This window comes from Paenibacillus sp. J22R56, assembly GCF_056269375.1.
On record NZ_JBWDNV010000007.1, the window covers coordinates 288,356 to 403,698 of the forward strand.

The 115,343-nt window shown below is 46.8% G+C and carries 111 protein-coding genes, 4 tRNA genes, 1 riboswitch and 1 other annotated feature (2 of these 117 running past the window's edge); of the genes, 22 read left to right on the forward strand and 93 right to left on the reverse strand.

The features are described from left to right. From AC0YNT_RS18440 to AC0YNT_RS18490, 11 genes are all read left to right on the forward strand, one after another. Positions 1–72: the 3' portion of a carbohydrate ABC transporter permease gene (locus AC0YNT_RS18440; protein WP_415639889.1), read on the forward strand. It extends 804 nt beyond the left edge of the window; only the last 72 of its 876 coding nucleotides appear in the window; the start codon falls outside the window, past its left edge; the stop codon is at positions 70–72. Continuing rightward, positions 72–902: a carbohydrate ABC transporter permease gene (locus AC0YNT_RS18445; protein ID WP_441894817.1), complete on the forward strand. Its 831-nt coding sequence runs from the start codon at positions 72–74 to the stop codon at positions 900–902. Before AC0YNT_RS18440 ends, AC0YNT_RS18445 begins: the two co-directional genes overlap by 1 nt. 577 nt (positions 903–1,479) lie before the next feature. Then, positions 1,480–2,388 carry a cation diffusion facilitator family transporter gene (locus tag AC0YNT_RS18450; protein ID WP_475805953.1) on the forward strand — a complete coding sequence of 303 codons (909 nt, stop codon included), beginning with the start codon at positions 1,480–1,482 and terminating at the stop codon, positions 2,386–2,388. An 81-nt stretch (positions 2,389–2,469) separates the two neighbouring features. Further along, positions 2,470–3,591, forward strand: a complete 1,122-nt coding sequence (locus AC0YNT_RS18455) for a glycosyltransferase (RefSeq protein WP_475805954.1) — start codon at positions 2,470–2,472, stop codon at positions 3,589–3,591. Between the two features lie 38 nt (positions 3,592–3,629). After that, positions 3,630–4,400 (forward strand): glucose-1-phosphate cytidylyltransferase, encoded by a 771-nt coding sequence (rfbF, locus tag AC0YNT_RS18460; protein ID WP_475805955.1) that lies wholly within the window; start codon positions 3,630–3,632, stop codon positions 4,398–4,400. Next, on the forward strand, positions 4,397–5,458 hold the full coding sequence (gene rfbG / locus AC0YNT_RS18465) for a CDP-glucose 4,6-dehydratase (RefSeq protein ID WP_475805956.1): 1,062 nt from the start codon (positions 4,397–4,399) through the stop codon (positions 5,456–5,458). The genes rfbF and rfbG overlap by 4 nt, the downstream gene beginning before the upstream one ends. After that, complete coding sequence (locus AC0YNT_RS18470; RefSeq protein WP_475805957.1) at positions 5,451–6,677, forward strand: methyltransferase domain-containing protein; 1,227 nt, start codon at positions 5,451–5,453, stop codon at positions 6,675–6,677. The genes rfbG and AC0YNT_RS18470 overlap by 8 nt, the downstream gene beginning before the upstream one ends. A gap of 11 nt (positions 6,678–6,688) precedes the next feature. Further along, complete coding sequence (gene rfbC / locus AC0YNT_RS18475; protein ID WP_475805958.1) at positions 6,689–7,237, forward strand: dTDP-4-dehydrorhamnose 3,5-epimerase; 549 nt, start codon at positions 6,689–6,691, stop codon at positions 7,235–7,237. Further along, positions 7,221–7,709 carry an acyltransferase gene (locus tag AC0YNT_RS18480; RefSeq protein ID WP_475805959.1) on the forward strand — a complete coding sequence of 163 codons (489 nt, stop codon included), beginning with the start codon at positions 7,221–7,223 and terminating at the stop codon, positions 7,707–7,709. The genes rfbC and AC0YNT_RS18480 overlap by 17 nt, the downstream gene beginning before the upstream one ends. Further along, positions 7,706–8,518 (forward strand): NAD-dependent epimerase/dehydratase family protein, encoded by an 813-nt coding sequence (locus tag AC0YNT_RS18485; RefSeq protein ID WP_475805960.1) that lies wholly within the window; start codon positions 7,706–7,708, stop codon positions 8,516–8,518. The genes AC0YNT_RS18480 and AC0YNT_RS18485 overlap by 4 nt, the downstream gene beginning before the upstream one ends. A 115-nt stretch (positions 8,519–8,633) precedes the next feature. Next, entirely contained in the window at positions 8,634–9,590 is a 957-nt protein-coding gene (locus tag AC0YNT_RS18490) for an S-layer homology domain-containing protein (RefSeq protein ID WP_475805961.1), read from the forward strand. A 59-nt stretch (positions 9,591–9,649) separates the two neighbouring features. Here the strand turns inward: AC0YNT_RS18490 and AC0YNT_RS18495 are convergent, their stop codons facing one another. The 6 genes from AC0YNT_RS18495 to AC0YNT_RS18520 form a co-directional block, all read right to left on the reverse strand. Further along, positions 9,650–10,336: a uracil-DNA glycosylase gene (locus AC0YNT_RS18495; protein WP_475805962.1), complete on the reverse strand. Its 687-nt coding sequence runs from the start codon at positions 10,334–10,336 to the stop codon at positions 9,650–9,652. A 13-nt stretch (positions 10,337–10,349) separates the two neighbouring features. Then, positions 10,350–11,027: a ribonuclease H gene (gene rnhA / locus AC0YNT_RS18500; protein ID WP_475805963.1), complete on the reverse strand. Its 678-nt coding sequence runs from the start codon at positions 11,025–11,027 to the stop codon at positions 10,350–10,352. 166 nt (positions 11,028–11,193) lie between these two features. Further along, positions 11,194–11,282: transfer RNA gene (locus AC0YNT_RS18505), tRNA-Leu, on the reverse strand. 21 nt (positions 11,283–11,303) lie between these two features. After that, positions 11,304–11,380: transfer RNA gene (locus AC0YNT_RS18510), tRNA-Ile, on the reverse strand. Positions 11,381–11,416: 36 nt separating this feature from the next. Beyond that, a tRNA-Met gene (locus AC0YNT_RS18515) sits at positions 11,417–11,493 on the reverse strand. A 152-nt stretch (positions 11,494–11,645) separates the two neighbouring features. Beyond that, entirely contained in the window at positions 11,646–11,810 is a 165-nt protein-coding gene (locus tag AC0YNT_RS18520; protein ID WP_167277812.1) for a hypothetical protein, read from the reverse strand. Between the two features lie 206 nt (positions 11,811–12,016). On the opposite strand from AC0YNT_RS18520, the gene AC0YNT_RS18525 reads away from it, so the two are divergent. After that, positions 12,017–12,529 carry a 2'-5' RNA ligase family protein gene (locus tag AC0YNT_RS18525; RefSeq protein ID WP_475805964.1) on the forward strand — a complete coding sequence of 171 codons (513 nt, stop codon included), beginning with the start codon at positions 12,017–12,019 and terminating at the stop codon, positions 12,527–12,529. 78 nt (positions 12,530–12,607) lie between these two features. Here the strand turns inward: AC0YNT_RS18525 and AC0YNT_RS18530 are convergent, their stop codons facing one another. The 16 genes from AC0YNT_RS18530 to lspA all read right to left on the reverse strand — a co-directional run bounded on the left by AC0YNT_RS18530 (position 12,608) and on the right by lspA (position 33,753). Beyond that, positions 12,608–14,137 (reverse strand): ABC transporter substrate-binding protein, encoded by a 1,530-nt coding sequence (locus AC0YNT_RS18530; RefSeq protein ID WP_475805965.1) that lies wholly within the window; start codon positions 14,135–14,137, stop codon positions 12,608–12,610. A gap of 6 nt (positions 14,138–14,143) precedes the next feature. Then, positions 14,144–15,025, reverse strand: coding sequence for an ABC transporter ATP-binding protein (locus AC0YNT_RS18535; RefSeq protein WP_475805966.1), 882 nt, complete (start codon positions 15,023–15,025; stop codon positions 14,144–14,146). A gap of 6 nt (positions 15,026–15,031) precedes the next feature. Beyond that, positions 15,032–17,938, reverse strand: a complete 2,907-nt coding sequence (locus tag AC0YNT_RS18540) for an ABC transporter permease (RefSeq protein WP_475805967.1) — start codon at positions 17,936–17,938, stop codon at positions 15,032–15,034. 3 nt (positions 17,939–17,941) lie between these two features. Then, complete coding sequence (locus AC0YNT_RS18545) at positions 17,942–19,006, reverse strand: efflux RND transporter periplasmic adaptor subunit (protein ID WP_475805968.1); 1,065 nt, start codon at positions 19,004–19,006, stop codon at positions 17,942–17,944. After that, positions 18,972–19,703: an ABC transporter ATP-binding protein gene (locus AC0YNT_RS18550; protein ID WP_475805969.1), complete on the reverse strand. Its 732-nt coding sequence runs from the start codon at positions 19,701–19,703 to the stop codon at positions 18,972–18,974. Before AC0YNT_RS18550 ends, AC0YNT_RS18545 begins: the two co-directional genes overlap by 35 nt. A gap of 178 nt (positions 19,704–19,881) precedes the next feature. Beyond that, complete coding sequence (locus AC0YNT_RS18555) at positions 19,882–21,606, reverse strand: methyl-accepting chemotaxis protein (RefSeq protein WP_475805970.1); 1,725 nt, start codon at positions 21,604–21,606, stop codon at positions 19,882–19,884. A gap of 153 nt (positions 21,607–21,759) precedes the next feature. Further along, positions 21,760–22,407: an orotate phosphoribosyltransferase gene (pyrE, locus tag AC0YNT_RS18560; RefSeq protein WP_475805971.1), complete on the reverse strand. Its 648-nt coding sequence runs from the start codon at positions 22,405–22,407 to the stop codon at positions 21,760–21,762. 2 nt (positions 22,408–22,409) lie between these two features. Continuing rightward, a complete protein-coding gene (pyrF, locus tag AC0YNT_RS18565) occupies positions 22,410–23,135 on the reverse strand; it encodes an orotidine-5'-phosphate decarboxylase (RefSeq protein ID WP_475805972.1) in 726 nt (241 codons plus the stop codon). Between the two features lie 124 nt (positions 23,136–23,259). Beyond that, entirely contained in the window at positions 23,260–26,478 is a 3,219-nt protein-coding gene (carB, locus tag AC0YNT_RS18570) for a carbamoyl-phosphate synthase large subunit (RefSeq protein WP_475805973.1), read from the reverse strand. Further along, on the reverse strand, positions 26,465–27,610 hold the full coding sequence (locus tag AC0YNT_RS18575) for a carbamoyl phosphate synthase small subunit (protein WP_475805974.1): 1,146 nt from the start codon (positions 27,608–27,610) through the stop codon (positions 26,465–26,467). Before AC0YNT_RS18575 ends, carB begins: the two co-directional genes overlap by 14 nt. Positions 27,611–27,641: 31 nt before the next feature. Beyond that, complete coding sequence (locus AC0YNT_RS18580) at positions 27,642–28,934, reverse strand: dihydroorotase (protein WP_475805975.1); 1,293 nt, start codon at positions 28,932–28,934, stop codon at positions 27,642–27,644. 31 nt (positions 28,935–28,965) lie between these two features. Further along, positions 28,966–29,871 carry an aspartate carbamoyltransferase catalytic subunit gene (locus AC0YNT_RS18585; protein WP_475806062.1) on the reverse strand — a complete coding sequence of 302 codons (906 nt, stop codon included), beginning with the start codon at positions 29,869–29,871 and terminating at the stop codon, positions 28,966–28,968. Continuing rightward, positions 29,868–30,437: a bifunctional pyr operon transcriptional regulator/uracil phosphoribosyltransferase PyrR gene (gene pyrR / locus AC0YNT_RS18590; RefSeq protein ID WP_475805976.1), complete on the reverse strand. Its 570-nt coding sequence runs from the start codon at positions 30,435–30,437 to the stop codon at positions 29,868–29,870. Before pyrR ends, AC0YNT_RS18585 begins: the two co-directional genes overlap by 4 nt. 502 nt (positions 30,438–30,939) lie before the next feature. Beyond that, a complete protein-coding gene (locus AC0YNT_RS18595) occupies positions 30,940–32,175 on the reverse strand; it encodes an LL-diaminopimelate aminotransferase (RefSeq protein WP_167277778.1) in 1,236 nt (411 codons plus the stop codon). Between the two features lie 131 nt (positions 32,176–32,306). Continuing rightward, on the reverse strand, positions 32,307–33,251 hold the full coding sequence (locus AC0YNT_RS18600) for an RluA family pseudouridine synthase (RefSeq protein ID WP_475805977.1): 945 nt from the start codon (positions 33,249–33,251) through the stop codon (positions 32,307–32,309). Next, positions 33,232–33,753, reverse strand: coding sequence for a signal peptidase II (gene lspA, locus AC0YNT_RS18605; RefSeq protein WP_475805978.1), 522 nt, complete (start codon positions 33,751–33,753; stop codon positions 33,232–33,234). The genes AC0YNT_RS18600 and lspA overlap by 20 nt, the downstream gene beginning before the upstream one ends. Before the next feature lie 167 nt (positions 33,754–33,920). Between lspA and AC0YNT_RS18610 the strand changes: the two genes are divergently transcribed. Next, positions 33,921–34,631, forward strand: a complete 711-nt coding sequence (locus tag AC0YNT_RS18610; RefSeq protein WP_475805979.1) for a TraR/DksA C4-type zinc finger protein — start codon at positions 33,921–33,923, stop codon at positions 34,629–34,631. A 45-nt stretch (positions 34,632–34,676) separates the two neighbouring features. Here AC0YNT_RS18610 and AC0YNT_RS18615 read toward each other — a convergent pair whose 3' ends face one another. The 12 genes from AC0YNT_RS18615 to spoIIGA form a co-directional block, all read right to left on the reverse strand. Further along, positions 34,677–34,946: a DUF5665 domain-containing protein gene (locus AC0YNT_RS18615; protein WP_415639924.1), complete on the reverse strand. Its 270-nt coding sequence runs from the start codon at positions 34,944–34,946 to the stop codon at positions 34,677–34,679. Between the two features lie 239 nt (positions 34,947–35,185). After that, positions 35,186–38,275 carry an isoleucine--tRNA ligase gene (gene ileS, locus AC0YNT_RS18620; RefSeq protein WP_475805980.1) on the reverse strand — a complete coding sequence of 1,030 codons (3,090 nt, stop codon included), beginning with the start codon at positions 38,273–38,275 and terminating at the stop codon, positions 35,186–35,188. Positions 38,276–38,387: 112 nt separating this feature from the next. Next, positions 38,388–38,664, reverse strand: a binding site (T-box leader). Between the two features lie 65 nt (positions 38,665–38,729). Then, positions 38,730–39,260 carry a DivIVA domain-containing protein gene (locus tag AC0YNT_RS18625; protein WP_475805981.1) on the reverse strand — a complete coding sequence of 177 codons (531 nt, stop codon included), beginning with the start codon at positions 39,258–39,260 and terminating at the stop codon, positions 38,730–38,732. Positions 39,261–39,361: 101 nt separating this feature from the next. Continuing rightward, on the reverse strand, positions 39,362–40,141 hold the full coding sequence (locus AC0YNT_RS18630) for a YlmH family RNA-binding protein (RefSeq protein ID WP_475805982.1): 780 nt from the start codon (positions 40,139–40,141) through the stop codon (positions 39,362–39,364). 13 nt (positions 40,142–40,154) lie between these two features. Beyond that, complete coding sequence (locus tag AC0YNT_RS18635) at positions 40,155–40,406, reverse strand: YggT family protein (protein ID WP_091183423.1); 252 nt, start codon at positions 40,404–40,406, stop codon at positions 40,155–40,157. Positions 40,407–40,434: 28 nt separating this feature from the next. After that, complete coding sequence (locus AC0YNT_RS18640) at positions 40,435–40,896, reverse strand: cell division protein SepF (protein ID WP_167277760.1); 462 nt, start codon at positions 40,894–40,896, stop codon at positions 40,435–40,437. A gap of 3 nt (positions 40,897–40,899) precedes the next feature. Further along, a complete protein-coding gene (locus AC0YNT_RS18645) occupies positions 40,900–41,628 on the reverse strand; it encodes a YggS family pyridoxal phosphate-dependent enzyme (RefSeq protein WP_475805983.1) in 729 nt (242 codons plus the stop codon). Positions 41,629–41,632: 4 nt separating this feature from the next. Further along, the gene (pgeF, locus tag AC0YNT_RS18650) at positions 41,633–42,487 is read right to left on the reverse strand and encodes a peptidoglycan editing factor PgeF (protein WP_475805984.1); all 855 of its coding nucleotides are present in this window, start codon (positions 42,485–42,487) and stop codon (positions 41,633–41,635) included. Between the two features lie 33 nt (positions 42,488–42,520). Beyond that, complete coding sequence (locus tag AC0YNT_RS18655) at positions 42,521–42,799, reverse strand: PRC-barrel domain-containing protein (protein WP_441894780.1); 279 nt, start codon at positions 42,797–42,799, stop codon at positions 42,521–42,523. A gap of 152 nt (positions 42,800–42,951) precedes the next feature. Beyond that, positions 42,952–43,734: an RNA polymerase sporulation sigma factor SigG gene (gene sigG / locus AC0YNT_RS18660; protein ID WP_167277752.1), complete on the reverse strand. Its 783-nt coding sequence runs from the start codon at positions 43,732–43,734 to the stop codon at positions 42,952–42,954. 105 nt (positions 43,735–43,839) lie between these two features. Next, the gene (gene sigE, locus AC0YNT_RS18665) at positions 43,840–44,562 is read right to left on the reverse strand and encodes an RNA polymerase sporulation sigma factor SigE (protein ID WP_167277749.1); all 723 of its coding nucleotides are present in this window, start codon (positions 44,560–44,562) and stop codon (positions 43,840–43,842) included. Positions 44,563–44,612: 50 nt separating this feature from the next. Then, complete coding sequence (gene spoIIGA, locus AC0YNT_RS18670; RefSeq protein ID WP_475805985.1) at positions 44,613–45,536, reverse strand: sigma-E processing peptidase SpoIIGA; 924 nt, start codon at positions 45,534–45,536, stop codon at positions 44,613–44,615. A gap of 487 nt (positions 45,537–46,023) precedes the next feature. On the opposite strand from spoIIGA, the gene AC0YNT_RS18675 reads away from it, so the two are divergent. Further along, complete coding sequence (locus tag AC0YNT_RS18675) at positions 46,024–46,446, forward strand: hypothetical protein (protein ID WP_475805986.1); 423 nt, start codon at positions 46,024–46,026, stop codon at positions 46,444–46,446. Between the two features lie 460 nt (positions 46,447–46,906). Here the strand turns inward: AC0YNT_RS18675 and ftsZ are convergent, their stop codons facing one another. The 23 genes from ftsZ to AC0YNT_RS18790 form a co-directional block, all read right to left on the reverse strand. Then, on the reverse strand, positions 46,907–48,040 hold the full coding sequence (ftsZ, locus tag AC0YNT_RS18680) for a cell division protein FtsZ (RefSeq protein ID WP_475805987.1): 1,134 nt from the start codon (positions 48,038–48,040) through the stop codon (positions 46,907–46,909). 17 nt (positions 48,041–48,057) lie between these two features. Next, entirely contained in the window at positions 48,058–49,305 is a 1,248-nt protein-coding gene (gene ftsA / locus AC0YNT_RS18685) for a cell division protein FtsA (RefSeq protein ID WP_475805988.1), read from the reverse strand. A 214-nt stretch (positions 49,306–49,519) separates the two neighbouring features. Then, a complete protein-coding gene (locus AC0YNT_RS18690) occupies positions 49,520–50,287 on the reverse strand; it encodes a cell division protein FtsQ/DivIB (protein ID WP_475805989.1) in 768 nt (255 codons plus the stop codon). Positions 50,288–50,377: 90 nt separating this feature from the next. Beyond that, positions 50,378–51,646 carry a UDP-N-acetylglucosamine 1-carboxyvinyltransferase gene (gene murA / locus AC0YNT_RS18695; protein ID WP_167277735.1) on the reverse strand — a complete coding sequence of 423 codons (1,269 nt, stop codon included), beginning with the start codon at positions 51,644–51,646 and terminating at the stop codon, positions 50,378–50,380. Between the two features lie 15 nt (positions 51,647–51,661). After that, positions 51,662–52,567, reverse strand: a complete 906-nt coding sequence (gene murB / locus AC0YNT_RS18700) for a UDP-N-acetylmuramate dehydrogenase (RefSeq protein WP_475805990.1) — start codon at positions 52,565–52,567, stop codon at positions 51,662–51,664. 256 nt (positions 52,568–52,823) lie between these two features. Then, positions 52,824–53,921: a stage V sporulation protein E gene (spoVE, locus tag AC0YNT_RS18705; RefSeq protein WP_475805991.1), complete on the reverse strand. Its 1,098-nt coding sequence runs from the start codon at positions 53,919–53,921 to the stop codon at positions 52,824–52,826. A gap of 47 nt (positions 53,922–53,968) precedes the next feature. Then, positions 53,969–55,390, reverse strand: a complete 1,422-nt coding sequence (gene murD, locus AC0YNT_RS18710; RefSeq protein ID WP_475805992.1) for a UDP-N-acetylmuramoyl-L-alanine--D-glutamate ligase — start codon at positions 55,388–55,390, stop codon at positions 53,969–53,971. A gap of 130 nt (positions 55,391–55,520) precedes the next feature. Continuing rightward, entirely contained in the window at positions 55,521–56,477 is a 957-nt protein-coding gene (mraY, locus tag AC0YNT_RS18715) for a phospho-N-acetylmuramoyl-pentapeptide-transferase (RefSeq protein WP_167277725.1), read from the reverse strand. A gap of 4 nt (positions 56,478–56,481) precedes the next feature. Continuing rightward, positions 56,482–57,894, reverse strand: coding sequence for a UDP-N-acetylmuramoyl-tripeptide--D-alanyl-D-alanine ligase (locus AC0YNT_RS18720; protein ID WP_475805993.1), 1,413 nt, complete (start codon positions 57,892–57,894; stop codon positions 56,482–56,484). After that, complete coding sequence (locus tag AC0YNT_RS18725) at positions 57,891–59,378, reverse strand: UDP-N-acetylmuramoyl-L-alanyl-D-glutamate--2,6-diaminopimelate ligase (RefSeq protein ID WP_475805994.1); 1,488 nt, start codon at positions 59,376–59,378, stop codon at positions 57,891–57,893. Before AC0YNT_RS18725 ends, AC0YNT_RS18720 begins: the two co-directional genes overlap by 4 nt. A 127-nt stretch (positions 59,379–59,505) precedes the next feature. Next, positions 59,506–61,443, reverse strand: coding sequence for a stage V sporulation protein D (locus tag AC0YNT_RS18730; RefSeq protein WP_475805995.1), 1,938 nt, complete (start codon positions 61,441–61,443; stop codon positions 59,506–59,508). A 101-nt stretch (positions 61,444–61,544) separates the two neighbouring features. Continuing rightward, entirely contained in the window at positions 61,545–63,752 is a 2,208-nt protein-coding gene (locus AC0YNT_RS18735) for a penicillin-binding transpeptidase domain-containing protein (RefSeq protein ID WP_475805996.1), read from the reverse strand. A gap of 9 nt (positions 63,753–63,761) precedes the next feature. Then, positions 63,762–64,148 (reverse strand): cell division protein FtsL, encoded by a 387-nt coding sequence (ftsL, locus tag AC0YNT_RS18740; RefSeq protein WP_475805997.1) that lies wholly within the window; start codon positions 64,146–64,148, stop codon positions 63,762–63,764. Positions 64,149–64,167: 19 nt separating this feature from the next. After that, complete coding sequence (rsmH, locus tag AC0YNT_RS18745; protein WP_167277710.1) at positions 64,168–65,118, reverse strand: 16S rRNA (cytosine(1402)-N(4))-methyltransferase RsmH; 951 nt, start codon at positions 65,116–65,118, stop codon at positions 64,168–64,170. Positions 65,119–65,148: 30 nt separating this feature from the next. Further along, positions 65,149–65,586, reverse strand: coding sequence for a division/cell wall cluster transcriptional repressor MraZ (gene mraZ / locus AC0YNT_RS18750; RefSeq protein WP_167277708.1), 438 nt, complete (start codon positions 65,584–65,586; stop codon positions 65,149–65,151). 131 nt (positions 65,587–65,717) lie between these two features. Beyond that, on the reverse strand, positions 65,718–66,764 hold the full coding sequence (locus tag AC0YNT_RS18755) for a DUF4349 domain-containing protein (protein WP_475805998.1): 1,047 nt from the start codon (positions 66,762–66,764) through the stop codon (positions 65,718–65,720). 78 nt (positions 66,765–66,842) lie between these two features. Next, positions 66,843–67,742: an arginase gene (gene rocF / locus AC0YNT_RS18760; RefSeq protein ID WP_475805999.1), complete on the reverse strand. Its 900-nt coding sequence runs from the start codon at positions 67,740–67,742 to the stop codon at positions 66,843–66,845. Continuing rightward, entirely contained in the window at positions 67,739–68,932 is a 1,194-nt protein-coding gene (locus AC0YNT_RS18765) for an ornithine--oxo-acid transaminase (protein WP_475806000.1), read from the reverse strand. Before AC0YNT_RS18765 ends, rocF begins: the two co-directional genes overlap by 4 nt. Before the next feature lie 182 nt (positions 68,933–69,114). Next, on the reverse strand, positions 69,115–70,377 hold the full coding sequence (locus tag AC0YNT_RS18770) for an adenosylhomocysteinase (protein WP_475806001.1): 1,263 nt from the start codon (positions 70,375–70,377) through the stop codon (positions 69,115–69,117). 37 nt (positions 70,378–70,414) lie between these two features. Continuing rightward, a complete protein-coding gene (gene bshC / locus AC0YNT_RS18775) occupies positions 70,415–72,052 on the reverse strand; it encodes a bacillithiol biosynthesis cysteine-adding enzyme BshC (protein ID WP_475806002.1) in 1,638 nt (545 codons plus the stop codon). A 209-nt stretch (positions 72,053–72,261) separates the two neighbouring features. Then, entirely contained in the window at positions 72,262–72,657 is a 396-nt protein-coding gene (locus tag AC0YNT_RS18780; protein ID WP_475806003.1) for a DUF3397 domain-containing protein, read from the reverse strand. Between the two features lie 31 nt (positions 72,658–72,688). Beyond that, on the reverse strand, positions 72,689–73,624 hold the full coding sequence (locus AC0YNT_RS18785) for a 2-dehydropantoate 2-reductase (RefSeq protein ID WP_475806004.1): 936 nt from the start codon (positions 73,622–73,624) through the stop codon (positions 72,689–72,691). Positions 73,625–73,928: 304 nt separating this feature from the next. After that, a complete protein-coding gene (locus AC0YNT_RS18790; protein WP_475806005.1) occupies positions 73,929–74,579 on the reverse strand; it encodes an RsfA family transcriptional regulator in 651 nt (216 codons plus the stop codon). 266 nt (positions 74,580–74,845) lie between these two features. On the opposite strand from AC0YNT_RS18790, the gene AC0YNT_RS18795 reads away from it, so the two are divergent. Continuing rightward, complete coding sequence (locus AC0YNT_RS18795) at positions 74,846–75,082, forward strand: DUF2626 domain-containing protein (protein WP_167277685.1); 237 nt, start codon at positions 74,846–74,848, stop codon at positions 75,080–75,082. A 53-nt stretch (positions 75,083–75,135) separates the two neighbouring features. Here the strand turns inward: AC0YNT_RS18795 and AC0YNT_RS18800 are convergent, their stop codons facing one another. Next, on the reverse strand, positions 75,136–76,296 hold the full coding sequence (locus tag AC0YNT_RS18800) for a class I SAM-dependent methyltransferase (protein WP_475806006.1): 1,161 nt from the start codon (positions 76,294–76,296) through the stop codon (positions 75,136–75,138). A gap of 93 nt (positions 76,297–76,389) precedes the next feature. On the opposite strand from AC0YNT_RS18800, the gene AC0YNT_RS18805 reads away from it, so the two are divergent. Beyond that, complete coding sequence (locus AC0YNT_RS18805) at positions 76,390–77,490, forward strand: coiled-coil domain-containing protein (RefSeq protein ID WP_475806007.1); 1,101 nt, start codon at positions 76,390–76,392, stop codon at positions 77,488–77,490. On the opposite strand, the gene AC0YNT_RS18810 is transcribed toward AC0YNT_RS18805, so the two are convergent. Together AC0YNT_RS18810 and AC0YNT_RS18815 are read right to left on the reverse strand one after the other, a co-directional pair. Further along, complete coding sequence (locus tag AC0YNT_RS18810; RefSeq protein ID WP_475806008.1) at positions 77,462–78,742, reverse strand: extracellular solute-binding protein; 1,281 nt, start codon at positions 78,740–78,742, stop codon at positions 77,462–77,464. The two genes, AC0YNT_RS18805 and AC0YNT_RS18810, sit on opposite strands and share 29 nt — an antisense overlap. Before the next feature lie 389 nt (positions 78,743–79,131). Next, positions 79,132–80,463: a PhoH family protein gene (locus AC0YNT_RS18815; RefSeq protein WP_475806009.1), complete on the reverse strand. Its 1,332-nt coding sequence runs from the start codon at positions 80,461–80,463 to the stop codon at positions 79,132–79,134. A gap of 117 nt (positions 80,464–80,580) precedes the next feature. On the opposite strand from AC0YNT_RS18815, the gene AC0YNT_RS18820 reads away from it, so the two are divergent. Next, positions 80,581–81,123: a YhcN/YlaJ family sporulation lipoprotein gene (locus AC0YNT_RS18820; RefSeq protein ID WP_475806010.1), complete on the forward strand. Its 543-nt coding sequence runs from the start codon at positions 80,581–80,583 to the stop codon at positions 81,121–81,123. A gap of 46 nt (positions 81,124–81,169) precedes the next feature. On the opposite strand, the gene AC0YNT_RS18825 is transcribed toward AC0YNT_RS18820, so the two are convergent. The 7 genes from AC0YNT_RS18825 to AC0YNT_RS18855 all read right to left on the reverse strand — a co-directional run bounded on the left by AC0YNT_RS18825 (position 81,170) and on the right by AC0YNT_RS18855 (position 86,308). After that, a complete protein-coding gene (locus AC0YNT_RS18825) occupies positions 81,170–81,352 on the reverse strand; it encodes a hypothetical protein (RefSeq protein ID WP_167277671.1) in 183 nt (60 codons plus the stop codon). A 72-nt stretch (positions 81,353–81,424) separates the two neighbouring features. Further along, positions 81,425–82,471, reverse strand: coding sequence for an LCP family protein (locus AC0YNT_RS18830; protein WP_167277670.1), 1,047 nt, complete (start codon positions 82,469–82,471; stop codon positions 81,425–81,427). Positions 82,472–82,491: 20 nt separating this feature from the next. Then, positions 82,492–82,764 carry a hypothetical protein gene (locus AC0YNT_RS18835; RefSeq protein ID WP_475806011.1) on the reverse strand — a complete coding sequence of 91 codons (273 nt, stop codon included), beginning with the start codon at positions 82,762–82,764 and terminating at the stop codon, positions 82,492–82,494. Continuing rightward, positions 82,761–83,075: a YlaH-like family protein gene (locus AC0YNT_RS18840; protein ID WP_441894748.1), complete on the reverse strand. Its 315-nt coding sequence runs from the start codon at positions 83,073–83,075 to the stop codon at positions 82,761–82,763. The genes AC0YNT_RS18835 and AC0YNT_RS18840 overlap by 4 nt, the downstream gene beginning before the upstream one ends. Before the next feature lie 28 nt (positions 83,076–83,103). After that, the gene (gene typA / locus AC0YNT_RS18845; RefSeq protein WP_475806012.1) at positions 83,104–84,948 is read right to left on the reverse strand and encodes a translational GTPase TypA; all 1,845 of its coding nucleotides are present in this window, start codon (positions 84,946–84,948) and stop codon (positions 83,104–83,106) included. Between the two features lie 53 nt (positions 84,949–85,001). Next, positions 85,002–85,490: a hypothetical protein gene (locus AC0YNT_RS18850; protein ID WP_167277660.1), complete on the reverse strand. Its 489-nt coding sequence runs from the start codon at positions 85,488–85,490 to the stop codon at positions 85,002–85,004. A 158-nt stretch (positions 85,491–85,648) separates the two neighbouring features. Beyond that, positions 85,649–86,308 carry a TerC family protein gene (locus tag AC0YNT_RS18855; protein ID WP_475806013.1) on the reverse strand — a complete coding sequence of 220 codons (660 nt, stop codon included), beginning with the start codon at positions 86,306–86,308 and terminating at the stop codon, positions 85,649–85,651. A 156-nt stretch (positions 86,309–86,464) separates the two neighbouring features. Between AC0YNT_RS18855 and AC0YNT_RS18860 the strand changes: the two genes are divergently transcribed. After that, a complete protein-coding gene (locus AC0YNT_RS18860) occupies positions 86,465–87,175 on the forward strand; it encodes a TerC family protein (protein ID WP_475806014.1) in 711 nt (236 codons plus the stop codon). Between the two features lie 26 nt (positions 87,176–87,201). Here the strand turns inward: AC0YNT_RS18860 and thiI are convergent, their stop codons facing one another. The 11 genes from thiI to AC0YNT_RS18915 form a co-directional block, all read right to left on the reverse strand. Then, entirely contained in the window at positions 87,202–88,422 is a 1,221-nt protein-coding gene (thiI, locus tag AC0YNT_RS18865) for a tRNA uracil 4-sulfurtransferase ThiI (RefSeq protein ID WP_167277653.1), read from the reverse strand. A gap of 1 nt (position 88,423) precedes the next feature. After that, positions 88,424–89,584 carry a cysteine desulfurase family protein gene (locus AC0YNT_RS18870; protein WP_475806015.1) on the reverse strand — a complete coding sequence of 387 codons (1,161 nt, stop codon included), beginning with the start codon at positions 89,582–89,584 and terminating at the stop codon, positions 88,424–88,426. Positions 89,585–89,683: 99 nt separating this feature from the next. Then, positions 89,684–90,373: a lytic transglycosylase domain-containing protein gene (locus tag AC0YNT_RS18875; protein WP_475806016.1), complete on the reverse strand. Its 690-nt coding sequence runs from the start codon at positions 90,371–90,373 to the stop codon at positions 89,684–89,686. A gap of 239 nt (positions 90,374–90,612) precedes the next feature. After that, on the reverse strand, positions 90,613–91,212 hold the full coding sequence (locus AC0YNT_RS18880; RefSeq protein WP_475806063.1) for a nitroreductase family protein: 600 nt from the start codon (positions 91,210–91,212) through the stop codon (positions 90,613–90,615). Between the two features lie 224 nt (positions 91,213–91,436). Continuing rightward, on the reverse strand, positions 91,437–92,177 hold the full coding sequence (locus AC0YNT_RS18885; RefSeq protein WP_475806064.1) for a DUF6081 family protein: 741 nt from the start codon (positions 92,175–92,177) through the stop codon (positions 91,437–91,439). A gap of 41 nt (positions 92,178–92,218) precedes the next feature. Further along, the gene (locus tag AC0YNT_RS18890) at positions 92,219–93,139 is read right to left on the reverse strand and encodes a UbiA family prenyltransferase (RefSeq protein ID WP_475806017.1); all 921 of its coding nucleotides are present in this window, start codon (positions 93,137–93,139) and stop codon (positions 92,219–92,221) included. A 177-nt stretch (positions 93,140–93,316) separates the two neighbouring features. Then, positions 93,317–94,072, reverse strand: coding sequence for a hypothetical protein (locus tag AC0YNT_RS18895; protein WP_475806018.1), 756 nt, complete (start codon positions 94,070–94,072; stop codon positions 93,317–93,319). Next, a complete protein-coding gene (locus AC0YNT_RS18900; protein WP_475806019.1) occupies positions 94,069–94,767 on the reverse strand; it encodes an ABC transporter ATP-binding protein in 699 nt (232 codons plus the stop codon). The genes AC0YNT_RS18895 and AC0YNT_RS18900 overlap by 4 nt, the downstream gene beginning before the upstream one ends. A 4-nt stretch (positions 94,768–94,771) precedes the next feature. After that, complete coding sequence (locus AC0YNT_RS18905; RefSeq protein ID WP_475806020.1) at positions 94,772–95,167, reverse strand: GntR family transcriptional regulator; 396 nt, start codon at positions 95,165–95,167, stop codon at positions 94,772–94,774. A 45-nt stretch (positions 95,168–95,212) separates the two neighbouring features. Beyond that, positions 95,213–95,971, reverse strand: a complete 759-nt coding sequence (locus AC0YNT_RS18910; protein ID WP_475806021.1) for an ABC transporter permease — start codon at positions 95,969–95,971, stop codon at positions 95,213–95,215. Beyond that, on the reverse strand, positions 95,964–96,917 hold the full coding sequence (locus AC0YNT_RS18915) for an ABC transporter ATP-binding protein (protein ID WP_475806022.1): 954 nt from the start codon (positions 96,915–96,917) through the stop codon (positions 95,964–95,966). The genes AC0YNT_RS18910 and AC0YNT_RS18915 overlap by 8 nt, the downstream gene beginning before the upstream one ends. A 136-nt stretch (positions 96,918–97,053) precedes the next feature. Between AC0YNT_RS18915 and AC0YNT_RS18920 the strand changes: the two genes are divergently transcribed. Beyond that, on the forward strand, positions 97,054–97,569 hold the full coding sequence (locus AC0YNT_RS18920) for a DUF6886 family protein (protein ID WP_475806023.1): 516 nt from the start codon (positions 97,054–97,056) through the stop codon (positions 97,567–97,569). 95 nt (positions 97,570–97,664) lie between these two features. Here the strand turns inward: AC0YNT_RS18920 and AC0YNT_RS18925 are convergent, their stop codons facing one another. Further along, positions 97,665–99,443 (reverse strand): methyl-accepting chemotaxis protein, encoded by a 1,779-nt coding sequence (locus tag AC0YNT_RS18925; protein WP_475806024.1) that lies wholly within the window; start codon positions 99,441–99,443, stop codon positions 97,665–97,667. A gap of 89 nt (positions 99,444–99,532) precedes the next feature. Continuing rightward, positions 99,533–99,619: riboswitch (cyclic di-GMP riboswitch) on the reverse strand. 168 nt (positions 99,620–99,787) lie between these two features. Here AC0YNT_RS18925 and AC0YNT_RS18930 point away from each other — a divergent pair. Next, complete coding sequence (locus tag AC0YNT_RS18930) at positions 99,788–100,000, forward strand: YrzA family protein (protein WP_167277627.1); 213 nt, start codon at positions 99,788–99,790, stop codon at positions 99,998–100,000. An 80-nt stretch (positions 100,001–100,080) separates the two neighbouring features. After that, positions 100,081–100,156 (forward strand) — tRNA-Thr (locus AC0YNT_RS18935). 89 nt (positions 100,157–100,245) lie between these two features. On the opposite strand, the gene AC0YNT_RS18940 is transcribed toward AC0YNT_RS18935, so the two are convergent. The 14 genes from AC0YNT_RS18940 to AC0YNT_RS19005 form a co-directional block, all read right to left on the reverse strand. After that, positions 100,246–101,604: an aminotransferase gene (locus tag AC0YNT_RS18940; protein WP_475806025.1), complete on the reverse strand. Its 1,359-nt coding sequence runs from the start codon at positions 101,602–101,604 to the stop codon at positions 100,246–100,248. 33 nt (positions 101,605–101,637) lie between these two features. Next, entirely contained in the window at positions 101,638–103,107 is a 1,470-nt protein-coding gene (locus AC0YNT_RS18945; protein ID WP_475806026.1) for a CoA-acylating methylmalonate-semialdehyde dehydrogenase, read from the reverse strand. A 268-nt stretch (positions 103,108–103,375) separates the two neighbouring features. After that, positions 103,376–104,134, reverse strand: a complete 759-nt coding sequence (locus AC0YNT_RS18950) for a hypothetical protein (RefSeq protein WP_475806027.1) — start codon at positions 104,132–104,134, stop codon at positions 103,376–103,378. Beyond that, entirely contained in the window at positions 104,131–104,556 is a 426-nt protein-coding gene (locus AC0YNT_RS18955) for an HIT family protein (RefSeq protein WP_475806028.1), read from the reverse strand. The genes AC0YNT_RS18950 and AC0YNT_RS18955 overlap by 4 nt, the downstream gene beginning before the upstream one ends. Before the next feature lie 4 nt (positions 104,557–104,560). Continuing rightward, entirely contained in the window at positions 104,561–105,043 is a 483-nt protein-coding gene (locus AC0YNT_RS18960; RefSeq protein ID WP_475806029.1) for an NUDIX hydrolase, read from the reverse strand. 198 nt (positions 105,044–105,241) lie between these two features. Beyond that, on the reverse strand, positions 105,242–106,498 hold the full coding sequence (locus tag AC0YNT_RS18965) for an FAD-binding protein (protein WP_475806030.1): 1,257 nt from the start codon (positions 106,496–106,498) through the stop codon (positions 105,242–105,244). A gap of 121 nt (positions 106,499–106,619) precedes the next feature. Then, positions 106,620–106,961 (reverse strand): hypothetical protein, encoded by a 342-nt coding sequence (locus tag AC0YNT_RS18970; protein WP_475806031.1) that lies wholly within the window; start codon positions 106,959–106,961, stop codon positions 106,620–106,622. 127 nt (positions 106,962–107,088) lie between these two features. Further along, entirely contained in the window at positions 107,089–107,928 is an 840-nt protein-coding gene (locus AC0YNT_RS18975; RefSeq protein ID WP_475806032.1) for a DegV family protein, read from the reverse strand. Between the two features lie 137 nt (positions 107,929–108,065). Then, entirely contained in the window at positions 108,066–111,137 is a 3,072-nt protein-coding gene (locus AC0YNT_RS18980; RefSeq protein ID WP_475806033.1) for a galactose-binding domain-containing protein, read from the reverse strand. A gap of 368 nt (positions 111,138–111,505) precedes the next feature. Continuing rightward, positions 111,506–111,898 (reverse strand): DUF350 domain-containing protein, encoded by a 393-nt coding sequence (locus AC0YNT_RS18985; protein WP_475806034.1) that lies wholly within the window; start codon positions 111,896–111,898, stop codon positions 111,506–111,508. Next, complete coding sequence (locus tag AC0YNT_RS18990) at positions 111,895–112,554, reverse strand: signal peptide protein (RefSeq protein ID WP_475806035.1); 660 nt, start codon at positions 112,552–112,554, stop codon at positions 111,895–111,897. The genes AC0YNT_RS18985 and AC0YNT_RS18990 overlap by 4 nt, the downstream gene beginning before the upstream one ends. Before the next feature lie 4 nt (positions 112,555–112,558). Beyond that, a complete protein-coding gene (locus AC0YNT_RS18995) occupies positions 112,559–113,755 on the reverse strand; it encodes a glutathionylspermidine synthase family protein (RefSeq protein ID WP_475806036.1) in 1,197 nt (398 codons plus the stop codon). Next, positions 113,752–114,477: a hypothetical protein gene (locus AC0YNT_RS19000; protein WP_475806037.1), complete on the reverse strand. Its 726-nt coding sequence runs from the start codon at positions 114,475–114,477 to the stop codon at positions 113,752–113,754. The genes AC0YNT_RS18995 and AC0YNT_RS19000 overlap by 4 nt, the downstream gene beginning before the upstream one ends. A 20-nt stretch (positions 114,478–114,497) precedes the next feature. Next, positions 114,498–114,707 (reverse strand): hypothetical protein, encoded by a 210-nt coding sequence (locus AC0YNT_RS19005; protein ID WP_475806038.1) that lies wholly within the window; start codon positions 114,705–114,707, stop codon positions 114,498–114,500. Between the two features lie 363 nt (positions 114,708–115,070). Here AC0YNT_RS19005 and AC0YNT_RS19010 point away from each other — a divergent pair, with 363 nt between their 5' ends. Then, positions 115,071–115,343, forward strand: the start of a protein-coding gene (locus AC0YNT_RS19010) for an SIMPL domain-containing protein (protein WP_475806039.1). The gene runs 375 nt beyond the window's last position; only the first 273 of its 648 coding nucleotides appear in the window; it begins with the start codon at positions 115,071–115,073; the stop codon falls past the right edge of the window.

Below are 115,343 nucleotides of genomic sequence, written 5' to 3' on the forward strand. Positions count from 1 at the left end.
CTGTTCCTCATTGTCAGCTTGATTGCAATCCCATTGCTGGTCTTCATGCGTCGTAAGGAGGTTACCGAATAATGAGCTTCTCTCGAAAATTATCACTACGCAACTACCTTGTAGAAATTTTACTGCTAATCGCTTGCTTAGGTATCATCATTCCGCTTTTGCTTATGATTTTTGGTTCGTTTATGACTAGTGCTGAGGTTTCTAAGTTTCAAATTCGGTTACCGGACAAATGGATGTTCTCTAACTATGTAACCGTATTTAAGGAAGGTGGTCTTGCTCGCGCCTTTCTGAACGGTATCGTCATTACTGGGGTATCCGCCATATTGAATATTATCACTTCTTCCGCAGCCGCCTTTATACTGGCACGACGCGACAGCAAGCTTGCAAGCTACCTGTACCTGTTTTTCTTCATGGGACTAATTGCTCCAATGTCCACGATCACAACGATCAAAGTTGTGCAATGGATGGGCTTCTACGGCAGCATCACGAGTGTCATTTTCATTTATGCAGCTTTAAATACGGCATTTAGTATCTTTTTATACAGCGGTTTTATTAAATCGGTACCAAGAGTGCTTGATGAGGTTGCTTTCCTGGAAGGCGCTAGCCTGATGGGTGTGTTCTTCCGAATCATTACACCGCTTATCATACCGGTTAATGCAACAGTAGCAATCATGGTTTTCATGTCGGTATGGAACGACATCACGATCCCTCTCTATTTCCTTACAGACAGCTCGACATGGACCATGCCGCTTTCGATTTACAACTTCTACGGCAAATACAGCCGTGATTGGAACCTGATTTTTGCCGACCTCGTCATGACGTCGATTCCTGTTCTTATTCTTTATTTGATGGGACAAAAATATATCGTCAGTGGTCTTACGGCCGGTGCGGTAAAAGGTTAGGTTGAAGCAATCATTCATAACGATCTGTTTTTCCATATAACAGATTAGGCCTTGAGCAATCAAGGCTTTTTTTGTTTCTATTTTAACGATTAATATATTGAATTTTCGATACCGGAAGATAAACCGTATTACCATTTGTGTCTATAAACTTGGCATTCCCCTCGTAAAATCCGGCCCACGTGGCATTCGTTAACAATAAGGTGGTTAAAGTACAATAAAACGAATCATCGACAGAGGGATATAAACAGGCAATCCTGCACTTATGAATCTGGCGTTACCTTCATAGAATCCGGCCCATATCGCATCGATTAACAGTTGATCACCTGTGCTTACAGTCGAAATCTGGTCCCCAATTGGAATAGATTCTAATCTAAAGAATTGGCACAGGGTATGTGCTCGGACACGATCTGCTTGTACGATTAATACGAATCTATGAAATGGGCGAATCCTACATATTTTGCTCAGCCTAAAAATCTTGACCTGTTGCAACACTGTTTCTCTAGACCCACACACCCTTCATCCTTTATGATAAGGATCGTTGTCTTTTTAACCTGTTAATTGACGGAGGTATTATAGGGTGAGTGGTTCAAAAATTAAAGTTTCTTCTAACATATTTGCAATATGGATCAGCTTACTCAGTAATTTGATTCTGACGGGAATTAAGCTAATTGTTGGTCTGACTTTCAAAAGCCAAGTACTGATTGCCGACGGGGTACATAATGCTGGCGATGTCATAGCTACTATGGCAGCACTCGGCTCAGCTAAAGTTGCGCAGAAGCCTGCAGATGAAGACCATCCGTACGGTCATGGCAAAAGTGAGCTGATCGGCTCTGCATTGGTTGCGATCATTATGGTGCTTGCTGCTTTATTTATCGCCTACCACTCGGTTGAATCCTTCTTTCATACCGCGGGTGAAGCTAGTATGGTGGCCTTTATTGCAGCTGTCATCTCGCTCTTCTGGAAACTGTGGTTATACCTCTACTGCATAAAAGTTGGCAAGGAAACAAACAGCAAAAGCCTTGAAGCAACGGCTTATGACCATCTCGCTGACGTCTATGCGTCTATTGCAGCGGTTGTGGGCATTGGTGCAGCGATCATCGGCGATCGCAACGATATCCCCTTCCTGAGCTATGGTGATGCTGCCGCCGGCATTGTAGTTGCCTTTTTTGTTATGAAGCTGGCTTATGACATGGGCAGAGAAGCGGTTGATGTATTGATGGAAAAAGCCGTCTCCCCAGAAAAGCTGAATGATTACGAACGGCTTGTCTTCTCGATCCCTGAGGTGAAGCGTATTGACCGGATTCGCGCTAGAGAATTTGGCCAATATGTGATCATTGACGTTCGTGTCGGGATCCCAGCGCAATTTACGATTCAAGAAGGTCATGATATATCCCGGAAAATTAAACAAACGATTCTTACAAATCATAACGATGTGGAGGAAGTGCTTATTCATCTGAATCCTTGGTATGAAGATGAGCTGGAGTAACCTCCCTTTAAAGACCTGCAAAGGTCTTTTTTTTGATTCCAAAAAATAGAATTTAGCTATCGGTATTCTCTATATAAAGAGGTGATTCCCCTGTCTGAGCACCCTATTGTCAGCTTCGTTGTCCTTGCTTATAACCATGTTGAAATTACAAAACGTTGTATCGACAGCCTACTCTTACATACACCGTTAGACGGTAATGAGCTGATCCTCGTCAACAACGGCTCTTCCGATGACACCAGGAGTTATTTTGATTCCATTCCACATGCAAGACCGATCCATATTCCTCAAAATGTTGGACCTGTTAATGGATTTAACGTCGGCATGAATGCGGCGCGGGGCAAATATATTGCCCTAATTAGTAATGACATGATCTTGACGGCCAATTGGCTTGACAATCTGATGACTTGCATCGAATCAGATCCCAAAATTGGCTTCGTCTCGCCAGGGGCCAATTATGTCAGCAACTATCAACAGATCAATCTACCTTTCAACACTCTTGAGGAAATGCAGCAGCAAGCGAGGGCCTATAATGTCTCAAACTCTACGAAATGGGAAGAACGAATCCGGCTTATGCCGGTTATTCTTTTTTCGCTAACAGAAAGACTGCGTGAAATTGGGGGCTATGATTCCCGCTTCTACTTCGGTGAGTTTGGAGACGATGATATAAGCTACCGATACCGCCGGGCTGGCTATAAGCTCATCTATGCAGGTGATACGTTTATTTTTCATCACGGCTCAGTGACAACGGGCATTGATCAACGGCAAAATAACTCTCTTCAGATCAGCAGGCAAATTTTCCATAGTAAATACGGCATCGATTCCTGGGCGGAGGGACTGCCTAACATGAAGCTTGTAGAATCCCTCAAGAGCCGCTGGACTCCTAAGCCAACTGTTTCCCTTCTTGCAATTAACTGCTGCGTTGGAGCCACTCCCCTTGCTTTTAAGACCTACTTCAAGCAAAACGGTGCGAGCAACGTACAATTAACAAGCTTAACGAATCAAGAGAAATATATGACCGACCTGCGAACCATCTCCAACCGGACCTTGTATTATAAGACGATGGCTGATATTCATCAGCAGCTACGAGACGAACGGTTCGATTATATTTTATTCGAGCATGGTTATCCGGACTTCATTCAATCTTACAACCAAGAGGAATTGATCCATGCTTACTTGTCACCATCAGGACATTTCATTACTTAGTTAAAGCAGTTCGATTCGCACCATAGGGAGGTAAGCAAGTGAAAGCCGTAATCTTAGCAGGCGGACTAGGAAGCCGCTTATTGGAGGAAACGATTTCCAAGCCGAAACCGATGGTCGAGATCGGAGGCAAACCAATCATCTGGCATATCATGAAAATTTATTCGCATTACGGCATCCATGACTTCATCATCGCTGCCGGTTACAAATCTTACGTTATTAAAGAGTACTTTTTTAACTATTATCTGCACCAATCTGATGTTCACTTTGATCTGTCCGACAATCAGGTTACCTATATGAACTCCAAAGCTGAGCCTTGGAAAATAACCGTAGTTGACACCGGTGATCAGGTCATGACCGGAGGCAGATTGAAACGGCTGGCCCCCTATATCGGGGATGACACCTTCTGTTTCACCTATGGAGATGGTGTCGGAGATATCCATATTGGTGAGCTTATTGAGCTGCATCGCAGGAATGGCAGTCTAGCTACCGTTACCGCTGTTAATCCTGGCATGCGATATGGCATCTTGGAAATTAATGACCACAAAGCGGTTTCCTTCCGAGAAAAACCACATAACGATAACAATTGGATTAACGGCGGATTCTTTGTCCTGGAGCCAAAAACAATTGATTTGATCCGCAGCGATGATACAGTTTGGGAGCATGGCCCTTTGGAATCTCTAGCTTCATTTGGAGAGTTATCCGTCTATCAGCATCACGGCTTCTGGCACTCGATGGATACCCTTCGTGATAAGAACTCGCTTAATGAGCTTTGGAATAAAGGTAATGCTCCTTGGAAGGTGTGGAAATGATGGTTTCTTTTTGGACGGGGAAAAAGGTACTGGTTACGGGTCATACCGGCTTTAAAGGAAGCTGGCTTTGCGCGGTGCTGATGCATCAAGGGGCTCATGTGGTGGGCTACTCCCTCCCCGCTTCTACTACGCCCAATATGTCCGAATGCTTAGCACTTCCTATAACGTCAATTGAGGGCGATATTACGAACACTATTGCCCTTCAAGAAGCTTTGACGGAGCAAGAGCCAGACATTGTGTTTCATCTAGCTGCACAAGCATTAGTACGTGACAGCTATCGTGATCCGTTGAGTACATTCCATACCAATACTTTTGGCACAGCTGTCCTGCTGGATTGTATTCGAAGAGTGCCAGCTGCAAAGGTCATTATCAACATTACAACCGATAAGGTATACGAGAATAAGGAGTCTGCCGTAGGATACGTAGAAGAAGATCGTCTAGGAGGCTATGATGCTTACAGTGCGAGCAAAGCTTGCTCGGAGATCATTACGAATAGTTACAGGGATGCCTTCCTGACGCCGCTTGGCAAACGGGCTGCAACCGCCCGTGCAGGCAATGTCATCGGAGGAGGCGATTGGTCAACAGACCGAATCGTTCCAGACATTATTCGAAGTATGAATGCAGGTCGGCTTCCTATTCTGCGGAACCCCCACGCCATCCGCCCTTGGCAGCATGTATTGGAGCCAATATACGGTTACATTCAGCTCGCAGAAAAATTATGGCTGGATGCTTCTTACAGCGGGGCATGGAATTTCGGTCAAACGCTTGATCAAGGGATATCAGTCGGCCGATTAGCCGCTCTTCTAACACAGCATTGGGGTAACCTTCCTGCCTTTGAATATGACGACTGTGTACAGCCCCATGAAACGAATACACTGCTGCTTAATTCAACGAAGGCTCAACGGCTGCTTGGCTGGGAATCGAAGCTGACCTTCGACGATACATTGACATGGACAAGAGATTGGTACCACGCTTTCTATCAAGGAAAGGATATGCATGCCTACACATTCGAGCAAATTAGAAGATATGAGCAATTGGAGGTGAAACCTCTTGCCTAACTGCCGCTCCTGTCATCATTCGCTGCATCATCTGTTTGTTGATCTACGCACCTCTCCTTTATCCAATAGCTATCTACGGCCTGAACAATTGAATCTAGGCACTGCCTATTATCCGCTGCGTGTTTTTGTATGTGAGCAATGTTTGCTCGTGCAGCTCGAACAGTTTGAATCACCTCAGGATATTTTCGAAGAGTATGCTTACTTCAGCTCGTATTCTTCCAGCTGGCTTGCCCATGCGAAGCAGTATGTCGATACCATAATCCCGCGATTGTCACTTGACCACTCTTCCTTTGTCGTAGAAATTGCCAGTAACGACGGTTATTTATTGCAGTATTTCAACCCCCACTCCATTCCGATTCTAGGTATTGAGCCTGCGAAGAATGTTGCGAAGCAAGCGGAAGCAAATGGTGTTCCAACCGTATCGGAATTTTTCTCTTTGGCTTTTGCCAAGCAGCTTGTTGGGGAAAAGGGTACTGCCGATCTCATTATTGGCAACAACGTGCTCGCTCATGTTCCTGAGCTGCAGGACTTTGTTGCGGGATTAAAGGAACTTTTATCTCCTGCCGGAACGATCACCTTGGAATTCCCGCATTTGCTCCGATTAATGAAAGAAAATCAATTCGATACGATCTATCATGAACATTTCTCCTACCTGTCACTGCTGAGTGTTACACATCTATTTAGTCGATATGGCTTAACGGTCTATGACGTAGAAGAATGGCCCACACATGGCGGCTCCCTTCGGATCTTTGCCAAGCATGCTGAGCATGCAGCTCTAGCTGTCTCTCCTCATGTAGAGCGGATTCTCCACCAAGAGACTGCTTATGGTCTTCAAGATATGAGCACTTATTCCCGCTTCCCGCAGCAAGTTAAAGCAGTCAAGGAAGCAGTCTATAACTTCCTATTCCAAGCTTCTCGTGAAAACAAGCAGGTGGCCGCATACGGCGCTCCAGCAAAAGGGAATACCTTGCTCAACTATTTAGGCGTTGGAACAGACTACATTACCTACACCGTGGATAAGAACCCCTATAAGCAAGGGTTATTTTTGCCTGGCAGCCGTATCCCGATCTTCTCCCCTGCCAAGATACAGGAGACAAAGCCGGATTATATTATCCTTTTGCCATGGAATCTGAAAGACGAGATCGAACAGGAGCTGCTGTATACGCGTGAATGGGGCGCCAAGCTGGTCGTTTGTATTCCGAAGCTCGAAATCTATTGAGGGGGAACTTTATGCTGTTTCATGAAACCTCGCTTGAAGGTGTTTATTTGATTGAACCGGAGCAATTAACGGATAATCGAGGTTTTTTTGCCCGAGCATTCTGTAGGAATTTGTTCAAGGAACGTGGTCTCGAGGACAACTTCCAGCAATGGAGTATCTCGAACAATGTTCATAAGGGAACAATAAGAGGCATGCATTTCCAGAACCTCCCGTTCACCGAATCGAAGATGATTCAATGCATTCAAGGCAGCGTGTACGATGTGGTCGTCGATATCCGCAAAGGCTCGAAAACCTATAAGCAATGGGAGGCCTTTCAGCTTAGCGGAGACAAACATTCTATGCTCTATATTCCTCCCGGTTATGCGCATGGCTTTCAGACGTTACAGCCGAATTCTACTCTCTATTACCACATGTCCGGTATATATGATCCAACAGTACAAAACGGCGCCCGCTATGATGATCCTGCCTTTAACATTCAGTGGAAATACAAGGACCCCGTCATAAGTGAACGGGATGCTCACCTAGCGCCTTGGAGCGATGAAAATGCGCTACATCTCTGAGAAAGCTCAACTATCACCGCTTTGTGATCTCGAAACCTCGGTCCGCGGCAGCAAGCTTGTCATTGGGGACCATTCCATGATTGATGCTTTTGTCAAAGTGAAGTTTGCAGGTGGCAGCGGCGATATCCGGCTTGGTGAGCATGTCCATATCAATTCAGGATCTGTCCTTTACTCCGGAAACGGCATTACTATAGGCAATGATGTACGTGTTGCCGCAAACTGCACATTTGCCCCCGTTAATCATGCGTATCAGGAACGTGACAGGCTCATTCGGGAGCAAGGCTTCCTGCCAAGCAAAGGCGGCATCATTATTGAGGACGATGTATGGATTGGAGCTAATTGTGTGATTTTAGATGGAACTTATATTAAGCGAGGAGCGGTTATTGGAGCTGGCTCACTTGTCCGCGGTACATTAGAAGCCTACGGCATCTATGCAGGTAACCCGCTTCAGCTTAAAGGAAACCGCAAATGACAGGGAAAGCAACTGTTATAGGCGCAAACGGATTTGTTGGATCATACTTGACTGCCAAGCTGCTTTCGATGGGTTTTGAGGTCTATTGTCCGGAAAAAGGAGACTCGGCTGTTTACTCGCAGCCTTTAGGTCATCTCTTCTATTGTGCGGGGATTACAGCTGACTTCCGCTCCCGCCCTTACGATGTCGTCGAAGCGCATACCAGTTATATTAGCCGGCTGCTTCAACACGCGGACTTTGAGTCCCTTCTCTATTTATCTACGACACGATTGTATCAGCATGCGGCATCAACGAGCGAGGAAGCTAATCTGACTGTGAATTCCAATCACCGCGAGGATATATACGCCTTATCCAAGCTGCTAGGTGAATCAGTCTGTTTATGCTCGAATCGTGCCAATGTACGTGTAGCACGCCTATCCAATGTTGTGGGAGATGATTTCCGCTCAAGTAACTTTATCTATTCCGTTATGAACGATATTATGGCACAAGGCTCTGTCACCCTGCAGTCAACGCTAGACTCCGAGAAGGATTATGTGCTTATTCAAGACGTCGTTGACTCTCTCATTCATATTGCGTTAAGCGGCAAACAATTTATATACAACGTAGCAAGTGGTGTTAACCTGACGAATCAGCAGCTATTTGACGCTTGGAAGGAAGTCCGGCATTTTGAATATAGAATTCCCCCTTCTGCTGTCCGGGTTTACTTCGAGCCAATTGAGATCGTAAGGCTGCGCAGTGAATTCGGATACCATCCTTCTCCCTGTTTGCCGGTAATCCAACAGCTCATTACGAAAAATCCGTATCCTTGAGATGCGGATTTTTTTGCTATATCGCATGAATCTTCTTCTTTTGGTGCAACAATACGATTATTGGCTTCGTTATTATAGGTGCTATAGCAAATACTACACAAAAGGAGATTCGTTCATGAAAATAAAAACAGTACTATTATTGGCAGTATCGATGCTGCTTGTCTTTACTTTGGGACAATCCGTATTTGCCTTCAGTGATACCGGTAAAGATCCAAACCAATCAAAGATTGAAGCTCTGCAAAAACAAGGTGTTATTAAAGGCGAAAAAGGCGATAAGTTCAATTCGAACGGCAAGCTGACATACGCGGCAGGCATTACGCTGCTCGTCAATGGCTTCAATTTGAACATCGACAACATTCGTTTCATCAAAGAGCCTAAAGTATCCGATTATTACACAAACTTGAAAGACAATGCATGGTATTCCAAAGCGTTCATCATTGCTCAATATAACGGCATTGATGTACCTAAGAATGTAAAAGCTGATGACGTAATGACACGCGAGCAATTCGCCCATCATTTGTTCAAAGCGATTATGAAGCAAGGAGACTATGCCTTCATTGAGATGTTCATGACTCTTAATGATGAGAAAGATGTTAATAAGGATTACATGGACAGCATTCAAAAGCTGCTCATTTCAAAAATCGCTTCCCTCGATAAGAACAACAATTTCTATCCGAAAAAAGCGATCACTCGTAGTGATGCAGCAGCATGGCTCTATGATGGTATCCAATTCGTAAAAGACACGCCTACGATTCCTGCCTATCAGGAAATCCAAGACCTTAAATTAACCGTTACTTCTGTTAATAAAGACATTAACCAAGTAACGATTTCCGGCCAAGCACCACATCCGGGTTATGGCCTTAAAGTAACATCGATCAACTTCGTTGACGGCCAAGCGGTCATTCAAGTTGAAACGGTTCAGCCAGATCCGGACAAAATGTATCCACAGGTCATTACTGAAGTCAGCGCTACTACTTATGTAGATGCGGCTTACAAGCCTGTACTGGCTTCTGCTGAAGATGGCGTATCTTCATCTGACATCGCTGTAAGCAGCTCTGCTGTGGCTAGCTAAACAAGCTAAAAGCCTCCTGGTCACCTTTATGGTGGACCTAGGAGGCTTTTTTGTATTCCTTATTCCTCCGCCTGTTCAGGCAAAGCCCAGTCAATCTCCTTGCTGCCAATGCTGCGAAGATGTTCATTTACTTTCGAGAATGGACGGCTGCCAAAAAAACCTCTCCTTGCCGCAAGTGGACTAGGATGCGCAGAAGCGATAATCGGATGCTTGTCTGCATCAATAAATGCTGCTTTATCTTGGGCATGCTTGCCCCATAAGAGAAACACTACCGGCTTATCCCGCTCGTTCAGCAACTGAATCACCCGGTTCGTGAACCGTTCCCAGCCGATCTTCTGATGGGAGTTTGGCTGCCCCTCTTCGACGGTCAAAACCGTATTCAGCAGCAATACACCTTGCTTCGCCCATGTCTGCAGAGAGCCATGCTGCGGGATCGGGCAGCCAATATCTTCTCTCAGCTCTTTATAAATATTTCGCAGCGAAGGCGGAATGGCGATTCCCTGCTGTACCGAGAAACTAAGCCCATGTGCTTGCCCTGGTCCATGATAAGGATCCTGTCCAATCAGAACGACACGCGTTTGTTCATACGGCGTATACTGCAAGGCATTAAATATATGCTCGAATTTCGGATATACCGTCTTCGTTTGATACAACCCATCAAGCTGCTCCGCCATTAGTTTAAAATACGGCTCATCCATCTCAGGCTGAAGAAGCTCTGCCCAATCATTGTTCAGTTGAAATTCCATCTGTCTTCTCCCTTTACTTTCTCCCGAAGTCTGCGCGAATTTCTCCCCATTCTTCCGTGTTCCATTTCACAACTTTATTGGAGTACGTATTATTGCGCAGCCAATCAACTGCCCAGTCCGCAAGGTCCCAGATCTGCTTCGTAGAAGCATCTCTAACTAGAGTTGATGCGATCTTTTTATTGCGCAGCCAGCTAAGCGCCGTTCTCGAGTCACTGTAGATCGTCTGGCTGCTGCCTTGTTTCTTCAAATAATCCAACGCATGAACTACTGCGATAAATTCACCAAGATTATTCGTACCGTTCGGAATTGGTCCTACATAGAACAGGATATCGCCGGTTTGTGTATCTACGCCTTTGTATTCCACCGGACCGGGATTGCCTCTAGTCCCCACATCAACCGAAATACTGTTGTAATCGATCTCCTGCTCTTCTGCTGAAGCGGATGCCGACTTAGCGGCAAATGATGCTCCCTTGCTTTTGACAGCCGCAGCAGACGACGTAGACGCTCCTTTGCCTTGCCCCCAGTGGCTTTTCCAGCCCTCTTTATAAGCCGCTTCCGCCTTATCCTTGGATTCGAAAGATTTATATTTCGCCTCTGGATAACCGTTCACCTGCGACTGACACTCCGGCCAGCTCTTGTAAACACCCGGCTGCTTTCCTACCCATACGACATAATGTTTACTACCCGCCATCTAGGAACCACCTTTTCATTCAACATTGTCTTCCTATTGTAAAGGATACGAGGACAAGCATCCACTCCTACTTTATAAGCGGAATGCGCAATGTAAAAACCCCTTTCACCTGGCACAAGGCCAAGCAAAAGGGGTTTATCTTATGAAGCTATGTAGTTCAAGAAAATGGTGCCGAGGACGGGAATCGAACCCGTACGGTGGTCACCCACCGCAGGATTTTAAGTCCTGTGCGTCTGCCAGTTCCGCCACCCCGGCATTTTGTTTTGATGCTTCAAATGGTGGGCCCTGAGGGACTCGAACCCACGACCAATCGGTTATGAGCCGACCGCTCTAACCAACTGAGCTAAGGGCCCTCGTAAAACGCCACGATCACGTTTCAGACGAGTGGTTGGTTGCGGGGGCAGGATTTGAACCTGCGGCCTTCGGGTTATGAGCCCGACGAGCTACCGAGCTGCTCCACCCCGCGATATCCATTTGTTTAAGTCATCAAATTGAAATGGCGACATCAATTAATATACTATACACCTATATACTACGTCAAGCATTTATTTCTCTTTCGAGGAAAATATATGTACGATTCATTTTTAGGCTTATTGTTGTTCCCTCTCCAACATATCCTTAAACAAGAAAACGTACACCAAAACGGCCTTTTTTAGACTTGAATACTTCGATTTCCTGAGGGCATTCATAGCCGTACACCCACCAGTCATTCTCCATCCGTCTTACAAGACATCCTGCTTGAAATTTGGTTTCGTATAACCGTACCCAATATATCCATTTCATAACGAATCCCTCCTCGACACTTATATTGCCCAATTTTATTGCCCAAATTCGGAGAAATCAGCCAAATTGGGTATAATCAAATTATCGCAACTAGCGTAAACGGCTGCACCATTCTTAGGAGGGTGCATACGTTTCGCGAGTGAAATATAAGCACAGGATAGAGAAAACCTATAATTTCTTATATTTAAATGAAGGAGTTGATGAGTATGCTTTATGGTATTGCTGTATTTCCATCACAAGCCGTGCAGGATTTCGCCAACAGCTGGCGTATTCGACATGATCCCCATTATTCGATCATACCGCCGCATATGACTATCCGGGACAAAGAAGAACTTTCTGAGTCTCAGCTGCCGGCGATAACAGAGCATCTGGAAGCTGTCGCATCCCAGACGAAGCCGTTCCAAATCCGATATAACCGCGTCTCTTCCTTTTATCCGGCCAGTCATGTGCTGTATCTGGCACTTGAGGATCCGGCGCCGATGATTAAACTCCATCAAGCTGTATGCCAAGGTCCACTCGACGTACCGGCTCCAAACTTCGTCTACACCCCACACGTGACGATCGGGCAAAATATGCCGCCAGACGAGCTCCATGACCTCTACGGCAATCTGAGGATGTCAGAGGTTAATCTGACCTCAATAATTGATTCGCTGCATCTGCTGCGCAAGACGGTAAGTGGTGTGTGGCATGTTGATAAGACGTTCGCACTGCAAGGATAGATATGCACCATAACGAGAAAGAAGCCCAGCAGGATTTCTGCTGGGCTTCTTTTGCATTTTATCAACCGTCATTTAGAATCAGCCGACCGGTTTAACGTCTACCGCTACATCATCCAATGGCATTGGTTTGCCGCCACCGTCTATATTGCCAGTCGGGTTGTTCTTGATTTTCTCCAGTACAGCATTACCCTTCGTTTCCCATTCCTGCAGCGCTTCCTTCGCAGACATATCCCCTTTGGCCACCTTCTGGAACAGTTCATAACCAGGGGATTGCGCTTCCCAGATACCTGGCTTCTCACGCATCAGCTTTTCTGTATCCGTCGATTGTGGAGGAATCGGCTTCAATGTTGTGAAAGCATCGATATTGTAGCTCATGCCGTTTTTCGGTTTCAAATACTCTTTGCGTGCAACCAGCTCATACGTGCTGCGCGATTTCATTTCCGCCCATTCTGCGCTGTTCGTGAATTGAATGAAATCCCATGCATCATCAGCATTTTGAGCTTTTGCATTAATCCCCATCAGCTGGCTGAAGTAAATATTTCCGCCAATGCCCGGTTTAGATGTTTGTGTAGGCATCGTTACAACATCCCATTCAAATGGGTTGAAGTTTTTTATTTTGGAAGCATTGTTCATCGTGTTGCTCAGTTCATTCACATAGCCATATTCCCCGATGGTCATAGCTACTTTGCCATTCATGAACATATCGCCGCCAATTGGATTGTAGGAGCCTGGATTATCGGTTGTAACCTTTTGCTGCCAAGCGCTCATATCTTCCTGGCTTGGAGAGATCTTTTGTTTATACAGATCTGCTACCGTGTTCCATACCGATTCCCACTGCTCGTTATTCACAAGCATCTTCTCGCCTTTGTCATCCCACATTTTGAGCTGCAATGGAGCGCTGTACGTTTGGATATCGCTGAAGCCGTCGCCAGCCCAGCGGTTAATGGACAAACCAAATTTGCGGTCTGTGCCTTCACCGGAGGATACTAGCTTCGCTTTGTTAATGACATCTTCCCAAGTCATACCATCCACAGGCGGCTCAACGCCTGCATCTGCGAATAATTTTTTGTTATAGTAGAGCGCGGAAGAACTGAAAGTAGGCGTCAATGCGTAAATGTTATTGCTGTCGTCAGCTGACTTGATGCCATCCAGCACAGTTGGTACATAATCAGTCAGATCGAATTTGCTCTTCTGGATGAGCGGATCAAGCTGCTGCAGCAGATTATCTTGAATCAGACGGCGCAGCATGCTGTAATCCAGAATAACAACGTCAACTGGATTATCACCGGTAAGCATTTCCTTCATTTTTACAAAAGGATCCGGCTGTGGAGTCACGCCATCCGGTCCCGGTGTATCGTAGCGCTGCTCATTATAGTCAATCGCACTTACGATTTCGAAATCAATATTTTTATGCATCATTTCGTACGTATCGGTATACTGCTGGCGGACATAAGATTCGTTATCAGCTCCTCCGTACAGGACCCCAAGACGAAGCACATGTTTCTCTGCCGTGCTCTCTGAACCTTTGCTGCATGCCGCAAGAAGCGAAATAATCATAATTAGTGCCAATGATAAAAATGTTGTTTTAGACGCCCATTTTCTGTTCATTCGTTTCTAACCCCCCAGTGATTTAGGCGGCGAAATGATAATCCGCTCACCGTCAAATTCCATCGATGCCTTGTCTTTAATGTTTAATGCATTCAAGTACTCCTTGGGCACCTGTAATCGACCTACACGATCAACAACGACATATGCCTCATGAACGGCTTGAAGTCCTTTCTCTTCTGGCTCCTCACCTCCACCGGGAATCATATTCGGATTTCTTTTCAGAAATTCCGTACTTGTTAGACCATCACGTATAGCAACAACACGGTCTACCTTGCCTGCAAGGGTAAGATCATGAGTAACGATAACGATCGTAACTCCCAGCTCCTTATTAAGCTTACGGAATATGCCCATGATAAGATCGGAGGTTGCGGTGTCTACAGACCCCGTAGGCTCATCAGCGAGCAGAAGCTTCGGGCGATTACATAGCGAGATAGCAATAGCAACACGCTGCTGCTCGCCGCCTGAGAGCTGATGCAGCTTGTTATGCATCCGCTCCTTGAGACCAACCCATTCGAGAAGTTGTTTCGCATAAGTCCGGTCTACTTTACCAGAGAGCATCATTGGCATTTCAACGTTCTCTAATGCTGATAAATAAGGCAGCAAGTTACGTGCGTTGTTTTGCCAGATGAAGCCTACCGTCTCACGCTTGTATTTAACCAGATCATCCTCTGAGATTTTAAGCAAATCCCACGGTCCGACCTGAACGGAGCCTGCAGAAGGGCGGTCAAGTCCGCCCAATATATTCAGTAAGGTTGATTTCCCGCTGCCACTGTTGCCGATAATGGCCATCAGCTCGCCGTCTTCCACCTTCAAGTTAAGTCCTTGCAAAGCGACAACTTCCAAGTCATCACTCTTGTAAATTTTAACGAGTCCTTCGCATGTGATCATATGTTGTTACCGCTCCTCTCCCATTTTGACCGCTTGATGCACACGCAGCCTGCGGATATGCAGGAAGAGCAGCACTGCTCCTGTGACCATCATAAATCCAACTACTGCATATAACTGATTGGTATCTTTCGAGTCGAAGACAACCCGGAATGGTGGTACGGTATCTGCTACATTTTCCGCAGTTTGCAGGAATGGCAGGAAGATAAGGCTCGTAATTTTGCCTATCAGAATACCTAGACCAATTGAAAGACCCGCCGTAAACAGCTGCTCCAGCAATAACATGCCGGTCAACTGCCTTCGGGACAGTCCCATCGCCCGCAGTACACCAAATTGTACGACACGTCCCGATAGGTTAAAGAACCAATACAAGACATAACCGGTTAAAGTAACGATGACCGAGACTAGGAAGCCAAGGCTTAGAATTCCGAATACGCCGCCTCTTGTTGGAAGTTTCGATTGGGTAATCAGCTCCGATCGAACATCTTTCACGTTAGCAATCTCGATACCTGCCTTCTGCAGCTCTTCTACAATTGGAGCGACTTTTGCATCCGGCTTCATCTTCAGCCATACCTCGTAAGGCATGATTGGAAGCTGGTCATACAGGTAATCAAGATTTGTGATAACAAACGGCGACTGATCCGGGTATTGGGTCGGCCAATAAGGCAGGATGCCTACCACGACGAAATCCAGCATACCTTCCGAGAAACCAACAGAGATCAGATCACCAGTCTTAAGCTGGTATTTTGTCGCCACATTTGATGGGATAAGTGCTGCTTGCTCGTACATGCCTAAATAATTCAAATAATTGTAAGGATGAATCGGGAACAAATCACTTCGGAACCATGCAACCTTAGCGAAATCAACATTGTCGATTCCCATTACAGTGCCTTGGCCGATTGATTTCCCTGATACAACAACATTGCCTTTCGTCTGCAGGACACGTGCCGCAGCTTCTACGCCCTCCAGCTTACGGAATACTTCAAATGGTGGTTCATTATATAAGATCTTGGTTGGGACCGGCTGCTGGCCGCCTCCGCCGCCAGCACCTCCTCCTCCACCAGATCCACCGCCAGTGCCACCACCGCCGCTTCCTCCACCATTTCCGCCGCCATTGCCATTACCTCCGCCACTTGGCTGAGAGACCTCAACGGTGCCTTCCCATACCGTCTGAACTGTCACATCCGAACCATATTTGTATAACGTCCGTTCTGTTGAGTTAAGGTCAATCGTCCGTGCAGCTGATGCATTATATACGCCTAGGCCAAGCGTTAGAATAAGCAGAATCATAAGCGGATAATAACCTTTGGATGAACGTGATAACTGAGTCAGCGTCAAATATAAAGGTACCGGCAAAAACTTGCGTCCAAGCCAGTTAAACAGTTTCAACAGCCATGGGAACAAGCGCAGGCAGAAGAGACCAAGAGCGAATATGGACAGCGCTGGTACGAAGAACAGAAACGGCTGTACATTTAATTGATCTGTCGTCATCCCTGTCTGGAAGCTAAGCATCTGCCGCTCGTTAAACATGTACCAGCCGTAACCGGCAATCGCGAGCAAGACGATGTCGAGGAACCAGCGCTGCCAGATTGGACCGCGGTCAGAACGTGCAAGGTCTCGTTTGTAGCTGACGATGGATGAACGTGCATAAATAACAGCTGGAATAACTGTTGAAAGCACGGCAAGCAATACTGCAGCCGCTCCAGCAATAATAGCTTCAGTCGAGAAGCCAACCGGAATTGACTTTCGGTTTACGAAGGATAGGAAACCATCCGCTGAGCCTATACTCTTGGCCATAAACCAACCGATTAATGGCCCTGCCACAATCGCCACACTTCCGAGCAGTAAGCCCTCGAGCAAGTAGATCCATATGATCTGCCTTGTTCCCGCCCCTCTGCTTCGCAGAACAGCAATATCGCTGCGCTGCTTATCCAGAGACTGTCTCGCATTCATGGCTATAAAGTAGAACACCATGGCGATCATCGGAGCCGCCAGCGTAAAGAGCAAGGTTTGCAGCTGTAAGCTCTGCTTCTTGAATTCCGTTAAGGTAGACGCGAAGGAAATCTCAACTTTTGCACCTTTAAGTCTCTGATACAAATCGATATTGAGCCGCTCTAATGTCCGGCTAAGCGGAGAAAGCTGACTGGTCTTCACCTGCGACAAATCAAACGCATAATACCAGCTTGCATTGTTGACTGGGACACCTGCTTTTTGAATCAGTGAACCCATAAACTCCGTTTCGCTGATCTGGAAGGTATTCATTAGGCCTTCTAGACCTTGGTACCAGTAAGGATCCGTTTGATTGATTGGTTTTACAACACCCACAATCTTGACGCGTAGAGTGAGATCAAGTCCGCCGTAGATCGGATATTCCAGCACATCACCAACATGGAGATCATTGCGGTACATCCCTTCCTCAAGCATCACCGCCTCCAGAACGTCATCGACACCTTCTGTGTTTTTGAACCAACGGCCTTGCGTGAGCTCGGTTTTCCCTTCCAGATCTGCCATCGTCATAATCGTCATTTGACGAATACGGCTGGCATCCACCTTGCTCGTATCTTCCGGAACTACTTCAGCTCCCCGGATCGAATAGCTTGTAATATTCGTCTGGTATGGGAAGCCAATCTTACCTGGAACATCTTCTTTAATGAATCGCTCCAGCTCTTTCAATGCAGTTGGATCGGTCTTCTCGCCGCCTGGCGCCTGATAACGCATCAGCAAGGATCCGGCTGGAAGTCCATCACTTTTCTCCTGCAGTGATTGTGCCACAACTCGCTTTAACGCACCGTCGGCGTACATCGGGATACTTGTAGCAAATGCGACTGCAAGAATAAGTCCAGCAAGTGTGCTTAAAGTAAGCCAGCGGGTATTCCACATTTTACGGAACAGAAATCGGAATAACGGAATCCCCATACGTTATCTACCTACAACTTTCTGGCCCGGCGTCAGCCCGCTTATAATTTCCACCTGTGTTGCGGTTTGCTGGCCAACTTCGACGTCCACCTCCCGCTTCCCGTCTGCGTCAACGACCTGCACATATGTTCTTGAGCCGATCGTACGAAGCGTGGAAGGCGGAATAACGACGACGTTTTCCTTCCTTTTCGTAATGATATTTATGGATAATGGCGTTCCACGGCTAATCTTTTTAGATAGTCCCTTCAAGTCAATAATCATAAAATCTTCCGGACGTTCTTTAGCAGGCTGCTCGCCGCCACCACCGCCGCCATTTGGATCAGAATTGGTGATCGGCAGCGCCTTCACGGTACCCTTGAACTGCCCTGCATTGTTAATATCGACGACCACCGGCATACCAACGGCTATCTTCGCTTGTTCGTCCTTTGTCAGCTTTGCTGCAGGAACAAGGGCACTGGTATCCGCTATAACAGCAATCGGATCATAAGCCTTGATCAGATCGCCCTTCTGAACATTCAGGGTTACAACCGTACCGCTGAATGGAGAGGTTAAGACGGATCTGCTGATCTGCTCCTCCAAGTCGCTGAGGGCCTGTTTTTTCTCCTCGAAGGCGATCGATTTCTCCTCGAATTCAATAGGATCCATCTCATCCTTCATCTGGAGCGCTTCCTTCATAGCAGTCTCTTCCCTGCGGAAAGCAAGCTTTTGATTACGCAGATCTTTCTGCATCAGTTCAACATCAAGAACACCAATTGTTTGACCAGCTTCTACTTGATCACCAGCCTTAATATTGAGCTCCTTCAGACGCATGCCATCGAGAGTAAAATACAAGGTTTCTTCCTGCTGCGAGATCATCTTACCGATAACCTGCACCTTTGTCTCAAGTGTAGCCGTCGTCACCTCATATTCCGGTTTCTTCGAAATTTGTGGTGGTGCGATAGACGGCAGCACCTCCTCTTCCGGTTCTGCCGGCAGCAGCGAGCACCCGCTGGTAAGCAGTACCGATGCTGCAATCATTACAATTGCAGAACGCTTATACAAATTTCCCGTCCACCATTTCATAAACATGATCGGCAACCTCCAAAATTGTAGGATCGTGTGTAGTCATACAGATAGTCACTTGTTCGGTGCGAATAATATTTTGAAAGACCGCCATGATTTGAGCGGACATGTTCGTATCCAGCTCGGCTGTTGGTTCATCCGCCAGAAGCAGAATTGGTTTATGGGCAATCGCCTTCGCGATCGCAACGCGCTGCTGCTCACCGCCGGACAACTCAAATGGCCGGTGATGCATCCGCTTCTCGAGGCCTACTAATTCCAAGCAGTACGCAACTCGTTCCTTCCATTCGGAGCGTGGCGTTCCTGCCATCCGAAGAGACAGCTCCACGTTCTCCCAAGCTGATAAAAGCGGCATTAATGCAAACGCTTGGAAGATAAACCCCATTTCTTTACGTCGAATAAGCGTACGCTCGCTATCGCTCATTTTATGAAAGGCCCTGCCATTAAACCAGATCTCACCTTTGCTTGGTGTATCAAGGCCACCTAGGCAGTTAAGCAGGGTTGTTTTCCCTGATCCCGACCTGCCCCGAAGCATAACAAGCTGGTTATGCTTAAGCTCCATATGAAGTCCCTTCAGAACACGCAGCGGTGCTCCTCCGGCTTGGAAAGTCCTCTCTACGTCAATTACCGACAGCAACTTGGTGTTATGTAACTGTTCGTCTTGCTGCCCTCCATCTAATCGCTCTTCCTTGTCTGTTGCCGCCATGTACGGATGTGATACCTCCCCTATCTCTCTTTCATAATTCTCATCTAACAGGATAGACGCAGCACGCTCAGAAAAAGTTCCAATACATTTGTAATTTATTCTAAAATAAATAAAGCTTAGATCTTTTCCCATTAATCAATTCCGGAAATAGAACTAAGCCTCTTGCACTTTATACTTTTTAATTCACTTTAAACGTGTTTACTGCCTGATTTAGCTCACGAGCGACTCCATCCAACTGGCTTGCAGCTGAAGCGATGCTCTCCATAAGCGCAAGCTGCTCTTCCGTTGCCGCAGCAACACTTTCGGTACGCTCCAAGTTAGCAGCGGCTGAAGAAGCCGACTGCTCCATAGAGGCGTTAACCTGCTCGGAGCTGGCGGACATTTGCTCAGTAATAGCCGAATTTTCCTGCAGCTGCTCGGTCATGTTGTCAATTGCAGCCACAATAACCGATAAGCTCTGCTGAAGCTCTTCTATCCGGTTATTGCTGCGATGCACTTCTTCCAGCGTCCGCACCATGTAGCTTGATGCACCGGTTATTTCTCCTCTTGTCTCAGCCACCAGCTGATGAATGCCATCCGCCGATTCAAGGGAACTGGCAGCAAGCTTTCGGATCTCGCCAGCAACGACGGCAAAGCCACGTCCATGCTCACCAGCTCTTGCCGCTTCAATAGAAGCATTAAGAGATAAAATATTCGTCTGATTGGCGAATGCAGTAATATTCTCGGCTATTGCGCCAATTTGCTGTGAGCGGGTTTCCAATGTTTCAATAGTGTCCGAGAGCTGAGCAATGACATCCTTAACCTCTCCCATTTGTTCAATCAGCCGCTCAAGTGATTCTTGCCCTTGACCAGCTTCAGCTGCCGTTGAGACTGACTGCTCAGCCGAAGCCGATGTATTCTCAGCGAGTCGATGAATACCGATGGCCATCTCTTCAATCGCCTTCGCCGTTTCTTCTGCGCTGCGTGCTTGAACCTCGGTGCCACTCGTCACCTCTTGAATGTTTGCCGCCACATGCTGCGATGCGGAAGCCGATTCTTGAGACACAATGTTTAACTGTGTCGTGGAGGTCCCAACGTCCTTAGCGCTTGATACGATAGAGGAGATAAGTCGTTTCAAGACATCAGTCATATCATCAACCGAGCGTAGAATATCACCAAGCTCGTCCTTGCTTCGTTTGAGGCTGCGTTCAGCAGTCAAATCGCCTTCCGCTACCATTTTCATTTTCACCATGACAGCTCTTACTGTCCTCATGACGCTGCGAATCGAGAAATAGATAAGTAAGGACAGCAGAATAGTAGCCACACTCATGCCAATGTAAATGCTATTTTTCGTTGAGTTCAGCTGCTCCTTGCTCTCAGCTATTTGCTGATCAGCATAACTTTCGAGGAAGCTGTTCAGATCATCCAAACCACCTCGAGCTTTCTCGAATTGCTCACGTACCTCTGCATCTTTGTCCACGGCATTACCTGTCTGAATGGATCCGGTTACCACTTCCGCCCATGTACCATATTCGGTATTGAACTCTTCGAAAAGCTGCCCGATCGTCCTGCCGTCCTCTCCCTTGATCTCAAGCAGTTTATTAGCTTCAAATATGGATTTAGCCTCATTCACTCGGCCTGCTGCATCCTTCAAATTTTCATTAAGTACGTTATTCCATTCCGTCTTACCGCCCTCATTTAAATTTCCCAAGGTCAAATATTGATAAGCCGAGAAGGCTTGGTACAAATCACGATCCGCATTGAGAATAAGTGAAGCAGAGCGAGCAGACACACCGTATACATCATGTGACATCGTCTCATTCGTTTTTTTAAGTTCGGTCAATAAATAGGTACTGGTAAAAACATAGAAAAAAAGAGGTAACACCCCAATTAACGCCAGTTTCCATTTTAAGTTGAATCTCATCTGCCAATCGCCCCTTAACATCATCTCTATTATGATATCGGTTAAAAAGGGGGCATTAGATTAGAATGAATAACCAAAATTTTTAAAAACTGTGTCGAATTTAATTAAAAAAGAGCAAGTCCACAAGGGACTTGCTCTTCTATAGCATTATTTCTATTTGCCGAACTCTTCCGGATTGGCACGCCAAGCTTGCAGCGTCGCGATGTCATCGCTTTGTACTTTACCGATCTCTACAGCTGCTTCAATCAGCGCGCTATAGTTCGACAACGTTTCAAGCGGCATGTTCTCCGCTGCGAAAGAATTAGAGGCTTTCTCGAATTGATACGTGAAGATCGCCAGAACGGATAGTACTTCCGCGCCTGCTTCACGTACTGCAAGGCCAGCTTTCAGCGAGCTGCCGCCAGTTGAGATCAAGTCCTCGATAACCACAACTTTCTGTCCTGGGTTAATGCGGCCTTCAATTTGGTTTTGCTTGCCGTGGCCTTTCGCTTTATCGCGGATGTAAGCCATTGGCAGGTTAAGCTTTTGCGCTACCCAAGCTGCATGCGGGATACCAGCAGTTGAAGTGCCCGCGATTACTTCTGCATCCGGATAGTTCTCGCGGATAACCGTTGCGAACCCTTCTGCGATCATGTCGCGGATCTCTGGATAGGTCATAGTCAAACGGTTATCACAATAAATCGGCGATTTCATACCGGATGTCCAAGTGAACGGATCGTTTGGACGAAGCGCTACCGCTTCGATCTCCAGCAATTTTGTAGCTATTGCGCGGGGCAAATCAGTTAATGTTACTTTACTCATAGCTAAATCAGCTCCTCAATAATAGATTCCAATGCTTCACGCGGGCTTGCCGCAGCCGTAATCGGACGGCCGATTACCATATAGTCGGTGCCTTGCTGCAAGGCTTCACGAGGAGTCATAATGCGGGATTGATCATTCGCAGCCGCCCATGTCGGACGAATGCCCGGTGTTACTGTTTGGAATTCTTTTCCGCATGCAGCTTTAATGATTTCTACTTCAAGCGGTGAAGCAACAACACCATTAAGACCTGCTTTCTTTGCCAGCTTCGCATAACGGACAACGGCTTCCTCAACTGAGCCTGAAATACCAATCTCATCATTTAGAACCTGTACGCTTGTGCTTGTCAGCTGCGTTACGGCAATAATAGTTGGTCTCACTTGTCCATTCATTAGAGCTGCTTCAGCGCCTTCTACAGCTGCTTCCATCATCGCTGCTCCACCAGCTGCGTGGACGTTGAACATATCAACACCCAGCTTCGTTACACTATTTGAGCCGCCTTTGACGGTGTTCGGAATATCATGCATCTTCACATCAAGGAAGACACGGTAGCCACGTTTCTTCAAGCCTTCTACGAAGGAAGTTCCTGCTGCATAAAAGAGCTGCATGCCAACCTTCATATAGCATGGAATGCCTTCTAGTTCACTCAGCAGCCGTTCAGCCGAAGCTGCATTAGCATAATCAAGAGCAACCATTACTTTTCCTGCCGCTTGTTCTCTTGTCAGACTCATCGCTCCCAAGTCCCCTTTCTCTTCTATGGTCGAAATAAACGGCCATCCGCCGGCTTCGGGGACTAAGCATCAAAGCTTCTTCCTCCGAAAGTAACCGGCGCTGGCCGTACTTTCATCTATTCAATTACTTCTGAAGCACCGGCATAGGGCGCGAGGAGAAGTTGATCGACTCGAGCATCTTAAGCAAAGCACGAACCGTATCAAGCGATGTCATACATACAACACCGTTCTCTACTGCTTCACGGCGGATACGGAATCCGTCACGCTCAGGTGTTTTACCCTTCGTCAAGGTATTCACAACGAATTGTGCTTCACCTTCACGGATCAGGTCAAGAATGTTTGGAGCGCCTTCGCTCAGCTTGTTCACACGTCTTACACGCATGCCTGTAGCTTCAAGCGTATCAGCCGTTCCGCCTGTTGCAATAATTTTGTAGCCCAGATCGTAGAAGCCGCGAAGCAGTTCAGTCGCTTCTTCTTTATCTTTATCAGCCACTGTTGCAACGATAGCACCGGACATTGGAATTTTCATTCCTGCGCCAATCAAGCCTTTGTACAAAGCTTTCGCATAATTCTCGTCGCGTCCCATAACCTCACCCGTCGATTTCATCTCTGGAGTCAGTGTAGGGTCAACGCGGCGCAGCTTCGCGAAGGAGAATACCGGTACTTTAACCGATACATAGCTGTCTTCACGCCATAGGCCGTCTACATAACCAAGGTCAGCCAGCTTTGTGCCAAGGATCGCTTTTGTTGCCAGGTTCGCCATTGGCAGATCCGTTACTTTGCTCAGGAACGGTACAGTACGGGACGAACGTGGGTTAACTTCGATTACATATACTTTTTCATTGAAGATAACGAATTGGATATTTACAAGACCAACAACATTCAGTGCTTTTGCGATTTTAATGGTAATGTCGACGATTTGGTTCTTGATATCGTCGGACAGTGATTGCGGAGGATATACCGCGATCGAGTCACCGGAGTGAACGCCTGCGCGCTCGATATGTTCCATAATACCAGGGATCAGAACAGTCTCGCCGTCGCAGATCGCGTCAACTTCCGCTTCTTTACCCAGCATGTAACGGTCAATCAGAACCGGATGCTCTGGGTTGATTTTCACAGCTACTTCCATGTAGCTCAGAAGCTCTTCATCCGAGTATACGATCTCCATCGCACGGCCGCCAAGGACGTAGGAAGGACGAACAAGTACAGGATAGCCGAGTTTTTGTGCTGTTTCTACCGCTTGGTCAACCGAAGTTACCGTGCTGCCTTCTGGCTGTGCGATATCCAAGCTGCGAAGCAAAGCTTCGAATTTCTTACGGTCTTCCGCTGCGTCGATGCTCTCAAGGCTCGAGCCCAGAATGCGTACGCCAGCTTTTGTAAGTGGGGCAGCAAGATTGATTGCTGTTTGGCCGCCGAACTGTACAATTACACCGATTGGTTTCTCTTGCTCAATAACGTTCATTACGTCTTCGAAGAACAATGGCTCGAAGTACAGACGATCTGATGTGCTGAAGTCCGTCGATACAGTCTCCGGGTTATTGTTGATAATAACCGCTTCATAACCAGCGTTTTGAATCGCCCATACGGCATGTACAGTCGAATAGTCGAACTCGATACCCTGACCGATACGGATTGGTCCAGAACCAAGTACGAGTACTTTCTCTTTGCTCGATTCAGTTACTTCATTCTCTGTCTCATATGTCGAGTAGTAGTAAGGCGTCGTTGCTTCAAACTCAGCGGCGCAAGTATCTACCATTTTGTATACCGGATTGAAGCCCAGCTCTTTACGGAACGCGCGAATGTCATGCTCGTTCGTATGGCTGCCGTTCGGGAAGCCTTCCTTACGGATCTCAGCGATCGAACGGTCGGAGAAGCCTTTGCGTTTCGCTTCATATAGCGTCTCACGCGACAGGGCAACTTCTCTGCGGATTTGATCTTCGAATTCAACGATACCTTGGATTTTGTCCAGGAACCACCAGTCGATCTTCGTCAAATCTTGAATATCTTGCAGCTTGTAACCACGGCGGAATGCTTCCGCTACAAGGAACATACGCTCGTCATCCGGCTTAGCCAGACGTGTTTGCAGAACAGCGTCATCAAGTAGTACAGCTTCCTTCAGGTGAATACGATGTGCGCCGATCTCAAGCGAACGAACCGCTTTGTGCATCGATTCTTCGAAAGTACGGCCAATGGCCATAACTTCGCCTGTAGCTTTCATTTGCGTGCCAAGCTTACGGTTCGCGTTAACGAACTTATCGAAAGGCCAGCGCGGAATTTTCGATACGATATAGTCAAGGGTTGGTTCAAACATAGCGTATGTTTGACCTGTTACCGGGTTAACAAGTTCGTCCAGCGTATAGCCGATTGCAATCTTCGCAGCCATCTTCGCGATTGGGTAACCAGTCGCTTTCGATGCCAGCGCCGACGAGCGGCTAACACGTGGGTTAACTTCGATTACATAGTATTGGAAGCTAAACGGATCAAGTGCGAACTGAACGTTACAGCCGCCTTCGATGTTCAGGGCGCGAATGATCTTCAGCGATGCCGAACGAAGCATTTGATACTCGCGGTCGGACAATGTTTGCGAAGGAGCCACTACGATACTGTCGCCAGTATGAACACCTACTGGGTCAAAGTTCTCCATGTTGCAGACAACGATACAGTTATCGTTCGCATCACGCATAACTTCATATTCAACTTCCTTCATGCCTGCGATCGATTTCTCGATCAAGCACTGGCTGATTGGGCTGTAACGAATACCTGAAGCAACTGTTTCACGAAGCTCTTCTTCATTCGCACAGATACCTCCGCCAGTACCACCAAGTGTATAGGCTGGACGAACGATAATTGGATAGCCGATTTCATTGGCAAAAGTTACTGCTTCTTCTACCGTTGTTACGATAACGCTCTCTGGTACAGGCTGCTCCAGCTCACGCATCAGGTCGCGGAACAAGTCACGGTCTTCTGCTTTCTCGATTGCAGTCAGCTGTGTACCAAGAAGCTTAACGTTTTCTGCTTCCAGAACGCCTGCGCGTGCCAGTTCAACGGCCATGTTCAGACCAGTCTGGCCGCCAAGCGTTGGCAAGAGGCCATCTGGACGCTCTTGGCGAATGATTTGCGATACGAAATCAAGTGTAATTGGCTCGATGTATACTTTATCAGCCATGTTTGTATCCGTCATGATTGTTGCAGGGTTGCTGTTGATCAGAACGACTTCATAGCCTTCTTCTTTCAACGCTTGGCAAGCTTGCGTACCAGCATAGTCGAACTCTGCCGCTTGTCCGATGACAATCGGGCCGGAGCCGATAACGAGAATTTTTTTGAGTTCATTATTTTTGGGCATATTGAAGTTCTCCTTTCAATGTTGCCGCCAGCACAGCTTGACGTGGTTTTTGCGGGTTGTTCTGTTTGTGTTCGCGGATCATATCCAGGAATTCATCGAACAGATAGCTGGAATCAAATGGACCTGGTGCTGCTTCTGGATGGTATTGTACCGAGAATGCAGGGTATTTGTTATGTTTCAGACCTTCGATTGTCTTATCATTGTTGTTGATATGTGTAACTGACAGCTCTGTGCTGTTGATTGAATCTTCAAGAACGGTGTAGCCATGGTTCTGCGAAGTGATGTAGCAGCGTCCGCTGGCAAGTTCTTTAACCGGATGATTGCCGCCGCGATGGCCGAATTTCAATCTTGTTGTGTCAGCGCCGCAAGCCAGTGCAAACAATTGGTGGCCAAGGCAGATGCCGAAGATCGGGAACTCGCCGAGCAGCTCGGAGATCATTTTTACCGCGTAAGGAACGTCTTTCGGATCCCCAGGGCCATTGGACAGCTGAATACCGTCTGGTGCCAAGCGGCGGATCTCTTCAGCCGTTGTGTTATGTGGAACAACTACTACGTCGCAGCCACGTTTCGTCAGCTCGCGCAGAATACCGCTCTTCGCTCCGAAGTCAACGAGTACGATACGCTCGCCAAAGCCTGGGCTTGAGAATACGGATTTTGTAGATGTGCGTGCTACTTGATCGATCATCAGGCTAGAAGTACCGATGCGCTCTTGAAGCTCTTCAATGCGCTCGTTACCAGTAGTCAGAATGCCTTTCATCGTACCATGCTGACGAAGAATACGAGTCAGCATACGAGTATCGATGCCAGTAATACCTGGAATGTTGTATTCCTTCAGCAGATCACCAAGGGAATATTGTGCACGCCAGTTGCTTGGTACCGGCTCATAACGGCGTACTACAAAACCATGAATGCTTGGGCTGATCGATTCAAAGTCATCACGGGAAATCCCGTAGTTGCCGATCAGTGGGTAAGTCATTGTTACGATTTGTCCACAGTAGGACGGATCGGACAATACTTCTTGGTAACCCGTAATACCTGTATTAAAAACAACTTCTCCCAACGTTTGCGTATCCGCGCCGAAAGATTGTCCTGTAAACAACGTTCCGTCTTCCAACAATAATCTTGCTTGCATCCGTATCACTCCTCAGGTCTTCGTTTGTCTATTAGTTAGCGGATTCGTTATATACGACTTTGCCGTCAACGATCGTTGCTACCGTCCAGCCTTGCAGCTTCCACCCGCCAAACGGGGTGTTGTTGCTCTTCGATGCGAAGGTAGAAGGATCTACCTCACGCTCGTTATCCAGATCAACGATTGTAATATCAGCCGGTGCCCCTTGTTCCAGACGTCCTGTCGGAAGTCCGAATACGCGAGCAGGGTCACCAGTCATGCGGTCAAGCAGGAAGCCAAGCGTCCATTTGCCTGTCAGCACGAACTTCGTGTAAAGCAGCGGGAAAGCTGTTTCGAAGCCTACGATACCAAAAGGTGCAAGCTGCATGCCACGAGCTTTCTCTTCCGCGCTGTGTGGTGCATGGTCGGTTACGATCATATCGATCGTACCGTCTTCAAGCGCCTCGATAACTGCTTCTACATCACGCGGAGTACGAAGCGGCGGATTCATTTTCCAATTCGAATCCATGCCTGGAATATCTTCATCCGACAGCACCAGGTGATGCGGACAAACCTCAGCTGTTACACGTACGCCGATTTGCTTCGCAAGACGGATCAGGCGAACCGATTGCTCAGTGCTGACATGGCATACATGGTAGTGAACGCCTGTTGCTTCAGATAGCAGAACATCGCGGCCGACATGAATCGCTTCCGATTCGTTCGGAATGCCTTTCAGCCCATGCTTACGGGCGAAGGCGCCTTCGCTTACATACAAGCCTTCAACCAATGTGTTGTCTTCGCAGTGTGCAATAATTGGCATATTCATCGATTGTGCCAGTGCCATAGCGTCCTTCATCATTTGCGCACTTTGAACACCAACACCGTCATCCGTGAAGCCAATTGCTCCCGCTTCTTTCAAAGCAGCAAAGTCTGTCAATTCGCGGCCGAGCTGGTTCTTTGTAATCGCCGCATAAGGAAGAACCTTTACGACACCTTCCGTAGCGTTCTTATCCAAAATGTATTTCACCGTTTCAGGAGTATCTACTGAAGGACGGGTGTTCGGCATACAAGCGATTGTTGTAAATCCGCCTTTAGCAGCCGATCTAGTACCTGTCGCGATATCTTCTTTATATTCAAAGCCCGGGTCACGCAGATGGACGTGCATATCGATGAAGCCCGCCGACACCAGCTTCCCAGCCGCATCAATCACTTCAGCAGATCCTGTATCAGGTGTTACAGAGCCGTCTACGATCTCTGCAATTTGTTCGCCTTCAAGGCGGATATGTTTCTTTTGCAAGCTTCCAGAAGCGTTATCCCATACGTTACCGTTAATAATCCATACTGACATTGTTTTGTTCACCTTCCGGATTTTATTCGTGTTAGCTCAGTGCACGTTCTACAACTGCCATCCGAATCGGTACGCCATTTGCCATTTGCGGGAAAATGCGTGATTGCGAATGCTCTACAAGTTCATCGTCGATCTCAACGCCGCGGTTGATTGGAGCCGGGTGCATGATAATCGCATGCTCAGCGAGCTTACTTGCGCGCTCGACCGTCAGGCCAAACTGCTCGCGGTAAGCTTCTGCCGAGTTCAGCATGCCGCTCTCATGGCGCTCCAGCTGTACGCGGAGCATCATGACCACATCAGCTTTCAGTGCCTCTTCCATCGTTACATATGGAACGTCGAGCTCAGGAGCCTTCATGTTGCCTGGCGAGCAGAACTGAACTTTCGCACCAAACTTGCGAAGCGCCCACAGGTTCGAGCGTGCGACACGGCTGTGCAGAACGTCTCCGATAATGGATACCGTTAGACCATTCAGATTGCCGAATTGTTTGCGCATTGTATATAAATCAAGCAGTGCCTGTGTAGGATGCTCGTTATTACCGTCACCAGCGTTAATCAGCGGTACTTGAATTTTCGTTGCGAGCTCAGCAAGTACACCAATTGGTTTCAACCGGATGATTCCCACATCGATTCCCATCGATTCAAGTGTGCGGACCGTATCATAGATCGATTCGCCCTTCTGTACACTTGATACAGCCGCCGAGAAGTTCAGCACTTCCGCTCCAAGACGTTTCTCTGCTACTTCGAATGAGAATCTTGTTCTTGTGCTGTTCTCGAAGAACATGTTCGCTGCGAATTTGCCCTGCATAGTAGTATGCACTTTGTTTGGATGCTGCTCCCAGTAAGCTGCGCGGTCCAAAATTGTTTCAATTTCTTCTTTGCTAAGATCTTTTAGTCCAAGCAAACTACGTTGTTTAAGTTGTGTCATCGTCGTCATCAGACCTGCCCCCTCTGGTGTATGATCATGACTTGGTCCTTCAGATCGATTTCCGTTAACGAGACGTCAATTTGTTCTTGCTTGGAGGTCGGCACATTCTTACCGACATAATCGGGCCGAATCGGAAGCTCCCGGTGGCCTCTGTCTACCAGTACAGCCAGTTGGATGCTTTGCGGTCTTCCGCGATCCATAAGTGCATCCATCGCTGCCCGGATCGTGCGACCGGTGAACAGCACATCATCACACAAGATAACTTTCTTATCATGCGCGGAGAATAGTTCCCCATTCAGATCACCGATAACAGCAGCCATTTCGACACTTGCATCCACAGAAGCTTTTCGGTCGTCGCGGTAAGATGTAATGTCGAGCTCACGGACTTCAACCGGCTTGCCTTCGATATCTTGGATACGTTCCGCAATTCGTCTTGCCAGGTAAATCCCTCTAGTAAGAATGCCGATCAGAACGCAGTCATCAATGCCTTTGTTCTTCTCCACGATCTCGTGAGCGATTCTTGTGAGTGCTCTTCGGATCGCTGTCTCGTCCATTATGACCAGATGCTCTTCCTCCACCGTTTGCCGCCTCCCTCGTTATGGATAATCAATCGCGCACATCAGCAAGGAGACAAAAAAAGCTCCTTGCTAACAACGCAAGGAGCCTGAGACCAGCCATACATAGAGGGTCAACTCAGCCGCCGCTATCCCAGCAGGATACGGTTCAGGCTAAGGCCCCTGTTCTATGTATGGCAGATCTGTTATTCACGCTACCTTGCCAGCCTCTCTGGGCTGATTTAAAGGTACTGCCATATATCAAAAGAATTGTACCGTGTTCGACAAAAGATGTCAAGAGGGTTTGTTGGTTTAATAACAAACTGCGCATTCGAATGTTCTTTCAACCGCTGTTGCTTGGGAATTCCTGTTAACAATTTAATATGGTGTGAATCCCCCAAGCAAAGGCGGACGCTCCGCTTTTCAAGAAACATTCGAAATGCTTCGTTTGAATTAAACCAACTATAAAAGGAAGAAAAAAACGGCCGTACAGATTTAATTCTGCACGGCCGTTCATTAATACCTATTAGAGGGACAGGTTGCGGATACGTTCTACAGCTTTCTCCGTGTTCTCACGGGAACCGAAGGCTGTAAGGCGGAAGTAACCTTGACCGCTTTGACCGAAGCCAACGCCTGGTGTACCTACGATGTTTGCTTCCGACAGAAGCTTATCGAAAAATGCCCAGCTGTCCATGCCGTTTGGTGTTTTGAGCCAGATGTATGGAGCATTAACGCCTCCGAATACTTCAAGACCGATCGAAGCAAGTCCGTCACGGATAATGCCTGCGTTTGTCATGTAGTAGTCAACAAGTGCTGCGATTTGTTCTTTGCCTTCCGGCGAGTAGATCGCTGCTGCACCACGTTGCGTTACATAAGATACACCATTGAATTTAGTTGTATGACGGCGATTCCACAGATCGTTAATCAGCACTTCATTGCCGTTCGCATCTAGGCCTTTCAGCTTGCGAGGAACGACTGTGTAAGCACAACGTACGCCAGTGAAGCCTGCAGTCTTCGAGAAGCTGCGGAATTCGATAGCCACTTCGTCAGCGCCTTCGATTTCGTAGATGCTGTGTGGTACGTCATCCTCTTGGATGAACGCTTCATAAGCCGAATCATACAAAATAATGCAGTTATTTTCTTTTGCGTAATCAACCCATTTTTTCAGCTCTTCTTTAGAAAGAGTCATACCTGTTGGGTTGTTCGGGTAGCAAAGGTAGATGATATCTACTTTACGGTCAGGAAGGCTAGGCGTGAAGTTGTTCTCCGCATTGCAATCCAGGTATACGATATTCTCGTAACGGTTAGTCTCTTTGTTGAATTTACCGGAGCGGCCAGCCATAACGTTGGTGTCCACATATACCGGATAAACAGGATCTTGTACCGCCACAATGCTGTTCGTGCTGAAGATTTCTTGAATGTTACCAACGTCACATTTCGAGCCATCGCTGACGAATACTTCATTCGTTTGAATGTTGATGCCGCGAGCTTTATAGTCATTCTCGATGATCGCGTTGATCAGGAAGTCATAACCTTGCTCAGGGCCATAGCCTCGGAAAGAACCTGGCACAGCCAGTTCGTCAACTGCCGCATGCATCGCTTTTGTTACAGCTTCAGGCAGGCCGCGAGTTACGTCGCCAATACCAAGGCTGATAATTTCAGCATTTGGATTTTCTTGCACAAATTTCGTGCGGCGTTTAGCGATTTCGGAGAACAAGTAGCTGCCTTGCAGCTCTGTATAGTTGTGATTAATTGCTGTCATGAATGGTCACCGTTCCTTTTGCGATATGATAGTAAGCTAAGGATAGCTTACTTTTCACGTCGAAATAATGAAGAATTTGCTGAAATGTTTGTACTTTTCCGCACATGCCTCTAAATAGAGTTCCCCGCTTATTAGCGCAAACGCAGCGAATTAATGACATGCTCCATATCACCAGGAATAGGTACCTCGAATTCCAGAAACTCCCCTGTCCGGGGATGCTTAAACCCTAATAATGCAGCATGTAAGGCTTGACCTTTAAGGGCCACTGTCTTATTGCGTCCATAAACCGGATCACCAGCGAGCGGATAACCGATATATTTCAAATGAACACGAATTTGATGAGTACGTCCTGTTTCTAGCTGCAGCTCTACAATTGTATAATCCACCAGACGCTCCAGCACAACAAAATGAGTAACGGAATGCTTACTGTTCTTCTCTGTTACAGTGAACAGCTTCCGATCATTCTGATCACGTCCGATAGGTGCATCTATTGTTCCTTGATCATGCGGTAAATTGCCATGAACAAGTGCAATATATTTGCGCGATACCGTATGCACTTTCAATTGTTCAGCAAGCGATACGTGAGCAAGGTCATTTTTCGCTGCCATCAATAATCCTGACGTATCTTTATCAATTCGGTGAACGATACCTGGACGAAGAACACCATTGATGCCAGACAAATCCTTGCAATGATACATCAACGCATTAACGACAGTACCAGATGAATGCCCAGGTGCGGGGTGAACAACCATTCCTCTTGGTTTATTAATTACAATGACATCCGAGTCTTCGTACACAATATCAAGCGGAATATTCTCCGCTGCAATTGCCGCATCTTCCGGTTCTGGGATACGAACGACTGCTTGATCGCCGGATGACAATTTATAGTTGGACTTAACTATATTTCCATTAACCCGTACAGCTCCAGCCTTAATCCATTCCTGCACCTGTGTACGGGATATCGCATCATCATTCATACTGTCTGTTATAAATTTATCGATACGTTCCCCAGCCTGTTCAGGCGTCGCCTCATATTCCAATAGTTCTTCAGTTTCATTAAATTGGTTGCTGTTCATGCTCGTTTTTGTCCTTATCCTCTCTGTTGCCAATTCGTTTAGAATCTTCCTTCGAATTCAGCAAGGTGTCAATTATAATACAAGCCACGCCTACACAAATAGCGGAATCCGCTATGTTAAAGATAGGGAACGTATAGCTGCCGAAATTAAACATCAGGAAATCAACGACTTCACCATAAACGGCACGATCAAGAAAATTGCCGAATGCTCCGCCAAGCACTAATCCAAGACCGGTCAGAAGCCAAGCTTTACCGGAATTTCTGGAAATGTGAATATACCAGCCGATGGCACTGACAATGATGATGGTAATGATGATGAAAAATGCTCTCTGTTCCTGTAAAATGCTAAATGCTGCGCCGCGGTTCCGATACGAGGTAATTATAAAGAAATTGCCGATCACGCTAATCTGCTCGCCGATTTCAAGTTGAGCAGCAATCATTTTTTTCGTGATAAGGTCCAGCACAAATGCCACTATCGCGATCCAGTAATAATAAAAACGCATCGTATCCCTCCTAGTTTGTACCAAACTATTGTATTGTAGCATAACGTTCGTCTATTGAGCCAGTAGTACCGTTTCCAACGAAGTCCTTTATAAAAAAAGACGGTTTGTGAACACTATAGCGTAGATGTTGAACGACATACCTAATCCATCTAAGGAAGGTGCAATCGATGCCGAATGCAACAGCTGCCCAGCTTGCACATCTCCGCAGCCGACTTGAAGCTGAGAAAAGGGAGCTCGAGGAACGATTATCCCAAAACGAGCATAATGGTCTCGCCTCTTCCCTGCGTGATAATACAGGTGAGCTATCGCCAATAGATAACCATCCAGCCGATCTGGGGACTGAAATGTTTGAACGCTCGAAGGATCTGGCTTTACTTGAGCAAGAGGATCTTCATTTAGCCCGTATTGCCGATGCCTTGGAGGCATTAGATAATGGAAGCTACGGCCAATGCCGTGCATGCGGCCAGCCAATTCCTTATGAACGACTTGAAGCCCTGCCTGATTCGTTGTATTGCGTCGAGCACGCACCACGCCAAGAGCTTTCCCATCACAGGCCGGTAGAAGAAGAATTTCTAGCTCATCCTTTTGGCCGATCAAGCCGGGATGACGATGATTATAACGGCTTTGACGGTGAAGACGCCTGGCAAATTGTTGAGCAATGGGGTACTGCAGAATCGCCGGCTACGTCTGAGAACGCCAATGTTGGTGATTATGACCATATTGGTATCGAAGCAGATGAGAACGACGGCTTTGTGGAATCATTCGAAAGCTTCGTGGCAACCGATATAACCGGTAATCATGTCTCCGTTATTCGCAATCGCCACTACAAACAGTATATGGACCATAATGAAGGCGATCATGAGCTCGAGGAGCAATAATAAAAAGGCGGCGGTGCTTGGCACCGCCGCCTTTTTGCTGCTATTTTAATACATCTTGCCCTCCAACTGGCTTTGTACAATCCTAACAATATCCGCAATGTAATCACCAATGATAGGCAAGTTCAGCGCACCTAAAATTCGCAGCACATATAAGATTGTCGCCGCAAAGAAAGTAAAACCAATCGCGAGGCCTACACCTTTTGCGAGACCTGCCAGCAAATTACGCCACAAAAGCCGAATGGGATGATTTAGCAAATCTACATATTCTGCGATTTGAGTCCGCTCCATATTCGTAGCGATTTTGCTCAGACGCATATCTAATTTGCTTAATTTACTTTCAAGTGTTTCTTCATCGTCTGGTTTCTTATTTTCGTTTTCCGACTCATCGTTCAATTTAATACGGACCAAGTGGCGTCCCCCTTTGCAAAGCGTTAACGGTCGGAACCGATTAGGAACCATCCGCTTGCTATAAGGAAAAGGAGCCTTGTGATAAGGCACTCCTTTTTTGTGGCCATGCTCCTTATACTATATCCCGAACTGCCGTGTCGATATGCCTATCCGCGGACAAGAATGCCGATTTCTTTGTCGCCAAGCTGCACGCGTTCCATAACTTCTGCCGATTCATACGAAACACTGTTTAACAAGATATTGTCATTCAGTACATTGCTGAATGCTTGAAGAGCTGCTTGAAGCTCTGCGTCAACATCAAGTGCCAGATCAATCCGTTTTTCGATTGGAAGATCAAGCTTCTTACGAGTGTCCTGAACCGCACGAATGACTTCACGCACCCAACCTTCCTGCTCAAGCTCTGGCGTAATATCTGTGTTGAGAGCAACTGTAACACCGCTAGCCGAAGCAGAAGCAAAACCGGATTTAGCTTGTTTCTCGACAAGCAGCTCTTCCGTTGTTACGGTAATCGCTTCGCCTTCTGCCGAAGTGAATACAAGGCTTCCAGAAGTAACAGCCTCGCGAGTAGCTTCCGCTGCCAATCCTTTCAGATACGCTTGGATAGGACCAACATGCTTACCGTATTTTTTGCCCGCCACTTTCAGGTTAAGTTTCAAAGAGAAGTCTACAAAAACGCTGTCGCTGTTTTGAACCACAATGGTCTTCACGTTGATCTCGTCTTTGATAATATCCTCATACTCTGCTACAGCAAAGTCACGGTCAAGCGATACGATCAGCTCTGACAAAGGCTGGCGAGTCTTGATACCCGTCTCATTCCGTACGTTACGCGCAAGCTCAACGATTTGCTTCGCACTGTCCATATCACGCTCCAGTGTCTCATCAATAGCCGCTTCGTCCGCTGTCGGATAATCGGCAAAGTGAACGCTAGACTCTCCTCCAAGATTACCGTACACATCTTCTGCAAGCAGTGGTGCATATGGTGCGATAACACGTGAGAGCGTCAGCAAAACATGGCGCAGCGTTTGGTAAGCAGCAATTTTATCCTCGGTAAGACCACTTCCCCAGAAACGGTCACGCGAACGTCGGATGTACCAGTTGCTCAGCTCATCAACGAAGATCTCGATTGCTTTCGCGGCGTTCAAGAAGTCATTAACTTCGAGACCTTTCACTACGTTCTTGATCAGGCTGTTCAGACGGGATACAATCCAGCGGTCCAGCTTACTTGTGGATGGACGCTCTGGATGATCAGCCGGGTTAAAGCCGTCAATGGAAGCGTATAACGCGTAGAACGCATGTGTGTTTACGATCGTATCGATAACCTTCGATTTCGCTTCGCCCACAATGCCGCGTGAGAAGCGTTTGCTGTTCCATGGTGCACTATCTGCAAGAAGTGCCCAACGGAAGGCATCCGTACCGTATTCATTGATGATTTCCCAAGGATCGATAACATTGCCCTTCGACTTGGACATCTTTTGACCGTTCTCATCAAGGATATGGCCTGTCGAGATAACTGCTTTGTATGGCGCTTTGCCATTGTACAGCGTCGAAACAGCCAGCAAGCTGAAGAACCAGCCGCGCGTTTGGTCGATACCTTCACAGATCATATCTGCCGGGTATTGCTCAGCAAACTCTTCGGCATTCTCGAATGGATGATGCTGCTGTGCAAATGGCATCGAACCGCTGTCGAACCATACATCGATAACTTCAGAAGTACGAGTCATCACAGCGCCTTCCTGGAATGGCGACTTCAGCTTGATCTCATCCACATACGGCTTATGAAGCTCGATATCTTCTGGCACAAAGTCTACGGCACGCTCGCGCAGGTCAGCAATGCTGCTAGGTGCATATTCTTTACCCGTTGCTTCACATACCCAAACATTAAGCGGCGTTCCCCAATAACGGTTCCGGCTGATATTCCAATCCACCAAGTCTTCAAGGAACTTGCCAAAGCGTCCTTCGCGGATATGACTTGGGTACCAGTCTACTGTGCTGTTGTTAGCGATCAATTGCTCTTTCACTTTTGTTGTTTCGATGAACCAGCTCTCTGTCGCATAGTACAGAAGCGGTGATTTACAGCGCCAGCAGAATGGATAGCTGTGCTCATAACGCTCTTTGGAATAGAGCAATCCACGCTCGCTGAGCATTTTAACAATGTCAACATCGCAGTCTTTAACGAATTTGCCAGCCAAATCCGTCACTTCATCTACGTAACGGCCAGCGTTATTTACTACACTCAGCATGCTAATGCCGTTCTGACGGGCTACTTTATAGTCATCCTCACCATGTGCTGGTGCGATATGAACGATACCGGTACCACTTGTGTCGCTGACAAAGTCACCAGGGATAACAATGTGACCTTTTTCAATTGGTACATAGCGGAATGGAGGCTCATAAGAAAGACCAACAAGCTCCGAACCTTTCACCGTCGAGAGTGTCTCATAACCTTCCTTAAGCACGCTCTCTGCCAGGTTTTGAGCGACGATGTATACTTCACCGTCTTTGGATGCGCGGATATAATCCAGCTCCGGATTTACTGCCAGAGCAACGTTCGCCGGCAATGTCCAAGGTGTAGTCGTCCATGCAAGAATGGACTCGCCATTGCTGAGCTTGAATTTAACCGTTGCACTTAAATCTTTTACATCTTCATAGCCTTGTGCAACCTCATGCGAACTCAGTGTCGTTTGGCAGCAAGGGCAGTACGGGCTTACGCGATGTCCGCGATACAGAAGACCTTTGCTGTGAATCGTCGACAGGATATGCCATACGCTTTCGATGTACTCATTTTTCAAAGTGATATATGGGTTATCGAGATCTGTCCAATAAGCAATTGCTTCTGTCAGTTCACGCCATTGCTTCTCATACACGAACACGCTGTCTTTACACTTCTTAATAAATTCCTCAACACCATACTTCTCGATCTCTTGCTTGCCGGAAATACCAAGCTGCTTCTCAACGCCAAGCTCTACCGGCAGACCGTGAGTATCCCAACCGGCTTTACGGACGACACGGTAGCCCGACATCGTTTTGTAACGGCCGATAAAGTCCTTAATTACGCGGCCAAGCACGTGACCGATATGTGGTGCACCATTGGCTGTTGGCGGGCCTTCATAGAAGACATAGTTTGGTTTACCTGTACGGTTCTCGATCGATTTCTTGAACGTATCGTTCTCTGCCCATTGCTGCAGAATACGCAATTCCCGGGCTCTTGCTTTTTCTTTGACATCTACTCTTTGCATTATCCATGACCTCCTAAAAAGAATTAGAACTTTAACAACACAATTCAGGTTGTTCGTGATGATTCTTACTTCGTAAGCGTTAGCTTAACAAACAAAAAAGCCCCGTCCCTGTAAAAGGGACGAGGCTTAGCTCGCGTTACCACCCTTGTTCCGTAGTCCACGTTGAATGAATCAACCGACTGCGGCACCTTGGCGCGAATGAACAATTCGCGGTCCCTGTAACGGGGGACAAACCGTCAGCTCTTAATGATGCAACCACTATGGATCACATGTTCAGCACTGCTTCTCGGAGATGATTTTCCGAATCGGTTCGAACGCCGCTTCTCAGCAATCAACGGCTCTCTGGTGGACGAACTTAGAATCGTACTCGTTCTCGTCAATGAGTTTGAATCAACTACCATTCAATTACTATTATTTATAGCTTATCGCCGCTGCGATGTCAAATGTCAAATGCCTATCCGCGCTGTAAATGTTCAGCCGTCAGATGAGTTACCGTTGACGATGAGTGAGAAATCTGCTGACTCTCGGCATTTAACGAGTCCCAGCCTTCTTGACCAAGCAGCTCAAGCTGAGCTTCTACCAGGGTACGGAAACGAGCACGATAGATTGAGGCTTGCTTCTTGAGCTCTTCCACCTCAAGCGATACTTTGCGTGATTTGGAAAGCGACTCGTTAATAATACGATCTGCGTTCTTCTCTGACTCTTTTATAATAAGCTGCGCTTCTTTCTTAGCATTACTACGCACTTCGTCTGCAGCTTCTTGAGCGACGATAATCGTCTTACTGAGGGTTTCTTCGATATTCGAGAAGTGATTCAATCTCTCCTGAAGACCCAAAATCTGGTTCTGCAGTTCCTTGTTCTCGCGAATAACCGATTCGTAATCCTTGATTACCTGATCGAGGAATTCATTCACTTCATCCTCGTCATACCCGCGTAATCTTCGTCCAAATTCCTTGTTATGTATGTCCAATGGCGTCAACGGCATTGGCGCACCTCCTCAACGTATTTGCCGCATTCGCGGATGTACTCGGAATTATTCGTTGTTGGAATGAATTTCGACAGTTCTTTCCAAAATCCTGCAACGAATCAAATAAATTTACCAACCTTGACGCGAATTCTTCCCTTTTTCGTCATGCCATCAATTTCCAACACCTTAAACCTTCCAAGCCCCTTAAAGGATACAACATCTCCCAGTTTGAGCTGTTCTGACGGATTCTCGGATGTCTTCCAGTTAACTCTGCATCTGCCTGCACGGATGGGATCCACAATCTTAGTCCGGCTGATACGGTAGACGTCGCTAGCGATTCCATCAAGCCGCATGGAAGCGACTGTGAAGGACAATTCTTGAAGGGCAGGTACAACGGGCTTAAGCTCAGTGATGGGAATTATTTCCGTAAGTACGCTCGCACGATGCACTTGTCTTAAGTGTACATTTAAGTAATCGGCAATTTCGTCCAAAACAATTATATGCGAGTAGTCCTCATGTACATGAATATCTCCAATTCGATCACGTTTGACGCCGAGACCGAGCAATGCGCCCAGGTAATCGCCGTGATCAAGATCCAGATGAGTACCTCCGCCATCTACGGCCAGGATGGATAAACCAATCGGCTCATCATCCAAATAACGGTATTCCGGTCCAATAATGGCTCTGCATCGCTCAGCCTCCGGATAACCGCCTGCCAGGCGAAGCTGTACGTCTGGATTCCGATTTGCAAGCATCTGCACAATCTCTGCTTGCCTCGGATCTAAAAAATCGGTCCGCTTCAGCTCATGAAGCTGCGCGGACCGTTCAACCCACTCCATGGCCCGGTCTACAAAAGGTTTCTCATCCGGATGGAAATGCTCGTATAATGTTGGCTTCATAGAATGCCCTTCCTTAGAACATGTTCAGAATGAAATCGACAACAGCATAGAGACCGTAAGCAATAAAGCGCAAAGCAAAGATTGCTATAATCGGTGAAATATCAAGCATGCCGCCAATCGGTGGAATAAATCTGCGGAAAATACCAAGATACGGCTCCACCAGTTTGCCCAGCCATACACCAATAAAGCTCTCACGAGCATTAGGCAGCCAGGACAACAATACATAACCAATAATCATAAAGCTGTAAATATTCTGGATGTTCATTATCAAACCATAGACGTCCAAATCAAGGTCACCTCATCTTATTGTAATCAATATCCTCTGCCAGCATTTCTGTAATGGCGCCTTGAATTTCCACGGAATCCGGTGTACATAGGAAGATGTTTGGCCCAAGTTTCGAAATGTGGCCGTTAAGCGCATATACGGTACCGCTTAAAAAATCAACGATCCGCACAGCCAAATCTGTACGCACACGCTGCAGATTGACAATAACCGCCCGGCGAGAACGCAAATGGTCGGCAATATCCTGTGCTTCATCGTATGAGCGCGGCTCGCTTAATACGACTCGGACACTCTTTTGCGAATGAATACTCACAATATTGTTGTTATTACCGCCTTTGGTGTTTCTACGTGATTCGAACGGAGAAGTTTCAACCTCTTGTTCTTCTGATTGTGGAGTTACCTTCTCACGCTCTACAACTTCTTCTTCCTCTTGAAGGCCTAAAAAGTTCATAAACCGGTTCATGACACTCATCGATTATCCCTCTTTTCCTACTAATATCGTTCCCAAACGGATCCAGGTTGCACCTTCTTCAATCGCAACCTCGAAATCTCCCGACATCCCCATCGACAATTCCGTCATCGGTTCAGAGAGTAGTTCACGCTTGTTCATCTCATCCCGAAGCTCTCGCAAAGCACGAAATACAGGTCTTGTCTCCTCCGCTTCCGTCTCATACGGAGCCATCGTCATAAGTCCGATAATGCGCAGAGATGATAATTCCTTAAGCTCTGTTAAAAGGACCGGCAGTTGCTCCGGTTCAATACCATGCTTGGAATCTTCACCTGACACATTAACCTGGACGAAACATGGAACGGTAATACCTAGCTGGGAAGCCCTTTTATCAATCGCCTGTGCCAAAGACAAACGATCGATCGAATGTATGTATGTAAATTTCCCAATGACGTCCTTCACTTTGTTCGTCTGCAGCGACCCGATAAAATGCCATATGGCTTGTCCACTGCCTTCGCCTGTATCCTTGCCGCTAATGGCTTCCCACTTGTCCTTAGCGTCCTGCCAACGATTCTCGCCGAGATGCTGAAGTCCTAACTGATAGGCAGCCTCCGCTGTTTCCAGCGACACATACTTTGTTACCGCAATAATGTTTACATCTTCACGGCTGCGGCCGCTTCTCTCGCAAGCTTCTGCGATCCGACGCTCCACCTCTTCTATTCTTCCAGATAATGCTGTTTTAATCGTATTCGTCATTCGATCACCTTTCCCGGATACCGATCCAGCTGGCCATACGGCCAGTTTTGCCGCCTTCCTTCCGGTGGGAGAAAAACTGATCACTGCTGCATCCTGTGCACCACTCGGATAATTCGATATGAATCGGCAAAATTCCTGCTTTAAGCATAATATGTCGGTTAATTTGTTTTAAGTTTACCATAGCTTTACCGTTTTCCACCAATGTAAGCATAGATTCAGGGGCAGAATTTACTACGTTTGCGAGTTCTTGTACGAGCGGCTGCAACTTATCAATGACAAAACCGTCGACTTCATAACAGCAGTCATCAATCGACGGACCTATAGCACAGCGAATCTGTTCGGGCTTTGACCCGTATTGCTTCTCCATCGCTTCAATTGTCCGTATCGCAATTTGCTGAACCGTGCCCTTCCACCCTGCATGGGCAAGCGCAACCGCTTGATGCTCCGGGTCATAGAAATACAAAGGAACACAGTCCGCGTAAAATGATGCAAGCAGCACACCTGGCACGTTCGTAATAAGTGCGTCCGTATCTGCAATGGCTGAAGCTCGTGACAGCCGGCCCATCCCCCGCTCCGCTTCCGTAACGGCGAATACATCACTGCCATGCACCTGTTCCCCGCACGTCCAAGCCTCAAATGGCCAATCTATCGCTTCGGCAATTAGCTGACGGTTACGTACAACGTCTGCATCCTGATCACCAACATGCAGACCTACATTAAGAGAAGCCCAAGGTTCTTCACTTACTCCACCGTTTCTGCTTGTAAAACCAGCCGTCAAATATTCATTTTGTTCCATCCATGTTGGCAATAAAAAAAGCGAAGGTCCCTTCGCCGAAAGTACAGATTTAAACGATTCCATACGGGCACTCACCTCTGTAAGCAGTTTACCCTGTTATGAGCGGGCGTGCAAATCTTCGTCCTCAAGTTTCTTATTCGATTCATCCATTCGGACAAGCACGACGTCTGCCCCGATTTTAACAATATTACGCCACGGGATAACGACCTCTGTCCCGCCGCTTCCGAACACACCTAGAAATCTTGTGTACTGGGGAATAACAATTGCATCGATACGACCTTGACGCAGATCAAGCTCCAGATCGCTGACTTGCCCTAGCTTTTTGCCGTCCACAATATTAATAACATCCTTCGTTTGAAAATCCGATATCTTCATTTGCACATCACCTTTCACTTGAACGGGATGAACATCCTCTCTTATCTATATGTACAAAACGCCCAAAATGTCCTGTTCGGACAAAAAAACAAGTTAGCTTGTTCGCCTGAACAAGAACTGGAACATGAAAAAACGGTGCCAAGTGGCACCGTTCAAGTCTTAACATGTTTTTGCATTTGTTGGATAGCTGATTTCTCCAGCCTGGATACCTGTGCTTGTGAAATGCCGATTTCGTCAGCAACTTCCATTTGCGTCTTTCCTTCGAAGAAACGCATCGACAAGATCATTTTTTCACGATCGTTTAATTTATGCATCGCTTCACGAAGTGCAATTTCTTCAATCCAGGATACGTCTTTGTTCTTGTCATCACTTATTTGATCCATTACATAAATCGGGTCACCGCCGTCATGATAGATCGGCTCGAACAAGGAGACCGGATCTTGAATCGCGTCCAGCGCGAATACAACATCTTCCTTTGGTACATTCAGCGCTTCTGAAATTTCAAAAATCGTTGGTTCACGCGAGTTTTGATTCGTCAGGCTGTCACGCACCTGAAGCGCTTTGTAGGCAATATCCCTTAAGCTCCGCGATACACGGATCGGATTATTGTCACGTAAGTAACGGCGAATTTCACCGATAATCATCGGCACGGCATAGGTGGAAAATTTGACGTTCTGGCTAAGGTCGAAATTATCGATCGCCTTCATAAGTCCAATGCAGCCGACCTGGAATAAGTCGTCTACAAACTCTCCCCTGTTATTAAACCGCTGAATAACACTAAGAACCAGTCTTAAATTGCCGTTAACTAATTTCTCTCTGGCTGCCCATTCGCTCTTGGTTTGTAATGCGGTGAACAGCTCCCGCATCTCGGCGTTTGTAAGGACAGGCAGTTTCGAAGTATCCACTCCACAGATCTCGACTTTATTTCGGGTCAACGTGATTACCTCCCAAGGAGAAACATTAATGTACATTATCTCCCTGGACCCCTATTTTATTCTTCCAAAACAGGGGTATCTGTTGCCCCATAATTGGGTATAACATTACACCATTTTGTTAAATTCCTTACGCAGCCGCTTAATGATACGTTTTTCCAGACGTGAAATATAAGACTGGGAAATGCCCAAAAGATCGGCAACATCCTTCTGTGTTTTTTCTTCACCATCGGCGAGTCCAAAGCGCAGTTCCATAATAATACGCTCCCGCTCCGACAGCTTATCGAGTGCTTTATGGAGCAGTTTTCGGTCTACCTGCTCTTCAATATTCCGGTAAATGGTATCATTTTCTGTACCAAGCACATCAGACAACAGCAGCTCATTGCCATCCCAATCAATGTTAAGTGGTTCATCAAAGGATACTTCCGTCCGCGTCTTGCTATTCCTCCGGAGGTACATAAGTATTTCATTCTCAATACAACGAGATGCATAAGTCGCAAGCTTAATCTTTTTCTCAGGATCAAAGGTGTTAACTGCTTTAATAAGTCCAATTGCACCGATAGATACCAGATCTTCAATATGGATGCCTGTATTCTCGAATTTTCGCGCAATATAAACGACCAGACGCAGGTTGCGTTCGATCAGCATGGCACGAATCGCCGTATCGCCGGATGGAAGCTTATCGAGTAAATATTCCTCTTCTTCACGGGTCAAGGGCGGAGGAAGTGCTTCGCTGCCGCCAATATAATAGATTTCTTCGCTTTTTAATCCGAATAAAAACAAAACACGATAATAATATAACTGCAGGGTTAATTTCCACTTGACGAGCATCTGGCCCATCCCTCCCCAAATTGATGTATCCGTTCATCTTCTTTATCCAATCATTGGCTGTTCTGAACGAGTGACGGATGGATTATCGCTTGGTAAGCGCTGTCTGACGAAAGTTTACCGCCGTCGATGCCGACCAGCACCTTCCGTGAAACGTACACTTGCCCTTCCCGCTCAATCTGAACAAAATCCGGTTTGAGCGCCAGCATAAATTGTGAACCACGATTGATCCCTCTGTAGGGTACAAGTCGCAGCCGATCCTGCCAGACGAAGTTTTCTTCGCCAAGTCCTGCTACCAGTCTATCTACCTGTGCATCGCGTATGCTCTTTAACCATGATTCTGGTAAATCGTCTTGCCATATGTTCGCTTCCACAACCATAACTGGTGTCCGGGTTAACGGATCATACAGTTGATTGCCTGTGTCGATCAGTCCGGTGCAGGTATGCTGCCGGTCGCCGATTTGAATTTTCACCTCGGCCAAATGTGTTCTCACCAGCTCCCTCTCGCGCCGCTGAACATAAACAGAGCGGTATATGTAAATGCCGATACTAAATGCAGCGAGCACATAAATAAATCCCATCTTCAGCTCAACCTGCATACCGCCATTTATAAAGGTGATCGTACGCCATACTTCGCCTGAGCCCTGCATTAGCAAGTAATGAATCCCGATGATCGCTCCGGCGGCAACAAAGTTAACCGTATAAAAGGCAGCGATGTTTCGGAAAAAGTTTTGTATGGAAGAAAATCCAAACGCAACCCATAGCATCAGGAGAGAAATCGGTATTTTGACGGCTAATGTAAATAAAATTGATAGTGGTGGAAAAAGCATAAGAATGACATAACCAGCGCCAATGCTCGCTGCAGTCAGCACCCGCCAAGGACGTGCACGGATATGGCGGACCCAAGCAGTCGTGAGCAATATACTGCCGTCAACAAGCATTTCCCGCACAAACATGACATCGACATAAACAGCCACAGCTTCACCTTCCAGCGGGTTCGAACGACAGAAACGTTTACTCTCCCTCCGGAGAGAACGATTGAACCTAGTATATAAAAATCCTATTTCAAAGTCTGTCTAAACATGACGGCATGACATAGCTTTTTTTGTCGAGGGTAAAATGGGAGTTTATAGGGCTGATGGGTTGTTGATTATTCTACAATATGGTATCTTTATCCATATGAATCGCATGGTCGTGAGGCACACGCCACGTTTTTAGGAACTATTTTGTTCCTGGAGGCGTGGCTTTTTTGTATCTAATTGCGAAGAGCGTGACTAGATTTGTCGTATGAAGAGGTTTATGAAAGCTGGTTTCATGATCATCTTAAGAGGCGAGTCGGAGAAAATAAAAGAAGACTACTGGAAGGACATAGTCACGAAGGACAACTTTTTCTGCAAAAAGTATGGTTCCCCGCCTTCTCACAATTCGACTACCTTCATCCTGAGTTTGAGATAGTGGACTTTCGTGACGGAAAGCGAGATAGATGGATTTAACACTCACGCTGCTGGTGTAAGCAGATGGCAATTCTCCGATCATCTAGTGAGGCAAAATCATCTAGTGATCGACGAATGGAATGTTCTGCGTTTCTCCTACGACGATGTCAAGGATAAGCCTCGCATGTGCATCCAATTGCTGCAGCAATTTTTTGGATCAAGACTGGGGAGTGCCTTGAATGCTGATCCGAGTGCGGATGATATTCTGGAGAAGGAGATTATTCGTTACGCGCTGCAAATAGATCGTCCGATACGGCCGATAGATGTTCGTCAGCACTTACAAATTGGGAAAGATCAAACAAAATCTCTGATTAATAATCTCATTAAATCCAATAGACTAATCAAACATGGTGAAGGCACTAAACGTGCTCGTTGCTTTATTGTAAATAAATAATGATTGGCAGAGCTAACCTTGCTTTCGGCACGTTTGACCATCTGTAGGGTGGTTTTCGGTCTTAAAGCGGGCTAGATGGCTAGTTTTGTATCCTGTAAGGCTGCTTTTAGCCTTTCAGGATACACTAACCTTGGTTTGGGCACGTTTGACCTCCTGTAGGGCGATTATCGGACTTACAACGGGCTAGATGGCTAGTTTTGTATCCTGAAAGGCTGCTTTCAGCCTTACAGGACCATCAAACCTTGCTTTCGGCACGTTTGACCATCTATAGAACGGTTTTCGGACTTACAGCCGGCTAGATGGCTAGTTTCACAACCTGAAAGGCGGGTTTCAGCCGTACACGCTAACCCTAACCTTGCTTCGGTTCGCTTGACCACCTGTAGGGCGTTTTTCGGCCTTACAGGGCTTTGCAAACAAAAAAAACCTGACCGGCGAGCCGGTCAGGCGAAAGATTCAGAGATTAGCGGTCAGTACGACGATTGCGTAGGAACGCTGGGATTTCGAGCTGATCGCTCGAAGGTGATGCGCCAAATGGCTTAACTGCTGAAGCTTGCGACGATGCCGCCGAAGTTGATGGCGAAATCGTGCGTGCTTCTGGTTCAGCTTGAGGCTGAGGTGCACGGCGTACTGCAGCAGATGGCTTATGCTCAAATCCTGTTGCAATTACTGTAACTTTGATCTCATCCTTCAGATCTTCGTCGATGATTGCACCAAAGATCATGTTTACTTCCGGATCGGAAGCAGAGATGACGATCTCAGCCGCTTCGTTAACTTCATACAGCGACAGGTTGCTGCCGCCTGTAATGTTCATGATAACGCCGCGTGCGCCGTCAATGGACGTCTCAAGCAGCGGGCTCATGATGGCTTTCTTTGCTGCTTCAGCAGCACGGTTCTCACCAGTCGCAATACCAATACCCATAAGCGCGGATCCGCGCTCTGTCATAATGGTCTTCACGTCTGCAAAGTCGAGGTTGATCAGACCAGGAACGGCGATCAAGTCGGAGATACCTTGTACCGCTTGGCGAAGTACGTTGTCCGCCTCACGGAATGCTTCCAGCATTGGAGTCTTCTTATCAACGATCTCTAGCAAACGGTCATTCGGGATCACGATCAGTGTATCTACTTTTTCCTTCAACGCTTCGATACCCAGCTCCGCTTGTGCAGAACGTTTACGTCCCTCGAAAGTGAACGGACGAGTTACAACACCTACTGTAAGTGCCCCGCATTCGCGAGCAATCTCAGCGATTACTGGTGCTGCACCAGTACCCGTACCGCCGCCCATGCCGGCTGTTACGAATACCATGTCCGAACCTTTCAATTGGTTCATGACAAGCTCTCTCGACTCTTCAGCTGCTTTCTTGCCTACTTCCGGATTCGCACCTGCGCCAAGACCACGTGTCAGCTTATCGCCGATTTGCAGCTTGTGCTCGGACTTTGCCAAATGCAAAGCTTGCGCATCTGTATTTACAGTAATAAAATCGACGCCTTTAACGCCGTTCTCGATCATACGATTAACTGCGTTGCTGCCGCCGCCGCCAACACCAATTACTTTTATTTGAGCGAGTTGCTCTAGATCCAAATCGAATTCCAACATCTTACATTTTCCCCCGATCAAATAAATTCGCTAAACATATTTTTCAACCGTTCGAACATACCGGGTTTGGATGAAGCGGTGGTACCCGACTTGCGGCTTGCCGTTTTCTTCCCTGTACTTGCTGATGCTCCACGTACTCCCATATATTTCGACACGTATTGGATCATTCCTACTCCGCTGCTATACGCAGGATCTCTCACACCGATATAATCCGGCGATGCGACGCGAACGGATGATTCCAGCTCCACTTGTGCAAGAGCCAATGTACCCGGCATGGTAACAGAACCTCCGGTTAATACGTATCCATTCACTTTGTCGCCGTAACCTAGTCTGCGTACTTCTTGACGAACAAGCTGGAAAATCTCCTGCATACGCGGCTCAATAATGCTGGCCAGATCGACCTGAGAGAATTCCTTCTCTACATTGCTTCCCATGCGAGTTACTTTAAACTTCACATCATCAGCTGCATCATTAACAAAAGCACAACCGTACTTTAATTTAATCTTCTCTGCTTGTTCCGACTGTGTCCGGAGACCATAAGCAATATCATTAGTTACATATTCACCGCCGATAGGCAAAGTTGAAATAGCAGCAAGGCTGCCATGCTCGTAGACGGTTATCGTCGTTGAGCCAGCTCCGATATCGGTTAGCACGGTTCCCATCGTTTTTTCATCTTTTGTAAGAGACATAACGCCTGAAGCAAGTGACATCAGAATAACACCTGATATCCGAAGACCGGCTTTCTCTACGCAGCGCATTAAATTATGTATAGCCGTCTTTGTCCCCGTTACAATTGTCGCCTCAACTTCGAGCCGTACGCCAATCATCCCTCGTGGGTCAGAGATGCCTTCCAAGCCATCAACTAAAAATTGCTTTGGTACAAGATTAATAATTTCACGTTCTGGAGGAAGTGCGACCACTTTGGCCGCATGAGTAACTCTTTCGATATCTTCCTCACCTATTTCACGATCCTCATTGGATACTGCAACAACGCCACGATTCGTCTGTAGTGCAATGTGATTCCCTTGAATCCCAACATAGACGTCTGATATTTGAATGCCAACCATTCTTTCCGCATGCTCCACTGCGCTGCGAATCGACTGCACGGTCTGGTCAATATCTACAATAGCTCCCTTGCGAATACCCTCCGAGTCGGCAGATCCAACTCCAATAATATTAATGGTTCCGTTACTCACTTCCCCAATAATAGCACGAACTTTGGATGTACCGATGTCCAAACTGACGATGATGTCGTTACTGCTCAACCCGCGGCACCTCCCGTTTCAACGAATAATAAAGACAAGAATAGGGTTATAAACATTCGTCCTTCTACTTATTCAACGCCTTTGATATATTCCCTCTTTTTTCAACAAAATTTTCATTTCCCTCATGTTACGTATTAAGCCTTATGTTATGAATGCTGGATTCTCGCTTGAAAATATATTAAATCTGTGTATAAAATTCTACCATTCTTTCTATCTATTGAGTAGTCTCTTTTTGATCAGATTCCATATTTTCTGAGTCACTACTATTAAAAGGAACATAGGTGTCTGCGAGCAGCATCGTAATTTTCCCAGGCTCCTGCGTCTCGATAACCGCATTCAATGCATCGATCTTATCTGCCAGCAAAGAAACAGCAGTGATAACTTCAAATTTGGTTCGAGTGTAAATCTTGATTCGGTCTGGATACGCCTTGGATGGGTCCGGAATAATCTCTGACAAATCAGAAAGCTGCTTCTCCGAGATTTGGCCGAGCTGCTTGGTCAGCTCCCCCCGATTGGGATCGTCAGCCTTCCAACCAGAGAGCACCGGCTTGTCCATAAGAAATTCGTCGCTTAATGCCGAAACATTGGTTCCGTTCGACATAATGGCGGACATTTCGCCGCTCGTAGACAATTCAAATGCCACAATTGGGAATTCTTTGACCGTAATTTTCACATCGCCAGGGAAAGACTTCGTAACACTTGCTTCCTGAATCGGCTTCATTTTCTTGATCTGATTCACGACTTTGCTCTCTGAAACGCCGAAATAGGCGTCACCAGCATTTATGCCGGCTGCTGATTGTATGTCCGTCTTCGAGGTGTATTGTGCGCCCTCTATTGTTATCGTCGTAATCTTGCTGATTGATGAATTGAAAAATAATACAGATAAGAGAATCGCAAACAGTAGGAAAAGAACGGCCAGCAGTTTACGGCTGCCCTTTCTCTTCTTCTCCGGCTCTTTCAATACAGGCATGAGCTCGCTCATAACTTGTCCCTTCCTTCTAAAAAAACATCCGGTCCTCCTTCTTGGCAGGGCCGGTCGTTTCTATCCAGCTGCGATTCGGTCATCCGTCGATTAACTCTTGGGAACAGGAGAGTAACGCGAAATGCGCGCGCCGATTCTGCTTAACATCGTTTCAATGCAATCATAGCCGCGGTCAATATGATGGATTTGTTCGACGATCGTTTTGCCTTGTGCTGCCAATCCGGCGATAACAAGCGCTGCTCCCGCCCGAAGGTCGGTTGCTTCTACCGTTGCACCGTATAGACGCGGCACTCCTCTAATAAATGCCGAGTTCATGTCAACCCTGATATCGGCACCCATGCGTGACAATTCATCCACATGCTTGAGGCGACCCTCGAAGATCGTTTCCTTCAAAATGCTCACTCCATCTGCCAGCGCAAGCAGCACCATCACCTGCGACTGAAGATCGGTTGGGAAGGCAGGATAAGGAGCCGTAACGACTCTTTCTACTGCTCTTGGCCGCCCAGGACAGCCCACTTTGATTATATCACCGTCAACTACAATTTGAACACCTGCTCTGCGGAGCACGTGAATGAGCGAAGATAAATGTGCGGGATTCGTATTCAATAAGGTAACCTGCCCGCGTGTTGCAGCAGCAGCAACCATGATAGTACCAGTAACGATGCGATCCGGAATTACTGTGTATGTGCAAGGTGTAAGCGACTGTACCCCTTCAATTGTGATCGTATCCGTTCCGGCACCCATGATCTTAGCGCCCATCTCGTTCAGAAACCTTTGTAAATCTTGAATTTCCGGCTCCCGCGCCGCATTACTTATTGTCGTGCGCCCTTCGGCAAGCACGGCTGCCATCATAATGTTCTCCGTAGCACCTACGCTTGGAAAAGCCAAATGGATATCTGCACCATGCAGTTTTTCTGCCCGGCAAATAATCCGGTTGCCAATTTCCTCAATCTCTGCGCCAAGCGCTTGAAGTCCTTCCAAATGAAGATCGATCTTTCTCTCGCCGATTGCGCAGCCGCCAGGCTGATAAACCTGCGTCTCTCCAAATCTAGCTAATAATGGCCCCATCAAAAAGATAGATGAGCGCATCTGTCCCATTAACGATTCCGGTACATGGGAAGTATGTGCGGTTTCTGTGTTCAGAACAACCGTATCTCCCACGTGCTCAGCGCGGCATCCTAATTCGCGCAAAATGTTAAGCATCACATCGATATCCAGCAGTCTAGGCACATGTTTAATTGTAGAAGTGCCTTCCGCCAACATACAGGCTGCCAATATCGGCAAAGCGGCATTTTTCGCTCCTTGGATAACAATGGATCCTGAGAGAGGTTTCCCGCCTTCAATCACCAATTTGTCCAATGTATCACCTCCGAATTACCGCTCACCCACCACCAATACTTCCGGTACTAGCTTAACTCCGTAACGGTCTGCTATTGTACCTTGAATGTGAGTCATGAGGGTGAGAACATCTTCAGCTGTCGCTTGCCCAGTGTTTACTATGAAATTGGCATGGAGCTCGGAAACTTCCGCTCCCCCGAATCGAACTCCCTTTAAACCGGCCTCTTGAATGAGCCTAGCAGCAAAATCATTCGGCGGATTGCGGAACACGCTTCCTGCGCATGCAAGCTGCAACGGCTGCGTGCGTAACCGCCGTTCCTGATAGGACGCCTGTGTTGCCAGAATTTCACTACGGTCGCCTTCCGCAAGCTCAAACGTTGCTTCAATGACAACGCCTCTTACTTCATGAAGAATAGAGTGGCGGTAAGAGAATTGCATTGCCTCTCGGTCGAATCGAACCAATTCACCTGTCTCCAGCACAATCTCAGCTGATCTAAAAATACGTGACACATCGGATCCATGTGCGCCTGCGTTCATGTAGACAGCTCCGCCGACATTTCCTGGAATTCCCCCCGCGAATTCCAGTCCAGTCAGACCTTCCCTGCCCGACATTCTCGATAATTTCACAAACGAGAATGATGCGCCAGCATGCACGAGCATTCCTTCAAAACGCACATAATCCAGTCCGTCACGGGTCTTAATCACAACACCGCGGATTCCTTTATCACTCACCAGCATATTGGAGCCGCGGCCTAAATTCGTCCACGGTACACCATGCTTATGAAGAAGGCGGATGGCCGACACGAGCTGATCTTTGCCGTGTGGGATAAACAGAACATCTGCAGGTCCGCCGATTTTCCAAGTTGTATGTTTTGCAAGCGGCTCATTAAATAATATCTGGCCTAGCCCTGCTTGTTCCAATTCCGCAATATAATTTTCCATGTTGTCAAGCCTCCTTTAGCTTCTTGTTGAGAGAGTCAGGCAGATCCGCTGCGAGTTCAGTGCTGACTTAACTGCTCGCGGCGTTTGTAACTTACGGCCCGAACCGGGCGACGGTCACGATTTATAGAGTATCTTATGCCCTCTCCATTCCGAATGTGACAATCGCCTATTCTACCCTCAAAACACAAAAATGGACGTCATACGCCGCCTCGAAAGGCGGCGCCATGCCGGCCATTTACACCAATATTTCATCCCTTTATCTCGAATATCGGGATATATTGAGCAAAATGCCAAGTGCCGTAAGTAATAAGGTGAGCGAGGAGCCTCCATAACTGATGAGCGGCAATGTTATACCCGTTACCGGCATCGCGCCAATAACCACTCCGATATTAATCAGAACCTGCACACCTATAATGCCGGTAATCCCTACTGCGAGCAGGCTGCCGAATGTATCCGGAGCAGAAATCGCAGTCCGAATCCCCCGCCAGACTAATATCATAAATAAGAGAATAAGTGCTGCCCCTCCGATAAAGCCAAGCTCCTCAGAGACAATAGAGAAGATGAAGTCCGTCTGCGGTTCTGGCAGATAGCTGAATTTCTGACGGCTCATCCCGAGTCCAAGCCCTACAAGACCGCCTGGCCCAATCGCATAAAGGGACTGTATAATTTGATAGCCTGTACCGAGCGGATCCGCCCATGGATCCAGGAAGCCTGTAATACGCTTCATCCTATATGGTTCGGCTATAACCAGTCCTATGAGTCCCACTAGCCCGCTGGAAGCAAGTAAAGACAAATGACTGATTCTCGCACCGGCAGCAAATATAAGGATAAGAGAAGCTCCGACCATAACCGCACCGGATCCAAGATCCGGCTGGAGCATGATAAGTCCAAAGGCTAGTCCAACTAGCCCTAACGGAGGCAGAAGACCTTTCGTAAAGAGCGTAATTGTCTGTTGTTTCTCTGACAACCATTTGGCAAGAAACAGAATCATAGCCAGCTTCATAAATTCTGAAGGCTGAATACCAAATGAACTGATGCCTAGCCAGCTTCGAGCTCCGCCGCGAACAACGCCTATTCCTGGAATAAGTACGATAACAAGCAGGACGAAGCAGATCAGAAGTGCAACCTTTGCCCAGTTTTTCCATATCAGATAGTTCGCGTTCATCGTAAATAGTAACGCACCAACGCCAAGAACGGCAAATATAAATTGGCGCTTCACATAATAGAATTTATCACCAAATTCATGGAAAGCGAGCACAGCACTCGCACTGTATACCATTACTAATCCAATTGTCAGGATAAGCGCAATAGAAACGATCATCCATACATCCGGGGCGGACCTGGCTTTGGCCATAGCAAACACACCTCTTGATTTGCGTAAAGTAGGGACAAGCCCCCTACTTACAAGGTATGCGCCGATTCTTTAAAAATGCGTCCGCGCTGCTCAAAGGATTTAAACATATCCCAGCTAGCACAAGCTGGCGACAATAAAACAACATCTCCAGGCTCTGCCAGGCTAGCAGCTTCTTGTACGGCCTTCCGCAAAGTAGACTCGGCGTCCTCCTCAGGTTCGACCATTCGCAGATTCGTTAAACCTGCAAGCTCGGCCACCTTCGCCAGCTTGCCTCTCGACTCGCCAAGAACCACCAGTCCTTTGAGACGGTCGCGGAATACCGGAAGAAGCTCCATATAATCGGAGCCACGGTCAAGACCACCCGCAAGGAGTATAATTGGCGCGCTCATGGAGCCAACAGACATTATCGTAGCTGTAGGATTAGTCGCCTTGGAGTCGTTGTAGTATTTAACGCCTTTCACTTCACCCGCATACTCAAGTCGATGCTCAACTCCATTGAACTGCTTCAGTGCGGGCACGATCACGTCAGGTTCAACTCCAGCAGCTATGCAGGCTGCAATAGCCGCAAGCGCATTACCCGCGTTGTGGCGCCCTGGAATACCAAGTTCAGCAACTGGCAGAATGACCTTCTCAGATCCGTCTTCTTTGCGCCATACGATTACTCGAGCTACTTCTGCGTCATTCCCTGCCTCAAACGGCGGTTCTATGCAAACACCGTTGTCCAATCGTGCATAAAGGGAAAAAGGCAGCACCTTTGCCGTCACCTGATCCACTAATGCTCTGCAGGTTGCATCATCCCAGTTCAGAACTGCGATATCGTCGGCAGTTTGATTAGCAAACAGCTTCACTTTTGAAGCAACATAGTCCTCCATGCCGCCATGATAGTCCAGATGCGTCTCCGCAATATTAAGAAGCAAAGCAATACGCGGACGGAATGAAGATGTCCCTTTTAATTGGAAGCTGCTGAGCTCAGCAACAATCCAGTTGTCTTCCTTCGCTTCAGTTGCCGCTTCACACAATGGTATCCCAATATTACCTGCCACGATTGGCTTCAAGCCCGCTTCTCCAAGCAGCTGGCCGATCCATGTTGTCGTCGTTGTTTTGCCATTCGATCCTGTAATTCCGATAATTGGCGCTGCTGACAACCAATAAGCAACCTCAACTTCTGTTACAATCTCCACGCCATGCGCTTCTGCTTGCTGCACAGGACTTGCCGTATAAGGGATACCTGGATTCTTGACCAGCAATGCTGTCTCACTAGTGACGAGATCGTCCGGATGATAACCGCATAGCACAGAAATGCCCAAAGCAGTCAATTCATCCGCTTCGGGGCATAGTTCACGTTCTTTTTTATCATTTACGATAACTTCCGCTCCCAGAGCATGGAACACTTTTGCTACGCTCACGCCGCTTCTCGCAAGACCTAATACAACGACGCGGCGATCCCGATATGTCGCCGGATGGTTCATAAGTACAACTCCTTTGTATGAAAAGCGGTGTAAGCCGCTAATTCTCGTTCGTTATGTGTAACTTTGGCTACCCTTTTACCAGTCTCACATAGGAGACCGGCTGCAGGGAGGCCAAAGTAATAATGAAACCTTAAAGACCAAGAAGAAGTCCAATTACCGCTAACACAAGACCAACCGACCAGAACGTTGTAACGACACGCCATTCGGACCAGCCGCTTAATTCGAAATGATGATGAATTGGGCTCATTTTAAAGATCCTTTTGCCTCGCAGTTTAAATGATCCTACCTGCAAAATAACAGAAAGCATCTCCAGAACGAACACGCCGCCAACAATAACAAGCAAAATTTCCATCTTCGTCAAGATGGCGACTGCAGCAATGCCCCCGCCAATTCCAAGGGATCCGGTGTCACCCATAAACACCTTGGCCGGATGAGCATTAAAGATTAGGAATCCTAATACTGCCCCTACCATCGCTGCGGAGAAAATAGCCGATTCATGCTCAGATACTTGCAGAGCTAGAATCGTAAATGCGCCAAAAGCGATAGCACTTGTGCCCGACAAAAGACCGTCCAGGCCGTCTGTGAAGTTTACTGCATTACTGGAACCAAATAAGATGATGACAACAAAAGGATAGTAGAACCACCCAAGATCAAAGTCCCATGATGTTCCCGGTATTGTAATCAGCGTGCTGTGATTCATATTATACAGCTCTGCGCATACGATGATGGAGAACAACAGCTGACCGAACAACTTCTGACGTGCCGTCAGACCAAGCGAACGTTTAAATACGATTTTGATATAATCATCCAGGAAACCAACAAGACCAAACCCTACAGATGCAGTTAGCAGCACCCAGAAATCAGCTGTCTTATCGGAAAATTTCAAGAAAGAAATAAGTAGTGCAAGCATAATGATGATGCCGCCCATTGTAGGGGTGCCGCTCTTCTTCAAGTGGCTTTGTGGACCGTCAGTCCGGATTTGCTGTCCAAACTTCATGCGCCGGAGAAGCGGAATGAACAATGGTCCAAGCAGAACTGCTATTAAGAATGATGCGCCTAAAGAAAATAAGATGACCATCGTGTCCATTATCTCACCTCGCTTCCAAAGTTTGGACAATCTGTTCCATTCGCATACCGCGGGAGCCTTTGACCAGTACGATATCATTTGGCTCCACTTGCTCTTTTAACCATTCTCCAAGCTTTTCTTTATCGTCAAAATGTACAATTCTCGTATTCTTTGCTTCTGCAGGGAATTGGGACAAAGCCCCTTCCGACGTATGCAGAGATAAGCTGCCAAACGTTACAACGGCATCAGCCTTGTCCGGTGTAATGTAAGCGCCTGTCTCGAAATGAAGTGACTCTTCATCCGGACCAAGCTCCAGCATATCACCAAGCACAATCCACTTCCGGCGGAAACCGGATAACTGCGCAACCAAATCGATGGCAGCCCGAACAGCTGTTGGATTAGCGTTATAAGCATCATTTAGAATCATGGCTCCATTACTTGCTTTCACTGGCTGGATACGCATCCCTGTCAGCTCAAGCCCAACTAAGCCATTGCGGATATTGTCTTCCGAAATGCCGAAACGGCGTCCGATTGCGATGGCAGCAAGAGCATTGCTTACATTATGCTGGCCAGGCACAGGAATGGTATAGGGTGCTGATGCATTCTCCTGCCCTTTGCGTTTAACCGTAAAGGTAGAGGAAACAGCACCTATCCCAATCTCTGCTGCCGACCAGTCATTTTGCTCGCCTAAACCAAACGTCTGGAGCTGTATGCCTTCCGGCAGGCTCATCGTCTTAAGCTCAGCTTCAAGCAATGGCTCATCACCGTTATACAGCAGAATGCCTCCCGAATGGAGACCCTGTGCAATTTCGAGCTTCGCCTTAGCAATGCCTTCCCTTGAACCTAATTGCAGCAAATGCGCATCACCAATATTCGTAATGACCGCTACATCTGGACGTGCAATATTCGTAAGCAGCTCAATCTCACCAAAGCCGCTCATTCCCATTTCGAGTACAGCCGCATCCGTTTCTTCATCAAGCTCAAGAACCGTAAGCGGCAGACCGATATGATTATTTAGGTTACCTGCTGTTTTATGAACTTTATAGGAGGTGCCAAGTACAGCAGCAACCATATCCTTTGTTGTTGTCTTGCCATTGCTTCCCGTAATACCGATGACACGAACATACAGTTCTTCACGGTAGGAAGTAGCAAGCTGCTGCAATGCCTTTAACGTATCTCTTACGAACAGCAGTGGTGCATCCGCCAGCTCCGACGGCACTTCCCGCTTCATCTCCCATAAAGCAGCGGCAGCACCTTGCTGCAGTGCCTGCAGCACATAATGGTGGCCATCAAAGTTCTCCCCAACGAGCGGAACGAACAGCTGGCCATCCTTAATACTACGTGTATCAGTGCTGACACCAGCAATACGGATCGGCTCACCTTTATAGGCTCTAGCGCCGCACATGTCGGCGACCTGCTCCAATGTACGATTTATCAATGTAACAATCCCCTTATCGCTTCTTTCGCCACTAATCGGTCATCAAATGGATGCGTTACGCTTCCGATAATTTGATACGTTTCATGACCTTTCCCCGCAATCAATACTACATCGCCGGAGCTTGCCATTTCAACCGCTTTTTCAATCGCAGCGCGGCGATCGACCAGCAGTTCGTAGTGTTCCGGCGATACGCCATCGGCCTCTAGTCCTGCTTCAATATCCTTCAGGATCAGATCAGGGTCTTCCGTTCTTGGATTATCCGATGTGACAAACACATAGTCTGCATAACGAGCTGCAATGGAGCCCATGATTGGACGTTTCGTTCGGTCACGGTCTCCGCCGCAGCCAAACACACAAATAATACGCGGCGGTGCAAGTTCCTTCACAGCTCGCAACACGTTCTCAAGTCCATCTGGTGTATGTGCATAGTCAACAACAACAGCAAAATCCTGACCTGCCTGCACCGATTCGACTCGGCCAGGCACGCCTGGAACGGCTTCGAGACTGGCTTTAATCTGTTCAAGCGTAATATCCTCAATCAAAGCTGCCGTAATGGCTGCCAATGCATTGTAGACATTAAACTTGCCGACCATCTGAAGCGCAATATCTGTTTCCCCGCGGAACGTTGTTAAATGGAAAGTCGTCCCTTGTGCGGAAATTCGGATATTGGACGCACGTACATCAGCTTCCCGGTCAATCCCGTAAGTAATAACTTCCGCTGCCGTCAGCTTGGCGAACTGATCCGACACTTCATCATCGACGTTTAATACCGCGTAGGAACAGTCACCCTGTTGTGCCGGGAACTCATTGCCAAGACGGGAGAAGAATAAGCCCTTCGCCGCAGCGTATTTCTCCATCGTGCCGTGATAATCCAGGTGATCCTGCGTCAGGTTTGTAAAGATGGCCGTACGGAAACGGCAGCCCTTCACACGGCCTTGCTCAAGTGCATGCGAAGATACTTCCATCGCACAATATGCTGTTCCTTCCTCACGCATAGCAGCCAAGTATTGCTGAAGCTGCAGCGCCTCAGGCGTTGTCCCGGACATCGGGAACGATTTGCCCGCATAACGCATCTCAACCGTCCCAATCACACCGGAACTGCGGCCATTGTCATTCAAAATTTGCTCGATTAAATAAGTCGTTGTTGTCTTGCCGTTTGTTCCCGTAACTCCGATCAAGTTCAAAGCAACGCTTGGATGTCCATAGTAATGATCGGCAAGCACAGCCATTGCCAGCCTGCAATCTTTTACGAGGAGCTGTGGAGCATCAAGCTCCAGCTCACGTTCGACGACGAAGGCGACTGCGCCTTTGGCTGCTGCCTGAGGAGCGTACGCATGCCCGTCAACGGTATGCCCTGGCAAACAAATGAATAGCTGGCCGGGTTCTACCTTGCGGGAATCCGTCTCAATACCAGTCACCTCTATATCGCCGGAGCTTAGCAGCTTCGCTGTAATAAGCCGTTTGGCCAAATCGCTTAATCGCATGTTGTTTTCCTCCCATATGTAGGTCGTTATCTCTCATTATAGTCAATGAGGATGCATTATATCATCCTCATTGACTATTGTAAGTCAAGGAGCATGAGTTATATCATCCCCCTTTGACTATTGTAGGTCAATGGGTATCGGATATATCATTCTCATCACCCAAATATATTCGGATTGTAGAACCTTTATCCACTCTTGTACCAGCGGCCGGTGCCTGACGAATGACGGTATTGCCTGAGCCTGCTGAAGAAAGATTAAAGTTCATGTTCATATCTTCATAGATGTCTGACACTGACTGGCCGATCATATTCGGCACCGTCACAATCGGAGTTTCACCATACTTATAAGTTCTGTCAATCTGCTTTTCACGCGGGGGCACCTGCAAAATGGTAAGAGCATCTTCCATAATATTATGAACGATTGGTGCTGCAACAACGCCACCGAATTGAATGCCCTGCGGATTATCAACCGCTACATAGATGACGATCTCTGGTTTATCTGCTGGTGCGAATCCGATAAAGGATACGATATGTTCATTAGGAGAGTAACGACCGTTAATTACTTTTTGTGCTGTACCTGTTTTTCCTCCAACTCGGTAGCCGTCAATGAAAGCATTTTTCCCCGTCCCTTGAGCTACGACACTTTCAAGTGCTTCACGCACTTGCCTCGACGTATCTTCCGATATAACCTTGCGTACCTCTTCCGGCTCCACTTGTTGCACGGTTTCCCCGGTTAATGGATTAATCCACGCTTTGGTCACATGCGGTTTATACAAGGTACCGCCATTTACAGCGGCAGAAACGGCAGCGATCTGTTGAATTGGCGTCACCGATACCCCTTGCCCAAAGGCAGTTGTAGCCAGCTCGACAGGACCTACCTTATCCAGCTTGAACAAGATCCCGTTCGCTTCGCCTGGAATATCAATACCTGTCTTCGAACCGAATCCGAAGTTTTTAATATAATCGAAAAGCTTCTCTTTGCCAAGCCGATTGCCAAGGTTTACAAATCCCGGGTTGCAGGAATTTTGAACAACTTCCAGGAACGTTTGGCTGCCATGGCCGCCTTTCTTCCAGCAGCGAAGCCTTGCTCCGCCAATCTCTACGGCTCCCGGATCGAAGAAGTACTCATTCTTCAAATCAACCTTTTTCTCTTCAATGGCTGCTGCAAGCGTTATGATCTTAAAGGTAGAACCCGGCTCGTAAGTCATCCAAATAGGAAGGTTACGGTTGTATACCTCGGTCGGAAACTCTCTATAGTTGGCCGGTTCATAGGTTGGCCTGCTGGCCATGCCTAATATTTCACCGTTGTTCGGATTCATCGCAATCGCGATTATATTATCGGCTTGAAGTGCGGTCATAGCCTGATCGAGTTCACGTTCCATAACGGCTTGAATCTGCTTATCGATGGTTAATTCCATCGTCAAGCCTTGCTGTGGCGCCTTATAGGTGTCCGATGAGTTAGGCATCGTCTTGCCCGCTGCATCAGACAAATACGATACATTGCCGTTGATTCCTGTCAGCTTATCATTATATTTGGATTCTACACCTGTAAGGCCTCCATCAATACCCGTAAAACCAAGCAAATGTGCAGCAAGGCTGCCGTAAGGGTAGTACCGGCTGTTATCTTCGGCAATAACAATGCCGCTCAGATGCAGGTCCCTTACTTCCTGTGCTTCATTCAGCGACATTTTCCGGCCGCCCGGCTTCAGCTCCACAATTCGTTCCTTCTTCGATAACAGCTTAACAAGCGATTCCTCTGTCATGTCCAAATAAGGGGCCAGCTTGGCCGCAGTCGCTGCCTTGTCCGGAATTTGGACAGGTATAGCAAGTACGGATGGCGTGCTCACGTCAAAGGCGAGCTTCACCCCGTTGCGGTCCCAAATCTCGCCCCTTTTCGCCTTATAAGTAATTTCGCGCCGCCAGGAATCTTCTGCCTTGGCAGACAGCTTCTCCCCCTGCCATAACTGAACATAGGCAAGCCGAAAGATCAAACCTGCAAAAGCAATTACACAAATCATTAACACAATAAACAGCCGGCGACGCAATGTTACATTTGATACCTTCATATCCTTTGTCCCCCTCCGCCTCATCCTTCGGCAGAGCGTACGCTGACGCTCATTCCCAACTTATGAGGGACAAGGGGGTGATAGAACAAGCTGTTTATTGATTATTGCGTATTTGTTGTATCTGCCTTGGATGCATCTGCATCAGCAGCTTCATCTTGTCCTGATTCCTGTTGTAATTCAGGAGACAAAGTAAGCTGAAGCAGCCGTTCGCCATTTTTCGTTACCTGCTTTTGACTCACGACATATCCTGCGCCTTCCGCAGTTACACGAATATCAAGAACAGAAGCAATTTCCAGCGCATCCCGCAAGGAGATGCCCGTCATATCCGGTATCTTGAGCTTGTCCCGCTGCTCAGTTATCAAATAAACCTTCTGGGCAGGATGAACAGAAGCTCCTGATGCAGGTACTTGCTGGATGACCGTTTTGCCGTTGCCAACTACCTCGACATTAAGACTACGTGACTTCAACTGGGACTTCGCAGCAGATACGGTCAGTTTGGAGAGCGCTGGCACAGTAACAGTTACTTCTTTCTTCTCGTCATCAGCACCTTGAATCTCAGGTGCGATACCCATATGCTTCAAGCTTTTATACACAATGTCCTTGAAGGCTGGCGCTGCTACTGCACCACCACCAACTGTAGAATCGTTTGGTTCGTCAACTACGATATAAAGGACAATCTTCGGATTCTCAACAGGTGCGTATCCGATAAAAGATACAACGAATTTGTCTGAAGAATATTTGCCGTTGATTACCTTTTGCGCCGTACCTGTCTTACCTGCTACCCGGTAACCTTCGATGTAGGCATTGCGCCCCGTACCAATTTCTTGGTCCGATACAACCTGCTCGAGATATTCGCCAACCTTCTTCGAGGTTTCCTTCGAAATAACATTGTTATTAATTACCTTTGGCTCGGTCTTCACCGTAGTTTGGGTATTCGGATCATAGATCTGCTTGACAATATGCGGCTCCATCAGCTTACCGCCGTTTGCCACTGCAGCTACAGCCGCAACCTGCTGAAGCGCCGTTACCTGTACTTTACCTTGACCAAATGATGCGCGGGCAATATCAGACGGAATAGATAAATTAACATTGATTGCACCTGCAGATTCTCCGCCGAGCTCGATCCCGGTCTTTTTGCCAAAACCAAACCGATTAATATAATCCAGCAGCTTTTCGCCGCCCAGCTGTTCCCAGCCTAGCTTTACGAAAGCAACGTTACTAGAACGCTTCAGGCCTTCCAGATAAGTAATGGTACCCCAGCCAACTTTGTTGATATCCCGTACCGGTGTTCCCGGAACGGCAATCGAACCAGAATGATACGTCGCATTTGGATTAAAGATGCCTTCCTGCACCGCAGCGGCAAGCGTCACAATCTTGAAAGTAGATCCCGGCTCATAGAGAGATTTGATCGCATGATTATAAGCATTCTCATAATTGCTGTCCCAATAAGTATTCGGATCAAATGTCGGATAATTGGCCATCGCCAGGATTTCCATCGTATTCGGATCGGCCGCGATTGCTGTAATGCTCTTCGGATGGTACTTATCATCAATGTCTTGAAGTGCTTTCTCGACATAATCCTGAATATCCATGTCAATAGTCAACGCAATGTCTTGTCCATCCTTAGCCGGCTGGTATTCTACATCGCCTTTCGCAAGCTGCACCCGCTTGCCGTCCTTCTCATACTTAAGCTCTCCGTCAATGCCTCTCAATTTATCATCGAAGAAGGCTTCAATACCGGTCTTAGCTTCGCCTTCCTTTGTCACATAACCAAGTAATTGGGAAGCCTTTGCATTACGAGGATAATAACGCTTCTGATCATTGCTTATGATGATGCCAATGTCTTTCTTATCGTATTTTTTCTTCAACCCGTCTTCGAACTCAACGATTTTATCGGCTAGCGCCTTATCAATCTTCCAGCCTTCCTCGTGAATCTCCCGCTGCTGATAGTAATCGCCATTATCCTTTTGTGCAGTCACGATCTTAAGCAGATCAGCTTCTGACTTTCCGAGTATCTTATGCAATCCTTCCGCTACTTCATCTGCAATATTCAAGGAATGAATCATAGCCGGATTAACCGATACATCATAAGCAATGGAATCCATAGCGAACATGTTGCCGTCTCTGTCAGTAATCGAGCCCCTCTTCGCTACGAGTTTCTCTTCCGCTGCCCACCTCGTCTTGGCCTCATCATACCAAAAGTCACCTTTGACTACTTGTACCCAATAGATTCTGCCGATTAAAACAACAAAAAGGAGGGTCATTATCCCTCCAAACAACAACGTACGAAGCTTAATTCGTTTTATCATGGTCGTCACCTATTCGGTCTTAGCTTGCTGCGTTTTTACCATGATGTCAGGCTGCTCAGTGCTGGCCATACCTTGCGTTTCGGCCATCTTGCGAATGCGCTCCGGATCGCCTAGCATTTCTACTTGCTTCTGTAATTCTTTCATATCAATATTCATAGCTGCGTACTGGTTGTTCATTTGCTTGATTTGCACGCGCATATCGTAATTTTTGGCATACTGGTTCACAATTACACCAAGCACGATCACACAAAAAACAACGGTGAACATGTAAAGAAGCTTTTCCTTTACCGGAATCGGCTTGCGCTTTACAACGATCCGTTTCGTCTCACGGATGACTGGCCGTTGATCCGGCTTGCGCTTTGGCTGCATTGCCAAATTGCCATTAATATAAGCCAATGAAAGAACCCCCTCTAACCTACAATTTTTCTGCGACACGCAGCTTGGCCGAACGAGAGCGTGGATTAACTTCTAACTCCTGCTCGCTCGGAACAATCGGCTTGCGGTTCACTAACCGAAGCTGTCCTGTGCCACCGCATACACATTTTGGGAAATCCGGCGGACAAGTGCATTTTTCAAGATAACTCGCAAATAATTGCTTGCAGATGCGATCCTCTAACGAATGGAACGTAATGACAGATACTCTGCCACCTGGACGTACACATTTGACTGCCTGCTCTAACGCAACTTCTTCTGCACGAAGCTCATCATTCACTGCAATACGAAGCGCTTGGAACGAACGTTTGGCTGGATGGCCGCCTGTTCTTCTTGCTGCTGCTGGTATACCGGATTTGATCAGTTCCGCAAGCTCGCCTGTAGACTCCACCGGCGCATTCTCTCGAGCTTGAATAATCTTACGCGCGATCGATCTTGCGAACTTCTCTTCCCCATAAATATGCAGGATCCGGGAAATCTCCCGCTCTTCCCAGCTGTTGACGATATCGTAAGCCGTTAATGCGCCTCCCTGATCCATCCTCATATCAAGCGGTGCATCATGATTGTAGCTAAAGCCACGTTCCGCTTCATCGAGCTGTGGACTGGAAACACCAAGGTCAAACAAAATACCGTCTACCTGAGGAACACCGTCTACCGTTGGAACGTCACACGTGAGCAGCATTTCTTCCAAATAGCGAAAATTGCTTTTGACTAGCGTTACTCTATCCATATAGGGAGCAAGCCTTACGCGTGCGTTCTCCAGCGCTGCATCATCCTGGTCAAATGCGATTAAACGCCCTCCATCGCTCAGCTGGGACACAATCCGTTCACTATGGCCTGCGCCGCCAAGCGTACAGTCGACGTATATGCCGTCCGGCTTGATTGCCAGTCCGTCAACCGCCTCTTCCAAAAGCACTGTAATATGCTGAAACACGCTAACATCCTCCCATTCTTGTTGTTTACTCTAGAAGTTGAAGTCGAAATCGACCAATTTCTCCGCGATCTCATTGAACGCTTGCTCGGATTGCTCATAGTAGCCTTCCCATGTCGATTTACTCCAAATCTCAACACGGCTGGAAACACCAAGCACCATGCAATCCTTGTCCAGCTTCGCATATTCGCGAAGGTGGGCTGGTATGTTTACCCTTCCCTGTTTATCCAGCTCGCATTCCGTAGCTCCGGAAAAGAAAAACCGTGTAAACGCACGGGCATCCGATTTCATCAATGGCAGCGACTTAAGCTTCTGCTCAAGCACAGCCCACTCACTCATCGGGTAAACAAACAAGCAATTATCCAATCCGCGGGTTGCGATAAAGCTGGTACCAAGCGAGTCTCGAAACTTAGAAGGAATTATAATACGGCCCTTCTCATCAATGGTATGTTGATATTCACCCATAAACATGAGATTGACCCACCCCTTCCCCCGAATCCCCCACTTTGCACCACATTCTCCCACTAAGATACAGTAGTTCGCCACCTAAAATAAAAATCCTGCTCAATGAGCAGGATTTTTAATAAAATTAATTCATATGATTAACCATTTGGATGATTCGGGTCATCCTCTCCGGTTTCTTCTTTGACTGGAGGGGCTATAGGAGTTTGCGGCGGGATGGAAGGCATGGATTTGTTTCTTGCCCGGCTTCTTCCACGCAGCCAATAAACAGGAACACCGATAATAAATAGCAGTAACAGAATTGGCAGTGCGCCTGCAATGAAGATAAGCAGGCCTTGCAGAACACTAATCATAGCATCGACACTGTCATTGATTGCTTTAGACATTTTATCCCCGATGCCGTCTTCCTTATCATTCGTCTCTGCCTTCGCATCCGGTTGATACAATCTCAGCTCGATTGTTGAATAAGAAACGTTGCTATCCAAATAGCGGATCCGGCCCTTCAGCCGTTCAATATTTTCCTGTACCGTGGATAACTGCTCAGAAAACTTCACCAAATCATCTGCCTTAGTTGCTTTATCCATAAAGGCAAGAAGTCTTTCCTCCACCACCTGCTGAGCTGTCAGCCGTGATTGAAGATCCACATACTCTTCCGTCACATCCGTTCCGCTGATCTGCCGCTCAAACTTTTTATGCTCGATGCCATCCAGCCGGTCTATGAACGCCATGAACCCGGCAGCGGGAACCTTGATGGTATAAGTAGAGCTCTTCTCCCCATTGTACTGCCCGTCTTGGAATTGTAAAATGTAGCCCTCGGATTGATGTATAGCATTCCGGAGCGCCGTTGCCGCTTTATCATAATCAACGGCTTCTATTGTCAGATTCGCTTTATAAATCAGCTTCTGATTCATGGCGGTTCCGGTGCCTTCCGCTGCGATCTCTCCAATTGAACCGCTGCTAGCTTCACCTGCTACAGCAGTCGGCGCCTCTGCCGAGGAGCTGCTTGCGCTATTTTCCGTGGCTACCGATTGGTTTTCAAAACTGTCTGCTGCTGCGGCAGCGCCATTCGAACTTGAAGTAGCACTGTCACTATTACTGCTGCCGTTTGAACTTGAACATCCTCCCAGAATAAGTGCAACAACCATAATCATGAGCAAGAACGTATACCATTTTGTTATTTTACGCATCTTTACTCCCCCTTTTTTGTCGTCCACCGTACTAGACGCTCAATATTTGGAAATGTTGCAAAAGGGAGTAAATGGCGGTTAATTCCTTAAGTTGCTCAATAACACTTCAATTAGCTCCACTGCCAGCTTCGCTGTCTGATCTGCGCGGTCCAGCAGCGGATTCACCTCTACGAATTCAGCAGATGTTAGTCTTGTAGACAAACCAAGCTGGCGAAGGGCATTCCGCGCTTCCTCTGAAGTTAGTCCACCCTGTACCGGAGTGCCGGTTCCTGGTGCTTCAGCCGGATCAACACTATCGATATCAAAGCTGAGATGAATACCGTCAGTATTTGCCCCAGCTAATCTAATCGCCTCAGCAATAACCGCATCGATGCCAAGTTTACGGATATCCGCTATCCCGAAACAGGCAATACCTGCAGAATGAATGAGTACCTCTTCCGCTGGATCCAGATCACGAGCCCCAATCAGGACAATATTAGCTGGGGAAACAATGCCCGCTCCAGGCATCAAATGCGATAAAGACAGCTGTGCCCTTCCTTGAGCGACAGCAAGCGGAATGCCGTGCATATTGCCGGAAGGGCTGGTTGATTCTGTGTTCATATCAGCATGCGCGTCGATCCATATGACACCAAGTCTCGAGTAATAAGCAGATAAGCCTGCTATTGTTCCCATTGCAAGGCTGTGGTCTCCACCAAGCACAAAAGGAAATTGACCGGCTGATACAGCCGTATATACATCTCCAGCGAGCGCCGTCCCTGTTGCAATGACTTCTGCAGAATGCTTCATAGGCAGTTGAATGGGTGGTATTTGAGTACCGGCCCCTATATCCTTCTGCTCGTCAATATGGCATCCCAGCTGCTGCAGACTCTGTAAGAGACCAAGATGAAGGATATGGCGGGGAGCTAGTTCACTTCCGGGGTTTCCGGCACCAAGACCAAAAGGAACCGACAACAACGCAATTTTCGGAGGAGTCTTCATATTTGGAACACTTCCTTTATTCGCTCCAGCGCCCAGTCGAGCTCCTCCTTCGAAATAGTTAACGGCGGGGCGAAGCGGATCGCCGTCTCATGAGTCTCCTTGCATAACAGCCCGATCTGGAACAACGCTTCACAATAAGCCCTCGCCTGCACTGACAGCTGCATACCGATAAATAACCCTTTTCCCCTTACTTCGATAATATCTTCATGGCTTATCGCTTCCAGGCATTGCTTAAAATATTGCCCTAGCTGTTCGGAGCGCTCAGCCAGCTTCTCATCTTCCATCACCTTCAGCGCGGCAAGCGCAACTGCACAAGCGAGTGGATTACCGCCAAAGGTTGAACCATGTGAGCCGGGCTCGAATAGACCAAGCACATCATCACCAGCCGCAACGGCCGATATAGGCAGGACACCGCCGCCAAGTGCTTTTCCAAGAATATACATATTGGGAATAACATCCTCCCAATCGCAGGCGAAACGTTTGCCCGTTCTGCCAAAGCCAGTCTGGATCTCATCAGCAATAAATAGAACGTTTTGCTGTCTGCATAACTCAAAGGCCTGCTTCAAATAGCCGTCAGGCGGAGCGATAACGCCCGCTTCTCCTTGGATCGGCTCTACAAGAAAAGCTGCAGTATGCGGTGTGATCGCATTCTCAAGTGCTTCCGCGTCACCGTACGGAATAATTTTGAATCCAGGTGTAAAAGGACCAAAGCCTGCACGGTACTGCGCTTCCGAGGAGAAAGAAGTAATGGTTATGGTCCTGCCGTGGAAGTTCCCTTCACAGACAATAATTTCCGCCTGACCGTGCGGTACGCCCTTCACCCGGTAAGCCCAGCGTCGCGCCGCCTTCAAAGCTGTTTCCACTGCTTCTGCACCTGTATTCATCGCTAGAATTTTGGACTTACCCGTAAACTCTGCCAGCTTCTTGTACAACTGACCTAACTCCTCGCTGTGGAAAGCTCTAGAAGTAAGGGTTACTTTATCCGCTTGCTCCTTAAGTGCACGGATGATGGCTGGATGCCGATGTCCATGGTTCAACGCTGAATAAGCGCTGAGCATATCCATGTACCTGCGGCCTTCCGGATCCTCCACCCACACTCCTTCAGCATGCGTGATAACGACAGGAAGCGGACTATAGTTACGGGCACCGAAGCGATCCATAAGACGTATTGTGTCAACGGAACTTCTCATAGCCTATCCCTCCTAAAAAGAATTGACGCATGGATGGCCATGTGGCCATTTGCGGTCATTCTTATTCGTAAGCATACCCCTTGTTTCATTGTACGGCGATTGCCGCAAGTCCAATGACCGCAAAAAAAAGAACGCGCCATTTGGCACGTCCTTTTTTTGTCATATAAAAGTGAAAATAGGTTTTAGTCTTCTTTCCAGCTGTCAAGATAAGCAACTTGTTCAGCTGTCAGCTTGTCGATGCTGATATTCAGTGAATCCAGCTTGAAGCGTGCAACCTGCTCATCAAGCGCATAAGGAACGTTTACGACATGTTTGCCGATCGCAGCATACTCATCGTTCACATATTTCAAGCCAAGAGCTTGAAGGGCAAAGGTCGTATCCATAATCTCAGCCGGATGACCGTCACCAGCAGCCAGGTTAACTAAGCGACCTTCCGCCAGCACATAAATGCTGCGGCCGTCCTTCAGCTTATATTCCTCAATATTGCGGCGAACGGTACGAATATCCGTAGACATCGCTGCAAGCTCCGGTTTGTTGAACTCCACATCAAAGTGTCCTGCATTGGACAAAATCGCACCATTTTTCATCACTTCGTAATGCTCGGCACGGATGCAATCCTTATTGCCAGTTACAGTGATGAACAATTCACCGACTTTAGCCGCTTCGCTCATCGGAAGTACAGTAAAGCCGTCCATATAAGCTTCTACAGCTTTAATAGCGTCCACCTCTGTTACAACAACGTTTGCGCCCATACCTTTTGCACGCATCGCAACACCTTTGCCGCACCAGCCGTAGCCGACTACAACAACTGTCTTGCCTGCTACTACAAGATTAGTGGTCCGGTTGATTCCGTCAAAGACAGATTGGCCGGTACCATAACGGTTATCGAACAAATATTTGCAGTAAGCATCGTTAACGGCAACCATCGGGAAGCTGAGCGTGCCTTCCTTCTCCATTGCTTTCAGGCGGATAATGCCAGTCGTAGTCTCTTCCGCGCCCCCACGAATATTCACACGAAGATCCGGACGTTCTGTATGGAGAATCGTCACAAGATCGCCGCCGTCATCAATAATGAGGTCAGGCTTGGATTCCAGAGATTTAATAAGCAGTTCCTTATATTCTTGTGGATCCGGATTGTACTTGGCAAAGACAGTAATCCCGTCTTCTACAAGTGCCGCGCAAATATCATCCTGCGTAGACAGCGGGTTACTGCCTGTAATTGTTACATCTGCTCCGCCTGCCTTCACTACTTTAGCCAGATAAGCAGTTTTCGCCTCAAGGTGAAGCGAGATCGTTACTTTCAGCCCTTTAAAAGGCAGCTCTTGCTCAAATTGCTCGCGAATCCGGTTTAATACCGGCATGTGTGCACTCGCCCAGTCAATCTTCAAATGTCCTTCCGGGGCAAGGGCGATATCGCGGATAATGCTATTTTCTTGTGTACTCATTCTTTCAGTAGCCTCCTACAACATTCTTCGGGATAACTCATAAATAGACGAGCTGATGACCGCCGCTTGGCTCAAATGGAAGCTCGAGGAGCTTCTCCAGCCAAACGGAACCATAACGATTCCAGTAACCGGTCATATTGATTACACGTTCCTGCGGTTTGCCGCTCGGCCATAACGATAGCGCAATTCGGTCAAGCTGGCGAATGGATGCATCATATTGCTTGTTGAAGGCATCCTTCGTTTTTGATTCCAAATATTCGATCTGCTCCACGATCTTCTGACGATTCGTCTCGCCTAGCTTGAGAAGTCCCGGCTGAACCGAGCCAGCAAGCTCCAGAAGCGGCCCATACATCGAAATAAAGGATTGCTTCACTTCTTGGAACCGCTCTTCGATGGACAATTGATCCTGCTCCGTCAGCCACTGCTGCTTGCGAGCATCAAATCTATTTGCCACATCCTCGAAGGACAGCTCATATTTCATCATATGCTTCGCAATCGTACCTTCTACCAAAGTGTAGGAACTTCGCGGCACAATTATCGGCATTTCCATTTCTAACTTACGGAAAGCTTCTCCGGTTAATGCCCAATAAGCAACTTCACCAGGTCCTAGCACCGTGCCAAGAACAGGGAACAGATAATCCTGCATAATAGGTCTAGTCAGCACGTTATTGCTGAATTGTGAAGGTTGATCTTCCGCAAGCTGAAGCAGCTGCTCCTTCGACCAGAAGGCTGTTCCCTTCCGATCCTGGAACTGCCCGTCACGCTTATGCAGAAGTGTCCGTTCATCTCCGCTCTCTGAATTGAACAAGAAGAGGTTCGCACTACCGTCAACGACATCAGCCTGCAGTTGATAACCAAACGCCTTCACTTTCTCAGCAGCTGCTTTATAAGCTAGCTCCAGCTCATCGTTTTGCTCGATCATTCGGCGGAACATTGGTGCTTCTACCTTGCGCAGCTTTGGATCATCCGCATCAAGCAGCACAAGTCCTTCCTTCCCGAACAAGAAAGCCAAAATGCCCGCAAACATGTCCGATAAGGAATGAGATTGTCCTGCGATTTGCTTCAGTTCCTCAAGCAACCCTGGTTTAAAGTCCGAGTGGGGCAGCGTTTGCTCCAGCTCTTCCAGCAGCTTGTTCCAGCTGTCTTCATCAACAGTTGTACGGCTAACGGATGTTCTCGGTCCTTCCGGGCGCTGCAAGGTAAGCTTGCGCAGCTCCTGTTCTGCGTTCAGCAGGAAGGTATGATTAGCTTCATCCCAATCATGATCCTCGCCCGCAATCCAGAAAACGGGTACAACCGTACGACCAAGCTTTTGAGAAGCCCATTTGGCGCCACTAACAATGGAAACTGCTTTATGTATCACAAGCAGTGCTCCTGACCACAGTCCCGCCTGTTGACCGCCAATAATAACCGGTGCTCCTTCAGCAATAGCACGAATAGAAGCATCCACCTCAGGTGTTGTATAACGACTATTATATTGTCTCAGCACTTCGGCAACTTCAGCCGCATTTGCTCTACTTCCAGCCAATTTCTCCAGCCGCTCCAAACGAGTTGTCCAATCCTGTTCCCGCTCAGGATGATAGCCATACAGCAAATCTACATTTGCGTCCGTCCGATGTATATACGCCTCTGTTAAAGGCTGGGCGCTTGGCATGTCATAATGTTCCGTATTCATAGCGCAGCCAGTTCCTCCTAAATCAATCTTATATTTTGAATAACTGTAATCAATCATGCAACAATTTGATTGTACACAAAGGATAAGCCGCGCGTCAAAAAGAAAAACAGCCTTATTGCAAGAATAATGTCCCCTTGCGTATGCGCTACAGGCCATCATTCAGCTTGAAAGGCTGCTCTCTCGCTCTATTCTTTCACTACTGTTATAAGTTATGCGGAGAAGATTTTTTGCCCAATCGCGATAAACATGAGGAGCAGGTAAGCCATACTCATTGTAAAGAAACCAAGCCTCCACACCGCCCGGACGATCCGCCGGACATTTACACTGCCACGCTTTCGGAACTGCATATTACCCAGCATACCGCCTCCAAGAAGCATGAAGAGAATAATCGCATACAGCCCAAAGTGGCTGTTGAACAAGGAGTCAAATAATACAGCTACACATCCAATAAGCAGTGCGGTCGTTACGTCCATCGCTAATTGCAACGCTTTCTTCCGGTCCTCCGAGAACAGCCCATGCCCGAAATAAACGAGCGCAAAAGGAATGACAGGTATTACAGCCAAGTAGGCATAGACGTATTTAACACTATCCCATAACCATCCCATGTCATCCCCACCTTTCCTCATATATCCTTACTTACTGTAATTGTTTCACAAGTGCGGTTACGGCATCATTTAACGGAGAAGGAATACCGTGGCGCTTGGCAACCGCGGATACTCCGCCGTTAATCCAATCAATCTCTGTCTCACGCTTTGACCGAACGTCACTCAGCATGGACGATACGTTCGCTGAAGTTGCCTCACATACATCCAGTACAAGCTGCCAGCCATCTCCTGCAAGCATCATGCCATCAGACGTTAAGATGGTTGACGTCTCCTGATACAATGACTGCATAAGCTTGATTCGTGATGGATGCCGAGGAAGCTCTCCGTTTGTTATATCAAAAATAGCGGTAAGTGGGTTAATCACCGCATTAATAAGCAGCTTTTGGTAAATCCGATCTCTCATTTGATTCGACAACCCTACGCTGAATCCTGCCGATTGCAGGACATTAAACAACATATTTTGGAGATTTTCGTCCTTTTTGTCCCAATTTGCAGGTCCAAACCATAGCTGCCCTTTTCCCGTATGCCGCACTCCGTTCTCTTCGATCCGTCTTGCACCTTCAGAAGTGACCCCTGCATAGAGGGCGAGGTCTGGCAAAGCAAGTGCCAGCTTGTCCAAGTGACCAATCCCATTCTGCAGGCAGAGCATTGCCGTATGCGGCCCGCTCAATCTCTTCAATTGACCAACAAGCAGCTCATCAATATGACTTTGCTTCACCGTGAGTATGATCCATTCAGGCTCCACTGGATTCTCTGCCAGCACGGACTCTAGATTAGAGAGACTATGACTATTCACTACTGCATTCCTCACGGAACCATCCAGAGCCTCTAGCTTGATGCCCTCCTTCTGCAATAATGCCGCTTGAGTTTCTGTTCGGGTCCATACAATAACTTCCTGCCCTGACTGTGCGAGTTTCCCGGCATGCAAGAGACCGATGGCTCCGCCTCCAACTATATGTATTTTCAATCAATAGTCCTCCTAAAAAGAATTGCCAGAAAATAGGCCATATCAGGGCCTTGGTGTGGTAATTCTTAACTTCGTAAGCATCAACAAAAAAGAATTGCCACAAAATAGGCCATATCAGGGCCTTGGCGTGGTAATTCTTAACTTCGTAAGCATCAACTAAAAAGAATTGCCACAAAATAGGCCATATCAAGGCCTAAGCATAAAAAAAGTATGCTCGTATATATAGCATACCTAATCTTGTATATCCCGAAAAGGGGCTGAAAAAGCGAACACCCCGCCGTTATTTTCCCGGCGGGGCATTTACTTACTCAATTCGTTCCAAATTGCCGTTCGCATCCATTTTAAACCGAGGCTTTGCTTCCTCTTCATGCGTTAACACCGCCAGCCGGCGTGCCCGGTCCATAATTTGAATCAATGTTTTATAATCATCATTGACGGCCCGGTAATCGGTTTGAACATTGTTTACTTCTTTAGACAATCTCTCATTTTCATCGCGTAATCGTTCAATCTCGTCCTCTTTTTCCCTCAGTTCTTTCTCGAAAGACTTCATTTGACGACTTACATCCTGATAAGTGGTCTTGAATTGTCTAAGAAAACGAATAATGGAATCAACGGATAAACCTTCTTCCGTCGTTACCGCATTAGCACTAAAGGCTCTTTCTTCTGTATCAAATACAGCAATAGAAGAGACATGAGGAGTTGCGACAATCGCCTGTTTTTTCAAATAATTGCGCTTCTGGCGTTGTTGCTTGGCGATTTGAATCGCTTCTTCATAACGTTTGCGGACACAGCTGTTCCAGCGGAATCCGCAAGCTGCAGACGTCCGTCCAATACGTTCTCCTACCTCTTCGAACGCCGCAAGCTGGGTACTACCTTCTCTAATATGGCGTAGTGTAACTTCGGCGAGAATGAGATCATCGTCCGGACTCCACGCATCTTGTCTGACTGCTGTCATGCGACCAAAACCTCCTTACGTAAAGGCGCTTACTTTAACTCTATGCCCTTGGTAGAGTTCATAGAATCTATTGGATACTAAATTGTATAACCAAATTTTAATGTGCTCATACATAATTCATCTGATTAACGCGCAAACTGTTGTCATAACCGCTCATTTTTACACAAAATAGTTGAATTTGTTCGTGCCTGCTTGTTTACACTGCCAAAATCAACCGTTATAATGTACAATAGAAATTCGGGTCATAACGAAGGGGGGATGGTTTCATGGCACGCATGTATCGGGTACTCGGTTTTTGGACGCTTGTGATCGGCTTGATGGCTACAGCAGGTCACATGACTGAATTCGCACTTCTGTTTTTTGCACAAGCGATTGCTTTCGTTTTCCTGGGTTATCTAAAATTTAGCGAACGTACATACATACTCATGTTCTGGGGATATATGGTCATTTCGTTTGCAGGATTTACTTATTGGACCGTTTTCAAGATGGGCAATCCATTCTAAAATTGTATGCAAACAGCAAAAAGGTGCGGCTCCAAAACGGAGCTGCACCTTTTTTAATGTTTATCCAATATGAGTACTTTAAAAGCCTCGCTCATCCCATCGCTGAGCAGCAGCTGGCGAATAGCCCGATTCTTCCTTGCTGTCTCCCCGAACGGATCTGTCTCCGTATGATTCTGAAGGAGCCCCAGCGCCCCATTATCGACCAGGAATTGCTTTTGGGTATCGTAGTAGGTAACCATCCACCCTGCCTCTTCCGCGGCCTTACGGACCGATGTGAACGGCACATGCGCTGTTATATCCTGCTCCCCTATTCGAAGATATGGCTCATCCGCTGCAACATGCTCAGAGTAGCATAGAAGAGTCCCCTTCATCCGATGCTTTGCTGCATACTCTTTTGCTTCATGACCATAATCAATAATGATAACTCGGCCTGAGGACATTCGTTCACTGAGCTGACTGAGCCACTGTCCAGCCTCTAGATTCACCTCAGTCTGCTGCCCCTCTGCTAACCCAATGCCATCACTTTGCAGCGATGCAGCGATCTGCTCATCGGACAAGGACATATACACTTCGTAAAAGCCAGCTTCCGCACTTCCAGCTACACCTAGCTCCACCAACTCCCCATTCTCCATCGTAACGCGATGGACCGGGAAGGCATCCAGCAGCTCGTTGGCCAGTACGACCGTAGGCCTCCCCTGCCAAAGTCCGCTAGTTGCACTCAAAGCTTCCTCCGAAGAAAGGAACATTGGCAAATCATAGTGTGCCAAAGCCAGCTTAGCCTCTTCACGATGGCCAGGATGATCCTCCACTACCACAGGATGGCAAAGTATAGGAATTTCCTTTGCCCGGGCTTTCCACGCCTCCTGAATCTGCACAGAGTGTCTGCCTGTGCCTGCCCCCCACTCAACAAGTTGAAAATTATCATCTCTGATATGCTGCTCTGCATATTGGAACAAGGCTGACGTCAGACAATGCGCAAGCACCATACCTACAGCTGAGCTAGTGTAGAAATCCCCCTGCTTGCCGATACGAGTCGAGCCTGATCGGTAATAACCATCTTTCTCGTCATACAAACACATGCTCATATATTGTTTAAACGTAATACAGCGAAGTCGATCTGGAGAAGCTTCATTGCCAGGCTCCCAGCCTATTGCAGGCTGCCTCGCGATATGATCCGCAATGCGTTGAATTAACGTTTTTTTGCCTATTTTCAACTGTTCATCCCCTGCCAATAAGATATAATAAATGGAACTGTCGCATACAATGATTGCTGTACAGGCCTAGCAACGTGAGAGAGGAGGCGGCTGGTGGCATTCCATCGCGTTTATGTTCGAGGCAGATTCGTCTTTATCCTTCTTATTATCCTAATGCTTGCTGTATGCAAGCTTCCTGTCATGGCGGAGCCTCAACTGACGGAGGACGAACAGGTCAATCAAATTCTTGAGAAAAGCTTGTCTATTGTTGAAATTGACAAAGAAATAGCCCGGATTCAGACGGAGAAGCAGAAGGTTACAAATGATATGTCGATTACAGACAAGAGTATCCTGGAGAGGGAACAGTTGATCAAGGAAAAACGCGAAGAAGCCGGCAAGGTGCTGCGCGCTTATTATATGGGTGAACGTGACATACTGCTTCGAGCTATACTATCCTTTGATTCCTTACATGAATTGTTTGCTATGCTGGACTATGTCGATATTATTTTCACGAAGGACCGGGATACACTGGACTCCTACACGGCCGAATATAAGAATTTGAAAGAAGAGTACACCAAGCTGGATGGAAGAAAAACAGAACTTGAAGAAATCGAAAACCGTTTAAAGATGCAACGGGATCGAGTCGCACAGCTGGAGCAGCAAATTGATGGCGAGCTTGCCGGACGGTCCGACGCAGATCGACTTCGCCTGCTTATGCAGGAACTGACGAATTATTGGGAAACAGCTGGTTTGCAAGAAGTTGAGCTTTACTTTGGCGCTTTGTCCAAAGCCATGAACAAATTGCCGAACTGGATCGAGGATAACAAGCAGTATCTCGATATTGACGGCTTTAATTATACCCTTCGTATTCCAGAAGACGCGCTTAACGCTTTTCTACGGGAACAGGATCAGAGATTTAATGATTTCTCGTTCCGGTTTGAAGATGGTAAAGTAACAGCCTCCGGCAAGCACGACAATATGGATATTGCAGTTTCCGGTCATTATACGGTAGAAGAGAAGCCAAAGAACGGCATCGTATTTCATGTCGATGAGCTGTTATTTAACGGATTTGCATTACCGGATACAACAAGGAAAACACTCGAACAAAAGTTTGATCTAGGTTTTTATCCAGGTGATATTATTGCATTAATCCAAGCAAAATCAGTCGAAATGCAAGATAGCGAACTTATTGTTCATTTGAAGGTGAAGCTGTAATCGATTGGATAAAGGAAGTGATGTCCGTCGCACCAGATGTATACAGCTTCCACAAAGCTTGCCAGCGTTTCCACTCACTGTGCCAATTTGGTGCTGGCGGCTCATCCATTGGTTCGTCATTTAACAAAGGTAACATCCACGAAGGCGGATATTGGGCTGTTGTGCCCGAATATCCGCTTATTTCGTATATGGAATTTTTGGCAGGCAGCTTTCCGAAACGCTCGTAGCTGCGCTCTAGCTCGGTTACACTTGTCATTTCTTTTATCCAGCTAAATGAGGCTTCCGTCTTCTCCGAAGCAGCAGACACGACAAAGCTGCGGCTTCCGAGCCATATGTTACGTAATTTATCCTTATCAAGAACCAGCTTGTCCTGCTCTGATTTAGGAAGTGCTTTATACTCTGACCACGGAAGAACAGAAGCCAGCATCCGTTGCTGCTCCAGCTCTGTCCCTAACATACGATTATTAAGATTAAAAGAAGGTATCGTCAAACCAGCCAATGCCTTCAGTCGGCTTGCTGACTCTTCACTTAACAACAAAGCCCCTGTGCCCCGCTGTGCTGGATTGCTCCAACCATCGAGCCAAGCTGCCGTCAGGCTGAAATCGCTTGGCAAATAAACAAGCGGTTTGGATGCCTCCTGAGGAGCTGACAAATGATCAGTCAAATTCATAAAGCTGTCCCAGTCCTTCGGCGGAGCTGATAACTTTTGCTCTGACAACATGGCCTTATTCCACACGAGCACAGCTGGATCCGCATCATAAGGAAGACCCCATAGGTAGCTGTTCCACTTCAATGGAGCTAGCAGCTTCGCGGGCTGATCGGAAATTGTACTTGCCGTGTTCACACTGTCAACAGGCTCAAGCAGGCCCATAACGGCAAACTCCCGCACCCATCCGCTGTCCATCAGCATAATATCCGAGGAAGAACCCAGCTCCAGCTCCTGTTTCCATGCGACATAAGCCTCTTCCTTGGATTCAACATTGGACAAAAGCACCTTGATGTTCGGGTATTTCAGCATAAAGCGTTGACTTGCTTCTTCCAGGTTCGCGAATTCCGCAGATGTCATGGAAACGGTTACAACTATGGATTCCATAGGCTCATCATCCTGCTCGTGAGTCACAGGTCCTGTATTTGCATCATGGGAGCTGCTGCCGGTAGCGGCCGGCTTATTTGAGTCCAGATTAGGAATAAGCAAAATAACGGACAACAGCACTGCTCCTGCAAGGATCATCATATATCTCCTTGTAGCCACACACGTCTCCCTCTCCGATATATCATTACGCCCCCGCAGTATCTCTATTAAAACCTATCATAACAATAAAATGCAGTGTTGTCCAAACAAGTCTAGGACTTTGATCCCACCTGCCCTGTAGGCTAATGTGGTAATGTGACTCGCTCCGTAATTCAAATGTTCTTCCGATCGCCATTGCTCGTGGATTCCATCGATTTAGTTGTAAGCAGTGTAGGAATCCACTCACAAAAGCGAACGTTTAAAAGCTTTCTGCAAGAAAGCTACTCCGGAAGCATCCGCCTTGCTTCTCCAGAATCATTTGAATTACTCCGTTCGCCCTATTAACCTCTGCCTTAAAACAGCAAAATAGCGGTGCTGGGATTTTCCCGGCACCGCTACATTTTTAAAGATTACAGAAGATCTGCTGCGAGCTGGGCGAGCTTGGAGCGCTCGCCTTTTTCCAGCGTAATATGACCGCTGATTCCTTCGCTTTTGAAATGCTCCACGATATGTGTGAGCCCGTTGCTCACTGCATCGAGATAAGGATGGTCAATCTGCTCCGGATCACCCATAAGCACGATTTTACTGCCCTCCCCAACACGGGAGACAATCGTCTTCACTTCATGCTTCGTTAAGTTTTGCGCCTCATCGATAATGATGAATTGCCCCGGAATCGAACGACCGCGAATATAGGTGAGTGCTTCGACCTGGATACTGCCAAGACCCATTAATATTTTATCGATATCACCGGATTTTTTCGTATCAAACAGATATTCCAGGTTATCATAGATCGGCTGCATCCAAGGACGAAGCTTCTCTTCCTTCTCACCCGGCAAGTAACCGATGTCTTTCCCCATTGGCACAACCGGGCGGGCAATCAGAAGCTTTTTGTATTTATGCTCATCCTCGACCTTCAATAGACCAGCAGCAAGCGCCAGAAGCGTTTTACCTGTGCCGGCTTTTCCGGTTAAAGTGACGAGCGGGATTTCATCGTTAAGCAGCAGCTCTAAGGCCATACGCTGCTGAGCATTCCTAGCTGTTATTCCCCAGATCGGATCATTACTTAAGAACAACGGCTCTAGGCGTGTGCCGTCATTGCTGACCTTAAGCAGGGCCGATTTGGAGGAGCCCATCTCATCTCGCAATATGACGAATTCATTAGGTTTCAGCCTGATTCCAGCCTGAAAGCTCTTATTCGTGAGGAATCGATACGTATAAAATTCATCAATGACTGACGGATGGACAAATATCGTTTCATAACCAGCGTAGAAGTCTGTCGTGGATACTGTCCGGTCGGATAAGTAATCTTGTGCCATTAATCCAAGCACATCCGCTTTAATCCGGACGAGAACATCCTTGCTTACGAGTACGACACTACTTACTTGCTGCGTCTCCAGCTGTTCCAAGTGATAGTTGAGCGCGACCGCAAGTATTCGGTTATCATTGGACATTTCACCGAACATCTCTTGCACACGCATGAAACTTCTGTGATTAAGCTCCACCTTTAACAGTCCGCCATTAGGCAGTGTTATACCCTCATGAAGACGCCCATCCACTCGCATACCATCGAGCAACCGGGATATGGAACGCGCGTTGCGCCCTAGTTCGTCTGCCAGCCTCTTCTTGGAGTCGATTTCTTCCAACACCACCGCGGGAATGATGACTTCGTTATCCTCGAAGGCAAATAGCGATTGCGGATCATGAAGCAGCACATTAGTGTCGAGCACGAATATTTTTTTCATGAAAACCCTCCCGGCGTCGGTCATTCAATAGATAAGCATACATAGCCATACTTGGCTGCGGGTACACTAAAGTTTGAATAGACGATGTGCAACAAGACAAAATGAGGTGGAACGAACATGTACCAGAAACTTATTGCGGCGATTGCAATTGCGGCAATTACAGCTGGCTGCGGCACCGTCGCCCGAAACGAAACATCACCCTCTCCTCAAAATAATGGCACTGTTCGCGCTCAGCAGACAAGTCCTCAGAAAAAACACATTACAGATCCTGAGAAGGTCTCGAAGCACTTAGAACAGCTGGCCATGGGCATCAAAGGTGTTACGAATGCGCACTGTGTCGTACTCGGTAACACCGCCGTGGTTGGGATCGATGTCGACAGCAAGCTTGATCGCTCCAGAGTAGGGACGATTAAATATTCCGTCGCTGAAGCTTTCCATAAAGATCCTTATGGCATTGATGCTATCGTAACAGCCGATATGGATTTGTCACAGCGGCTGAACGAAATCGGAGCTGATATACGCCGCGGCAGACCGGTTAGCGGCTTCGCGGAAGAGATGGCCGACATCATCGGCCGGATTGTACCGCAGCTCCCTCGAGAGGTATTACCTCAAGACCCGATCGTTGAGCAGCGGGCAAAAAATTTACAGAATCTTCACTAGCTTGTATACCGCAGTTAAAGACACAAAAAGCCTAGTGATTTACTCACTAGGCTTTCTTCATGACAGCAAGTCCTTCAAACAAGCCTGTCATTATTCTATTCGGTTCCATCCGGATACATACCGAGATCGGCACACAGATGCAGTCGTCAGCCTTAAAACCTGAGAATAGTCTCAAGCTCTCATCACCGCTTCTATTAGTCTTAAATGACGCGGTTACGGCTTTGGGCATCCGCATGACCTCCATCGAAAGGAATCATATCCGTACACCTATTATAGCGGTAAACCAATCCCTAGTCTATGGTTATTCAGCCATTTTCGCCTGCAAAGCTGCACGAGCCTCGCTGAGCTTGGTTTCATCCAAATAGACATAAGGACTTTTCCATGTTCCTTCGAGCGGAATGAACTGAATATCCGAGCTGCTGATGCCGAAATAGGTCTTCATCAGGTTTTGGATTTCCTTCGGTGGCATATCAATCGACATGTTGTCGCCAACCGCATCGATGACATTGCCCATTTTCGCAATACCGCCAAGTGATTTCATCTTGTCAACAATCTTGGCTACAACTTCACTTTCGCGTTGGTTCCTGTCGAAGTCACTGGACATATTTTTGCCGTCATTCGATTTCCGGTAGCGAACAAAGTCAAGCGTCTTATCACCATCAAGAGTTTGCAGACCTTTTTTCAAGTTAATGTTCGTACCATCGTAATTGTCGACATATTTCATATCCATATCGACGTTCACTTCAATACCGCCAAGTGCGTCTACAACATCCTCGAAGCCTTTAAAGTTCACAACAGCTGTATACTTGAGATCAACACCGAAGTATTTACCAAGCATATCCCGAATGGCACGTTTAGCATCTGCTTCTGCTGCTTCCTTATCCATCCCCTTGTCCGAGCGGGCTTGACTAAAGAAAGTAGCATAGTTAGCGTTAGCTTTCCGTTCACCATAACCTTCCAGCTCCAGCAACGTATCCCGAGGAATCGAGATAACAGTCGCTGATTTGGAGTTGGGGTTAAAGACAGCAACCATCATGACGTCGGTGTTCATGCCACCGCCCTTTGCCCTGGTATCAAGGCCAAGCAGTACCATTCCCACAGCTTTCTTCTTCACTGACTCCGCAACCGGAATCTGTACTTCGTTATTGGATACAGTACCAATGTCGTTAATCGCTTTGTTCGCCTTGGTAGCCAGAAATCCGACGTATGCTGCGATTAACAAAATAACAGCCAATAATAGCAGCAAAACTACTTTCAGCACGCGTCTTTTCTTAGGTGGCTTAGGCGATCTTGGAGCGGTCTTGGCATTTACTCCACGAGGTGGCAGTGCAGCCGAGCCTTGCGTCATAAGATCATCACACCTTCATGTCAGTTGTATTTCGGATTCGACCTGATATCAACGAGAAGCTGCTCAGCAGCTTCCCGAGGATATAGTTGCAGCTTGGTGCTTCTATTACGTTCATACTTCACATGAACCATAGTCGCATCCGTTGCTGCAATATGCTGGCCGGATACACCGTGGTCTTCCGACAAAATTTGCGCGAAAAACTCACAGGTATCCATAGCCGCATGATCATCCGGCCGATCTTCGGCTACGATATGAATCTGCAGCCAGTTGAACAAGGCGTCATCAAACGTCATTTGCCCGAATCAGCTTCCTTTATGGCGCCGCTGCCGGCCCTATTATTTTTCCATTTGTCGTACAGCTGTCGTCCGCGAAGCATAAGCATCATCAGAACGGCGATCCCCATACATTGAATAATGGGAAGTTTGTCGACTTGCAGAACCATAAGGACTAGCGAACCAAACGCCATCAGGATGTAGACAAGCACTTCCTTCAAGATCGGAAGCTTCTGATTGTTCGCCCTGAACACTTTATTGAAGATATAGATCGTAAATCCAAGTATAAGCAAATACGAAACGGCGTGATGGTCGCTCAACCATTGCTGCATGCCGTAACCCCCTTAGCCTGCCCGGTGTTTATACGCCTGCTTGCGCTGTTTTGCGATGTTTCTCTGCACGCTCGCGCTCGCTCTTGTTCAAGATTTTTTTACGAAGACGAATCGACTTCGGTGTAATTTCACAGAATTCATCGTCATTCAAATACTCAAGCGCTTGTTCAAGGGAGAACAGACGTGGAGTTTTGAGTTTAACTGTATCATCTTTACCGGCAGAACGAACGTTAGTCAGCGCCTTCTCTTTACAGATGTTGACGATGATATCGTTATCGCGCGTATGCTCGCCAACGATCATGCCTTCATAAATTTCAGTACCTGGCTCAACGAATTGAATACCGCGGTCCTCTACACCCAGCATGCCATAGAACGTCGAAGTTCCTGTTTCGCTCGATACGAGTACACCTTGGTGACGACCGCCAACTCCAGATGCAAGTGGACCGTAGCTGTCGAAAGCATGGTTCATGATACCGTAGCCGCGTGTCAAAGTCAGGAACGAGGTACGGTAGCCGATCAAACCACGTGCTGGGATAATGAACTCCAGACGAACTTGGCCGTTGCCGTTGTTGATCATGTTGACCATTTCGGCTTTACGTGTTCCAAGGCTTTCCATAACGGAACCCATGCTGTCTTCTGGTACGTCAATCAGAAGGCGTTCGTATGGCTCGGATTTCACGCCATCAACTTCCTTGATGATAACTTCTGGTTTCGAAACTTGAATTTCGAATCCTTCACGACGCATGTTCTCAATCAAAATACCAAGGTGAAGCTCACCACGTCCGGATACGATAAAAGCGTCCGGGCTGTCTGTTTCATCTACACGAAGTGCTACGTCTGTTTCTAGCTCTTTGAACAAACGCTCACGAATTTTACGGGATGTTACCCATTTACCTTCGCGTCCTGCAAACGGGCTGTTGTTAACCAGGAACGTCATTTGCAAAGTTGGCTCGTCGATTTTCAGAACTGGCAATGCTTCTGGTTTCGTTGGATCAGCAATTGTCTCACCGATGTTGATGTCTTTGATACCAGCGATAGCAACGATGTCACCAGCGCCTGCTTCTTCGATCTCAATACGCTTCAGACCTTGGAAGCCAAACAATTTCTCGATACGGGCTTGCTTAACAGCACCTTCACGAGTAATTACCGCTACCGATTGACCTTGACGAACGATACCACGGTTTACGCGGCCAACCGCGATACGACCCAGGTATTCATTGTAATCAAGCAAAGTAACCAGGAATTGCAGCGGCTCATCAACCGTTTCCGTAGGATGCGGGATGTGGCTTACAATTGTTTCGTACAAAGCTTGCATGTTGTCTTCTTGTTTCTCAGGTTCGGACTCAAGGCTCGAAGTACCCATCAGTGCGGATGCATAAACAACCGGGAATTCCAGTTGATCATCGTTCGCGCCAAGCTCGATGAACAGGTCAAGCACTTCGTCGATAACTTCTGTCGGGCGGGCATTAGGACGGTCAATTTTATTAACGACTACAATTGGCGTAAGGTTGCTTTCAAGTGCTTTACGCAATACAAATTTTGTTTGCGGCATGCAGCCTTCGAACGCATCAACTACGAGCAATACGCCGTCAACCATCTTCATAATCCGTTCTACTTCTCCGCCAAAGTCCGCGTGTCCTGGTGTATCGACAATGTTAATAAGGTAGTCTTTATACGTAATTGCCGTATTTTTCGCCAGGATCGTAATACCGCGTTCCCGTTCCAAATCATTGGAATCCATTGCACGCTCCTGTACAGCTTCATGCTCTCTAAATGTACCTGATTGCTGCAACAGCTTATCAACCAAAGTTGTTTTACCGTGGTCAACGTGGGCGATAATCGCAATATTCCGGATGTTTTCTCTTGCTTGCATAACTAATAATCCACTCCATTTTCTCTAATTTACTTTCCTTACCTTTGCAGCACTTACCAGCGACGACGCGATCGGTTCGTGATTACCATCCAGCCTCCGGCAACCATTAACACAAGCGCAACAATATAGATCCCCCAGCTCCATAACAAGACGAGCAGCAGAAAAACAGCTGAAGCAACGGCTAGCGCTATAGACGCCGTGAGCGCAACACGCGGGCGGGACGAGCCGAACAAGTAATATTCGTATAAGCCGACAGCAACGCCAAACAGGAACAGCGGCCACAAATATTTCAGTACATCCCATCCAAAGATGTTACAAACCATAAACAGCAGTGCAGACACAGTTAGTATTCCACCGGGAACAAGGACTGCCGCGGGAAGAAGTCTGCCAAAATAGAAGACATGCAGCAAAATTCCCGGAATGAGGACGAGCAGCGGCCAGAAAATAGCCCCCAAAAAGCTGAATACACCAAGTTTGCCCAGTAAAATAACGACCCCGACTAGTAACACAATAATTCCAGCGGAATATTTGTTATTAGGCATTTGCGTTCCGCTCCTTACAACGTCTACCCCCATACATGACGAAAGACGCCAGTTTTTATCTATCATAGTTTAAAGGAACTGCGATGAAAATACCAGCGGGAACAGAAGGAACATTGCAAAAAAATACCGTTCACCTGTGAACGGCTTGTGAAAATAGATTAAGTTCTTCGTTTTAATAAGCCAATTATGACGACAAACGGTATACATAAAAGCGGTATCGCCTCCGCGGCTGTCCTCGATCCATTGAATAATAAAGCGTCCATCCCGGGATCATGAACAAGCATACCGCCTGCAGCAAAACCAAGTAATCCAGCTCCAATATATACAAGTGGAGGGAATTTGTGCAGAAGCGACCCCAGAATTTGGCTGCCCCAAATGATCATAGGTATGCTAATTGCAATCCCGAGCAAAATAAGTACCGTATCGCCATCCGCAACTGCTGCAATCGCCAGCACATTATCAAGACTCATAATAAAATCCGCTGCAACAATGGTACGAATGGCGTGTGCAAGAGATTTCGATTTTTTGCTTGGCATATGCAGATCACCTTCCTGCCCCGCATCGGCAAGCAGCTTAGCTGCAATATAAAGGAGCAGCACAGCGCCAATCGCCTGCAGATAAGGAATTTGAAGCAACGAGATAGCTGCAAGGGTCAACAGACAACGCAGTCCTACTGCAGCGAGTGCGCCCCACCAAACGGCGCGTTTACGTTCCTTAGGTGGAAGCTGCTGACTAGCCATTGCGATTACGACGGCGTTATCTCCACTGAGCAGCAAGTTAATCAATACAATTTGAAGAAAAATGAGCACACTATCCACTTTACGTTCGCCCCCTCTATTTCACCTGTATGTGAGGCGGACAAGTTTTATGAAAGGATGTCCTAAAAAAAAATGAATCCATCCCCGTCCTTCCTGCGTAGATAATGAAGACTTCGAGAACAGAAGAGGAATTGTAAGAAGGGAGGGTCAAGAAAATTGGATCTATTTTCATTAGAATTCTGGCTGGCATTGCTCAATATCGTCTTTATCGATCTCATTCTTGCGGGTGACAATGCCATTGTCATCGGTATGGCCGCTCGTAATTTGCCTTCACATCTGCAAAAGAAAGCGGTTCTATGGGGTACGGCAGGGGCGATTGGCATCCGGATTATTGCTACAATCGTAGTTGTGCAGCTTCTGGATTTGCCTTGGCTTCACCTGGCAGGCGGTATCTTATTGCTCTGGATCGCATACAAACTGCTTATTCAAGAAGATGATAAGCATGGCGATATTAAAGCTGGCAGTACGCTTTGGCAATCGATTCAAACGATCATTATCGCTGACGCGGCAATGGGCATCGACAATGTCATCGCGGTAGCAGGTGCATCGCATGGCAGTATGCTGCTTGTTATACTGGGTCTGCTCATCAGCGTACCAGTCATCGTGTGGGGCTCTACGCTCTTCATTAAGCTGATCAACAAATTTACTTGGATCATTTATATCGGTTCCGGTGTCCTTGCTTATACAGCCGCTAAGATGATCACACACGAGAAGATATTTAAGGAATTTTTCGAAGAAAGCCCCGCTTTCTATTGGTCATTCCTTCTCCTCATTATCGTCCTTATTATCGCTGCAGGTCTTTATACGAACAATCGTATTCGCAGCAAAAGACAATCCTTACAAGAGAAAAGCAGAGAATCCCACTAAGGGATCTCTGCTTTTTATTTTTTTATTTAGAACCAGCGATCCTCTCCGGCTGTCTCGCCTGATGCCTGTGCATCTGGAGTCAGTTCGATCACCTCGGTACGTTCTACAGCCTCACGCAGCAGCTGCTCCAGCTCTGGAATATAGGATTCCGCCCGCTCCACCACATTCAGATTCGGGTTTGTGCTTGGCGATTTCGGCAGGAACAGCGTACAGCAATCCTCATAGGGAAGGATAGACGTTGTAAAGGTTCCAATTCGCTCTGCTTCGTTAATAATCTCCTGCTTATCCATCATAAGCAAAGGCTTAAGCAACGGAAGAACTGTCGCTCGGCCAATGACATTCATGCTTGGCAGCGTTTGACTAGCTACCTGACCCAAGCTTTCACCTGTCACAATGCCGCCTGCACCAGTTTTTTCAGCAAGCTGCTCTGTAATCCGAAGCATCGCTCGACGCATGAGCGTAATCATCAGATTATCCTGCTTCGCCTGTACGAGTCTTGTCTGAATTTCCGTAAAAGGCACCATATGCAGCTTCAGCGGCGCCCCAGCATAGTACGACAGCCTTCTGGCCAGCTCAATGACCTTCTCTTGTGCCTTATCACTTGTAAACGGATAGCTGTGGAAATGAACAGCCTCAAGCTCCAGACCTTTGCGCATCGCCATCCACCCTGCTACCGGGCTGTCTATTCCGCCAGACAGCAGCAGCAACGCTTTGCCATTGGATCCAAACGGAAATCCTCCTGCACCCAAAATTACGGTGTTAAAGATATACGTAGCTTCTTCTTGAATATCCACGCGCAAATCAACTTCCGGCTTACGGACATCCACTTTCAGCTCCGCAATTGCCCGCAGCACATGAGAACCAACCAAATGATTCATTTCCTGTGAATTATGAGGGAACGGCTTCCATGCCCGCTTAGCACTGACTTTAAAGGTTGCAGGCGGATGATCCAGCTCCTGCATAACTTTAAGGGCAGCGGCCTGGATTTGTTCAAGCTCGTTAGGAACGCCGATAACAGGACTGAAGGAATAGATCCCAAATACATCTTTTAAACGCTCTGAGATAGGCTCAAACGGCTCTCCGTTCAAGCTGATGGTAAGACGGCCAAAGGTTTTGGCATAAGTAAGTGCAGGGAACTCTTGAAGAGCCAATCTAATCTGTTGAAGCACACGTTTCTCAAACTGGTTGCGGTTACGCCCCTTCATGATGAGATCGCCATATCGAACAATAATCTTATCGTAAATCACGTTAAAATCTGCTCCTTTCGAGCGGTTTCAACTGCGCTACAGTCCGGCGCAGCATTTCAGCAAGCTTATCTATATCCTGCTCTGAATGTTCATCACCAAAGCTGATTCGGATTCCACCAGCTGCGTGTTCAGAGCTAGCTCCCATCGCCAGCAATACCCGGCTAGGTTTATTGTCCTTTGAGGAGCAGGCCGATTTGGTAGATACAATGGCGCCATGCTGCTCCAGCATATGAACAATTACTTCCGGCTTCATGCCGGGATAGGAGAAATGTACAATATGTGGTGCCATTAGTGCAGCATCTTCACTTCCGTTAAGCTTTAATTCCGGGATATGCATTGCAGCATGCTGGATAAGCTTATCACGCAAGGCATACATTCTGCTGCGGGTTTGCTCTTCTGCCTGCATGGCCATCCGCAGCGCTTTAGCAGATGCGACAATACCCGGCACGTTCTGAGTGCCTGCACGCAGGCCGCGCTCCTGTGATCCGCCAGACTGCAAGGGCTGCAGCTGCAACCCTTCACGAACATACAAATAACCGATGCCTTTGGGACCACGAAGCTTATGAGCAGAACCGCTTAGCAGAGCAATACCCCATTCTCTTGGCTTAACAGGCAGCTTACCTATACTTTGTACCGCATCCACATGGAATAAGATCCGAGGATAAGCCGACAAAAGCTTGCCAATCTCTGCAATAGGCTGAATAGAGCCTACTTCATTATTGACATGCATGATGCTGACTAATATCGTCTCATCCGTTATAGAGGAGCTTAATTGATCAAGATCGATATGACCTGTCGAGTTAACCGGCAAATAAGTGACCCGGAAGCCTTCTTGCTCAAGCTGCCCAAATGCATCGTTAACAGAAGCATGCTCAATTCGGGTAGTAATCAGATGATTGCCACGGCTCTTGAATTGTCTGGCTGCTCCTTTAATGGCGAGATTATTGCTTTCTGTCCCACCAGAAGTGAACAGCCACTCCTCCGGCTTCACTCCAAACTGCTCTGCAAGCAGTGCCCTTGAACGGGCGATCAGCTTATCGGCTTCAGTTCCCGCGCGATGAATGGAGGAAGGATTAGCGTAATGGGCTTTCATTACTTCCGCGAATGTATCCACAACTTCATCATAGGGCGGGGTTGAAGCGCAATGATCGAAATACAGCAATTTTGTCAACACCTTCCTAAAAATGAGAAAACCTCTATCGAGTCCTCTCAAAGATGAGTGACCTCGTTTAGAGGTAGGTTTTTTTACAAAGCTTACGGATTAATAGCGGGCCTCAAGCACCTTATCTATGTACCGTTGCGTCTCTACCGGCAGCTTGCCTAGACTCGCCTGAAGCTCACTGTCTGTTGAAATGCCTAGCTTATCAACTCGTCCAGGGCCGGCATTATAAGCGGCAAGCGCCACTTGTTCATTGCCATTATATTTGCGGAGGAGGTAGGACAAATACTTTGATCCGCCATCAATATTTTGCTGAGGATCCAAGGAATTCGTTACGCCTAAACCGCGGGCAGTAGCATCCATCAACTGCATAAGCCCTTTCGCTCCTGCCGAAGATACGGCATTGGACTGGAATCCAGACTCCGTACGGATTACACCTCTTATTAATTCTGGATCAATACCATATTTGGCTGCAGCTTCTGAAATTAATGCGTCATATTCCGTTGGTGCTGTGCTGCTAGCGCCTGTTTCTGTATTAATAACCGTATTATAAAGGCTTGGAATACTCGACAATTTCGCTAAAGAATCGGACGATACCAGAGAGCTTGTCTCATCCAAACTGCTAAGGCCGGATAAATCGCCGTTCATAAGCTGGGCCAGCAAAGTATCAAAAATGGATGTATTGCTGTCGCCAGTATTCAAATCAAGCGGATTAACCGCGGATTGAAAGTCCAAGGTTGGAGATAGCTGTAACTGAAGCAGCTGCTTCAGCGTGCGGGAATCGATACTCATAGGTTCCTCCTGTCGGACAAGCGTAAACGGCTGCCTCGTCCTTAGGAGGAGCAGCGTACGTTTCGCGGGTGAAATATAAGCGCAGTATAAAGTGAATTTATACTTTCTTATATTTTAAAAAGGGTATAAATATTGTATCGGTTTTTATTGTACATGTTTTTAACTATGGCGGCTAGTATTACACCTCGAATATAGGGAAAAGCAGCCCCGTATCTTACCGGAGCTGCTTTCTGCTTTAATTATTTAAAAATTTTCACACGCTCATCAATCGGCTGGAACTGTTTCTCACCAGGCTCAGCGGTTGGCGTGCCAAACGGCATTTGCGCGATCAGCTGCCAGCTGCTTGGAATATCCCAAGCTTGCTTCACTTCTTCATCAATCAGTGGATTGTAGTGCTGCAGAGAAGCTCCAAGACCCTGCTCTTCAAGCAATGTCCAAACAACATATTGAGCGATCCCTGAAGATTGCAGCGACCATTTCGGGAAGTTATCTGCATAGCTTGCGAATTGCTTTTGCAGTCCTTCGATAACAGTTGTGTCTTCAAAGAAAAGCACTGAACCGTAGCCAGCTTTGAAGCTGTCAATACGCTGTTCCGTAGAAGCAAATTGATCGGCTGCAACCATTTTGCGCAGAGTTTCCTTCACAATATTCCACAGCTTATCGTGATTCTCACCCAGCAATACAACAGCGCGTGCGCTTTGGGAGTTAAACGCAGATGGCGAATATTTCACCGCTTCTTGAACAAGATTGATAATTTGATCGTCCGAAATGGTTGATTGTTTACTGATTCCATAATAAGTGCGTCTTGCTTTTACCGCTTCAAGTAAGCCTTTTGAGATAGTAGAAGTATTTGACATTTTCTCCGCCTCCTAGGTGGTTTCATAAGTAACTTTCTTTATGTTAGTAACATTACAATATACCGAAGGCCATGTCAAGCACTTCGCTTGTTATGATGTCTAAAGTACTGGCCAATATGAGTGTTAATGATTGCCGAAGAGCGCCGAAGAGCTGTGTTTGAACGCAAAAAAGCCGCTCCACAAGGAACGGCTTTGATCTTAAAGCTTTATTCTTCAGTTTCTTCAGTAACTGTAATCGTAATAGGAGAATATTCCCCGATTACCGTTTGACCATGAACGGATACGCTGCCTTCCGGTGTTAAATCCTTCTCGGTCATGATGCCAAGAGCCACTGTGAACTGATTAAATTTCACTGGAACATTATGCTCTCTGCGAATTTCCACACCGTTAACGTAGAAGACGATCTCGTCTTTCTCCCGATTGTAGGTGATTTTATACGTATTAAACTCTCGTGGCTGGAATTCCGTTGATTCCTTAAACACACAGAAATATCTCGTTTTATCCGATTCTGGCACTGGAACTCCAGGGAAAGGTAAAACGGCATACACACTTGCGTACTTGTCATTGCCAGCGAAGAAATCAAGCGCTCCGCCCGTTGTAAAATCAAGCAGGTTCAAGGATGCGTATCCGTCATACAAGTCGCCAGGGGCTGTATTCTGCGAACGTGCGCGAATTTGCAGCTCGAAGCTGATCTCACCCTTCTCCGGCACTTCAACTGGCTTCGCTGAATAATACATATGTTTGGCATTGTCGAGAATTTGAATCTTATCATGCTTACGGCTTAGCGGCGCGCGAACATAAAGAATGCCGTTGCGTACAATAACTACCGCATCCGGCTCGCGGTATTGCCAGAACGATCCGTCCGGCAGCGGGAAGCCGCCAATCGTCCATATTTTACCTTCATCCAGAATGGTATCGAAATCACCAAGAACCCATTGTTTACTCATCATCTATTCCCTCGACTTTCTATGCTATATATGATCAAACCTTAGATTAGACCTTGAATCACTAACGCAATAATAAGAATTAACCCGCAGCGATTCGTCGCCTTAACGGATCCGCCCATAAGCGGCAAATAGGCATGCGATGGATTCTGATCCTTCAACTTGCCGTAAACGGAATAGAGCGGAATAGCTGTCAGCACTGCAAGAAGCGCATACCAAGGCAATGCCCCTGCCAGAACACAGATAACGAGCGAAACATAAGCCAGAACGAGCAGCCATCTTGAAAAGACCAGCGCCCGCTGCTCTCCCCATACCACGACAAGCGTCTTTTTGCCTGCCTGCTTGTCCCCTTGCCAGTGTAGAAAATGATGATTAAATAATATAAGAGTCGTCAACAGTCCGATCGGAAGCGACAGTAAAAGCGCCCGGTAATCAAGCTGCGATGATTGCACATAGTAAGCACCAGCTACGGGCAATATACCAAACGACAGCAAAATCGCCACTTCGCTATACCCTTTTCCTCGGTAACCAAAACGAATCGGAGGCGCAACATAGAAATAAGCAATCAAACCGCCAAGCCCTCCAAATACAATAACCGGCCAGCCGCTAATAATGGATAAAATAATGCCGCTGATTGCTGCAATACCAAATAACGACCACGTTACCGTTGCAAACATTCGAATACTCCATGTTCCGTTCGTCAAATATCCTGAATTTGTAGAGATAGCCCCTTCTGCCTGCTTGGCAGCCTCATCTGTTCCGTTGTAGTAGTCCCACAAATCATTAATCATATTCGAGAACAAATGAGCCGCTCCCGAGCCTACTAATGTAAGCAGAAACAGCCAAAAGTTGAAGTTTCCATCCCATACAAACGCGCCAAGTGCGCCAAGCGCAACTGGAATGAGCATAACAGGTAGGACACGAATTCGTGATGCCTTCATAAATTGTTTCATGATGTTGTTCAAGCTGCTTTCCCTCTCCCTTCCCTATCATCCGTCCAATCCTAATCAACCCTAATTGAACCACTTTCGCCAAGCGAACGTCAACTGAAAGAATAGGGCGAAAGCATCAATTTCTGACAAAAAAAGAGCCTCTTCGGGTACTGAGACCCGAAAGAAGCTCTTTAAGCATGACTAGAATGGTTATCCATTCATTTGTACTTTCCGATTGATTAAATAGGTCATCACATAAATCAAGACAATCATTATAACTATCTCGAACACCAATGGTCCCCAGAAATTCGGAACTAACGTTTCCACTTTCACCCCAGCTGGTGTATTGCTTATCTGCTCGCTGACCGATTGGAAAAACTCATCCGTTGAAACCGACATTTGCGGGAACAAGAAGTCCTCTAACCATTTGCAAATAAACTGAATAACAAAAAATACAGCAGTACCAATCCATACGCCTGCTTTTCCCGTAAATACTTTCGCAAACGTAATACTAAGAAAGATCATAACAATAAGCAGAGCACCTGATACCATCATCGACCAGAAGCCTTTCTCCGCCAAAATATCTGATACTAGCAGTGAGCCTGTATCCAGAGTTAAGCCAAGAGTCAGGAGATGAATAACGCCAAGCACTACGATGACAATCAAGCTTACCAGACCAAGCAATAATGGCGACAAGACTGTATACAAAGCTGGAAGCGGAAGTAAACGGCGATTGAAATAACGCAGATTGCGTTCATAGGTTTTGCAGGTTGTGACGCATACAGTCACAGAGACCGCAAGATACAAGAGAAATGCCAACACATACAGCAGTTCATTCGCCCAATGATTGATTTGTCCCGTCACTGTTAATGCAGCCTGTGCAATAATAAACAGACAACCTACTACTAGCAAATAACTGGAGTTTCTTTTCCAATCATATTTTACGAGCTTCAGCAAATCCATCATTCCGCAAACACCTCTTTAAACAGCTCATCCACACTCTTGCCCCTGGTGAAGCGTATCGTCTCCACTTCCTCTTGAAGCACCACATTGCCGTTCTTAATAAAGATAACCTCATCAAAGATCCGTTCAATATCCCGCACCAAATGGGTTGAAATAACTAGACAGCTGTCCTCGTTATAGTATTTTACGATCGCGTCCAGAATCTTCTCCCGGGCAACAGGATCAACACCGCCAATTGGCTCATCCAGCAAATAAAGCTTGGCATTGCGGGACAAAGCAAGCGTTAGCTGCATCCGGTCATTCATCCCTTTAGACAGCGTATTGATCTTATCCGATGGGTTCAGATTCATGAACTGCAGCATTTCATTTGCTTTCGCCTCGTCAAAGTCCGAGTAGAAATCCTGATAGAAGCCAATAGCGTCTTTTACACGCATCCAGGATTCCGTCAGCGGCTTATCAGGCATAAACGACGTCCACGCTTTTGTCCGCGGGCCACTTGCCTCACCGCATACAAGCAGTTGGCCGGAGGATGGCTGCATTAGACCTGCCGCTATTTTCATTAGTGTACTTTTGCCGCTGCCATTGCTGCCAAGCAAACCAATAATTTTACCAGGCTGAATTTGAAAGGATACATCCCTGAGCGCATGCTTAGATCCGTAAGATTTCGTCACACCTGATAATTCCAAGATCGATTCCACGTTTCTATTCACTCCTGTCAGGATGTTTGTCTGATCCGCCGTCCTTCACGGCATCTGTTACGATGGCGATAATATCGTGCTTGTTAAAGCCAAGCTCCTTCATGCCCTGCACAAACCGTTCGAGCAGCTCGCCCGCCATTTCTTTCTTAATCAACATAATCGTCGACTCCCTACTCGTCACAAATCGGCCAAGTCCTCGTCTTGTTTCTACAATTCCTTCACGTTCCAGCTCCTGGAACGTACGTTGAATCGTATTCGGATTAATCTGAAGCTCAAGGGCAAGGTCCCGTACGGATTCAATTTTATCGCCGGGGCTTAATTTGCCGGTAATGATCTGCTTCTTCACATAATTCATAATCTGGATATAAATCGGCATATTGTTGTCAAATACGATTGTCACTGATGTTGATTCTCCTTTCCTTCGTCGGCCAGGGAAACGCCTCGCTTATGCGATATCGCGCTTCTTAAATACGGCAAAGCTGACGGATAGGAACAGCGCCATATATACAAGCAGTATAACAATCGAAAAAGCCATCGTCATCCCTTCAATCGGCGGCCCTTCTCCGTTATAGACCGACAGATCCGTATTGCTGAACAATAAATACTTCGTAATGGTATAGCGGGAGAGCAGCATAACAAGCAGGCTTCCTACCATCATGGAGAAAATCCCGACACCAATTGACGCACCGTTCGACTTCGTCAAAATTCCGATCATAAAGGTCATGGTAACGAACACAATCGAATAGACTGCAAGGCTCGCGATATTGGTTAGGAAATCCGACCATGTAGATTCCCCAGCTCCACCGCCGTAAACGATATAACCGGCAACAACGGAAAGCACAGCTGCAGTAAGAACCAAAGTAAGCGTATATACTACCGAAATGATATATTTGGATGCTAAAATTTTATTACGGCTTTGCGCCCGGATCAGGAGAAATTTAATCGTTCCGTAACGATGCTCTTGCGTAACGCTGCCCGCCGCTGCAAGGACTGCAAGAACCGGTACAAGCTGTCCCGCAGCCTGCAGCATGATTGTCCCTGTAGCGAAATCCACTGTTGAGTTAAGACCATCAGGTGATAACTCATAGAAGGCGTAAGCCAATATACCAAATACAACCGCGAGAATCGCATACGCGACGAAAAATGATCTTTTCTTAGAGAGCTTCAGCCATTCGTTTACCAACAATCCTGTAAAATTACGCAATGCGGTTCCCTCCCGTCAGCTTCATAAATTCTTCTTCGAGTGTTTCACGAACTTCTTCAATTCGGTAAATCTCCACGCCTGCCGTTGACAGTTTGCCAACAAGGCCCGGGATTTGATCCTGTCTGAGCTGCAGGGTAATCCGATTCGTTAATGCATCAGCTCGTACAATCGTTATATCCTCCATCAGACTGATTAACTCCTGTGCACGCTCTGCATTTCCTACTTGAAGCGAAATAGACAGAAGCTTTTGTGTAGGAGTCTCAGATTCACCAAGTGAACGAATCGTAACCAACTTGCCTTCCTGAATGACAACAATCCGGCTGCACATCAGTTCAATCTCGCTCAGCAAATGGCTGGAGACCAATATCGCTATGCCCTCTGCTTCGGCGATCTGTTTCAAATACTCACGCATCTCTCTAATCCCGGCTGGATCCAGACCGTTTGTTGGCTCATCCAAAATCAGCAGTTTGGGCTCATGCAGCAGCGCTTGTGCGATACCAAGCCGTTGACGCATGCCAAGTGAATAAGCCTTCACACGTTTACCCAGCGCATCCTGCATCCCAACAAGTCTTGTCACTTCCGCGATCCGGGCTTCTGTCACACCTGCGGTCATCCGCTTATATTGCATCAAATTATCGTAACCGGTCATATACGGATAAAACTCCGGGTTCTCTATAATCCCCCCGACATGACTGATAGCCTGCTCGAAGTTTGTACGCACGCTTTGTCCGCAAATACGTACATCCCCGCTTGTCATTCCAATCAAGCCAACGATCATTCGCATCGTTGTTGTCTTACCTGCCCCGTTTGGACCAAGCAAACCTACCACTTCACCCTTCGCAATATCAAAGGACAAACCATCTACAATCGCTTTGCCGCCTATCTTTTTCGTTAAGCCATCCAACTGAAGCACAATCGATGGATTTGATATTTTAGCTGTTTTCATCTCGCAGCTCCTTTTGTATTAGTGTTATAGTTGAATAGTACACTAGGTCATTAGTATTGTAAAGAGGTTTTTTTGAAAAAATTATCCATTTCCTCTAGAATAGAAAAGCATCTCGATTCGGATCGGAGGTTTTACGATGAGATTGTTTCATTTTAGCGAGGAATGTTCGATTGAACGTTTTGTCCCCAGGGTAAAGGCGAACCGCACTAATATGCCTCCTGTCGTCTGGGCGATTGATGAGGAGCATGAATTCACCTTCTTTTTCCCAAGGAAATGCCCGAGAATTGTGTACACGAGATCAGAAAGCTTAACCGAAGCAGATAACCATTTGTTCTTTGGTCTCACTTCCTGCAATATCGTCATTACAGTAGAGACGGGCTGGTACGATCGAATTAAGAAAGCTGCCTTATACCGTTATGAGCTGCCTGCCGAGTCTTTTCAATTGTTTGATGAAACTGCCGGCTATTACATCTCCACGGAGACGATAACTCCACTATCGGTGCAGACACTTACTAATCCACTGGACCTATTGATGGCCAAAGATATCGAGGTTCGGTTCACCTCTAATCTACATCCATTGCGAGAAGCTATTATGCAATCATCCCTTACGGATTTCGGCATACACCAATTTGATCAAGCAAGCGCTCAATAAAACGTCAAAAAGGCTGTTCTCCCATTTCGATTAACTGGGAAAACAGCCTTTTGATTTTGCTATGAAAAGAAATGAGAAGAAATTGAAAAGAAATATTACACTTTAAAGATTGCAGCCTTCTCTTTCAGCTCACGAGAAGATTGCTGCAGGTTTTGCGCCATCCCTTGCAGGTTGTCAGAGATATCATTCTGCTCAACGGACAAGTGACCCATTTGCTCCATCTTGCCGTTCACCTCGGAGGAGGTATGAAGCAGCTTGTCCACTGCGGTTACGATGTGGGTGATGCCTGTTGTGATCTCGTTAATGGCTGTCGAGATTTCACTTACCTGCTCAGATAACGTATGGCTTTGCTTCTCCAGCCCTTTGAACACATCACTTGCCGAGATGGAAGCCTGCTTCGTGGAGAAGATCACTTCTGCGAAGGCTCCCATACTCTTGCTGCTTGATGCGACGTCCTCTTGAATGAGCAGCATTTCCTTCGAAATATTTTTCGAGATCAAATCGGTTTGACTCGACAGCTTGCGAATCTCTTCAGCGACTACTGCAAAGCCTCTGCCATGTTCCCCAGCGCGTGCTGATTCAATCGACGCATTCAGTGATAACAGATTGGTCTGCGTATTCACATCTTGGATATTACTGAGAAACTTCGAGACATTGCTATACCGTTCTGTAATCCGGTTGAAGGCTTCCGTCACCTGGTTAAATTGCTCCACCGTCTGGTTAACCATCTGAACGACACCTTCCATATCAACCGAACCTGTATGGGAATCATCTTTCATTTGCTGCATGTCTTTATTGATGTAGTCGCTCGAAGCCGCAATTTCCTGCGAGCTTGCCGAGATTTGCTCGGTAACTGCCGAGATTGAGGTAGCATCATCAAATTGGGAGAGCAATACGGCTGTACCCAGATCGATTTGCCCTTTTACTTGCTCGGAAGCCGTACGGTTGCGGCCAATCATCTCACCCATCTGGTTCGACATTTGAAGAACGGTCTGGCTGACACTAAGTGTTGCTTTTACCGTAGCTTTCAAATTATCACCCATGGCTGCAAGTGAGCGATCAATATCGCCAAATTCATCTTTTCGGTCCAGCGATTTATCATATGTAAAATCATTGTGCTGATAGGCGTTAATACGCCCCATAATCCCTTGAAGACCGGCTTTAATACTTCTTACCAGTCCAATTGTGAACAGGAACGGAATAACCGCCAAGATCAGAACGTTAATAAGAATAATCATATTAGCTGTATCAACACTGTCGGACAATTTTTTATCCGTTTGCGCCGCATCAACCGTAATGCGCGCATTCACATTCTGATTCGCAAATTCCAGCTCGTTCAAATAAATATTTACGAGTCTAAGTACAAGTGCTGATTTCATTTCAGCAGTCAAATTTTCGAACTCCGTTACATTGGAGCTCTTCAAATCGTTATACGCGATCTCATAGATGTTACCTTGTCCAATATAATTCTGCTGTTCTTCTTCTGCCGGGAACATTTTGTCCAGCTTCTCGAACGTTTTCTTCAAATGCTCCAGCTGACCAGGCATGTCCGCCAGACGTTCTTTCGGATCTACCACCGCAGATGCTGTGCTGTCATTGTTGTTCTCAATCGAGTTAATCATTAAGAGCAGCGTCTGAAGCAGCGTATTTGATATCCCCTCATACTCGCGCTGCGCACTCGTTAATGTATTTGTTTCTTTTACAGCATGCGATACCGATAGGTTCTGCGTGTAAATAAATACACCAGCCACTACGTTAAAGAAAGTGATAATACTGGTTAGCAGGAGTAATCTGACTCCTATCTTCCGTCTGCCTCCCAAAACCCGTTTGCTTGATCCCAGCCATTGTAACGCTTTTCTAACCCGTTCCTTCATCCTCGTCTCTCCTCGCTGTCACTGAATAAACAAAATAAGCTATCCGGCCAAAGACGGGCGGATAGCTGGTTAAGGCACTATGTCCTGCATCCGGCGGTCTGGCAACCATCGCTATATCCAGCATTAGGCCCATAACTTTGCGTCCTTGCCTTTCGGCAAGTTTGCCTTTTTCAGTGTAATTACGACTATTTTCGACACAGGCACTAGTTTAGGATAAATCTACCTTTTTGTAAAACAAAAAATGGTTCTATTGCCATCCCTCTATTACTATCGGCTCAACTCTTTGAAACCATTAGTAATAACGGTATAATAGATTCAGCTTACATTGACAGGAGACGTGCAGGATGGAGTTTCGTTTAGATCTGATTGAAGATAAAGTTGAGTTTTTTGAAGCAGGCGATTTGCGTACACTGGAGCTCAGGATTGACCAGCAAATTGAGAATAATAAAGCTCTGCTGCTGCAAGTCCATCAAGTCCAGCATCATGCTGTATTTAATCCAAATACAGGGAAAATGCAGTACAGTGCAGTCGTTCATTTCAAGGCAAAAAAACATTAAAAACTTTTTTTTGAAAAAGGGGTTGCATAATCAGTACAAGCTGTGGCATAATACGTTTTGTGCCCGATACAAAACAATATGCCGGTGTAGCTCAGTTGGTAGAGCAACTGACTTGTAATCAGTAGGTCGTGGGTTCGACTCCTATCGCCGGCACCATCTTTTTTTCCGGGACGTAGCTCAGCTTGGTAGAGCACCATAGAGCAAACGCAGGAAGCTTGATAGCAATCAGGCTTTTTTTGTTTTTCCTAAACTTTAATATTCGCAAAAACTTCCTTTAACGTTTCGATAATAAAGGTGACATCCTCATCGGTAGATGACAACGGCGGACTGATCGTAAGCACATTATTGTAGCCTGCGACGGTATCGCCGTTTTTGCCGATTATTAACCCCTTCGCCTTACACTCTCCAATGATTCGAACGACGCCGGCAAGCGGATATGGCTCCTTCGTTTGCTTATCACTTACAAGCTCAATCCCCATTAAGAATCCAAAGCTTCGGATATCCCCTACAATCGGATGCTCCAGCAGCACCGAGAGCTCCTCCGTTAATCGTTCACCCAGCGCTGCAGACCGTTCGACCAGCTGTTCCCGCTCCAAAATCTCCAGATTCGCTAGAGCTAGTGCACAGGATGCCGGTGAACCGCCGAAAGTATTCAAATGTCGGAAATGACTGTACATCTCTTTCCCTTTAAATGCTTCATAAATGTCTTTACGCACCGCTGTGACCGACAAAGGAAGATAACCGCTGGTCAGGCCTTTCGCCATCGTTACCATATCCGGCTTAATACCGTAATTCATATGTCCAAACTTCCGGCCGGAACGTCCAAATCCGCAGATCACCTCATCCATGATAAGGAGAACACCATACTTTGTGCAAATTTCCCGCACTTTCTCCAGATAGATCGGCTCCGGAACGATCACTCCACCACCTGTGATAGCCGGCTCCATAATGACTGCCGCTATGGTTTCCTGGCCTTCCCAATTAATAGTCTCCTCGATATCGAGAGCACATTGCAGATTAAACTGTTCAATCGTCATTCCCTCGGGGCGGCGGTAGCTGTCAGGTGGACGAACATGGAGGAAGCCTCCGGCAAGTGGTTCATACATATACTTGCGCTGAGCTTGCCCGGTTGCGGCAAGGGCCCCCATCGAATTGCCATGATACGCCCGGTAGCGGGAGATGAATTTGTAACGGCTTGGAGCACCGGATTGCTCAAAATATTGCCTTGCGATCTTGAAAGCCACTTCATTTGCATCGGAGCCGCTGTTGGAGTAGAAGATGATATAATCATCCTCCAGCCATTCATTAAGCTTCTCCGCGAGTTGGATCGCAGGAACATGGCTTTGTGTCAGCGGATAATAGGACAAGGATTTAAGCTGCTCGTAGGCTGCGCGAGCGAGCTCTTCTCTGCCGTAGCCAACATTCACGCACCAGAGTCCCGACATCCCGTCCAAATAGCGATTTCCCCGGTTATCGGTAATCCATGAGCCTTTCCCTTCCGTAACAACCATGGGAGGTGCCTGTTCATTATAAGGTGTCATAGCATGCCATACATACTGGCGATCCTTCGCGATCAGATCTGCCTCTTCTTGATTAATCGACATGACTACACTCTCCTCTCCTTCAGCCATTTATTATTAATAGCGGGCGGTCACCATTTTCTTGCGCGTATAGAACTCTACGCCATCCCGGCCATTAGCATGAAGATCTCCATAGAAGGAATTCTTGTAACCCGAGAATGGGAAAAAGGCCATCGGCGCGGGCACACCTAGATTGATACCCAGCATCCCTGCATCAATCTTCTCACGGAACTGGCGAATCGCCTTCGCACTGTCCGTATACAGACAGGCGCCATTCGCGAAGTCCGACTGATTGCTGACCTCAATTGCTTCTTGCAGAGACGCCGCTCGAACGATCGCAAGTACTGGCGCGAACAACTCTTCCTTCCAAATTGTCATGCCTGGGTTTACATGATCAAAGATGGTTGGTCCAATAAAATAACCCTCTTCGGCAACTGTATCCAAACGCCCATCCCGCAAAAGCTGTGCTCCTTCTTTTACCCCAAGCCCGATATAGCCAATCGTTCTGTCCTTATTCTCCTGCCTGATCACAGGACCAAGGAATACGTCTTCCTCTAAACCGTTACCGATCTTGATTTGGTCTGCTGCTTCCACAAGCTTCTGCTGCAGCTTATCTGCCGCATCACCAACGGCAACCACAACGGAGCAGGCCATACAACGCTCGCCGGCTGAACCAAAAGCTGCAGCAATAATATTCGTCACTGCAAGCTCCATATCGGCGTCCGGCATCACGATGGAATGGTTCTTCGCACCAGCCAGTGCTTGCACGCGTTTGCCATGCGAAGCAGCGGTCTTGTACACATACTCCGCGACCGGCTGTGAGCCAACAAAGGAGATCGCTTTCACTTGTTTATTTTCGAGCAGCCCGTTCACCACATCACGAGCGCCATGCACGATGTTCAGTACTCCATCCGGCAAACCCGCTTCCTTGAATAACTCAGCTAGACGGTTCGACAGGATTGGCGTGCGCTCAGATGGCTTCAAGACGAACGTATTACCGCATGCAATCGCAAGTGGAAACATCCAGCAGGGCACCATCATCGGAAAGTTAAACGGCGTTATACCGCCTACGACACCAAGCGGATAACGATACATGCCTGATTCTATGCCTGTAGCAATATCGGGCAGCTGGCTTCCCATCATTAAGGTTGGAGCTCCCGCTGCGAATTCAACGCACTCAATACCACGCTGTACTTCACCATGTGCTTCCGTGTAGCTTTTACCGTTTTCCGTAGTGATGATCCGGGCTAGTTCGTCCCATTTCTCAATGAGCAGCTGTTGGTATTTGAAGAGAATCCGCGCTCTCCTAGGCACAGCAACCTCCCGCCACTCTTCGAACGCGAGCTGAGCAGCTTGGACTGCACGGTCAACATCCTCCTGCCCCGAGTACGGAACTCGTGCAATGACCTCTCCTGTAGCAGGATTCGGAACGTCTTCATAACGGCCGCTTTCTGGCTCTACCCATTCTCCGTTGATATAGTTTAGAACCGTAACGACAGCTGACTGAGACTGCGGCAAATGGACCACCTGCCTTTCCTTCCACTTATTATCTATGTCTAGTATAGAGCCCGATATTACCGTTTTCATTAGACATAATGTCACGAAGTGAAGAGGCTTTTTCAACCTGATCGTCACAAACTACGTATTCGAATAACTCCAACCTTTAAAAGTCATTTATTTCAAATCTAAAATAAATAACAATCAAAAAAAGCGGTCATATAGTTTTAGGCAACTATACCACCACTTCTGCGACTTATTAATGTACATTTCAAAGCTTCTTCTTCATGAGAGAATCTTATTGCAAACCTTTATAGAATTGCAGAGCTTCTGAGAGCATTGTTTTATCGTAGCCAGTCTTGTGATGGATTCGAGTGCACCATTGTTTAATATCTTCAGTTGCGGGCTCTTCATATAATCCTTGAGTTGTGCTTAAGACACTGCTCCAGTTATAAAATTCCCAATGAGCGATTTCATCATTGAAAGGAATTCTGCATTCTAATAGAGGCCGTTGCTTAATCGTATTCTGGGAGATCTCTGCCGCTTTCCATAGGTCTGTAATTGCAACCGGCGTTGTATCAAAATCCTGCTGGCTCATTTTCCCGTTTGGTCGATGGTATTGTACCTTAAGCAAGTTTCCTTCAGCCTTTACCTGGATTTCGGCAGCCGGGAAAAATCCTCGTAATTTATCCGCATGATAATCCTCACAATCAGAATCAATTAGAACAGGATTTAGCCATTGATCCCCTAGATCACAAAAATAACGGTAGCCGTGTTCACTCTTTGCAATAACTGCCACATGTGCATCCGGCGTCCCTAAATCATGACCAACTGGAAAAGCTTCAATCCCCTCTTGTTCAAACTCATGGAGCAGCCATAAAGAGAGGTCAAAGCAATTTCCTGTTATCCCATATTGCTCGCGATGTTCCTTCATCAGAGAAACATCTCTTTGTTTTGTTGCTGTATTTTGCTGATAGTACCAGGCTTTTGTTAACGTCTCCATCGGAAAATGATCAAATTTTCTCCATACCTTTAAGATTTCTTCAGGAGCATTCATACACGGGTCTCCTTCGTTAAGACTTGAAGAATACGATCTCTCGTCTTCTGCAAATGTCTCTCAGCTCCATGAGGCTGAAGAGGCTCGCTCCATGAGAAGCCATCCCCCTTATATCTCGGAATCAGATGCATATGGTAATGCGTCAAATCATTAAAGAAGCCGCCATTCTGGCAGATGGTGATGCCATCAGGATGGAATACTTCCTTCAAGGCGACAGAAACCTTTTTGGATGCATCCATGATGGCATACGCGGTGTTCGAGTCGAGCTCCTCTATATCGAGATAATGCTGCTTGGGGAGAATTAAGATATGACCCTCATTAAACGGTGCGATATCAAGCACACAAGTTATAAATTCGTTTTCATAAATAAGGTTTAAGTCCGGTTCAATTCCATTCACGATGCGGCAGCCTAAACAGTCCATGTGGCTATATCCTCCTATCATGTCTTATTTCAAATTGTGGTTTCGTTACATACTCCAAGTAAGGGATTGAGCCGTCAAAATCCAAATAAGCCTGGTATCTTGTCTGAATGGCAGGCGAATGGATCAATTCAAGCACCTTTTCCTTCTGAACCCAGCGGACTTCCGATGTTTCTTCAGTTGTCCGTAAGACGCCGCCGATTGGACGACATACAAAATCCAGCATCAGCTTTGTTGGAACATCGGTTACCCCGTCATGCCACTTATACATACCAGTATTGGAATACACGCCAATCAAGTGTGAGACAATGCAGTCAATTCCACTCTCTTCCTGAATTTCACGCATAAGCGCATCGGTTAAATTTTCTCCAGCCTCCACTTGCCCGCCAGGGAATACCCAGCCATTATGCTGCGTCTTCACAAGCAATATTTCACCTTGCACATTCTCTACAAATCCACCAACCGCTACAATATGAGTGGGCATCGCCATAGATTGGACCTCCATACAATGGATTAACTTAACCGACGAACTTTATTTTGGATTAATATGGAGGACAGCTATCTCGGACCCCCATTTCCTAAATATGTAAACGCATTATTATGCACTTTGTTGCATCCAACTAATAAAATATATTCTTATCAAAAATAAACCGAGACCCCTTACAGGGACTCGGTTTCCTTGTTATTTCTAAAAAATATACTCATCCACATACGCATTGCGGAACTTTCCGTCTGGGTCGCATTGTAACAGCAGTTCACGGAATTCTGGGAGTTTCTCATACAGCAATTGCACACGCTCGGCTGACATGGTGTACAGCTTAGCCCAGTGAGGACGTGCATCGAATCGCTCCAGCTTTGCTTCAATCAGAGGAAGCACCTGCTTAACTGCCTCCCACTCCGGCTTCCATGTGAAATGGAATGCAACGGAATCCTGCTTATAGTTCGGGCTGAGCCACAGCTCATCCGCCGCAATGGTACGAACCTCGGAAATAAACAAGAGCGGTGCGATCTGTTCGCTTAGCTCATTAATTGCACATAGTGCTTCATAGGCATGATGGCGTGCTACAAAATATTCGGTCTGCAGCTCTTCACCGGCGCTAGGGGTAAAGTCCATCCGGAAATGCGAAAGCCGCTCATGCCATGGTCCCGGAACACCTAGCTGCTCACTGCAATTTTCCGCCGTCTGCCCTGGTACAGGATGAAGCTTCACCGCTGCAGGAATAGCCCCGAAGAAAGTCCCTCCCTCTATAGGGCTAGCCTCTCCTGCCAATCTCTTCTGCCACACTTGGTTAAACCTGGACTCCTTCCAATCGGTGAAAAGGCTGACGCTGTAAGCGCTTGAATAAATCGCATCAAAGTTACTCTCGAGCTGCGCCAATGGAAGATTCTCATAGAGATATTGGCTGATCTCAAACAACGGAAAAATGTCCAGTGTAATGGCTGTTACTACGCCTAGAGCACCGAGACCTACAACAGCTCCATTAAACAGTCCATTCTCATCATCCCGAGTAAATACCACCAACGTTCCATCAGCTTTAACAATCTCAAGCGCATATACCGCCGTTGAAAGATTGCCGTTTCGATCGCCTGAGCCATGAGTTGCTGTTGCGATAGCACCAGCTATTGTAATATGCGGCAGTGAAGCCAGATTGTGCAGCGCATAGCCCTGTTGATAAAGATATTCGCCAAGTTCCCCGTAACGGATACCACCCTCAACTTTTACACGGTTATTGGTCTTGTCCAGCTCCAGAACACGATTCATCTTCTGAAGGCATACCAGGCTTGCATTCGTATCCGCTATTCCATTAAAAGAATGCCTTGATCCAAGCACTCTCAGTTTGCTGCTGCGAACTACAATATCCTGCACTTCTTCTACTGTTTCGGGAAAGAGATATTCTGATGCACTATACTTATAATTTCCTGCCCAGTTACGATCATTTGCCACAATACGTACACTCCTTAAGAAGTTATTCAAGTTGAGAAATCTCTCATATAGTCATTATGCGTATAAGCCTTCGTTTCCTGCTAGAGGCAAAAATAAAAAACCAGCCTCATAAAAAGGCCAGTTAATTTGCTAAACCAGAAATATCTTTAAATTCGCCACGCTCGCACGCTGCCTCGAAATCTTCTTCATCCATGCCATTCATCTCATCAATCCGCGTAATGAGCCGCAAACCTTCTGCTAATAACTCAGGTTGGTAATCAAAAATCTGATTGATAGGAACACTCGGGTCAATCATTTGCTCTATCGTCCATTCACGGCTCTGAAAGCTGAAGCTTAACCTTATGCTAACTTCCTCTTCTATGCCTTCCAGCTTTACAGCCAGAACATTGTCGAGCATTTGCAAACCCTGGGGCAGCACATGATATTTAAAGCCTTTATCTATTAACGAAGTAATACGGATCACCCAATCGACTCCCCCCATGAACTCGTCAATATAATACCAAATCTTTGCGAAAAATCAACAAAATTCGCCAAGGTTCTCTGGGCCCATGAAAAAGAGCTGCCTCTTATAAGAAGAGACAGCCCTGCTTTTATTCCGCACAATACATAAAACCAATTGCTCCAGGTCCTGTATGCGTCGTAATAACTGGTGTTGCTGGACGTATACGGACTGGAATTGCTGTAATCCGGCTCAGTTCTTCCCGAAGCCGTTCGGCTAAGGAAAGATTATCGGCATGCGATATCCCAATTTCTGTAATCTCTTTGCCGGCCGTGTCACTGTTAAATCGTTCAAGCAGACTCTTAATAATCTGTGAGGACGTCCGAACTTTAGTGACTGGTGTATAGATTCCCTGTTCAAGCATAGCAATCGGCTTAATGCTAAGAATAGAGCTGATCCATCCTTTGGCCTTGCCAATTCTGCCGCCCTTCACAAGATTCTCCAATGTATCCACGACAACCAACAATGTAGTGTTATCAAGAATCTTCATAAGTCTGGCTTTAATTTGTTGAACCGTTAATCCCTCACGAGCCATCTTCGCAGCTTCTATCACTTGGAAACCAAGAGCTTGAGAGATCATCTGTGAATCTATGACAACGACATTGCTAGAGGACATTTCTGCTGCAGCACATGCAGTGGAATACGTACCACTCATGCCGCTTGTCATATGAATGGAAATAATCGTATCTCCATTTTGCCCAAGCCGATCGTACATTTCGAGAAATACACCAACCGCAGGCTGTGATGTTTTTGGCAATTCCGGGGCAATCTTCATCTTCTGAATAAATTCAAGCGGAGAAATCGTCACATTATCCTCGTAGGTTTCTCCATCTACAAATACCGACAAAGGAATGACTGCCACTTTGTGCTGGTCGAGCAGCTCCTTCGGCAAATCTGTTGTGGAATCAGTAACAATCCTGATGTCAGGCATAAATAGCCTCCTTTAAAAATGCTAAACTAGGTACAATACGATGCATTTAATCGTTGGTTTCAAAATAATAGATGGAATATTACACCATAACAAAACAACCCCGCTAAGTTAGCAGGGTTGTTTGTTTTACAGCTTCCTTACCAGTTGTTGCCCGAACCTGTTACTGTAAAGCTGGTAGACGTATTAGAAAATTTACCGGAAGGAGCGCCATTGACCGTATTATTGTTAAAAGCTGAGCTGCCAGTTGCCGTCCCTCTGATATATACCCCATAAGTCCCCGGATTTGTGATCGTATTCGAATCATACGTCACTGAAATACTTGGAGCTGGTTCTTCAATAAATATCCCGGAATAGATACTGTCTTGAATTGTATTGCCGGATACGGTTACACTCAGGCTTTGAGCTTTGCCCGTATTATTCAGCCAATAAGCCCAAATCGCACCAATCTGGTAGCCATAATCTTTATGATAGGAACCGGTTCTGATAAGCACATTATCTTGAATGGTCAGCGTTCCCGTCATAGATGGAGGATTAAAGTTAGTACCAAACGAGATACCTGAGCCATTAACCACTGTGTCTGTCAGCAGGTTGCCAATTACCTTATTATCTTTGCCGCCATAAATCGCGATATTGTTGGCAAGTGTAGGAATTTGCACGGTGTTATAGCTAAACGTATTGTTTGTATCCAAGTAAGTATCAGACCACATTGCAAGGCCATCATCACCGCTATTACGAACCGAGTTATTCGTTACCGTTGTATTCGATGTACCATAATGGAGATTAAGTCCGTCTGCCCATACATCTCTAATTCTGGAGTTGGAGATTGTGGCGTTATTCGTCTGATTCGTCAGCCAGAAGCCAACCTTCGTATGCTCGATCCACAGATTGGTAAGCGTTGAATTTGTACCATTTCCTTCAACACCAGAGACGCCATTATAGTCATCTCGAATCAAGTCGTTTGCGCTGATTTTAAAATCGGAAATCGTAACATTGCCGCCTCGCAAATAGAGACCTGCGTAATTGCCGGACAAAGTCGAATACCAAACGCCTGCCCCTTTCATCGAAACACCACTGTCTAAGTACAGTCTAGTTCCGCTGCCATTGTATCCCGCGCCTTTATTTCCGTTATTCAGGGTAAAGTTACCCGCCGGAATCCATACGCCTTTATACGTTCCTCCGGAGTTTTTGACTGCATTGATCGCATTATTAATTGCTGTAGTATCATCCCCACTGTCATTGGCCACTGCACCATAATTGGTGATGGATACATAGTTAGAAGGCATAGTTAATGCCGTTGGGATAGCTTCGGTCTCGATCAAATCGATTGTGACATTCGAAGTGGAGCTGAAGTTCAGGTTCGTTGCATTCCTCTGCAGCTTAATGACTGTTCCTGCCGGATATTCCTGACTCAATACAACAGACACTTCATCATACAAATGATGTGGTGTTGTTGGTGTTGCATTTGGGTTATTCGACCAGCGAATCTCCCCGCCTTCAGTTCCCCAAGCACCATAGTTCCAGCTGTATTTGGAAGTAAGGTTAATATCTTTGAATAACGTACCACCAACGTACATGCTGATAGCGGAATCAATACCTGTACCTGCTGCATTATCAGGGATTGAGTAGCGGATCGTTACCCCTTTCGCCGCCTTGGCTAGAGTGAACTGTACATATTGACCAGCAGATGTAAGCTGAACGGCTTTTCTGCCAGAAGCTTCAGAAGCGATGCTGCCAAACGTTGTGTTTGGACCCACAACAGCACCTGTATACGTCACAGATTCTGCTTCATATGTGTCATAAGGCATCGTTGCCCCATACGTGCCTGTTGGTGGTGGCGTGACTGGTGGAGTCACAACAATCGCAATATCGATTTTGTCGATATTCACATTGCCGGTGTCCGTTGTATCGTATTTATACATGATCGTGTTATTGCCGGTATTTAAAGATACAGTATCGGCTTTTGTGCTCCAAGTATCCCAATTAGCTGTAGCTGAAAGGGAAGTTTGCAATGCTTTTGTTCCATTCGCATAGAGACTAAGTGTCTGAGCTACGCCAGAGCCATTTGCATATTTTAACGTAACGTTATAGCTGCCCGCTTCTGCAACATTCACATTAAAAGTTGCCGAAGCATTGCCTTTATTGGAATCAATAAAACCACCTATAAAGCCGGTACCACTATAGCCTGTATGATCGGCTGCCACAGCAGCGCCGCCAGACAATACCGCAGATTCCGCTTCATAAGTTCCTGCCGGTGAAGTTGGAGGAGGAGTCACGTTGCCCCCGCTTCCATACACTTCGAGCTCAGCCACTTGGCCTGCCGTAGAGCCGGAATTAGCTGTTACGTTCACTCGGACGTATCTTGCGGATGCCGCTGTGAAAGAAACCGTAACCGTATTGCTGGAAGAAGGATTAAACGTGTAAGTATTGGATGCAGCAGCCGTACTGAAAGTGTTGTTGTCTGTACTAGTTGAGACCGATATGGTCTGTGTTCTTGTTCCCCATGCAGCGGGAAGCTTCAGAACAATAGAATTCACGCTTTGCGCGCTGCCAAGATCCACAGTTAGCGTGTTTGGATACGAGTTAGCGGCACCCTCATAGTAAGTAGAAGTGTTTCCATCGACTGCGTTTGCAGCTGAAAAACCGGTGTAGCTATTGTTTGAAGTGATCGACTTATTTAGTGCCAGGTTCGTTCCAGAAGGAGTAGTTCCTGTTGAAGTGTCGCTGACCACAATATTGTCTACATTCACATTACCGGTATCCGATGTATCAAATTTATAAGTAATCGTATTGCTGCCGGAATTCAAAGATACGATCTCCGATTGTGTCGCCCAAGTGTTCCAATCTGTAGTCGCTGGAAGTGAGATTTGCTTCAGCTTCGTTCCATTAAGGTATAAGCTTAAAGTCTTCGCTGAACCTGTACCATTTGAGTATCTTATTACCGTCGTATAGCTCCCTGCTGCACTAGCGCTAACCGTGAAGGCAGTGGAAGCATTTCCTTTATTCGTGTCCGTGTAGCCGCCTACAAAGCCTGTTCCGGTATAGCCTGTATGATCTGTTGCCACAACAACTCCACCCGTACGAGCCGCAGATTCCGCTTCATAGGTTTGTGATGCTGCGGATACAGCCGCAGAGAACGGCAGTTGAAGAACCAATAAAGCTAGAGTGAGCAAATAAATGAAGAATCGATTGCCTCTTACCACTTTTAACATGTGATTACCTCCATTGTATTAGGGTCCGAACCGTCAGCTAACGCTTTCTCCTCCCTTATGCAAGTAAGCTCGCCGCAATTTCCCACAAAAAAGTAAGCGGTTACAATTATCATCTCATGTTCATTCTCAGCTGCTTATAACCACCTTCCATGGATATCGGAGGCGATGTACCACTTCTTAAGCCATTGTAGAAATCTCCCCTGCTCCTCGGCTACCACGCAAATGACTTGTAAGGTAAAAATTGTGACTTGGCAAAAGAAAAAGACCATTTAGGCGTTGTTTTAACGCTTGGATGGTCTCACGGATTTGCTATTTCTGAAAAGGATTGATTTCATCCCCTTTCAAACCGTCTTCATAATTCCAGAAGATTAAACAATCAAGCTGCTTACCGCAAAGCTTGTTCCAATAAATACGAAGCATAGAAGGGCGCCAATGGCGACATTGCCCTTTTGCAGATGCTCAGATATTTTTATACCTGGAGTAGCTAGCTCGAATATCCAATAGGAGATGATTAGTATAAAGTAACCTACTAAAAACCATAACATCATATGCCATATCGATGTATTCGTATAAGCCGAAACACCGATGATCAGGGCTGTAGATAAAAATTTGCCGCCAAACGCTAAGCCTACTGCCATATTGCCTTTTTTCAGCTCATCCAAGTCATTAAATGGCGTCATTAAACTAAAGATCAACATGCCGGCCAATTGAAGAATGATAATTACGACTACGCTAACTACAAGATTAATAAATACCGTCATTGAGCCCACCCCCGGAATTTCGAATATACTTGATCGTAGTCACTATATAAGTGAACTTGTTCGAGATTTACTTTAACTTTGGATTTTGTCTTAAGTGCTGCATACTTCTCATCACTAATTGGTTGTTTGACCACATTACCGGATGGAAGGCTAATCACAGCAAAATCACGCGTTTTACCTGCATTCTCTGTCTTATATACACCAACCAAATCGACTTCTGTTTGAATGGATTCTTTTAAAGTAGCCAAGTCCGCTGTTGCATTCTTCTCCGTCTTAAAAGATTTCAACGTATTCCATGTCGACAGCTTGATCTGGCTTCGTTTCTGGTCATCCGTTGTTAACTCTGCATCCATATATTGAAGAATCCAGACTTTATCCCCTGTTGCATAGTTATCGTCATTCGGAAGAAGGATGTTATCCGGAACGATCGTCATATCGCTGCCAACAAGGTCACCAACCTTCTCTTCAACGATCCGATAATCCCATGGAACCTCCGTTACTAGAGGAGCTGGTGTCGGGGCTGGGGTAGCAGAGGAAGTCGTCCGTGTAGTTGTATCTGAACGGGTACTAAACACGTATTCGGGATTATTTGTTGCACATGAACTGAGCAATAGACATAGCAGTAAAGTACTCATGACTATGGATATATTTTTCATTTTGTTATAACACTCCAATCGGGATAAAGTGGCTTGAATTACCAGTAATTGGTCCTCCAGCCCGACCAAGAAGACCGCAAGGTTCTCCATTGATGACGAACATACCTACTAGCAAGTGGAACTCACCTACTGCTGTATGAATGAGGGATAAATTAGTCCGCTTCTGATAAACAACAGGAAAGAGCTCACTCGTATCAAAGGCTTCTTGATCTTCAATCTCGAGCTGACCAATTTGGTCAAACATTTTTACAGAACCACCTTCACGTCCAAACATCGATTTGGATACAAAGTCCCCATCGAATACCGGTTTGTTATAGGTCGGCAGCATATACTTCTCGATTATTTCACGTTCTTGTCTATCGAATAAAACGCCTAGTTCATACAATCCCCATGCAGCGGCTTGCAGCCCTTTGGATTGGAGCAGAATACTATGCACCGAATTAAACAAATGCAAGTAACCCTTCTCGATCGAATAGGCTAAAGCTTCTCCTCCATCATCATGCGCCATCCACTCCTTCGGATAAAGCGCGAACATTCTCTTGATTGGATTCCCCTGCCCGTTCTTCAAAACCCCATTGTCCACCCACAAATTCAAGCAGTCCTCTAACTGAAGCTCGAGTCCGCTATGTTTAGCCAGTGCTTCAATCGTCCCGGAATCCTCCAGATGTGTACCATACGCTACACAAGCAACAGTGTCTGGCTTTTCGATTGCCCATGCTGAAGCGATCTGATCTTTCATCTTCTCATTAACGGAGTCTATCCCGGCTTGATAACATAGCCAAGGTGTAGCTATAGATGCCTCTACGTAACCTGTTGGGGTATCCGCATTTAATTCAAGCATTTTAATACTGCCCTCAGCTGAAATTGCAAAATCGAACCTTGCATATCTGCTCAAGGCACCTTCTGCTGGTATTGGTAATTGATCGATTAAGTCCCATAAAATCGTTGGTATACCAATCAGATGATAAAGGTCATGTTTGCCGTGTATGTAACGTGCGGCTTTATCTAGAATTAGCCAAAGCTGCCTGGAAGCTCTTTCAAGCTCCTCATAGATCCCTCTATCCATTCCTACAACCTGATCAATCCAATAGGATTCAGTATCCAGGTCCGCCCAAGCGAACCCCATATCCTTTAATTGTTCAACTTTACGAGTTCGGTTCTCGTCAGGCTCTCCAATCACTTTGAATACCTCTGCTGTCATCCTCCGAATCCTCCAGATGAAACGGAGCTTGAAGAGGAGCTAGAAGATGAGCCCGATGAAGAGGAGCTAAATCCGCTGGATTTGCCGCCAATACCGCCTGGAGATGATGATGTGGATCGGCGAGTAACCGTACCGGTAGAACTAGATGTCTTTGGTGGTGAAACCGATGAACCAACAACGGGCTTGTTCTGGAATTTACCATTGGAGTAGCTCTTAGGCTCGTAAGGACGGCTGCTGCCATAATAATAGGAACGATGGGAAGAGGCATAAGATTGTGAAGAATACGAATTCCCGCTGTTAAACAGCAGATGGTACAACATGAGGTCATCCCATCCGAAACCAGAAGATTGATTAATAATCGTTGTCCCGCCGCCAGTGGAACCGGTTGTTACCTGCGCACTCGGTTCTACGGCTTCCGATTCTTCCAGTTCTTTATCTGATGGCAATGGCAAATTCCAATCGACTGCAGGGTCATAATATCGCTTCACTGCTTCACTAGACCATTCAACAAGCTTCGGTCCAGCGTTTGTACTAGATATGGCTGTTGGGCTTGGACTTGGAGACTCCGTTGCTGCTGGGGAAGTTGCTTCCGCATGAATTGGTGCAGCTGCCACATTAGCTAATAAGGCAAGACCTAAGGAAGTGGAGAGCACCTTGAGTGGTACTCCTTCCTTGGTAAACACTTTAGATTTTAGCTGGTCCTGTTTTTTCTCTTCTTGCATGCCGTGTACCTTCTTTCCATCTATAATGTCTTATTATTCATTCTCACTAGTAGGAGCTCTAAGTGCCCGGCATCAACGTTCAGCTTCCCTTCCAGCGTCTGGTACTCATCGCCATGAACGGTCAGATAGTTCACATGCTCCAAAGAGGCGATCATTGTAGAATCCCATTCCCGATCATCAATCTGCCTCAATCCCTGCTCTGGATCTTTTACTAATAGGATGACTCTCATGTGATTGTGTGCTCCTCTCATTTTTGATTTTCATTCATACGGGTAGACTTCCTATACGTTTCAAGTTTATGGAAACGAAGAGATTATATTGGGTTTATTACAACGTGAAACAATGCAAAAAAACACAAATCACCTTAAACGTGATTGTGCTTTATTAGCTGTAGACGTTAAAGTTACGGATGACTTCCGAATTGTAACATGGATGATTTGGAAGAATAATAGTCCAAATGTACCATTTTACCTTAATTTGGTATTGTTGTTTAGTGGTGAAGTAAATAGATCGCAGCTCTCAGAAACATCTCTAGTCCACTTCACGTCTATATATAGAAAGAGACGGTACAACTGAAACGGAGGTCGATTGTATTGAAGGAGCAGTATCAGCCTTCTTGTGAGTTTACGATTGAGGTTATCGGTGAAGGAATGGCAGTGGCTGTGCCAGACGAGACTGTTGTCACTCTAGGCGTTGCTCAGGAAGGCGAGAGCCTAGGAGAACTTCAGGCGAGTAATGCTGAGAAGATCGAAGCTATTATAAATGCACTGTTGTCTCAAGGAGTACCACGGGAGAATATCTCAACCGCGCAATTTACAATCGAGCCGCAATACGATTTTATAGACGGGAAGCAAGTCTTCCGAGGA

Coding starts and splice junctions, on each gene's coding strand:
- AC0YNT_RS18445 (WP_441894817.1), top strand. CDS start 72: ATGAGCTTCTCTCGAAAATTATCACTACGCAACTACCTTGTAGAAATT.
- rfbG (WP_475805956.1), top strand. CDS start 4,397: ATGATGGTTTCTTTTTGGACGGGGAAAAAGGTACTGGTTACGGGTCAT.
- rfbC (WP_475805958.1), top strand. CDS start 6,689: ATGCTGTTTCATGAAACCTCGCTTGAAGGTGTTTATTTGATTGAACCG.
- AC0YNT_RS18480 (WP_475805959.1), top strand. CDS start 7,221: ATGCGCTACATCTCTGAGAAAGCTCAACTATCACCGCTTTGTGATCTC.
- AC0YNT_RS18485 (WP_475805960.1), top strand. CDS start 7,706: ATGACAGGGAAAGCAACTGTTATAGGCGCAAACGGATTTGTTGGATCA.
- AC0YNT_RS18490 (WP_475805961.1), top strand. CDS start 8,634: ATGAAAATAAAAACAGTACTATTATTGGCAGTATCGATGCTGCTTGTC.
- AC0YNT_RS18495 (WP_475805962.1), bottom strand. CDS start 10,336: ATGGAATTTCAACTGAACAATGATTGGGCAGAGCTTCTTCAGCCTGAG.
- rnhA (WP_475805963.1), bottom strand. CDS start 11,027: ATGGCGGGTAGTAAACATTATGTCGTATGGGTAGGAAAGCAGCCGGGT.
- AC0YNT_RS18520 (WP_167277812.1), bottom strand. CDS start 11,810: ATGAAATGGATATATTGGGTACGGTTATACGAAACCAAATTTCAAGCA.
- AC0YNT_RS18525 (WP_475805964.1), top strand. CDS start 12,017: ATGCTTTATGGTATTGCTGTATTTCCATCACAAGCCGTGCAGGATTTC.
- AC0YNT_RS18530 (WP_475805965.1), bottom strand. CDS start 14,137: ATGAACAGAAAATGGGCGTCTAAAACAACATTTTTATCATTGGCACTA.
- AC0YNT_RS18535 (WP_475805966.1), bottom strand. CDS start 15,025: ATGATCACATGCGAAGGACTCGTTAAAATTTACAAGAGTGATGACTTG.
- AC0YNT_RS18540 (WP_475805967.1), bottom strand. CDS start 17,938: ATGGGGATTCCGTTATTCCGATTTCTGTTCCGTAAAATGTGGAATACC.
- AC0YNT_RS18545 (WP_475805968.1), bottom strand. CDS start 19,006: ATGTTTATGAAATGGTGGACGGGAAATTTGTATAAGCGTTCTGCAATT.
- AC0YNT_RS18550 (WP_475805969.1), bottom strand. CDS start 19,703: ATGGCGGCAACAGACAAGGAAGAGCGATTAGATGGAGGGCAGCAAGAC.
- AC0YNT_RS18555 (WP_475805970.1), bottom strand. CDS start 21,606: ATGAGATTCAACTTAAAATGGAAACTGGCGTTAATTGGGGTGTTACCT.
- pyrE (WP_475805971.1), bottom strand. CDS start 22,407: ATGAGTAAAGTAACATTAACTGATTTGCCCCGCGCAATAGCTACAAAA.
- pyrF (WP_475805972.1), bottom strand. CDS start 23,135: ATGAGTCTGACAAGAGAACAAGCGGCAGGAAAAGTAATGGTTGCTCTT.
- carB (WP_475805973.1), bottom strand. CDS start 26,478: ATGCCCAAAAATAATGAACTCAAAAAAATTCTCGTTATCGGCTCCGGC.
- AC0YNT_RS18575 (WP_475805974.1), bottom strand. CDS start 27,610: ATGCAAGCAAGATTATTGTTGGAAGACGGAACGTTGTTTACAGGACAA.
- AC0YNT_RS18580 (WP_475805975.1), bottom strand. CDS start 28,934: ATGTCAGTATGGATTATTAACGGTAACGTATGGGATAACGCTTCTGGA.
- AC0YNT_RS18595 (WP_167277778.1), bottom strand. CDS start 32,175: ATGACAGCAATTAATCACAACTATACAGAGCTGCAAGGCAGCTACTTG.
- AC0YNT_RS18600 (WP_475805977.1), bottom strand. CDS start 33,251: ATGAACAGCAACCAATTTAATGAAACTGAAGAACTATTGGAATATGAG.
- lspA (WP_475805978.1), bottom strand. CDS start 33,753: ATGCGTTTTTATTATTACTGGATCGCGATAGTGGCATTTGTGCTGGAC.
- AC0YNT_RS18610 (WP_475805979.1), top strand. CDS start 33,921: ATGCCGAATGCAACAGCTGCCCAGCTTGCACATCTCCGCAGCCGACTT.
- AC0YNT_RS18615 (WP_415639924.1), bottom strand. CDS start 34,946: ATGCGTCTGAGCAAAATCGCTACGAATATGGAGCGGACTCAAATCGCA.
- ileS (WP_475805980.1), bottom strand. CDS start 38,275: ATGCAAAGAGTAGATGTCAAAGAAAAAGCAAGAGCCCGGGAATTGCGT.
- AC0YNT_RS18625 (WP_475805981.1), bottom strand. CDS start 39,260: ATGCCGTTGACGCCATTGGACATACATAACAAGGAATTTGGACGAAGA.
- AC0YNT_RS18630 (WP_475805982.1), bottom strand. CDS start 40,141: ATGAAGCCAACATTATACGAGCATTTCCATCCGGATGAGAAACCTTTT.
- AC0YNT_RS18635 (WP_091183423.1), bottom strand. CDS start 40,406: ATGAACATCCAGAATATTTACAGCTTTATGATTATTGGTTATGTATTG.
- AC0YNT_RS18640 (WP_167277760.1), bottom strand. CDS start 40,896: ATGAGTGTCATGAACCGGTTTATGAACTTTTTAGGCCTTCAAGAGGAA.
- AC0YNT_RS18645 (WP_475805983.1), bottom strand. CDS start 41,628: ATGACGAATACGATTAAAACAGCATTATCTGGAAGAATAGAAGAGGTG.
- pgeF (WP_475805984.1), bottom strand. CDS start 42,487: ATGGAATCGTTTAAATCTGTACTTTCGGCGAAGGGACCTTCGCTTTTT.
- AC0YNT_RS18655 (WP_441894780.1), bottom strand. CDS start 42,799: ATGAAGATATCGGATTTTCAAACGAAGGATGTTATTAATATTGTGGAC.
- sigE (WP_167277749.1), bottom strand. CDS start 44,562: ATGCTCGTCAAGTGGAAATTAACCCTGCAGTTATATTATTATCGTGTT.
- ftsZ (WP_475805987.1), bottom strand. CDS start 48,040: ATGTTGGAATTCGATTTGGATCTAGAGCAACTCGCTCAAATAAAAGTA.
- AC0YNT_RS18690 (WP_475805989.1), bottom strand. CDS start 50,287: ATGAGCGAGCTCATGCCTGTATTGAAAGAGCCGGAGAAGAAGAGAAAG.
- murB (WP_475805990.1), bottom strand. CDS start 52,567: ATGGAAAATTATATTGCGGAATTGGAACAAGCAGGGCTAGGCCAGATA.
- spoVE (WP_475805991.1), bottom strand. CDS start 53,921: ATGGCCAAAGCCAGGTCCGCCCCGGATGTATGGATGATCGTTTCTATT.
- murD (WP_475805992.1), bottom strand. CDS start 55,390: ATGAACCATCCGGCGACATATCGGGATCGCCGCGTCGTTGTATTAGGT.
- mraY (WP_167277725.1), bottom strand. CDS start 56,477: ATGGACACGATGGTCATCTTATTTTCTTTAGGCGCATCATTCTTAATA.
- AC0YNT_RS18725 (WP_475805994.1), bottom strand. CDS start 59,378: ATGCGATTAAGCGATTTGGCCAAACGGCTTATTACAGCGAAGCTGCTA.
- AC0YNT_RS18730 (WP_475805995.1), bottom strand. CDS start 61,443: ATGAAGGTATCAAATGTAACATTGCGTCGCCGGCTGTTTATTGTGTTA.
- AC0YNT_RS18735 (WP_475805996.1), bottom strand. CDS start 63,752: ATGATAAAACGAATTAAGCTTCGTACGTTGTTGTTTGGAGGGATAATG.
- mraZ (WP_167277708.1), bottom strand. CDS start 65,586: ATGTTTATGGGTGAATATCAACATACCATTGATGAGAAGGGCCGTATT.
- AC0YNT_RS18755 (WP_475805998.1), bottom strand. CDS start 66,764: ATGCGTAAAATAACAAAATGGTATACGTTCTTGCTCATGATTATGGTT.
- rocF (WP_475805999.1), bottom strand. CDS start 67,742: ATGAAGACTCCTCCGAAAATTGCGTTGTTGTCGGTTCCTTTTGGTCTT.
- AC0YNT_RS18765 (WP_475806000.1), bottom strand. CDS start 68,932: ATGAGAAGTTCCGTTGACACAATACGTCTTATGGATCGCTTCGGTGCC.
- AC0YNT_RS18770 (WP_475806001.1), bottom strand. CDS start 70,377: ATGAGTACACAAGAAAATAGCATTATCCGCGATATCGCCCTTGCCCCG.
- bshC (WP_475806002.1), bottom strand. CDS start 72,052: ATGAATACGGAACATTATGACATGCCAAGCGCCCAGCCTTTAACAGAG.
- AC0YNT_RS18780 (WP_475806003.1), bottom strand. CDS start 72,657: ATGGGATGGTTATGGGATAGTGTTAAATACGTCTATGCCTACTTGGCT.
- AC0YNT_RS18790 (WP_475806005.1), bottom strand. CDS start 74,579: ATGACAGCAGTCAGACAAGATGCGTGGAGTCCGGACGATGATCTCATT.
- AC0YNT_RS18795 (WP_167277685.1), top strand. CDS start 74,846: ATGGCACGCATGTATCGGGTACTCGGTTTTTGGACGCTTGTGATCGGC.
- AC0YNT_RS18815 (WP_475806009.1), bottom strand. CDS start 80,463: ATGAAAAAAATATTCGTGCTCGACACTAATGTGCTGCTTCATGATCCG.
- AC0YNT_RS18820 (WP_475806010.1), top strand. CDS start 80,581: ATGTACCAGAAACTTATTGCGGCGATTGCAATTGCGGCAATTACAGCT.
- AC0YNT_RS18825 (WP_167277671.1), bottom strand. CDS start 81,352: ATGCCCAAAGCCGTAACCGCGTCATTTAAGACTAATAGAAGCGGTGAT.
- AC0YNT_RS18830 (WP_167277670.1), bottom strand. CDS start 82,471: ATGACGCAAGGCTCGGCTGCACTGCCACCTCGTGGAGTAAATGCCAAG.
- AC0YNT_RS18835 (WP_475806011.1), bottom strand. CDS start 82,764: ATGACGTTTGATGACGCCTTGTTCAACTGGCTGCAGATTCATATCGTA.
- AC0YNT_RS18840 (WP_441894748.1), bottom strand. CDS start 83,075: ATGCAGCAATGGTTGAGCGACCATCACGCCGTTTCGTATTTGCTTATA.
- typA (WP_475806012.1), bottom strand. CDS start 84,948: ATGCAAGCAAGAGAAAACATCCGGAATATTGCGATTATCGCCCACGTT.
- AC0YNT_RS18850 (WP_167277660.1), bottom strand. CDS start 85,490: ATGCCTAATAACAAATATTCCGCTGGAATTATTGTGTTACTAGTCGGG.
- AC0YNT_RS18875 (WP_475806016.1), bottom strand. CDS start 90,373: ATGAGTATCGATTCCCGCACGCTGAAGCAGCTGCTTCAGTTACAGCTA.
- AC0YNT_RS18885 (WP_475806064.1), bottom strand. CDS start 92,177: ATGAGTAAACAATGGGTTCTTGGTGATTTCGATACCATTCTGGATGAA.
- AC0YNT_RS18895 (WP_475806018.1), bottom strand. CDS start 94,072: ATGATGGATTTGCTGAAGCTCGTAAAATATGATTGGAAAAGAAACTCC.
- AC0YNT_RS18915 (WP_475806022.1), bottom strand. CDS start 96,917: ATGAAAACAGCTAAAATATCAAATCCATCGATTGTGCTTCAGTTGGAT.
- AC0YNT_RS18920 (WP_475806023.1), top strand. CDS start 97,054: ATGAGATTGTTTCATTTTAGCGAGGAATGTTCGATTGAACGTTTTGTC.
- AC0YNT_RS18925 (WP_475806024.1), bottom strand. CDS start 99,443: ATGAAGGAACGGGTTAGAAAAGCGTTACAATGGCTGGGATCAAGCAAA.
- AC0YNT_RS18930 (WP_167277627.1), top strand. CDS start 99,788: ATGGAGTTTCGTTTAGATCTGATTGAAGATAAAGTTGAGTTTTTTGAA.
- AC0YNT_RS18940 (WP_475806025.1), bottom strand. CDS start 101,604: ATGTCGATTAATCAAGAAGAGGCAGATCTGATCGCGAAGGATCGCCAG.
- AC0YNT_RS18950 (WP_475806027.1), bottom strand. CDS start 104,134: ATGAATGCTCCTGAAGAAATCTTAAAGGTATGGAGAAAATTTGATCAT.
- AC0YNT_RS18955 (WP_475806028.1), bottom strand. CDS start 104,556: ATGGACTGTTTAGGCTGCCGCATCGTGAATGGAATTGAACCGGACTTA.
- AC0YNT_RS18960 (WP_475806029.1), bottom strand. CDS start 105,043: ATGGCGATGCCCACTCATATTGTAGCGGTTGGTGGATTTGTAGAGAAT.
- AC0YNT_RS18975 (WP_475806032.1), bottom strand. CDS start 107,928: ATGCCTGACATCAGGATTGTTACTGATTCCACAACAGATTTGCCGAAG.
- AC0YNT_RS18980 (WP_475806033.1), bottom strand. CDS start 111,137: ATGTTAAAAGTGGTAAGAGGCAATCGATTCTTCATTTATTTGCTCACT.
- AC0YNT_RS18985 (WP_475806034.1), bottom strand. CDS start 111,898: ATGACGGTATTTATTAATCTTGTAGTTAGCGTAGTCGTAATTATCATT.
- AC0YNT_RS18990 (WP_475806035.1), bottom strand. CDS start 112,554: ATGAAAAATATATCCATAGTCATGAGTACTTTACTGCTATGTCTATTG.
- AC0YNT_RS18995 (WP_475806036.1), bottom strand. CDS start 113,755: ATGACAGCAGAGGTATTCAAAGTGATTGGAGAGCCTGACGAGAACCGA.
- AC0YNT_RS19000 (WP_475806037.1), bottom strand. CDS start 114,477: ATGCAAGAAGAGAAAAAACAGGACCAGCTAAAATCTAAAGTGTTTACC.
- AC0YNT_RS19005 (WP_475806038.1), bottom strand. CDS start 114,707: ATGAGAGTCATCCTATTAGTAAAAGATCCAGAGCAGGGATTGAGGCAG.